Origin of the sequence: Roseibium sp. (assembly GCF_965276855.1) — a bacterium.
Lineage (GTDB): Bacteria > Pseudomonadota > Alphaproteobacteria > Rhizobiales > Stappiaceae > Roseibium.
The window spans coordinates 3,319,799-3,435,141 of the sequence record NZ_OZ255700.1 but is presented as its reverse complement, the minus strand read 5'-3'; the positions used below and the strand labels follow the sequence as shown (position 1 = coordinate 3,435,141).

92 protein-coding genes (2 of these 92 running past the window's edge) are annotated in these 115,343 nt (G+C 55.2%); 33 read left to right on the top strand and 59 right to left on the bottom strand.

Translation table 11 applies throughout. The annotated features are described in order from the left end of the window. From ACQY4Z_RS15855 to ACQY4Z_RS15780, 16 genes are all read right to left on the bottom strand, one after another. Window positions 1–132, bottom strand: partial view of a Ni/Fe hydrogenase subunit alpha gene (locus ACQY4Z_RS15855; RefSeq protein ID WP_428522806.1) — the start only. It extends 1,311 nt beyond the left edge of the window; 132 of the gene's 1,443 nt are visible here — the first part of the coding sequence; the start codon lies at window positions 130–132; its stop codon lies off the left edge, out of view. A gap of 14 nt (window positions 133–146) precedes the next feature. Then, on the bottom strand, window positions 147–731 hold the full coding sequence (locus ACQY4Z_RS15850) for an NADP oxidoreductase (RefSeq protein ID WP_428522804.1): 585 nt from the start codon (window positions 729–731) through the stop codon (window positions 147–149). Then, window positions 728–1,456, bottom strand: a complete 729-nt coding sequence (locus ACQY4Z_RS15845) for a 2Fe-2S iron-sulfur cluster-binding protein (RefSeq protein ID WP_428522802.1) — start codon at window positions 1,454–1,456, stop codon at window positions 728–730. The genes ACQY4Z_RS15850 and ACQY4Z_RS15845 overlap by 4 nt, the downstream gene beginning before the upstream one ends. Further along, a complete protein-coding gene (locus tag ACQY4Z_RS15840; protein ID WP_428522800.1) occupies window positions 1,453–3,333 on the bottom strand; it encodes an NAD(P)H-dependent oxidoreductase subunit E in 1,881 nt (626 codons plus the stop codon). Before ACQY4Z_RS15840 ends, ACQY4Z_RS15845 begins: the two co-directional genes overlap by 4 nt. 249 nt (window positions 3,334–3,582) lie before the next feature. Continuing rightward, complete coding sequence (locus tag ACQY4Z_RS15835; RefSeq protein ID WP_209174704.1) at window positions 3,583–4,719, bottom strand: ABC transporter substrate-binding protein; 1,137 nt, start codon at window positions 4,717–4,719, stop codon at window positions 3,583–3,585. Between the two features lie 124 nt (window positions 4,720–4,843). After that, window positions 4,844–5,701 (bottom strand): tryptophan 2,3-dioxygenase, encoded by an 858-nt coding sequence (gene kynA, locus ACQY4Z_RS15830; protein ID WP_428522798.1) that lies wholly within the window; start codon window positions 5,699–5,701, stop codon window positions 4,844–4,846. Between the two features lie 105 nt (window positions 5,702–5,806). Beyond that, window positions 5,807–6,898, bottom strand: coding sequence for an ABC transporter substrate-binding protein (locus tag ACQY4Z_RS15825; RefSeq protein WP_428522796.1), 1,092 nt, complete (start codon window positions 6,896–6,898; stop codon window positions 5,807–5,809). 95 nt (window positions 6,899–6,993) lie between these two features. Then, window positions 6,994–8,058: an ABC transporter ATP-binding protein gene (locus ACQY4Z_RS15820; RefSeq protein WP_428522794.1), complete on the bottom strand. Its 1,065-nt coding sequence runs from the start codon at window positions 8,056–8,058 to the stop codon at window positions 6,994–6,996. Between the two features lie 13 nt (window positions 8,059–8,071). Continuing rightward, window positions 8,072–9,361 carry an MGH1-like glycoside hydrolase domain-containing protein gene (locus ACQY4Z_RS15815; RefSeq protein ID WP_428522792.1) on the bottom strand — a complete coding sequence of 430 codons (1,290 nt, stop codon included), beginning with the start codon at window positions 9,359–9,361 and terminating at the stop codon, window positions 8,072–8,074. Between the two features lie 42 nt (window positions 9,362–9,403). Beyond that, a complete protein-coding gene (locus tag ACQY4Z_RS15810; protein ID WP_428522790.1) occupies window positions 9,404–10,633 on the bottom strand; it encodes a carbohydrate ABC transporter permease in 1,230 nt (409 codons plus the stop codon). Next, window positions 10,630–11,934: a carbohydrate ABC transporter permease gene (locus tag ACQY4Z_RS15805; RefSeq protein ID WP_428522788.1), complete on the bottom strand. Its 1,305-nt coding sequence runs from the start codon at window positions 11,932–11,934 to the stop codon at window positions 10,630–10,632. Before ACQY4Z_RS15805 ends, ACQY4Z_RS15810 begins: the two co-directional genes overlap by 4 nt. A 161-nt stretch (window positions 11,935–12,095) precedes the next feature. Then, entirely contained in the window at window positions 12,096–13,445 is a 1,350-nt protein-coding gene (locus ACQY4Z_RS15800; protein WP_428522786.1) for an ABC transporter substrate-binding protein, read from the bottom strand. Between the two features lie 22 nt (window positions 13,446–13,467). After that, window positions 13,468–14,556 (bottom strand): LacI family DNA-binding transcriptional regulator, encoded by a 1,089-nt coding sequence (locus tag ACQY4Z_RS15795; RefSeq protein ID WP_428522784.1) that lies wholly within the window; start codon window positions 14,554–14,556, stop codon window positions 13,468–13,470. Window positions 14,557–14,942: 386 nt separating this feature from the next. Next, a complete protein-coding gene (gene rbsD, locus ACQY4Z_RS15790) occupies window positions 14,943–15,353 on the bottom strand; it encodes a D-ribose pyranase (protein ID WP_428522782.1) in 411 nt (136 codons plus the stop codon). Between the two features lie 27 nt (window positions 15,354–15,380). Beyond that, entirely contained in the window at window positions 15,381–16,562 is a 1,182-nt protein-coding gene (locus ACQY4Z_RS15785; protein WP_428522780.1) for a GAK system CofD-like protein, read from the bottom strand. Window positions 16,563–16,807: 245 nt separating this feature from the next. Then, the gene (locus ACQY4Z_RS15780; protein WP_428522778.1) at window positions 16,808–18,070 is read right to left on the bottom strand and encodes a glycerate kinase type-2 family protein; all 1,263 of its coding nucleotides are present in this window, start codon (window positions 18,068–18,070) and stop codon (window positions 16,808–16,810) included. Between the two features lie 191 nt (window positions 18,071–18,261). Here ACQY4Z_RS15780 and ACQY4Z_RS15775 point away from each other — a divergent pair, with 191 nt between their 5' ends. The 3 genes from ACQY4Z_RS15775 (at window position 18,262) to ACQY4Z_RS15765 (ending at window position 20,913) form a co-directional block, all read left to right on the top strand. Next, the gene (locus ACQY4Z_RS15775; protein ID WP_428522776.1) at window positions 18,262–18,660 is read left to right on the top strand and encodes a DUF427 domain-containing protein; all 399 of its coding nucleotides are present in this window, start codon (window positions 18,262–18,264) and stop codon (window positions 18,658–18,660) included. Window positions 18,661–19,020: 360 nt separating this feature from the next. After that, window positions 19,021–19,968, top strand: a complete 948-nt coding sequence (locus tag ACQY4Z_RS15770; protein ID WP_428522774.1) for a glycosyltransferase family 61 protein — start codon at window positions 19,021–19,023, stop codon at window positions 19,966–19,968. Between the two features lie 81 nt (window positions 19,969–20,049). Then, on the top strand, window positions 20,050–20,913 hold the full coding sequence (locus ACQY4Z_RS15765) for a glycosyltransferase (RefSeq protein WP_428522772.1): 864 nt from the start codon (window positions 20,050–20,052) through the stop codon (window positions 20,911–20,913). Window positions 20,914–20,942: 29 nt separating this feature from the next. On the opposite strand, the gene hemA is transcribed toward ACQY4Z_RS15765, so the two are convergent. Next, the gene (gene hemA / locus ACQY4Z_RS15760) at window positions 20,943–22,160 is read right to left on the bottom strand and encodes a 5-aminolevulinate synthase (RefSeq protein ID WP_209174719.1); all 1,218 of its coding nucleotides are present in this window, start codon (window positions 22,158–22,160) and stop codon (window positions 20,943–20,945) included. Between the two features lie 317 nt (window positions 22,161–22,477). Here hemA and ACQY4Z_RS15755 point away from each other — a divergent pair, with 317 nt between their 5' ends. The 5 genes from ACQY4Z_RS15755 to ACQY4Z_RS15735 are packed head-to-tail and all read left to right on the top strand — an operon-like array spanning window position 22,478 to window position 26,233. Beyond that, on the top strand, window positions 22,478–23,119 hold the full coding sequence (locus ACQY4Z_RS15755; RefSeq protein ID WP_409694201.1) for a TetR/AcrR family transcriptional regulator: 642 nt from the start codon (window positions 22,478–22,480) through the stop codon (window positions 23,117–23,119). Then, a complete protein-coding gene (locus ACQY4Z_RS15750; RefSeq protein ID WP_428522769.1) occupies window positions 23,116–23,889 on the top strand; it encodes an enoyl-CoA hydratase/isomerase family protein in 774 nt (257 codons plus the stop codon). Before ACQY4Z_RS15755 ends, ACQY4Z_RS15750 begins: the two co-directional genes overlap by 4 nt. A 45-nt stretch (window positions 23,890–23,934) precedes the next feature. After that, window positions 23,935–25,473 carry an AMP-binding protein gene (locus ACQY4Z_RS15745; protein ID WP_428522767.1) on the top strand — a complete coding sequence of 513 codons (1,539 nt, stop codon included), beginning with the start codon at window positions 23,935–23,937 and terminating at the stop codon, window positions 25,471–25,473. Between the two features lie 3 nt (window positions 25,474–25,476). Further along, complete coding sequence (locus ACQY4Z_RS15740) at window positions 25,477–25,872, top strand: MaoC family dehydratase (RefSeq protein ID WP_428522765.1); 396 nt, start codon at window positions 25,477–25,479, stop codon at window positions 25,870–25,872. After that, on the top strand, window positions 25,865–26,233 hold the full coding sequence (locus tag ACQY4Z_RS15735; protein WP_428522763.1) for a phosphate acetyltransferase: 369 nt from the start codon (window positions 25,865–25,867) through the stop codon (window positions 26,231–26,233). Before ACQY4Z_RS15740 ends, ACQY4Z_RS15735 begins: the two co-directional genes overlap by 8 nt. Window positions 26,234–26,509: 276 nt before the next feature. On the opposite strand, the gene ACQY4Z_RS15730 is transcribed toward ACQY4Z_RS15735, so the two are convergent. The 6 genes from ACQY4Z_RS15730 to ACQY4Z_RS15705 form a co-directional block, all read right to left on the bottom strand. Beyond that, on the bottom strand, window positions 26,510–27,304 hold the full coding sequence (locus ACQY4Z_RS15730; RefSeq protein ID WP_428522761.1) for an alpha/beta fold hydrolase: 795 nt from the start codon (window positions 27,302–27,304) through the stop codon (window positions 26,510–26,512). Then, window positions 27,301–28,362 carry a branched-chain amino acid ABC transporter permease gene (locus ACQY4Z_RS15725; RefSeq protein ID WP_428522759.1) on the bottom strand — a complete coding sequence of 354 codons (1,062 nt, stop codon included), beginning with the start codon at window positions 28,360–28,362 and terminating at the stop codon, window positions 27,301–27,303. The genes ACQY4Z_RS15730 and ACQY4Z_RS15725 overlap by 4 nt, the downstream gene beginning before the upstream one ends. Window positions 28,363–28,372: 10 nt before the next feature. Further along, window positions 28,373–29,401, bottom strand: a complete 1,029-nt coding sequence (locus ACQY4Z_RS15720) for a branched-chain amino acid ABC transporter permease (RefSeq protein WP_428522757.1) — start codon at window positions 29,399–29,401, stop codon at window positions 28,373–28,375. Then, window positions 29,398–30,123: an ABC transporter ATP-binding protein gene (locus ACQY4Z_RS15715; RefSeq protein WP_428529576.1), complete on the bottom strand. Its 726-nt coding sequence runs from the start codon at window positions 30,121–30,123 to the stop codon at window positions 29,398–29,400. The genes ACQY4Z_RS15720 and ACQY4Z_RS15715 overlap by 4 nt, the downstream gene beginning before the upstream one ends. After that, on the bottom strand, window positions 30,123–30,893 hold the full coding sequence (locus ACQY4Z_RS15710; protein ID WP_428522755.1) for an ABC transporter ATP-binding protein: 771 nt from the start codon (window positions 30,891–30,893) through the stop codon (window positions 30,123–30,125). Before ACQY4Z_RS15710 ends, ACQY4Z_RS15715 begins: the two co-directional genes overlap by 1 nt. 137 nt (window positions 30,894–31,030) lie before the next feature. Then, the gene (locus ACQY4Z_RS15705) at window positions 31,031–32,230 is read right to left on the bottom strand and encodes a substrate-binding domain-containing protein (protein ID WP_428522753.1); all 1,200 of its coding nucleotides are present in this window, start codon (window positions 32,228–32,230) and stop codon (window positions 31,031–31,033) included. 277 nt (window positions 32,231–32,507) lie between these two features. Between ACQY4Z_RS15705 and ACQY4Z_RS15700 the strand changes: the two genes are divergently transcribed. Further along, the gene (locus ACQY4Z_RS15700; protein WP_428522751.1) at window positions 32,508–33,905 is read left to right on the top strand and encodes an adenylate/guanylate cyclase domain-containing protein; all 1,398 of its coding nucleotides are present in this window, start codon (window positions 32,508–32,510) and stop codon (window positions 33,903–33,905) included. A gap of 135 nt (window positions 33,906–34,040) precedes the next feature. Next, complete coding sequence (locus tag ACQY4Z_RS15695) at window positions 34,041–34,808, top strand: substrate-binding periplasmic protein (protein WP_428522749.1); 768 nt, start codon at window positions 34,041–34,043, stop codon at window positions 34,806–34,808. A 136-nt stretch (window positions 34,809–34,944) separates the two neighbouring features. On the opposite strand, the gene ACQY4Z_RS15690 is transcribed toward ACQY4Z_RS15695, so the two are convergent. The 5 genes from ACQY4Z_RS15690 to ACQY4Z_RS15670 form a co-directional block, all read right to left on the bottom strand. After that, complete coding sequence (locus ACQY4Z_RS15690; RefSeq protein WP_428522747.1) at window positions 34,945–35,616, bottom strand: DsbA family oxidoreductase; 672 nt, start codon at window positions 35,614–35,616, stop codon at window positions 34,945–34,947. A gap of 36 nt (window positions 35,617–35,652) precedes the next feature. Further along, window positions 35,653–37,563, bottom strand: coding sequence for a monovalent cation:proton antiporter-2 (CPA2) family protein (locus ACQY4Z_RS15685; RefSeq protein ID WP_428522745.1), 1,911 nt, complete (start codon window positions 37,561–37,563; stop codon window positions 35,653–35,655). Further along, complete coding sequence (locus ACQY4Z_RS15680) at window positions 37,563–38,180, bottom strand: NAD(P)H-dependent oxidoreductase (RefSeq protein ID WP_428522743.1); 618 nt, start codon at window positions 38,178–38,180, stop codon at window positions 37,563–37,565. The genes ACQY4Z_RS15685 and ACQY4Z_RS15680 overlap by 1 nt, the downstream gene beginning before the upstream one ends. Before the next feature lie 97 nt (window positions 38,181–38,277). Continuing rightward, on the bottom strand, window positions 38,278–38,997 hold the full coding sequence (locus ACQY4Z_RS15675) for a glutathione S-transferase family protein (RefSeq protein WP_428522741.1): 720 nt from the start codon (window positions 38,995–38,997) through the stop codon (window positions 38,278–38,280). Next, on the bottom strand, window positions 38,984–39,595 hold the full coding sequence (locus ACQY4Z_RS15670) for an NAD(P)H-dependent oxidoreductase (RefSeq protein ID WP_428522739.1): 612 nt from the start codon (window positions 39,593–39,595) through the stop codon (window positions 38,984–38,986). Before ACQY4Z_RS15670 ends, ACQY4Z_RS15675 begins: the two co-directional genes overlap by 14 nt. Window positions 39,596–39,731: 136 nt before the next feature. Between ACQY4Z_RS15670 and ACQY4Z_RS15665 the strand changes: the two genes are divergently transcribed. From ACQY4Z_RS15665 to ACQY4Z_RS15655, 3 genes are all read left to right on the top strand, one after another. Then, complete coding sequence (locus ACQY4Z_RS15665) at window positions 39,732–40,103, top strand: winged helix-turn-helix transcriptional regulator (RefSeq protein WP_428522737.1); 372 nt, start codon at window positions 39,732–39,734, stop codon at window positions 40,101–40,103. Window positions 40,104–40,118: 15 nt separating this feature from the next. Next, entirely contained in the window at window positions 40,119–40,262 is a 144-nt protein-coding gene (locus tag ACQY4Z_RS15660) for a hypothetical protein (protein WP_428522735.1), read from the top strand. 218 nt (window positions 40,263–40,480) lie between these two features. Next, the gene (locus ACQY4Z_RS15655) at window positions 40,481–41,431 is read left to right on the top strand and encodes an SH3 domain-containing protein (RefSeq protein ID WP_428522733.1); all 951 of its coding nucleotides are present in this window, start codon (window positions 40,481–40,483) and stop codon (window positions 41,429–41,431) included. 54 nt (window positions 41,432–41,485) lie between these two features. Here ACQY4Z_RS15655 and ACQY4Z_RS15650 read toward each other — a convergent pair whose 3' ends face one another. The 7 genes from ACQY4Z_RS15650 to ACQY4Z_RS15620 form a co-directional block, all read right to left on the bottom strand. Continuing rightward, complete coding sequence (locus ACQY4Z_RS15650; RefSeq protein ID WP_428522731.1) at window positions 41,486–42,394, bottom strand: sugar kinase; 909 nt, start codon at window positions 42,392–42,394, stop codon at window positions 41,486–41,488. 162 nt (window positions 42,395–42,556) lie between these two features. Continuing rightward, window positions 42,557–43,378 carry a carbohydrate ABC transporter permease gene (locus ACQY4Z_RS15645; protein WP_428522729.1) on the bottom strand — a complete coding sequence of 274 codons (822 nt, stop codon included), beginning with the start codon at window positions 43,376–43,378 and terminating at the stop codon, window positions 42,557–42,559. Then, window positions 43,375–44,262, bottom strand: coding sequence for a carbohydrate ABC transporter permease (locus tag ACQY4Z_RS15640; protein WP_428522727.1), 888 nt, complete (start codon window positions 44,260–44,262; stop codon window positions 43,375–43,377). The genes ACQY4Z_RS15645 and ACQY4Z_RS15640 overlap by 4 nt, the downstream gene beginning before the upstream one ends. A gap of 109 nt (window positions 44,263–44,371) precedes the next feature. Then, window positions 44,372–45,655 (bottom strand): ABC transporter substrate-binding protein, encoded by a 1,284-nt coding sequence (locus ACQY4Z_RS15635; protein ID WP_428522725.1) that lies wholly within the window; start codon window positions 45,653–45,655, stop codon window positions 44,372–44,374. A gap of 83 nt (window positions 45,656–45,738) precedes the next feature. Continuing rightward, window positions 45,739–46,803 carry an ABC transporter ATP-binding protein gene (locus tag ACQY4Z_RS15630; RefSeq protein WP_428522723.1) on the bottom strand — a complete coding sequence of 355 codons (1,065 nt, stop codon included), beginning with the start codon at window positions 46,801–46,803 and terminating at the stop codon, window positions 45,739–45,741. Then, complete coding sequence (locus ACQY4Z_RS15625) at window positions 46,800–47,591, bottom strand: DeoR/GlpR family DNA-binding transcription regulator (protein ID WP_428522721.1); 792 nt, start codon at window positions 47,589–47,591, stop codon at window positions 46,800–46,802. Before ACQY4Z_RS15625 ends, ACQY4Z_RS15630 begins: the two co-directional genes overlap by 4 nt. Window positions 47,592–47,937: 346 nt before the next feature. Then, window positions 47,938–48,606 carry a GntR family transcriptional regulator gene (locus ACQY4Z_RS15620; RefSeq protein ID WP_428522719.1) on the bottom strand — a complete coding sequence of 223 codons (669 nt, stop codon included), beginning with the start codon at window positions 48,604–48,606 and terminating at the stop codon, window positions 47,938–47,940. A gap of 603 nt (window positions 48,607–49,209) precedes the next feature. Here ACQY4Z_RS15620 and ACQY4Z_RS15615 point away from each other — a divergent pair. After that, window positions 49,210–51,249, top strand: a complete 2,040-nt coding sequence (locus ACQY4Z_RS15615) for an EAL domain-containing protein (RefSeq protein ID WP_428522717.1) — start codon at window positions 49,210–49,212, stop codon at window positions 51,247–51,249. A 198-nt stretch (window positions 51,250–51,447) separates the two neighbouring features. Then, window positions 51,448–52,953: a TolC family outer membrane protein gene (locus tag ACQY4Z_RS15610; RefSeq protein WP_428522715.1), complete on the top strand. Its 1,506-nt coding sequence runs from the start codon at window positions 51,448–51,450 to the stop codon at window positions 52,951–52,953. Window positions 52,954–53,023: 70 nt separating this feature from the next. On the opposite strand, the gene ACQY4Z_RS15605 is transcribed toward ACQY4Z_RS15610, so the two are convergent. Beyond that, a complete protein-coding gene (locus tag ACQY4Z_RS15605) occupies window positions 53,024–64,384 on the bottom strand; it encodes a cadherin domain-containing protein (RefSeq protein WP_428522713.1) in 11,361 nt (3,786 codons plus the stop codon). A gap of 324 nt (window positions 64,385–64,708) precedes the next feature. On the opposite strand from ACQY4Z_RS15605, the gene ACQY4Z_RS15600 reads away from it, so the two are divergent. From ACQY4Z_RS15600 to ACQY4Z_RS15590, 3 genes are read left to right on the top strand one after another with little or no spacing between them, the layout of a single operon-like run. Continuing rightward, window positions 64,709–66,334 (top strand): peptidase domain-containing ABC transporter, encoded by a 1,626-nt coding sequence (locus ACQY4Z_RS15600; protein WP_428522711.1) that lies wholly within the window; start codon window positions 64,709–64,711, stop codon window positions 66,332–66,334. Window position 66,335: 1 nt separating this feature from the next. Beyond that, window positions 66,336–68,522, top strand: a complete 2,187-nt coding sequence (locus ACQY4Z_RS15595) for a peptidase domain-containing ABC transporter (RefSeq protein WP_428522709.1) — start codon at window positions 66,336–66,338, stop codon at window positions 68,520–68,522. A gap of 55 nt (window positions 68,523–68,577) precedes the next feature. Next, a complete protein-coding gene (locus ACQY4Z_RS15590) occupies window positions 68,578–69,918 on the top strand; it encodes an HlyD family type I secretion periplasmic adaptor subunit (RefSeq protein ID WP_428522707.1) in 1,341 nt (446 codons plus the stop codon). A gap of 72 nt (window positions 69,919–69,990) precedes the next feature. On the opposite strand, the gene ACQY4Z_RS15585 is transcribed toward ACQY4Z_RS15590, so the two are convergent. The 4 genes from ACQY4Z_RS15585 to ACQY4Z_RS15570 all read right to left on the bottom strand — a co-directional run bounded on the left by ACQY4Z_RS15585 (window position 69,991) and on the right by ACQY4Z_RS15570 (window position 74,326). Continuing rightward, on the bottom strand, window positions 69,991–71,022 hold the full coding sequence (locus tag ACQY4Z_RS15585; protein ID WP_428522705.1) for a quaternary amine ABC transporter ATP-binding protein: 1,032 nt from the start codon (window positions 71,020–71,022) through the stop codon (window positions 69,991–69,993). Continuing rightward, entirely contained in the window at window positions 71,015–71,902 is an 888-nt protein-coding gene (locus tag ACQY4Z_RS15580) for an ABC transporter permease (protein WP_428522703.1), read from the bottom strand. The genes ACQY4Z_RS15585 and ACQY4Z_RS15580 overlap by 8 nt, the downstream gene beginning before the upstream one ends. Before the next feature lie 74 nt (window positions 71,903–71,976). Beyond that, on the bottom strand, window positions 71,977–72,969 hold the full coding sequence (locus ACQY4Z_RS15575; protein ID WP_428522701.1) for an ABC transporter substrate-binding protein: 993 nt from the start codon (window positions 72,967–72,969) through the stop codon (window positions 71,977–71,979). Window positions 72,970–73,444: 475 nt separating this feature from the next. Next, window positions 73,445–74,326 carry a LysR family transcriptional regulator gene (locus ACQY4Z_RS15570; RefSeq protein ID WP_428522700.1) on the bottom strand — a complete coding sequence of 294 codons (882 nt, stop codon included), beginning with the start codon at window positions 74,324–74,326 and terminating at the stop codon, window positions 73,445–73,447. Window positions 74,327–74,415: 89 nt separating this feature from the next. Between ACQY4Z_RS15570 and ACQY4Z_RS15565 the strand changes: the two genes are divergently transcribed. The 3 genes from ACQY4Z_RS15565 to ACQY4Z_RS15555 all read left to right on the top strand — a co-directional run bounded on the left by ACQY4Z_RS15565 (window position 74,416) and on the right by ACQY4Z_RS15555 (window position 76,690). Beyond that, window positions 74,416–74,829 (top strand): VOC family protein, encoded by a 414-nt coding sequence (locus tag ACQY4Z_RS15565; RefSeq protein ID WP_428522698.1) that lies wholly within the window; start codon window positions 74,416–74,418, stop codon window positions 74,827–74,829. After that, window positions 74,826–75,773 (top strand): 2-hydroxyacid dehydrogenase, encoded by a 948-nt coding sequence (locus ACQY4Z_RS15560; RefSeq protein WP_428522696.1) that lies wholly within the window; start codon window positions 74,826–74,828, stop codon window positions 75,771–75,773. Before ACQY4Z_RS15565 ends, ACQY4Z_RS15560 begins: the two co-directional genes overlap by 4 nt. 98 nt (window positions 75,774–75,871) lie before the next feature. Continuing rightward, window positions 75,872–76,690, top strand: a complete 819-nt coding sequence (locus ACQY4Z_RS15555) for a sugar phosphate isomerase/epimerase family protein (protein ID WP_428522694.1) — start codon at window positions 75,872–75,874, stop codon at window positions 76,688–76,690. A gap of 12 nt (window positions 76,691–76,702) precedes the next feature. Here ACQY4Z_RS15555 and ACQY4Z_RS15550 read toward each other — a convergent pair whose 3' ends face one another. Both ACQY4Z_RS15550 and ACQY4Z_RS15545 read right to left on the bottom strand, forming a co-directional pair. Next, window positions 76,703–79,369: an AsmA-like C-terminal region-containing protein gene (locus ACQY4Z_RS15550; protein ID WP_428522692.1), complete on the bottom strand. Its 2,667-nt coding sequence runs from the start codon at window positions 79,367–79,369 to the stop codon at window positions 76,703–76,705. A gap of 109 nt (window positions 79,370–79,478) precedes the next feature. Then, window positions 79,479–80,045: a TetR/AcrR family transcriptional regulator gene (locus tag ACQY4Z_RS15545; RefSeq protein WP_428522690.1), complete on the bottom strand. Its 567-nt coding sequence runs from the start codon at window positions 80,043–80,045 to the stop codon at window positions 79,479–79,481. 187 nt (window positions 80,046–80,232) lie between these two features. Here ACQY4Z_RS15545 and ACQY4Z_RS15540 point away from each other — a divergent pair, with 187 nt between their 5' ends. Further along, on the top strand, window positions 80,233–80,973 hold the full coding sequence (locus tag ACQY4Z_RS15540) for an SDR family oxidoreductase (protein ID WP_428522688.1): 741 nt from the start codon (window positions 80,233–80,235) through the stop codon (window positions 80,971–80,973). 76 nt (window positions 80,974–81,049) lie between these two features. On the opposite strand, the gene gndA is transcribed toward ACQY4Z_RS15540, so the two are convergent. Further along, window positions 81,050–82,474 carry an NADP-dependent phosphogluconate dehydrogenase gene (gene gndA, locus ACQY4Z_RS15535; protein WP_428522686.1) on the bottom strand — a complete coding sequence of 475 codons (1,425 nt, stop codon included), beginning with the start codon at window positions 82,472–82,474 and terminating at the stop codon, window positions 81,050–81,052. Between the two features lie 241 nt (window positions 82,475–82,715). Here gndA and ACQY4Z_RS15530 point away from each other — a divergent pair, with 241 nt between their 5' ends. From ACQY4Z_RS15530 to ACQY4Z_RS15520, 3 genes are read left to right on the top strand one after another with little or no spacing between them, the layout of a single operon-like run. Continuing rightward, on the top strand, window positions 82,716–83,696 hold the full coding sequence (locus tag ACQY4Z_RS15530) for an ABC transporter substrate-binding protein (protein WP_428522684.1): 981 nt from the start codon (window positions 82,716–82,718) through the stop codon (window positions 83,694–83,696). Between the two features lie 6 nt (window positions 83,697–83,702). Next, a complete protein-coding gene (locus ACQY4Z_RS15525; protein WP_428522682.1) occupies window positions 83,703–85,418 on the top strand; it encodes an ABC transporter permease in 1,716 nt (571 codons plus the stop codon). A 24-nt stretch (window positions 85,419–85,442) separates the two neighbouring features. Beyond that, window positions 85,443–85,958 carry a GNAT family N-acetyltransferase gene (locus tag ACQY4Z_RS15520; protein WP_428522680.1) on the top strand — a complete coding sequence of 172 codons (516 nt, stop codon included), beginning with the start codon at window positions 85,443–85,445 and terminating at the stop codon, window positions 85,956–85,958. 9 nt (window positions 85,959–85,967) lie between these two features. On the opposite strand, the gene ACQY4Z_RS15515 is transcribed toward ACQY4Z_RS15520, so the two are convergent. Further along, entirely contained in the window at window positions 85,968–87,014 is a 1,047-nt protein-coding gene (locus ACQY4Z_RS15515; protein WP_428522678.1) for an ABC transporter ATP-binding protein, read from the bottom strand. 65 nt (window positions 87,015–87,079) lie between these two features. Beyond that, on the bottom strand, window positions 87,080–87,982 hold the full coding sequence (locus tag ACQY4Z_RS15510; RefSeq protein ID WP_428522676.1) for a phosphotransferase: 903 nt from the start codon (window positions 87,980–87,982) through the stop codon (window positions 87,080–87,082). Window positions 87,983–88,248: 266 nt separating this feature from the next. Between ACQY4Z_RS15510 and ACQY4Z_RS15505 the strand changes: the two genes are divergently transcribed. The 3 genes from ACQY4Z_RS15505 to ACQY4Z_RS15495 all read left to right on the top strand — a co-directional run bounded on the left by ACQY4Z_RS15505 (window position 88,249) and on the right by ACQY4Z_RS15495 (window position 93,757). After that, window positions 88,249–89,829, top strand: coding sequence for a trimethylamine methyltransferase family protein (locus ACQY4Z_RS15505; protein WP_428522674.1), 1,581 nt, complete (start codon window positions 88,249–88,251; stop codon window positions 89,827–89,829). Between the two features lie 62 nt (window positions 89,830–89,891). Beyond that, window positions 89,892–92,327 carry a GcvT family protein gene (locus ACQY4Z_RS15500; protein WP_428522672.1) on the top strand — a complete coding sequence of 812 codons (2,436 nt, stop codon included), beginning with the start codon at window positions 89,892–89,894 and terminating at the stop codon, window positions 92,325–92,327. A 53-nt stretch (window positions 92,328–92,380) separates the two neighbouring features. Then, complete coding sequence (locus ACQY4Z_RS15495; RefSeq protein WP_428522670.1) at window positions 92,381–93,757, top strand: M24 family metallopeptidase; 1,377 nt, start codon at window positions 92,381–92,383, stop codon at window positions 93,755–93,757. A gap of 19 nt (window positions 93,758–93,776) precedes the next feature. Here the strand turns inward: ACQY4Z_RS15495 and ACQY4Z_RS15490 are convergent, their stop codons facing one another. Both ACQY4Z_RS15490 and ACQY4Z_RS15485 read right to left on the bottom strand, forming a co-directional pair. Next, a complete protein-coding gene (locus tag ACQY4Z_RS15490; protein WP_428522668.1) occupies window positions 93,777–94,073 on the bottom strand; it encodes a hypothetical protein in 297 nt (98 codons plus the stop codon). A 105-nt stretch (window positions 94,074–94,178) separates the two neighbouring features. Beyond that, a complete protein-coding gene (locus ACQY4Z_RS15485; RefSeq protein ID WP_428522666.1) occupies window positions 94,179–95,090 on the bottom strand; it encodes a LysR family transcriptional regulator in 912 nt (303 codons plus the stop codon). 171 nt (window positions 95,091–95,261) lie between these two features. Here ACQY4Z_RS15485 and ACQY4Z_RS15480 point away from each other — a divergent pair, with 171 nt between their 5' ends. Continuing rightward, window positions 95,262–95,396 (top strand): hypothetical protein, encoded by a 135-nt coding sequence (locus tag ACQY4Z_RS15480; protein ID WP_428522664.1) that lies wholly within the window; start codon window positions 95,262–95,264, stop codon window positions 95,394–95,396. 14 nt (window positions 95,397–95,410) lie between these two features. On the opposite strand, the gene ACQY4Z_RS15475 is transcribed toward ACQY4Z_RS15480, so the two are convergent. Both ACQY4Z_RS15475 and ACQY4Z_RS15470 read right to left on the bottom strand, forming a co-directional pair. After that, a complete protein-coding gene (locus ACQY4Z_RS15475; RefSeq protein WP_428522662.1) occupies window positions 95,411–96,238 on the bottom strand; it encodes a phosphate/phosphite/phosphonate ABC transporter substrate-binding protein in 828 nt (275 codons plus the stop codon). Continuing rightward, window positions 96,235–97,161 carry a fatty acid desaturase gene (locus tag ACQY4Z_RS15470; protein WP_428522660.1) on the bottom strand — a complete coding sequence of 309 codons (927 nt, stop codon included), beginning with the start codon at window positions 97,159–97,161 and terminating at the stop codon, window positions 96,235–96,237. Before ACQY4Z_RS15470 ends, ACQY4Z_RS15475 begins: the two co-directional genes overlap by 4 nt. Window positions 97,162–97,441: 280 nt before the next feature. Between ACQY4Z_RS15470 and ACQY4Z_RS15465 the strand changes: the two genes are divergently transcribed. Together ACQY4Z_RS15465 and ACQY4Z_RS15460 are read left to right on the top strand one after the other, a co-directional pair. Next, entirely contained in the window at window positions 97,442–98,770 is a 1,329-nt protein-coding gene (locus ACQY4Z_RS15465; protein ID WP_428522658.1) for an NAD(P)/FAD-dependent oxidoreductase, read from the top strand. A gap of 83 nt (window positions 98,771–98,853) precedes the next feature. After that, window positions 98,854–99,975, top strand: coding sequence for an ATP-dependent DNA helicase (locus tag ACQY4Z_RS15460; RefSeq protein ID WP_428522656.1), 1,122 nt, complete (start codon window positions 98,854–98,856; stop codon window positions 99,973–99,975). Here ACQY4Z_RS15460 and ACQY4Z_RS15455 read toward each other — a convergent pair. Next, the gene (locus ACQY4Z_RS15455; protein WP_428522654.1) at window positions 99,959–100,507 is read right to left on the bottom strand and encodes a TetR/AcrR family transcriptional regulator; all 549 of its coding nucleotides are present in this window, start codon (window positions 100,505–100,507) and stop codon (window positions 99,959–99,961) included. The genes ACQY4Z_RS15460 and ACQY4Z_RS15455 overlap by 17 nt on opposite strands. A 547-nt stretch (window positions 100,508–101,054) precedes the next feature. Here ACQY4Z_RS15455 and ACQY4Z_RS15450 point away from each other — a divergent pair. Beyond that, a complete protein-coding gene (locus ACQY4Z_RS15450; RefSeq protein ID WP_428522652.1) occupies window positions 101,055–103,484 on the top strand; it encodes a Tex family protein in 2,430 nt (809 codons plus the stop codon). Window positions 103,485–103,499: 15 nt separating this feature from the next. On the opposite strand, the gene ACQY4Z_RS15445 is transcribed toward ACQY4Z_RS15450, so the two are convergent. From ACQY4Z_RS15445 to ACQY4Z_RS15410, 8 genes are all read right to left on the bottom strand, one after another. Further along, a complete protein-coding gene (locus ACQY4Z_RS15445) occupies window positions 103,500–104,741 on the bottom strand; it encodes an NAD(P)/FAD-dependent oxidoreductase (protein WP_428522650.1) in 1,242 nt (413 codons plus the stop codon). Between the two features lie 68 nt (window positions 104,742–104,809). Further along, window positions 104,810–105,508: an aquaporin gene (locus ACQY4Z_RS15440; RefSeq protein WP_055672663.1), complete on the bottom strand. Its 699-nt coding sequence runs from the start codon at window positions 105,506–105,508 to the stop codon at window positions 104,810–104,812. Window positions 105,509–105,519: 11 nt separating this feature from the next. Continuing rightward, on the bottom strand, window positions 105,520–106,011 hold the full coding sequence (locus tag ACQY4Z_RS15435) for an arsenate reductase ArsC (protein WP_428522648.1): 492 nt from the start codon (window positions 106,009–106,011) through the stop codon (window positions 105,520–105,522). 26 nt (window positions 106,012–106,037) lie between these two features. Next, on the bottom strand, window positions 106,038–106,391 hold the full coding sequence (locus tag ACQY4Z_RS15430; RefSeq protein ID WP_428522646.1) for an ArsR/SmtB family transcription factor: 354 nt from the start codon (window positions 106,389–106,391) through the stop codon (window positions 106,038–106,040). Between the two features lie 209 nt (window positions 106,392–106,600). Further along, complete coding sequence (locus tag ACQY4Z_RS15425) at window positions 106,601–108,214, bottom strand: ABC transporter substrate-binding protein (RefSeq protein WP_428522644.1); 1,614 nt, start codon at window positions 108,212–108,214, stop codon at window positions 106,601–106,603. Between the two features lie 168 nt (window positions 108,215–108,382). Beyond that, on the bottom strand, window positions 108,383–109,876 hold the full coding sequence (glpK, locus tag ACQY4Z_RS15420; protein WP_428522642.1) for a glycerol kinase GlpK: 1,494 nt from the start codon (window positions 109,874–109,876) through the stop codon (window positions 108,383–108,385). A gap of 82 nt (window positions 109,877–109,958) precedes the next feature. Next, window positions 109,959–111,479 carry a glycerol-3-phosphate dehydrogenase gene (gene glpD, locus ACQY4Z_RS15415; RefSeq protein ID WP_428522640.1) on the bottom strand — a complete coding sequence of 507 codons (1,521 nt, stop codon included), beginning with the start codon at window positions 111,477–111,479 and terminating at the stop codon, window positions 109,959–109,961. A gap of 159 nt (window positions 111,480–111,638) precedes the next feature. Beyond that, window positions 111,639–113,909: a mechanosensitive ion channel domain-containing protein gene (locus ACQY4Z_RS15410; RefSeq protein ID WP_428522638.1), complete on the bottom strand. Its 2,271-nt coding sequence runs from the start codon at window positions 113,907–113,909 to the stop codon at window positions 111,639–111,641. A 274-nt stretch (window positions 113,910–114,183) separates the two neighbouring features. Here ACQY4Z_RS15410 and ACQY4Z_RS15405 point away from each other — a divergent pair, with 274 nt between their 5' ends. Then, the gene (locus tag ACQY4Z_RS15405) at window positions 114,184–115,299 is read left to right on the top strand and encodes a DUF2336 domain-containing protein (protein ID WP_428522636.1); all 1,116 of its coding nucleotides are present in this window, start codon (window positions 114,184–114,186) and stop codon (window positions 115,297–115,299) included. On the opposite strand, the gene ACQY4Z_RS15400 is transcribed toward ACQY4Z_RS15405, so the two are convergent. After that, on the bottom strand, window positions 115,300–115,343 hold the final stretch of the coding sequence (locus ACQY4Z_RS15400; protein ID WP_428522634.1) for a paraquat-inducible protein A. It continues 400 nt past the right edge of the window; 44 of the gene's 444 nt are visible here — the last part of the coding sequence; its start codon lies beyond the right edge, outside the window — the gene reads right to left on this strand; it ends in the stop codon at window positions 115,300–115,302.

Here is a 115,343-nt window from a genome sequence, read left to right as displayed (position 1 = left end):
GAAGCCACGGAATTCGACAATATGCAGCCTGGCCTCATCCACTTCGTTTTCCGAGTTGAGGTGAATGGTAACTTTCCCATGCCCTTCGACACGGGTGACCGGTGAGATTTCAATCAGTCTGGGTTCGCCCATAAACTCCCTCCCGATCAGTCGAACTTGATCATTTCGCGCTCAAAGCCCCGAAATTTCCCGGTGAGCAGCTTTGAGAGCGTGTCAAAAATAATGTCCCCTTCCGGCGCGCAGCCGGGGATCTGATAATCGATCTCCACTACCTGCGCGCACGGATACACCTCATCGAGCAGCAGCGGCAAAGCCTGATCATTGGGCACATTGTGGGTCGTGTTCCGGATATAGCGGCCGGTGATGTAGGCCTCGTCCAGGCATTCGCGTAAGGGTTCATCGGAGTGCATGATTGCGTTGCGCATGGCTGGAAGTCCGCCCATGATCGCGCATTGCCCAAGAGCAATCAGAACATCGCAGTTGCGGCGGAAATCTTGCAGGACATGAACGTTTTCCTCGTTGCAGCAACCGCCTTCAATGATACCGATGTCGCAGCGCTGGGTGAAGCGCTTCTTGTCGGTCAAGGGAGACCGGTCGATCTCGACGAGCTTCATCAGATCGATCAGGCGCTCATCGACATCGAGGATTGCCATGTGACAGCCGAAACAACCGGCCAGCGAAGCTGTCGCGATCCGGGCCTTGGGAAGCTCGGCCTGAGATCTCTCACTCATTTGCGCTTCTCCTCAATGTCATGACCGATCAGCCCTTTGTCGAACTCCCGCTCGCCAATCGGAGTTACAAAACCGACCCGTTTGCGGATGATGCAGCCGACCGGACAGACTTCCGCGGAGATTGCATTGTCGGTTATAGCTGCATCTGTGTCGGCGAGGTTCTCGCCGTTCACAGCGACACGCCGGTGAATGCCCCGGCCGACATAACCAAAGACGCCCTTGCCATCGACATCCTGAGACGCCCGGATACACCGTCCACAGCTGATGCACCGGTTGGTGTCGAGTGCAATGTCAGGGTGAGAGGCATCAAGAGCCCGGCAAGGTTCCAGATACGGAAATTTGGTCGCCTCAGTCATATCGAGCCGGTAGGCCATCGCCTGAAGCTCGCAATTGCCGCTTGCCTCACAAATTGGGCACAAGTGATTGCCCTCGTGAAACAACATTTCCACGAGATCACGGCGCATCTTGTTGAGATGTGGTGTTTCGTTTTCGACCGCTTGGCCTGGAGCAGCTGGCTGGGTGCAGGCGGATACGCTCCGGCCGCCTGCTTTCACGGTACAAACCCTACAACTGCCCTGATGGCGCAACCCTTCATGGTCGCACAAACGAGGGATGTAGACACCGGCCTCATCGGCAGCTTCCATGATGGTTTGCCCGGCATAGGCCGTGACCTCGACACCATCGATCGTGAAACTGAACCCGGTTTCCTTCTTTGTGCCGCTCATTGTGTGAAATCCCTGTCGAAGATGTATGAACGGCGCTTGGCGATCTTCCGAGCACCCTCAATCGCCGACTGAATATCGAAGGTGTCGCGGATCCCGTCCTTGCTCGGCTTGTTCATGGCTGAATAGACAAGCGGGAAGTTCGCCAAGGTCGACAACACCGGATTGGGTGATGTCATGCCAAGGCCGCAGCGGCTGGTCTCAATGATGGTGCCGGAGAGATCCTTGAGGTAGTCGATGTCCTCTGGATTGGCGAGCCCTTTGCGGAACTTCTGGATTGCCTTTTGCAAGAAGACATTGCCGACCCGGCAAGGCGTGCAATAACCGCAGCTTTCATGCACGAAGAACGACATGTAGTAGTCAACGATTTCAAGAATGTTCCGCTGACCGTTAAAGACGATGATCGCGCCACCGGTCGCGAGATCGTCGAATGTGAGCTTTCGGTGAAAACTATCCCGGGCGATCATTGCACCGCTCGGCCCGCCAACCTGAACCGCCGCAGCATCCTGACCGCCGACCATTTCCAGAAGCTCCCAGATCGAATGACCGTAAGGAAGCTCGTAGATCCCAGGGTTTAAACAGTCACCGCAGACCGAGAACAGCTTGGTTCCGTGACTGCCTTCTGTGCCCATGCCATGGAACCACTTCGCACCCTGGTCCAGAATGCGTGCGGCATGGCAGAAGGTCTCCACATTGTTGACCACGGTCGGGTAGCCGAGATACCCGCGATTGACCGGGAACGGTGGGCGGGTTTTCGGCTCACCCGGCAACCCTTCACAAGAACTGATCAGGGCACCTTCTTCGCCGCAGATATAAGCGCCCGCGCCCATCTGGATACGGATATCAAAGTCGAAGCGCTTGGTGCCAAGGATCGCTTTCCCAAGCAGTCCGCGCCGGCGGCGCTCCTCTAGCACTTGTTCCAAAAGTTCGCGCAGGTAGACATACTCGCCGCGCAGATAAAGGATCCCTTCCTTCGCCCCAACCGCACGGGCGGCTATTGTCATACCTTCGATCAGAAGATGCGGCCGCTCTGTGAGAAGAACGCGGTCCTTGAAGGTGCCAGGTTCGCCCTCATCTGCATTGCAGATCACAAAGGACCGCTCAGCGCGCTCAGCTGCCGCAAATCGCCATTTGCGCCCCGTAGTAAATCCAGCCCCCCCACAACCGCGCAAGCCGCTTTCTTCAATCATCGAGATAATCTGGGAGGAGGTGATGCTGACCGCTTTGGAAAGGCCTGCATCTTCGGGCACCGGCCCAAGAAGCACAGCACCGGCATGGCGGATGTTGTTGTCCACCATGCGCACTGCACGGTCATGCGGTGAGAGAGTGGCAAACCGGTCGCTGACAAGATCTTCTGGGCTTCCGCCTGCTTTAATCGTCAGGGCCACTTCCCGCGCAGATTGAGCTGTCAGATTGGTCAGGACAATATCGTTGACCATCGCTGCAGGTGCCTGGTCGCACATACCAATGCAAGGGGTGTATTCAAGGGACACGGCCCCATCTGCGGATGTTTCGCCAATCTTGACCCCGAGCGCATCTTCGAAAGCGGCTCTGACGGATTCCAGCCCGGCATACCGATCGACAATATCGTCGCACAGACGGATGGTAATCCGGCCTTTCGGCTTTAGGGACAGGAAAGAATAAAAGCTCGCGACCCCTTCGACCTCGATCCGGGTCAGGCCAGTTTCTTCGGCGATCTGGTCCATGGTCGCTGGTGCGATGCATTGGAAACGGTCCTGAACCTCGCGCAGGATATCCAGCATCCGGTGCTTGTCATTGCCGAACCGTTCGCAGATCTCGGCAATCGCACCGTCCGGTACCGGGGTCACGCTGCAAGCCGCCTTCGATACTCCGTTGCCAGCCTGCTGACCGTTATCCATGATTTTCTCCCAAGGTCCGGCAGGACCCGGATGCAGCCTTTTTGCTCCGTAAGGCGACACACCCGGACCTGAGGTTCGCCGCATCACTGGCAAAACTCCGTAGCCCACACCGTTCCAGAGATGGCCTGACACGTCTTTGAGTAATATCAACGGACCGCGACCAAACGGCTCGGCCTGAGCCCGAATACAGCGCCAACAAAAAAGCCCAGGCAATGTGCCCGGGCTTTTGATAACCGTTGATGGTCGATTTTACATGCTGCACTCACCAGCGTAGGCATCCGCATGATCGCTCAAGCCGGTGGCAATGATCTTGTTGGTATAGACATCGCCTTCCTTGATGACTTCGCGGACATAGATGTCCTGGATCGGGTGGTGGTTGTCGCCAAACTTGAAGTCACCACGGGTCGATGCGAAATCAGCTTCCTTGAGTGCCGCGCGGAATGCATCAGCATCCTTCACATCCGCCTTGGCCATCGCCGACAGCAGAAGATTCGCAGTGTCAAAGCCTTGGGACGCATAGAGCGACGGCAGGCGGCCATATTCAGCCTGGAAGCTTTCGACGAAGGCCTTGTTGGCCGGATTGTCGATGTCCTTTGACCACTGGCTGGTGTTTTTCACGCCCATCGCCGCATCGCCGACAGCTTGCAGAATGCCTTGGTCGAAAGAGAACGCCGGCCCGACGACCGGAAGGTCGATTCCACTGTCCGCGTACTGCTTAAGGAAGGAAATCCCCATGCCCCCTGGCAGGAAAAAGAACACGCTATCTGCGCCGGAGGCCCGGATCTGAGCAAGCTCTGCGGCGTAGTCAGTCTGGCCGAGCTTGGTATAAAGCTCGCCAGCCAGCTCCCCACCATAAAAACGCTTATAACCTGTCAGCGCGTCTTTGCCGGCCGGGTAGTTCGGCGCGAGAATGAAGCTGTTCTTGTAGCCTTGGTCCTTGGCGTAGGCACCGGCTGCTTCGTGCAAATTGTCGTTCTGCCAGGCCACATTGAAGTAGTTCGGGTGGCAGCCTTTACCTGCCAGAGCAGATGGCCCCGCATTTGGCGACAGATAGAATTTGCCCTGGGCGGTCACAGATGGCACGACGGCCATAGCAAGATTTGACCAGATAATGCCGGTCAGAACGTCAACATTTTCCGACTGCACCAACTTGTCCGCCAGCTTCACAGCCACATCCGGTTTGCGTTGATCGTCTTCAACGATCACTTCCAGGTCGGAGTTGCCTGCCTGTTTCACAGCAAGCAGGAAACCATCCCGCACATCAATACCAAGCCCGGCGCCGCCACCGGACAACGTGGTGATCATGCCAACTTTGACCGGCTCCGCCACGGCGGCTCCGCTCAGCATGGCCAGCACACTTGCTGTTGCCGCAAGTCTCTTCAACATTAGAACTTCCCCTCTGTTCAACTGCTCCCGGACCTTGTTTTTCAGGTCCTTGATCAGCAGCTTAACTCGAGGATCGGAATTGGCAATGCTTCTTCTGCTTGACCGTAAATCTTGCCAGGTGCGCTCAGAGTTCCGTTCGGACATGCCACAGTTCGGGGAACAGTTCGACCTCCAGCATGCGCTTCAGATAGGTCACACCTCCCGTGCCGCCGGTGCCTCGCTTGAAACCGATGACACGTTCCACCGTGGTGACGTGATTGAACCGCCAACGCCGGAAGTAGTCTTCCAGGTCGACCAGCTTTTCACCCACTTCATAAAGCGCCCAGTATTGTGCAGGATCACGATAAACCTTCTGCCAAAGGTCCACGATTTCTGGCACCTCGCCATGCGGTTTGTCCGATGGTTTTGCGATCACATGCACAGGAACGTCCAGTCCTTGCCGCTGCGCAAATGACAGCACCACCTGATAAAGGCTTGGCTTGGCAAGTTCCTGCTGCAGCAGATCGACGTTTTCGGGGACATGTTCATGCGGACGGATCATCGCAAGATTGCGGTTTCCAAGAGCATATTCGATCAGGCGGTATTGCAGGGACTGGAACCCGGACGACAAACCGAGCGAATCCCGGAACTGGGTGTAATCGCTTGGCGTCATGGTCCGAAGCACGTCCCACGCAGAATTCAGTTGCTCCATGATCCGGCTTACGCGTGCAAGCAGCTTCATCGCTTCCGGCATGTGATCTTCGGCAATGGCTGTCCGTGCCCCTTCCAACTCGTGAAGCATCAACTTCATCCAAAGCTCGGACGTTTGATGTTGAATTATGAACAGAAGCTCATCCGGAGCATCCGACAGCGGAGCTTGCGAGCTCAGGATAGTCTCAAGGCCGAGGTAATCGCCGTATGACATTTTGCCGGAAAACGCCATTTCCGCGCCTTCAGTCTCGGGATTATAGCCACCAGACTGAGTTTCGTTCTTGTTGTTCATGAAACACCTCACCTCCAGAATCATCGGGGAAGGTTTCAGCTTCACTCAATCAAGGCAAGAACAAACGACCGGCGACATTTAAGTCTCAAACCTCACGCTGCGGCTTCAATTCTTTGCAGCATTCAAGATCGCAGTTGCTGAAAAATCGTACTGCGACAAGCCGGTCATAGCCTGGCTGAAACCGAGAAAATCGATCTTGGCCCAGTTCTGATCACCCAACCGTTCGAGGAAGAGATTGACGTTATCCCGGGTGATCGCAGACATCTGGAAAGACACATTATCAAGTGCACTCTTGGGTGCGGGCCGGTTGTGGTAATCATAGAGCATCACGATGACCCAGGCTCCGGCGAAAAAATGACCGCCATGCGTCATGGTCAACTGTCCGTTCTTGACCGCTTCCATCCCCGCTTTTGACCAATTCAATCCAGCAAAGGCAATGTTCTCACCGGGCTTCATACCAAGCTCGATTGCGGCCCGTTTTGCTCCGAGGGCAATGGCGTCATTCGCGCCCCAGATGGCATCAACCTTCGTCCGATTCAAAAACGACTTTGCCCCCTCATAAGCAGTCTCTTCGTTCCAATTCACCGGAACTGCGCCGATTAGATCGACACCGCTGTCAGCCGCAGCCTGTTCCATACCCCTTTGCCGGTCGAGAGCCGCCGGCGTGCTATCGTCGCCGGTGAGGGCCAACATCCTCAGGCCGCCGTCGGCTGCACCTCCGGATTTTCCGAAGGAGACTAGGGACTGCGCCATCTCATAGCCGGCCCACTCATTGTTTGGGGTAATGGACCCGATGATTGAGGACTGAACGCGCTCGTTCAAAACTCCGTACTGGGATTGGGTCAACGTGTTTAGAAGAAATACTGTATCAACCGGCTGCCCATCGAGCAGCTGCATAAGCCGGGCACCTTCCTGAAGCTCATTCACCAAGATGAAATAATCAGGAAGCTCTCCCTTGCTGAGACGCTCCTGTAAGAGCTTCTCCATATAATAGGGTTGCCGGTCGGCATTCAAAATTTCAAGATCGACATCAAAGTCTGCAGCTGCCGCCTGCATGGTCTTTGAAACATGGCCCCAAAACCCACTGTCCCCACCTGGATTGATGAATGTGACACGGAAGCCAGCGGCATGAACATTGACCGCGCAAGCACTCACGAGAACACCCAAGGCCAGCAGGATGCTGCACAGGATAGTCATGATAAGCACCGCCCCCTTCACAATTGAAGTGTTCGCGACCGATGATTTATCTTATTACCGACCTTCCGCATTGTATACGTTGTAAAAACACCTCATCAACCACTGCGGATCGCTCGGTCGTCCTTGTCAAAGAAGTGCATGCGGCTTTCATCGAACTTCAGTCCGATGCGTGCCCCTTCTGCGATTTCTTCACTCCCGCTGATCCGCACCAGGACAGTATCAAGGCCATCAAGCGCGACATAAAGGAACGTGTCAGCCCCGAGATATTCGGCAACCTCAACGGTGCCCGAACAGTGCCCCTCGTCCGGCGCAACAACCAGCATGTGTTCAGGCCGGATGCCCAGTTTGACAGGAGCTCCGGATGCACCACTGTGCGGGTAATGGCCACCGCCATGTCCGTCGAGCGAGAACGAATCCCCTGTTACTGAACAGGGCAGAACATTCATCTTCGGAGACCCGATAAACTGGGCAACGAAAAGATTGTCGGGCCGTTCATAGAGTTCGCGCGGAGAGCCGACTTGCTCGATCTCGCCAGCCTGCAGGACAACGATTTTGTCCGCAAGTGTCATCGCCTCGACTTGATCATGGGTGACGTAAATCATGGTCGTTCCAAGGCTCTTGTGAAGCCGGGCAACTTCGAACCGCATTTCAACACGCAGCGCGGCATCCAAGTTCGATAACGGCTCATCAAACAAGAAAGCGCTTGGTTCGCGAACAATGGCCCGGCCGATGGCAACACGTTGGCGCTGACCACCTGACAAAGCTTTGGGCCGGCGCTCAAGGTAATCATCGAGCTTCAGGATTTCCGCGGCCGCGTTCACCTTCCGGTCGATCTCCGCTTTTGGCACGCCTGCAGTCTTTAGGCCAAACCCCACATTTTCCCGAACGGACATATGCGGATAAAGCGCATAGGACTGAAACACCATTGAAAGACCTCGCCCAGAGGGCGGCAATGCGGTGACGTCCTTGCCGTCAATCTCGATTGCGCCGCGGCTCGATTCTTCAAGTCCGGAAATCAGTCGCAGCAATGTGGACTTACCGCACCCGGATGGGCCGACAAAGATAACGAATTCACCGTCCTGGATATCGAGATCAATTCCCTTGATGACTTGCAGGTCACCGAACCACTTCTCGACACTCTTGAGCTGGATTGCACCCATATCTGCTGCCCCCTTAAGCCGCTTGATCTGCTTGCGATGGTCTTGCCCAGGCAAGCCAGATCGCCGCTGTCCAAGAGAATGATCCGCCACCGGCAGCTTCTGCCGTTTCCGGGCTGAAATATTCCGCAAATCCGCCGGTTTGAATGAGCGCAGCCGTGTCACGCCGAAGCCTGTCAGACCGGCCTGGGTCACCAACTTCCGCGAAACCGCGAGCAATCATGAAATTGACCATCGCCCAGACAGGGCCACGCCAATACCGCAAATGCTCATAGGCTTGATGCTCCGGGTCGTAGGACGGCATCAGATATCGCACCTTTGCGCTGATCCGGTCGAAATGATCCTGAAGCGGCTTTAACACCTCAGAATCAGCAAGGCCTGCATAGGGCGCAAGGAAAGACGCACTTGAAACACCGTCGGTTTGTTTCCCGGTTCGCAGGTTCATGGCGACGTGAGCCTTGAGCTCTGCATTCCAAAGGCGCGCTGCGCCCGTTTCCATCCGGCTGATCCATCCCTCAATTTCTGACACGGCACCCGTTTCTCCAAGACGGTCTGCGAGTACCAGAAGATCGCGGCAAGCTCTCAAGAGAATGAAGGTGATACCTGGGTCAGCCACGAAAAACGGACAGGTTCGGGCAACCTTCTCGGGATCCCAACCCACTTTCCGGCAAGCCGCAACGATAGAAAGGTAGCGGTCATAGTCCACTTTGTGCGGGCGCATGGCCGGATCGACATGAGAGGTGTCTTTCCGCTCATATGGAGCGACATCCTTGATTTCGACACCACGCAAGGCGTCATCCCAGTCCGGAAGATTGTCCCGTCCTGATTCCCAAGGATGAATAACGGCAATCACGCCGAGATTGTCTGGATCCCGGTAAGCCATGAACCAACGGTGCCATTGAAGGATTTTTGGGAAAAGCAACTTCGCCCGATCCAGAGCGGCGTCAGAGGCATCAAGTTCCAGCAAGTCCCGGACGATGGTTGCGGCGACTGGAGGCTGAGAGTGGCCTGAACTTGGAATGGGTCCGCCATCTGTTCCCCAAACGGATGGACCGGGGAAATAACTCGGATCGTCCTTCCGAAACAGGATATGCGGAACCATCCCGTCTCGCCATTGCCCTTCGAAGAGAAGCTCTATCTCCCGCCAGGCCCGGTCAGTGTCGAAGGTTGCAAAACCTCGGGCAACAAAGACCGAATCCCAATTCCATTGATAGGGGTAAAGCCCCTTGGTCGGCACCGTGTATCCGCCCTGATCGTTGTCGGTCAGGATTTTCCGGGCGACTTGGTCTAACTCAATCTGTGACACGAATATCTCCTTGAGCTTCTTGTGAGCTCTTTGATGAGTTGGTTAGCCCTTCACACTGCCGGCCGTCAGGCCCTGGACAAGGAAGCGTTCGAACCAAAGAAAGATGAAGAGAACCGGAACGGTCGCGATCACTGCGCCTGCCATAAGGTGCTGGCGCGGGACCTCCGAGGAGTTCAGCGAAACCACACCGCGCGAAAGGGTGAAAATGTCCGGGTCATCGAGGAACATGAAAGCGAACAGGAACTCGTTCCAGGCAATCATGAACACATAGAGCGATACAGAGGCCAATGCCGGCAATGACAACGGCAGCGTGATCTTCATGATCACCCCAAGCCTGGACAATCCGTCCATCAGGCCAGCTTCTTCCAATTCGGACGGAAGCCCCCGGAAGTAACCCTGCAACATGTAGAGCGCGACCGGAATTGTTGTTGCTGGATAGACAATCAACAAACCGGTCAACGTGTTGCGCAGCCCCAGCTGTGAGAAGACGGCATAAAGCGGGATGACAAGAACAATCGCCGGAACCATGTAGATCAGGAGCACCGAACGGGACAAAAGCGCCTGCCCCGGAAACCGCAAACGGGAGACTGCATAAGCGCCCGGCACCGAGAACAGCAGCGTCAGGATCACGGTACCCACCGACACAATGGCCGAGACCATCAGATAGCGACCGAAATTGAACTGCGTGAAGAGCTCGACATAGGAACGGAAGAGACCGTCAAATCCTTGCGAGAAGTCGATCGACAAATCAAGCGGATTGGCGAGCAACGCCTGCTGACTTTTCAGCGATGTCATGACCATCACATAAAAGGGCAGCGCGACAATAATCGTGAAAACGACGAAACCAATTCCCTTGAAGATCCGGATGTAGATCACCTCGCGTTCGTACCGCGACATCGACCCGAGCGTTGCGCCATTGAGGCTCACATGGTTGGCCGCCGTGACGCTGGCAACAAAGGCGAGCAGTCCGGCCAATTGCCAAAGGGGAACGTTGTTTAGAGGCAAAGTGAAAGGTGCTGCGAACGTACCCAACAGCAGAACCAGCGTCAGGACGACCGCGGATAACACCCAGGCAGGCATCCCTTTTATGTCCGCAGTCTGCCGCCAGACCAGAACCAGCGCTCCGATCAAGCCGGCCACTCCGGCGGCAGTCGCCTGAGGCAGAGCAACTTCGCCAGTGATAAGAGTCAAGGTGACCCCAATCACCACCATGGCGGTCACGCCCCAGATAAGGCCCGTGATGGCTATCAGAAGAATGCTGCCGGGTCTCATAGGCCTTCCTCCTTGGGTGAGAAGTGCAGGAAGAGTGTCGCGAAAGTAACGAGGACGACAAAGATCACCACGGCTACCGCAGCACCAGCTCCAAGGTTGGACAGCGCAAAACCTTGTTCATAAACATCAACTGTCAACGTTCTCGTTCCGGCGTTGCCGCCAGTCAGAAGGAAGATGTCATCGAACTTGTTGAAGGTCCAAATGAAGCGGAGAAGGAACAGGACCGACAGGATGCCCATCAACTGCGGCAAGGACAGGTACCAGAACTGCTGTAGCGGTGTTGCACCGTCCATTTCAGCCGCTTCATAGATATCTGTGTTGAGCGACTGCATGCGCGCGAGAATGAACAGGAAAGACAAGGGGAAATAGCGCCAGGCCTCAAACGCGATCACCGTCGAAAGCGCCAGAGGAAACTCCATTGGGATCCCGAAGAATGAAAACTCCACGGCCCGCTGACCAAAGAAATTGATCGGGTCCGCAACGACACCCATTTTGGTCAAAAGCGCGTTTAATGTTCCGGAAAACGGGTCGAACAGAACCACCCAGGTGAAGGCAACGGCAATCACCGGCGAGACGTAAGGAAAGAGGAACAGTCCGCGCAGAAACCCGCGCCCCTTGAACGTCGTATTCAAAAGTTGAGCAGCAAACAGCCCGAGCACCAATGCTCCGGCAGTACCGAAGATCGTGTAATAGAACGTCACTCGCAGCACCGACCAAAATTCATCTGCATCAAAAATCCGGACGAAGTTGTCGAAGGTGAAGTCGAGGTTTGTCAGGACATTGTCTGCATCGCCCGACACCTCGGGGATGCTTGCCCGCTCGGGGCGGTCAGCTGCCAAATAGGCCGCGGTTACCGTTCCCTCAAAACGCAGCCGCTCACGCCATTTTGGCGGAACAGTGCCGATGTCACATGTGATCAACGCGCCCTGAAGCGCGCAAACCTCAGGCACGCTCGTTACGACGAACCCATCAGGTAGGGTGTCCCGCAAAACAACATCCCGGATTTCCTTGTCCTGCGAGGAATTGCGCATCCGGTATTCGAGTGTCGCCGCATCGCCTGCACTTTCCGGATTGCCGCGCATGCGTTCGTTTACCAGCACACTTGGGGGCCGGAGGTCCGCGAGTTGAACCGGCTTGAAGCTGATCCAGAAATTGGCAAGCAAAGGACCGGCAACAATGGCGAGAATGATCAGGAATGTTGGCGCCAACATCAGGTAGGCGAGCCGCATCTCCCGTCGTTGCATCGGTCCAATGCCTTTCGGCGGCCGGCGCTCGGCGATGGTCTTGTCCTGCGCGGTCATGGTTTCCTGCTCAAGTTTCAATTGGACAAAGATAGGGTAAAAAAGTCCCTGTGCCTCGACGGTTCGACCCGTCGAAACTTCATAGTGCAAAGGCCCTCTTTAAATGAGGGGTGGTGGCCGATGGGGTTGGCCCGTGTTCGAAAACACGGGCCATTTCGCAGTTACTGGATCTTGGCCAGTTCTTCGTTCATCTGAGCAACGGTCTGTGCTGCGTCCCGTTCGCCATCAATGTATTCCCGGACAAGCCGGTTGATCGCCTGGCTGTTGATGATTTTGGAGGCCAGAGACAACTGTCCTTCCTTGACGCCCCAACGCGCAGCCGTATCGAGACCGGAAACAATGGTGCTGATGGTTTCGGCATCATAAAGATCGGTCAACGGTGCCTTGCGGTCCACACCAACCGGCAACTTGGACCAGCCTTCAACAAACGCTGTCGGATTGTCTTTGGTGCCTCGGCGGATCGGGAACTTGCCTTCCGGTGCGATCGACAGGGTCGACATGTAACCGTCATCCATGGAGAACTCTACAAACTGCATGGCAGCGTCCGTGTCTGCATCGTTTGTGATGCCGAAGTAACGCACATCCCCCCAGGCAGCGCCATCCGGATTTGACGGGCCCTTCAAGGTTGTCACGATACCGGTTTTTGACGCCAGTTCTTTGGATGTCGGGTCATCGGAAATGGTTGGCGGGGCACTGTCGCGAAGACCGGCGAGCTCATCGAGAATGAACGGAGACCAGATGATCATGGCCGCTTTGCCGGCAAAGTATAGCTCGCGAGACTGCTTCCAGAACAGATCTCCTGGAGGAGAAGCCTCGGCGATTGCCTTATAGAATTCGAGTGCTTCAATCGTCTTGTTTTCGTCCAGCGGCTTGAAGCCGTCATTGCCAACCGGGCTGACGCCATTGGCCAAAAGAACATGCTCGAGCACCTGGCTCATGAAGTTCTCATCAACCTTGGTGGCTGCGACGAATGCAAACATTTCCGGCGGGTTATGCAGTTTCTCAACCGCTGCCAAAATGTTCTCGTAGCTGTCAGGAGCTGCGAGGCCATTCGCATCGAAAAGATCCTTGCGATAGACAACCATTTGCGTCCAGCCATCAACCGGCACAGAAGCGATCCCACCTTCGACCGCGGCCATTGCCACTGCGCCAGGCGCAAATGTATCGGTTCCCAGGTTCTCCAGAACCTCTGTCGCAGCTTCGGTATCCAGGATACCGGCCTCTGCCCATGGCAGCGCATACTGCAGGGTGTGATAAATCACATCCGGCAGATCACCGGCAGCGAAAGCTGCGGTGGCACGGGTTCCAAGATCGGATTCCGTGACTGGAATGACATCAACCTCGATGCCGGTTTTTTCTTTAAAGGCCGCAGCCAGTTCTTCCTGTTTCGCCAGCCGCTCCGGCTGCTCTTCCGTCGTCCAGAAACGCAGGGTTTCTGCCTGAGCCACCGTAATGCCCAATGCGAGTACGCCCGCAATGGTCGAGGTCAGGAAAGTGCTCCTCCCAATCATGTCAGTCTCCCTTACTGCCAGGTCATGGCTGTTGGTTCAGCCGGGACCGGAGCACTTCTGCCAGTGCCTCCGGTGTCTTATGCGGCGCGCCGTCTGATGCGCGCCGGATTAAAGTTGCTTCTGAAAGTGCCTTGAGGGTCTTCGGATCTTTGCCATCCAAAACATCGATCAACATCCGGGCGACGCGGCTGCCTGCTTCCGATGCACTTTGCGAAAAGGTGGTAAGCGGCGGCTCCAGATAGTCACCAAAGGGCAGTCCGTCATAGCCGATAATCGTGACATCAGAACCGACGGTCAGACCATGTTTCCGGCAATATTGAATAGCGCCAATCGCAAGTGCGTCTGTCACGCACAACAAGGCGGTGGGCGGCAGATCGTTGCCCGCAAGAAGCCGTTCTGCCCCAGCAAGCCCGCCTTCTTCGTCAAGGTCCACGATCGTTTCAAGAGCGGGATCAAAAGGCACGCCCAGCGCCTCGAGACCGGCACGGTAGCCATCCCTCCGCTGGAGCGCGAAATTCAGCTCTAGCGATCCGCCTATGAATCCGATGCGGCTGTGTCCGAGGCTGTAGATATGCCGCACGCCATCAGCAAAAGTTTTTTCATTGTCGATGTCGAACCACGCATGGGTATCGGGAAGATGCGACCGGCCGTGCGTGACAAAGGGAAAGCCCTGTTCGCTCAAGAACGCAATACGCGGATCTTCAACTTCGGTTCTGGTGAGAATAAAACCATCGACCTTCCGCCGGGCAATAAGACGCTGAAGCGTCTCGATCATGTGATCCCGCGAGTGGGCGGTTGTCACCAGGAGATCAATCCCGAGTTCATCCAAAGCTCGTGCAATTCCATCGATAAACTCAGAAAGAAATGGATCAGCGCCATTGCCATGCCCAACGGGTATAACAATGCCGAGGGTATCCTGCCGGCCCCGTTTCAAGTTACGGGCAGTCGCCGACGGCTGGTAACCAAGATCCTTGACGGCTTTCAGGATGCGCTCGCGGGTGGCTTGGGAAATGTCGGTGTAGTTGTTGAGGACCCGCGAAACGGTTCCCTTCGCGACACCCACATGGCGCGCAACGTCGTCAATCGTCACTGACCCGCGGTGACCCGACATTTTTCCTCCCAAAGGCCGAGCGGCCCAAATTCTTTCTGCCTACGGCTCAGGTGATCGAAGGCGATTTATTTCAATTATGGTTCCAAAACCGATTTCGGAAGTCAACAAAATCGGTTTTGGAAACTCAAAAATTCGTTTTTGCAGAACGGGAAGGCTTTGGCAGATAAACGAAACTTCAATCGGAAAGGTTTCGGAACAGATCCAAACAGCGCCAGCTACGCCAGCTTGGCAGTGTTACCACGCACACTCTCCCCTGAGAGTATGCCTCTATCGGCAAATCAGAGGAGCACTCGCCCGCAGCTGGTCGACCAGTACTTCATACAAAACAATTAAGCCCGCGCAGAAAGGGCGCGGGCTCGATGTTGGCAAATCTGTAAAACAGGCCGTTAGAACGGTACACCCGAGACCAGAATGACATTCGCATAAGGTGTGCATTCGCCCGTGCGAATAACGGCACGCGCCTGCCTCGTCCGAGTTTTGAAATCCTCGTGAGGCACCCGGTCATGCTCGATCGGCTTGCCGGTTTCCGCGGCCCAATGGGCCAACCGAACTTCGATCTCGGTCGCGAGTTCCGCACTTGCCTCTTCGGCAAAAACAGCTTTCTCGACTACCAATTCACTCGTCAGAACATCCAGGACATCAAAGAAGCCGGGCACGCCAGGCGAAACAGCCAAGTCAATGACATCGACGCCTGGCGGCACCGGCAGACCAGCGTCTGCAACGACGATTTCATCCATGTGCCCGAGGGAGGCGATCAGCGTACTCATGTGCCGATTCAGCATCGGGGTCCGTTTCATGGGCGTTTCCTTCGCATCCTTTATCGGTCAAGTCAGGGAAACCAGCGCCTCGCAAAGCGGGACTGGATCGTAATAAGGATCTGATTTGCTGGATATCAGATCCAGCTGCAAAACGGTAATGCCAAGTTGCTCCACTGACCCGATATCATCTTCTTCCGTGCGTTGATCCGTTACGACAAAATTCAACAGCCGTTCGACCGGGCAATCGCTACCGGCATCTTTTCGAAGATAAGCAAGCAATGCCTGAACGCGATCCTCAAGCGTCATTCCGGGCGCTTCGGGATCATGACCCAAACTGGGCACATACACTTTGGGAACAGTGCGGCTGGCAACTGCTCGGCCAACACCCCGAGGCAAAAGGCTGGCAATCAGGCTTGTGTACAGGCTGCCGGGGGAATAGCAGATGAGATCCGCAGACTGCACCAAAGCCGTATTGCGCTCCGGGAACACGGACACCGCCGGTTCCCGTGTTTGCAAGCTTCTGTTCAGGAATATCTCCTCAATCGGCGACGTCAGTGGCGCTTGTTCTTTGCCTGTCAGAAGGTGCTGTCCGACGACAATGTCGCCGGTTTCGAGCTTGGCCGCCAGATGCAGATTGTCATCGGATACAGCCTTAACATGGCCGAGGACGCCAACCAGTTTTGCGACCAGAAAAATAATCGGTTCCAGCTGTTTGTTCTGGTTGAGATAGCCACCGGCGAGAATGAGATTGCCGATGCTTGCCCCCCGCAAATCAAACGTTGACGGGCTCTCCGCAAGAAAGGTCCGCAGCTGGTTTTGAATGAGTGTTCGCATCGGCTGCTCAACGACCGCAACGAGCGGGTGGATGCCGGCAATCATCGCCTCCAGCTCACCAGCCAATTCCTCTTGTCCGAATTCCTTGGAGAACCGATGCGTAAAGAGCCGGAACACATCAGGTTGACCGAGAACCGTTTCATCGGCGAGTGCCATCAAGCGGCTTCTGAGATCACCGATCGCCGGCATGTTGAAGGCAATCCGCAGCCCCTGTGAACTGCCTCCGGAATCAAAAGGCGTCACCAGGTGAATGGAATTGTGCGTGTACCTTTTCAGGCACCTTGAAACATCATTCAACGCGGAGCCACCACTGAAGAACAAAAGCCGCGGCCCCAGCTTTGGATTGGACAAAAACCGCGCAATACGGAATTGGTCCGGCATTCGCACTGCCCGGGTAATGGTGACTTCTGACACACAGCTTCCTTTGGCCTGATCTTCCGAGATGATTGCTGTCTTATTCCGCGACAATAGCAAAAAGGAGTTACCTCCCTATGACTTAGATACGGATTGAGTATCCAGATCCAGGGACGGACCATTCGGCACTGAAAACACTCAAGACAGCCTATCGGCAAGCAACGAAATCAGCGTTATTGGTTCACCGTGGAGTGAGAGATCGTTTGAAACCCAGACGACATCAAAACACAGTGTTGCAACACCTCTCACAGTCCAGCGATGTAAATTGCTCGAAAATCATTCACATTCGTCAGTGTTGGACCTGTCACGACCTGATCACCAATTGCTCTGAAAAACTCATGAGCATCATTCCGGTCAAGCGCGTCACTCATCGACACACCCCTCGCAGTGGCCCTGGAAGGGGTGTCAGGACCGATATTCGCGCCGGCCACTTCGGCTGCACCATCGACACCGTCTGTATCGCAAGCAATCGCACAGACACCCGCTGCGCCTTTGAGCGAATTTGCTAAAGCAAGTGCATATTCTGCATTGGGACCGCCGACCCCATCGCCGCGCCGCGTAACAGTCAATTCTCCACCCGACAACAGGATCAAAGGCCGCTCTGATGCTCCCCGCTCTTTTTGCCTTTGCAGGGCAAGGTCCGCATGTGTTGCGGCAACATCTCGCGCCTCACCTTCCAAGGCATCACCAAGGATCTCGACGTCGCATCCAGCCTCCTCTGCAAGGCTTCTCGCAGCTTCCAATGACTGCGACGGCGCGGCAAAAATAGTGTTTGTCACGCGGCCCAGACGTTCATGGTCTGGCGGCAAAACTCCGGTCTGCCCCGAAAGAACCTCAGATACCGAGCCTGGTACTTTAATATTCCATCGGGAAAGGATTTGACGGGCGTCTGCTGGAGTACTGCCATCCCCGACCGTTGGCCCGGACCCGATCTCAGCCGGGTCATCTCCTGGAACATCGGACAAAAGCAATGCCACCATCTTTGCCGGATAAGCAGCGGCCGCAAGCTGCCCCCCCTTCACCCGGCTCAGGTGCTTGCGAACAACGTTCATTTGGCCGATCGGCGCGCCGGATGCGAGCAGCGCCTGATTGACCGCCTGTTTCTCTTCAAGACTAATGGCTCCTGCCGGTGCGGTCAAAAGAGCCGATGCACCACCGGAAATGAGGGCAAGAACGCAATCATCCCCGTCAAGATTGGATAGCAACTCCAGCATGCGTTTCGTCGCGTCCTGTCCGGCCTTGTCCGGCACCGGGTGCGCAGCCTCGACAATCTCAATGCCCTTTGTGGGCCGCCCATAGCCGTAGCGGGTGATGATCAGCCCTTCACAAGGCCCCCAGTCTGCCTCTAAGGCCTCTGCCATTCGTGCGGACGCTTTTCCAGCACCGATCACAACAACCCTGCCATCAGGTTTTTCAGGCAAATGGCTCGCAAGGCTCTTCATTGGGTCTGCGACTTCGACCGCACGATCGAAAAGAGCACGTAACAACTCCTGGGGGCTGACGGCCATATTTTGTCTCCAAGACGAAAGGGTTTGGAGTTCTTTTGAGCGCAAAAGCCCGATAAATTGCAAGCTGTACTTGGCTCGAAAATGACCACTTCGGTCGCGCTGTCGCTTAAATCTCAGTGGAGTTCAGAGTTCCAGTCTCGTTTGAAAACGCCTGTTTCAGCGCCACAGACCCTCTCATCAAAGGAGTTTTCATGACCGTAGATCCAGTATTTCAATCTCCCGCCTTTGTGGGGGCCATTCGAAATCCGGAAGATCCTAATCACCTGATGGTCATCAAACCGGTCACGCGCAAGGTCCGCGTTTTTGCCGGCGAGACCCTTCTTGCAGACACAATAGACGCCCTTCGCGTTATTGAGGTCGGGCGCCGTATCTATGATCCGGTGATTTATGTCCCGGAGCAGGATCTCACCCTCGGCTTCACTCACCTGGACAAATCAACGCATTGCCCGATTAAGGGAGATGCGAGCTACATCACCTTTGACGGTGATGAGATCGGTTGGGTTTATAAAACTCCCTTGAAAATGAGCGTGCAGCTCGCAAACCACTTCGCATTTTGGCCAGACAAAGTGAGGTGTACTGAAGGTAACTAATGCGCAAGTTCCACCAGTAAGACCACTGACACCGCCTTTTTGCAGGCCAAAGCCGATCAGGCAGGACTTGGGCAAAAGAAATTGTCACCTGTTTGGCGGTGTGTTACCGACAGTGCTGTTGTCGGCACCTTGGCAATCTGCCGACAAGAACAGAAGAAATCTGCGCCGATTTCCTTCTCAAACACCGCCACATAAAAAGATGGCAGAATGCACTATCCGTTTCGTGATCAGTATCATCGCATAAGAAAACCATTGATGCGGCTGCGCGATTCACTTCTACCGGCACACCCGCGCGCCGATTTTCTGGAACCTTTGCTTGAACGGACAAAAGGCCCTTTCAGATTTGAAACAGATGCTCCAATGCCGGACCAAGCCAAAGCGTGGGCCGACGATCGGAAAGGCAAGATAGAGACGGAAGGTCTTTACAAGGCGAACGTTCCTTGTTCGGTTGATCCAAAGATCGGTGTGCTGTTTCACGATGGCCGTGTCCTTTGGGGAACCAGTGACTTGCCGGAACGCGAGCGCAGTCCACTCTTTCTAGCCCATAGAAAATCGGCGGCCCGCCATATTCCGGAAGCCATCCTGCTTCATCATGTGTTCGGAGATAACTACTTTCATTTTTTCATGTTCATCATGAACAAGGTTTGGCTTGTTGAGCAGTTCGGCTTGCCGCGTTCCATCCCTTTCCTTGTGAATGAAGCCTCGGCCAACACACCGTTCTTTCGTCAGGCTGAAGCCATGGGCGCGTTTTTTGGACGCAATGTCATCATCCAAGGACGACGTGAGATCGTGAAAGTCGACCAGCCTTACCTGGCGCTTCCGTTTTTCTGCGACGGCGAAACGATGACGTGGACGGCGGATGTGTTCAGGGGGGACACGTCGAACAAAACTGCAAAACCCGTCTTCGCTATCAGGAGCAGCACGGCCCCAAACGGCCGCCTGTTCCGGAACCAGAAAGAGGTGTCCCGCCTTGCCGAGAGTACTGGCTTCGAGGTTCTGGATCCGGCGACGATGAGTTTGAAAGAGCAAGCGATCCGGTTTGTGCAGGCTCCTGTCATTGCCGGTGCTCACGGGGCAGCCTTGACCAATATGATTTTCCGCGCAGGAAAACCGACAGGCATAATCGAGCTCTTCAGTCCGAGCATGGGCTCTCCGCATTATGCAATGATGGCTCGCGAGTTTGGCTTCTGCTATCGCTCGACGCTCACGAAGAACCCGGAAGGCCGGACGTTTACCGCCAGCACTGAAGTCGATCTGGTCGAACTGGAAAAAATGTTCGACGACATGCTGGCACAGGTTCAAACATAAGAAATCATAGTCCAGATACACTGGCGCTTGCTGCACTTAACCCCGTGCGGGGTCACCTGAAAAGAAATGTAAACCAATCTGATGGCGTCACCGCAAGACCTCTCGACCGTCACACGTTTGATCGTGACCTTTAACAGCGCGGACGTGCTTGAGTACTCACGTATCCCGGCGCACGAGCTTGCGACACTCGCTGTCGACAATGCCAGCAGTGATAACACACCCACCGAGGCTCAAACTCTTGGCTATGATGTACTGAACCTCGAACAGAACGTCGGATACGCCAACGCGATCATGGCCGGCCTTGAAAAAATCGAGACCGAATTCGCACTGATCGCCAATCCTGATGTGCAGATTTCAACAAAGGCCGTGCAAGCACTCTTGGACGCAGCTGCACGAAACTCTGATTGCAGTCTTTTCATTCCGAGAATCTTCAAGCCGGACGGCAGCGAGTTCTTTCGCTACGAAACCAGGTTTGATCCGCGTGTGCGAGACCGCGTTCCCCCATCAACAGATCAGAACGTGGATACCGTCAGCGGCGCAGTATTGCTGGTGCGGAGAAAGCCATTCATTCAATACGGCGGCTTCGACACGAATATCTTTTTGTATTTTGAAGATGATGAACTTTCGCTGCGATTTCGAAAACTCAATCAACCCATGCGCTTTGTGGCTGACGCCAGCGCCAAGCATATTGGAGATGGGTCTTCAGGAAATACCGTCTCGGCCAACCGGATCAAGGACATTTCCTTCGGCTGGTCGTGGGGCTATTTGATGGACAAAATGCAGCTTGGAAACCGCTGGATTACGTTTTTCAAAATTCTCGGCAAACTGCTGGTTTATGTTGCCAGCTTCCGGTCAGGCAAAGCGCGGCGGCAAATAGGCATAGCCAACGGTTTTCTCAAGAACCTCGCGGGTCAAACCGCGCCATTCTTGAGAAATTCCAAATAGGTTCTATGTCGACTAAAAAAGTCCTGAGATCAGGCGACCGCGCGGGCCAGAGCACACTGTGACCAAAGGTCGTTGATCGCATTGACAAGACGGTCAATGTCATCTGCCGTGTGCAATGGCGTCGGGGTAAAGCGCAGCCGTTCCGTGCCGACCGGCACGGTTGGATAGTTGATCGGCTGAACGTAAATGCCATAGGTATCCAGCAAGATGTCCGAGATCCACTTGCACTTCTTCGCATCACCCACCATCACCGGGACGATATGGCTCGGGTTGTCCATGTGCGGGATGCCGCTTTTGTCCAGCGCTGCGCGAACTTGAGCCACCCTGTCTTTGTGCGCCTTGCGTTCAAACGGGCTGGCTTTCAGGTGTTTGATCGAAGCAGCGGCGCCGGCCGCAAGGGCCGGCGGCAAAGCCGTTGTAAAAATGAAGCCGGATGCAAACGAGCGAATGAAATCAACCACGGTCTTGGAACCGGTGATGTAACCACCCATGACACCGAAAGCCTTGCCGAGGGTGCCCTCGATGATGGTCAACCGGTCCATGAGGCCTTCTTGTTCGGCAACACCACCTCCGCGCGGGCCGTACATGCCGACGGCATGAACTTCATCAAGGTAGGTCATGGCGCCGAACCTGTCGGCGACGTCGCAGATTTCCTTGATCGGAGCGATATCACCATCCATGGAATAGACGCTCTCGAATGCCACAAGCTTCGGTGCATTCGGGTCATCAGCTGCCATCAGACGCTCAAGGTCGGCGACATCATTGTGCTTGAAGATCCGCTTTTCGCAACGGGCGTGGCGAATGCCTTCGATCATAGACGCATGATTAAGAGCGTCGGAATAGACGATCATTCCTGGAACTTCTGATGCCAGCGTTCCGAGCGCTGCCCAGTTCGACACATAGCCTGATGTGAAAATTAGCGCCGCGTCCTTTGCATGAAGGTCCGCCAGCTCTTTTTCCAACAAGACGTGATAGTGATTGGTGCCGGAAATGTTTCGGGTCCCACCTGCGCCAGCGCCGCACTTTGAAAGCACGTCCTGCATGGCGTTTGTCACCTTCTCGTGCTGCCCCATGCCAAGGTAGTCATTTGAGCACCAGACGGTCACTTCTTGGGTTGACCCATCTTCGCGGTAACGCGTTGCCTTCGGGAAATCGCCTGAATGCCGCTCCAAATCCGCAAATACGCGGTAATTGCCATTATCATGGAGTTTGCTCAGTCGATCTTCCAGGTACGCATTCACGTCCATGGTGCGGCTCCCTCAATCCGCCAGGTCCAGCCCGGCTGCTCATTCATTTCCACAACAGCCTGCGTCTGGGCTGCGCGTTCGCTCTTCAAAAAGGCGATCCGGCTCGTTTAGGCCAGAGCCTCACCTTATATTCATTCAAAACTAAATATCAAACTTAGTTCCATGACAAAAATCAAAAACGGCTCTGCGGCGATACGCCATAGGCCGAAGATCGCCGACGAGCCCAACCCACGTATGCATGCTCCCTGAGATTATCGCTTGCAGATCACCGCAAAACATGAATACTGGTTCATGTTTGAAGAAACTGGAATTGATCCATGGGAACTACCGCCGCACCGAACAAGCACGCGTCCGCGAAAACGAGCGCAAAAGCTGCGACACCGCAGCCTAAAACGGCACGCGGTGAAGCTACAAGGCGCGCCATACTGGCGGCAGCAGAACGGGTCATTGGAGAAAAGGGATACAACGACGCTTCCATCGGTCACATTACCAGCGAGGCTGGTGTCGCCCAAGGCACCTTTTACATCTATTTCAAAACCAAGGAGCAGGTCTTCTCGGAACTGGTCTTGGAAATGGGCCGGCTCGTCCGTCACTCGATTTCCGAATCGACGTCAACGCTGACGGACCACCTGGATGTCGAAAAGGCCGGCCTGACCGCGTTCTTGAGGTTCGTGCGAGCCCATCCAAACCTTTATAAGATCGTTCAGGAAGCCCTGTTCGTTGATCCAGCCGCATACCGCGAGTACTACGCGAAATTCGCTTCCGGATATCGGGTTGGCCTGACAGCCGCAGTCAAAAAGGGGCAAATTTCTGAGGGTGATGCGGAAACGCGGGCGTGGGCTCTGATGGGAATTGCCCGCGCGCTCGGAGAGCAACTGGTGGTCTTCAATACTCAGAAAACCATTCCCGAGCTTGTCGACAGCGCCCATGATTTGATCGCCAACGGCCTGAAGCCATGACACTGGTTGATACCGAGCACAAAGATGGTGCCATATGGCTCTATCTGAACCGGCCTGCGCGCCACAACGCACTAACTCAGCCGCTGTTGGAAGAGCTTTTTACAGCAATTAAACTGGCTGAAGCAAAGAAACCTACGGCGCTCGTGCTCTCTGCAAGAGGCCGCAGTTTTTCGACCGGCGGAGATATCGGCGGTTTTCTCGACCAGGCAGGATCACAAGACCGGCTGCTGTCCTACGCGGATCAGCTGGTTGGCGCCCTGCATGATGTGATCCTGTCTCTTCTTGCTTTTCCATCACCGGTTCTGGCAGCCGTGAACGGCCCTGTTACCGGAGGTTCAACCGGCTTGGTGCTGACGGCAGACATGGTCGCGCTGTCGAACACCGCATTCATTCAGCCATACTATTCTGAAGTCGGTTTTGCCCCGGATGGCGGTTGGACAGCTTTGCTGCCCGAAAAAATCGGCACCGCCAAAGCACTGGAAATTCAGTACCTCAACACGCGGATCTCGGCAGACGAGGCACAGCGTTTCGGACTGGCGACCCACGTTTGCGCCTCATCCGATATTGAACAGAAGATAGCAGAATGGGTCACCGGGATTTCCTGCCGATTTGCGCAGACCCATATCGCGACGCGTCAAAACGTTTGGGATGAACCGCGCCGGCAACAGGTGAAGGAGCGGCTTGATCGGGAAAAGGCACGATTCCTCGACCTGATCTCCAGACCGGAAACGCTCGCCGGCATGCAAGAATTTACAAAACAAAGCGCCTGAGCATCAGCACTAGAGCTGACCAGGATCCAAGTGTTGGGAGGACACATGGAGTTCTTGACCGATATGGCCGCCAAGCGGGCGGAACTAACACCTGACGCTGTGGCCTTCGCAGATTATGACACGGGGCTTCTTTATACATTTGCCGATATCAATGTCCGGGCAAATCAGCTGGCAAACCGGCTGATCGAAGGTGGTCTGTCTCACGGAGACCGGATGGCCGTGCTTTGTCACAATCATCCTGATTTCTTTGTTCTGCTGTTTGCCGCTCAGAAGTCCGGAGTATTGTTGGTGCCGCTCAACTGGCGTCAGCCCGTGGCCGAGCTCGAGCCCATTTTGCAAGCCTCCCGGTCCAAGGTCCTGTTTCACGACGAGGCGTTCACCGAGGCCGCAAAATTACTTGCAGCAGAAACTGGTCTGGAGCTGGTTCCGATCGGCGCGATTGATGGTGGCAAGAGCGCGCTCAACCTATACCTTGAGGGCTCCACACTTTCCGCGCCCAACACTGCCGGCATCAAGGCAAGTACGCCTTGGTATCTGCTTTACACGTCTGGCACGACCGGAATGCCCAAAGCGGTTATCCAAACTGCCGGCATGGCCACTGCCAACATGATCAACTACTGCCAGGCGACCGGCCTCAGCACGCACGAAACTGGCGTCAACTTCCTGCCGCTGTTTCATACGGCCGGGATCAATCTGCCGACCTTGCCGATTTTTTTGAACGGCGGGTCTTCGACGGTGCTGCGCAAGTTTGACCCCGATGTGGTGCTGGATTTGGTCAATGCGGGCAAGGTCACCGCATTCTTCGGCGTTCCAGCGATTTACCAGGCTCTCGCACTCTCCAACACCCTCAGCACAACGGATTTTTCAAAAGTCCGCTCACTGGGCTGCGGCGGCGCACCTGTTCCAAAACACCTTCTGGTCGACTTCCAAAAACGTGGTGTCACGATCTGCAACGGCATGGGCATGACGGAAACCGGTCCAACCGTCTTCCTGATGGACAAGGACAATGCTGCCGACAAGATCGGCTCCGTGGGCAAGGCCCAGATTATGACCGATGTTCGCCTGCAGTCTTCTGATGGCGCAGTCATTAACGGTGCGGGCGAAGGCGAGGTTCAGTTTCGCGGTCCCAATATTACACCCGGCTACATGGACAACAAGGAAGCAACCCTTGCGACCTTCACCGTCGATGGCTGGCTGAAGTCAGGTGACATCGCCCGCAGGGATGAAGACGGCTATTACTACATCGTCGACCGGATCAAGGACATGTACATCTCCGGCGGCGAAAACGTTTACCCTGCTGAGGTCGAAAAGGTTCTGGACGCTCACCCGGCCATTCTGGAAGCTGTCGTAATCGGCGTTCCGGACGAAAAATGGGGCGAAGTTGGCGCAGCGTTCCTGGTACCGCGCCCTGGCGAAGAGATCGACACAGCAACTCTGCCCGGCTGGTGCCGGGATCATCTTGCCCCTTACAAGATCCCGAAAACCTTTACCGTTTCTGACGATTTGCCGCGCACGGCTGCCGGCAAGGTCCGCAAAAACATTCTCAAAGACAGTTTGCTTCAAAAATTGCCCGAGGAGGCCTGAACGATGAGCCTGATTGACGAAGCACCGGTAACGGCAACATTCACCTGGACGCCAACCCAGGCCGAATTCGATGCCTTCGCCAAGCTCTCCGGTGACGACAACCCGATCCATGTTGATCCGGAGTTTTCGGCGCGTACGCGGTTCGGCAGAACGGTCTCACACGGCATGCTGCTCTATACCCGCGTATTCGGGTATTTGCAGGAGCTCTACCCGGAGCGCGCGCACGCGGTGCAAAATCTGATGTTCCCCAACCCGTCCTATGCCGGTGAAGAACTGACGCTGCGGTTTTCCGAAACTGCCAGCATACCTGGAGCGATCCGGATTGAAATCTCAAGAACATCAGATGGGGCTGTCACCCTGTCCGGAAGCTGCGAACTGACGGAGGCGCGTGATGTTTGAAGTCGGTCAACGCGACGAGATCAAACGGTCCTACACGGTTACCGATATGGCCGATTTTGCAGCCCTTGCAGGCCCAAAAGCAATGGCACCCGAGACAGTTCCCGGCCCTCTGATCGGCGGTCTGTTTTCCTATCTTCTCGGCGTTAAACTGCCTGGACGGGGCACGAATTATCTCAAGCAGAGCCTGGAGTTCTTGACGCCCGCGCCGATTGGTGAAGAACTCACCGCATCCGTCACCATTACCCGCCTGCGCCCTGAAAAGCATTTGGTAGACCTTGAAACCGTTTGCGAGACCGCCGACGGCACCCGCATCTGCCAAGGCCGCGCCCTGGTCTATGTCGAGGATGTGGGCAAGGAGTGATTGCTACTATTCACTCCGTGATGCCAGGACTTTGCCGCAAGCAGTCTGGCTGCGAGTTCAGACTTTACCATAGCCGATGCGGATTGGTTGATTGGATCACCGCATAGGTCGGGGGTGACCGCTGACGGGAAGCAACGTCTTTGCTACAATCACGAACATCACCCCGGACACGGTCCGGGGCCTTACTCGTTTCCAGAGCGCCGGGGAAAAAGCGGAGCCAAAGTCTCCCCACCGGCATCATCCCCGTGCCATGCGGAGATGACCGCTGATGCCGCGTTACCGGGTCACCTCACCAAGAACCAAAGCCTTGAACTTCTCCGGTTCTTCCAGATGCGGCGCGTGGCCGGAGTGGTCGAAGAGGGTGAGCTGAAAGTCCGGGACGTTTTCGCAATGCCACTTATGGACATCCGGACTGTAAAGCTGACTTTTTGCCCCGGCCGCCAGATGAAACGGGACGGGAAAGGCCCTGAGCAGGTCCCGGAAATCGAGGGCTGTCAGAGACATCCACATGTCCTTGAGCCAGATCGGATTGGCTTTTGCGATTTCCCTGCTGGCATAGTCCAGCAAGCCCGGGCACGGTTCGCTGTCAGCTGCAAACATGCGCCGTGCGATCCGGCGCGGCAGGCGCTGCCAGTCGGCGGTGATCGTGTTGATGAAAAGGGCGTTCTGACCGGCCGTCAAACCGCTCCGCGTCCCGTTTTGCCAGTTTTCATCGTTCAGAACCTTCGGCGACATGTCGATGGCAATGACCGAGCCGATCCTCGCCGCGCCGTGCCGCTCGATAAGCGCATAGGAAACGAGTGCTCCCATGGACCAGCCGCACAAGACAACGTCTTGAAGATCCTGTTCATTCAAGTAGACGTTGATGGCGTCTGCCGCAGCCTCAATCGTGCGCGGTAAACGATCCCCCGTTGCCCCATGCCCGGGAAGATCCGGAACTATGCAACGGGCATGGTCTTTCAAGTCCGCAACCTGGCGATCGAAGAACATGCCGGGGCAGGACCAGCCATGAACAAAAACAATCGGCCGGCCGGCACCCTCGTCGCGAATGTAAAGTGCTGATGCCGTCACGTACGCCCTGCCCTCAAGCGCCCCACAATTCCGGACGGGAAGAAATAGACGGACAGAATGAACAAAACGCCGAGCCACAGCAACCATCGTTCTGGCGCGACGAGTGTGGAGACAAGCGGAAGCGCACTGGTGGCCTCTGCAGCGACACCCATGAGGTTCTGCAAATAGGTCTGCGCCAGGATGAAGATCGTGGCTCCAATGACGGCCCCATAGAGCGTTCCCATGCCACCGATCACAACCATCAGCAGGATGTCGATCATGATTTCCATCGACAACGTCGTCGCCGGGCCTGTGTACCGCAACCAGATTGCGAGCAACGATCCCGCCAGCGCCGCCATGACTGCCGACAGGACCGTTGCGGTGGTCCGGTACCAGACGACACGATAGCCGATGGCTTCCGCCCGGAAGGCATTGTCTCGCACGGCTTTGAGCGTCCGGCCAAAAGGTGAATTCACGATCCGCAGCATGGTCAAAAAGAGGATCAGCGAGGCGAAGAAGACAAGATAATAGAGCAGCAGCTTGCCATTGATGCGCACGTCGAAAATCTTTTCATCGACAAGTTTGAAGGCCGGCTTGAACTCACGCGGGATGCTGTAGTTCAAACCGTCTTCACCGCCGGTGAGCCACGAAAGTTGCGACACCAGAACGGCGAAGGCGCTGGCAACGGCAAGGGTGACCATGGCGAAGAAGATGGCCTTGACCCGCAAGGAAAACAGCCCGATCGCGAGCGCGAACACCGCTGCGGCGATGGCCCCAGCAGCCGTGCCCCAGATCATGGACCCGTAGGTCGGGCCGGTCGTCGACAAGGCCAGTGCCGTGCCGTAGGCACCGATCCCGAAAAACATGGTGTGCGCGAAGGAGACGATGCCGGCATAACCCAGAAGCAGGTCATAACTTGCCACCAGAACGATGAAGATGCAGATCTTTGCCGCCGTTTCCAGGGAGCGGGTGCCGGGGAACAGGAACGGCGCAAAGGCCAGCGAAATCAGGATGACAAGCAGAAGCACTGCAAGCAGACCGCTGCGCGGCGTATCGCCTGAAAGAAGTTTGATCAGCATCTGCAGTTCCTCACTTCGCCTTGACGACGGGATAAAGCCCCTGCGGTCGCCACATGAGCACCGCCACCATCAACGCGATGGTTGAAATGAGCGCGACCTTTGGCGCCAGGAAGGCCGTGTAGTTGGCCAGCAACCCGACAAGCAGCGCGCCAATGAAACAGCCTTCAACGGACCCTAGACCGCCGATGATCACCACGATGAAAACAAGCACCATGATTTCAGAGCCCATATGCGCGGTGATGGTCTCCTGGTAGAGGCCCCACATGACACCGCCAAGACCTGCGAGCGCGGAGCCCGTCATGAAGACGATCAGGAACAAGCGCCGGATCCGGTAGCCGAGCGACTCGACCATCTCACCGTTTTCAACACCGGCGCGGACAAGCAGGCCAATCTTCGTGTTCTTCAAGATGTGGCGCATGCCGAGAAACAACGCGAGGCCGATGGCAACCGCGACGAGGCGGTACTTCTCAATGGCCGCATCGCCAAGGACAATCGAGCCCTGCAGCGCTTCGGGCCGCGACAGGTGCATCTCGTCCGGCCCCCAGACGACGTGGATCATCTGCTGGGCCACGATCAATCCGCCCATGGTGACAAGGATCTGTTTGAGGTGTTCACCGTAAACGGGTTTCACAATTACCCGTTCGAAGGCATAGCCGAGACCGCCGGTGATCAGCATCGCGGAAAGAATGGCCACCAGTAGAGCGCTGAGGTTGAGGAGCACGCTGGGTGAGGCGGTCCAGCCGGCGAGCCATGCAAGGACAGTAAATCCGACAAAGGCACCGACGGTGACAAACGCCCCGTGACCGAAATTGATCACGTCCATCAGGCCGAAAACGACGGTCAGTCCAGACGCCATGATGAATATCATCATGCCCATCGCAAGACCGGCCACGGTCAGGGTCAGCCAGGTGGACGGGTTGCCGATCGCCAGCAGACCGGCCAGCGCCAGAATCGGAACAAGCAGGACCGGCAGCTTGTGCAACAGCTGCTCAGCGGCTGGAACCTTCTCGATGCGCGGTTTGATCGTCGTGTCGCTCATTGGTGCGCCTCCAGGCTCAATCCCATCAATCGTTCCTGCATGTCCGCATTGGCGGCCAATACCGCCATGTCTCCGGAGTGAATGATCCGGCCATCATCCATGACAGCGACGGTGTCACCGATGCTCGAGGCCATGGAGAAATTCTGTTCCACCAGCAAGATTGTGGTGTCGGTGTTCTTCAGCTCGCGCAAGGCATCTGTCATCGCATTGATGATTGCTGGCGCAAGTCCTTTGGTCGGCTCATCGATCAGGATCAGGCGGCGCGGCTCAATGATGGCGCGGGCGACAGACAGCATCTGCTTCTGCCCGCCCGAGAGCGTTCCGGCGGACGAATTCCAGAAACTGCCGATCGGGGGAAACAGCTCCTTGATCCAGGACAGCCGCTTAGGGTCCATTGTCCCATTCGCCGCAGCCAGGATCATGTTCTCCTCCACCGTCAGATCGGTGAAGATCCCCATGTCTTCGGGAACAAAGGCAATGCCCCGGCCCGCGATCGCCGGTGTGTCCAGCTTCGTGATGTCGTGATCGTCGAAATGGATCTCACCCTGACTGGCCGTCCAGAGCCCCATGATGGTGCGCAAGGTCGTGGTCTTGCCAGCGCCGTTGCGGCCGAGCAGAACGGTGACACCGCCTTCGGGGACAGTCAGGTCAACACCCTGGAGGATATGATAGGGACCGATATGCGTGTGCACATCAGACAGGGACAAAAGCGTGTCTGTCATCATGCGGCCTCCGGTGTCTTGCCAAGATAGGCTTCCTGCACCACCGGCAGGGCAATCACTTCTGCAGGGTCGCCATCCGCCACCAGCGCACCGTTGTGCAGGACGATAATCCGGTCGGCGAGGGAGCGAATGACATCCATCTTGTGTTCAACAAGCAGGATGGTCCGATCCATATCGGCCTTCAGCTTGCCGATTAACTCCAGGATGATCGGGACTTCATCAACACTCATCCCCGCTGTCGGCTCATCAAACATTAGAACCTGCGGCCCAAGGGCGATCAGCATGGCGACTTCCAGCTTCCGCTGATCACCATGCGGCAGAGCCGATACGGTCTGATCGGCCTGATCAATCAGCCGGACCTCGTTCAGCACATGATCTGCGCGCTCGATGAGTTCGATATGACTTTCGGCAATGGAAAACAGATCGAAGCCCTGGCGCGCCTTGGCCTGCGCCACCAGACGTACATTTTCGCGAACGGTCAGCGTTGGAAACAAGTTGGTCAGCTGAAACGCCCGACCGATGCCCTTGTCCGTCCGCTCGGGAACCGACATCCGTGTGATGTTCTCACCATTCAGAAGCACCGTACCGCTGGTCGCATTGAGCTGCCCGGACATCAGATTGAAATAGGTGGTCTTGCCCGCTCCATTCGGCCCGACGATGGCGGTTAAAGTGCCACGGTCAAAGGCACAAGACACACGATCGACAGCAACGTGCCCGCCGAAGCGAATGGTTAGGTCTTTCGTTTCGAGAATGGGATGTTCTTTGGTCACGGTTCGAGGACTTCCGAGCTCAAGGACAAAAGGATCAGATCAACTGAAACGCTTGGGTTTCAGCCATTAAAACTCTAGCGGGGAAAGAAAGGAAACAGGGATCAAGGCAGGCTGCAACCCGCCTTGATCCGATAAGATCACTGGTTGCGGATCGGAATGTTCATGTCCTCGATCGTCAGCTCGCGGACCAGCTCCGGAATGCCCCATTCGACGTCCGGATCCACCTTGATCTTGAAGTGGTACATGGACTGCAGCGCCTGATGGTCTTCCGGGCGAAACATCATCTTGCCCTTCGGCGTTTCGAATTCCATGCCTTCCATTGCCGCAATCAGCTCTTCGGTGTCGGTAGATCCGGCCTTCTTGATTGCTTCGACGATTGCAAGGCCAGCTGTCATGCCGCCGGCGGTGAAGAAATCCGGCGGCGAGTTGAAACGCTTCTGGTGCTCGGCCACCAGCCAGTCATTCACCGGGTTTTGCGGGATCTCATGGTAGTAATAGGTCGCACCTTCCATGCCCGGAAGTTCCTTATAGGCTTTCATGGCCGCCAGGATGTTGCCACCCGTTGCGATCTCAACCCCGAAGCGCTCCGGCTCCATCGCCTTGATCTTGGAGATCGGGTTGCCGCCCCCGGCCCAGATGACGAATAGGAATTTACGGCCCGGCTCGTCTTTCAAGGCATCAAAGATCCGCTGTGCATTGGCGGTAAAGTCCTTGGTATCGGTCGGAGCATATTCTTCAAAGACCAGATTAGCGCCGCTGCCCTCAAGGGCCTCCTTGAACGCTGCAACGCCATCACGGCCGAAGGCATAGTCTTGTGCAAGGGTTGCGATGGAGACGCCTTCCTGACCAAGAGCAACCGCATTGGCAATTGCATCCTGGGACGAATTCCGGGAAGTCCGGAAGATATAGCGGTTCCAGTTCGCACCAGTAATGGAATCGGCAACGGCCGGTTCCACGATCAGGATCTTCTCGTACTCTTCAGCAACCGGCAGCATGGCAAGCGCTACACCGGAGGACACCGGGCCAACAGCGATATCCACCTCATCATCGCCATAAGCTTCCGCCAGTGCCCCCTTGGCAATATCCGGCTTCAGCTGGGTGTCTTTTTCGATCACCACGATCTTGCGGCCATCGATTTCCATAGTCCCGTCAGTGGCGTACTCAAGACCCATCATAAGCCCTGTATGCGACTGCTTCGCATAGGCCTCAAGAGCCCCGGTCTTGCCGTAAACATGGGCGATTTTGATGTCCTCGGCCGCCGCACCAAAGGTGCTGGCCGCCAGTAGTCCGAGCCCGGCCGCAAGCGGAGCGGCCCAGCGTGAAACACGGATCGTCATAAAAATTTCCTCCCGTTTGCGCAGTATCGGACACCAAACGGGGCCGGCGCTAGTCTCACAGCCAGTTTGTGAAGGTCCGTCCTGCGGCTGCAATATATGAAACCTGAATCAGTATTCATGTCAAGAACCAATCCCGAGAACAAAGCCTCTTGCAGGGTCTCTTGGACCTCTTTCCGTATCGGCAGGTAGGCAGATGAGAAAGACGCATTCGCGCGTTTTTTATTTAAACAAAAATGTTTGATAATTGTCCTGGTTACCGCAATGCGACGGAGCAAAAATGTCGGCTCTCAAACTTACAAACCCATTCCGTATCTTCGCAAGGCTTCGCGAACTGCGGGACGAAGAACGCAAACAAGCACAGTCCAACCTGTTTTTGTCTCAGGCGCTTGAAAAGGAGAAAATGGAGGGCCACCGCCTTGCCGTCATTGCCCGAACGGTCGCGCTTGGTCTGGTCATTCTCCTGATCCCTTTTTTGAACCCCACGCTCAGTGCCCTTTATTACCAGGCTTGGGTCTTGGTTTTCATTGCACTTGGATGGTTGCAACTCCGCCTGGCGAGCGTCGGATACTCCAGAGCGGAACTCCTGCTGATTTTCCTGGACCTTTTTCTGCTCACCGCACTCTTTACGACAGCCAATCCTTTCGTAAGCGAGGACATACCGACCGCAATCACCTACCGCTTCGACAATTTCATCTATTTCTTCATCATTCTGGCCGTTGGCACGCTTGCCTATTCATGGCGCACGGTTTGGGCAATCGGGACTTGGGTTGCCATTCTCTGGATGCTCGGCATGATCCGTGTCTCATTGTTCGGCCACGAGGTTCCAGAGCTCGGCGCCTTGGCTGCTCAAGCTTTTGCATCCAATCCGATAGTGGCGGGTGAACTGGATCCAAACAGCGTGCAGCCCGGTGTCAGGATCCAGGAAATCGTCGTCTTCTTTATGGTCGCGGCGATATTGGCATTGAAAGGATGGCGGTCAAACCAGCTTCTCATGCGCCAGGCGGACATAGCAGCAGAACGGGCCAATCTGTCTCGTTATTTTCCTTCGAGTCTGGTGGATGTTCTAGCCTCTTCAGACCGCGATATCGGCGCTGTCCGAACACAGGACGTCGCTGTTCTTTTCACGGATATCGTTGGCTTTACCGAATTCGCCGAACGGCACAAACCTGAACAGGTGATGACCTTGCTCAGGCAGTACCATGCCATGGTTGAGCGGGTAATATTCCAGAATGGAGGCACACTCGACAAGTATCTTGGCGACGGGGTGATGGCGACCTTTGGCACGCCTGAAACAAAGCCCGGAGACGCTGCAAATGCGCTCAAGGCAGCAACCCAGCTTCTCGAAGAAAACGAAGCCTTCAACAAAGGACAGGCGGACCTTGGCCTGGACCCGATCCAGATTTCGGTTGGAGTTCATTTTGGCCCGGTGATCTTAGGGGATATCGGACCGTCACGCCGGCTGGAGTTTGCCGTCGTTGGTGACACAGTGAATGTTGCAAGCCGGCTTGAGGCAGCCACTCGCGACCTTGGATGCAGATGCGTGGTGAGCGAAGACCTGATTAAGAAAGCAGGATATTCTGAGGATACCCCGCAGCCCAATCTCGCAGACTTCTCTGAACAACAGTCCGTAAAACTGCGCGGACGCAAGACCTCGATAAACGTCTGCACACTGTGAACGAAGGATCCGCCAAAACAACAGGCTTCATTCCCACTTAAACAATTCTATGTACCTGTAGAAATCGATAGGGAGTTTGCGGTGGTTTTTCAAAGGCGCCTAAGAAAAATCATATTCACTCTTGCGCCGGGGCTGATGTTCACTCCCCTGGCGTTGGGTATCTGTCTTGTTGCGCTGACACTGACAAATTCGGATGCAAAGGCGGAGGAGCCTTTTCCAAACCTTCAAATTCTCACCGAAGAATGGTCCCCATTTCAGTACACTGAAAACGGAGAGCTCAAGGGCAAGACCGTTAGGCTGCTTACTGCGATATTGAAAGAAGCCGGATCAGAATTAGGGCCTGAAGATGTCCAGGTGCTGCCGTGGGCACGGGCGTATCTGAAGGTCCAACGCGAACCAAATACCGTTTTGTTTTCAACAACCCGAACACCAGAACGCGAAAACCTTTTCAAATGGGTTGGTCCGATTCTTAAAAACGACACCTATTTCATTGGCAAGAAAGACCGCCGCTACGACATCCAGAAATCAAGTGACCTTCATGGACACAGGGTTGGAGTCATCATTGGCGACGCCAGTGCAATGTTTGCAAGACGTCATGCGATTCCAGAACAAAATCTGACATTCAACAGTCGCGCAGACATAAATATGAAAATGCTGGAAGCTGACAGGATTGATTTCGTTGTCACGGGCTGGACTGCATTCGAAGTCGAAGCGAAAAATGCGGGAGCCGACTTGGGAAATTACGAAAGGACATTCCTGGCCGACAGCTCGCATGTCAGCTTTGCCTTCAATCTGAATACACCGGACGATATCGTTGACAGGTTTGACGCAGCCTATAAGACCGTTGTTGCCACGGGGGCATTCGATAACCTGATTGGTCCGGAAAAGGGTGAGCTGAATTAGGCTCAACGATTCCCGCCGCTCTAACTGCCGAGCTCATTGTTTCTATTCTTGAGATCCATCGCTTTTGCGCTGGTAGGGGCTCGACTTCATCAGCGCGAAAGAGACGCAAACGACCTGTTCGTTCGTTGAAAGCAGTTCAAGCGGCTTCGCCCTCGACCAGCTGCTTCAAAATAGCTGCATAGTTGTCAACGCCTTGGGCGCCGGTGATTAGGTGCCGCCGGTCGAACACAACGGCCGGAACACCTTGAATCCCATTTTGTATCCAAAACTTCTCTTCTTGTTTCACCGGACCGGCGTACCGCCCATCTTCCAGGACCTTCTGCGCCTCAGTTTCATCCAGCCCAACACTGCCGGCAATCTTTACCAGAACAGCATTGTCGTTCAGATCTTTCCCGTCCCGGAAGTAAGCTTCAAAAAGTGCCATTTTCAAAGGGTGTTCCTGTCCCTGCGGGCCGGCCCAATGAATGAGCTGATGCGCCTTGAACGTATTGACCATTCGGCTCTCATCGGAAAACTGGAATTCAAATCCGAGCTCCTTGCCGAGCTCTGTCAATCTGTCGCGTGCAGCCTGTGACTGCTCAGCGGTCGAGCCGTATTTCCGCATGATGTGCTCACGCAGGTTTTCACCATCCCCCGCCATATCCGGGTTGAGTTCAAACGGGTGCCACTTGATGGCAACAGAAACCCCGGTTTTTTCGATCGCTTGTTCCAGTTGCTTGAAACCGACGATGCACCAAGGGCATACAACATCGGACACGATGTCGATCTGGAGCAGTTCTTCCATGTCGAGATCTGTCATGTCGGTCATTGGCTTGGTCCTTTCTGCCCCGTGCACAGCGGGTATTCAAAGTGTGGCATCGCCCTTTGGCGGCGGGTTCCAACCCCGCTCCGTGCGCTCATGTTTTTCATCACCGTGATCAGTCCGCATGATTTCAAACAGAGTTTGCGAGTGCGCGCGCATCGCATCAATATAAGACTTGTCGACGCCGCCGTCGTTATAGTTTTCCCGAAGGTCGTCCAGCATCGCACGATCGTGATGCCAAAAGTCCTTCGCTTTGCTGCGCGCCCGAAACGGGTGCATGCCAAGATCGATTAGGGCGCGGCGCCCCATTGTCATCGCGCCTTCAAAGACTTCACGTTCGGCATGATGGGCCCCCGCTTGTTCGAGTTCGTAGACATGGTGGCGGTCCCGTGCTCGCGCAAGGATCCGCACTTTCGGGTATGTCTTCGCAACATGCTCAACAACCATTGTCTGCTTTTCCCGGTCATCCAATGCCGCAATGAAGAGGTCTGCATCTTGCAAACCAGCTCCGTGCAGCAAATCCGGCCGCGTTGCATCACCATAAAAGGTCTTCAGGCCGACTTTCCCAAGATTTTCAACCGTTTGCGGATCGTGATCAAGGATCACGACATCATAACCGCTTGTAATCAGGAGCCGCCCGACGATCTGGCCGAACCGACCCATCCCCGCAATAACAATGCGCCCTTTTCGATCGATTTCGTCAGCCGGTCTGTTCGATTGGGTTACGGCTCTGGGGGCAATGACCTTTTCATAGAGAATGAATAGGGCCGGTGTCAGCAACATGGAAATCGCAACGACCAGCGTCAGTGTCTGAAGCAGGGCTGGCTCCAGAACACCCGCGCTCAAAGCAAACCCGAACAGGACAAATGCGAACTCCCCCGCTTGGGCAAGCCCTAAAGCGAAGAGCCATTTGTCAGCGCCTTTCAGTTTGAAAATTGTCCCCAACCCGAAGAGAAGGACGAACTTGGTAACGATCAAGCCAATTGCCAGACCAAAAATGGTAACAGGCGCGCCGAACAAGAGGTTGAAGTCTATCCCGGCCCCAACTGTCAGGAAAAACAACCCCAGAAGCAGGCCCTTGAACGGTTCAATGTCACTTTCAAGCTCGTGCCGGTAGTCGCTATCGGACAGAACCACGCCGGCAAGAAACGTCCCGAGGGCCGGCGACAGGCCAACGAAGTCCATCAAAAGGGCGATGCCAGTCACCAACAGCAGTGCGGTCGCTGTAAAAATCTCCCGCAGGTGCGATTCGGCGATAAACCGGAAAACGGGCCGCATCAAATGACGTCCAGCCACAATGATGGCCGCAATAACGGCGAGGATGACCACTGCCTGCAACCAGTCGGGCAGGCTTGCCAACGCCTCGCCGCCATGCGCAGCCCCATCACCATGTCCGCCGCCATGCCCTGCGCCGTGGGAATCCCCCTGGCTGCCACCGCCATGGCCAACCGCTAGAAGCGGCAGGATGGCTAGCATGGGAATAACGGCGATGTCCTGGGTCAGGAGAACCGAGAAAGAACTCTGCCCGCCTTCCGTCTTCAGCCAGCCTTTTTCATTGAGGGTTTGCAAGACGATTGCAGTTGAAGACAGCGCGAGGATCATGCCCAGCGCGACCGCGCTTTGCCAGACAAGGCCGAATGCCAACCCCGCACCTGCAAAGACGGCTGTGGTTCCAAGAACCTGAAGCCCGCCCAGCCCGATAAGCTGCTTGCGCATTTTCCAAAGCATGGCAGGCTGCAGCTCAAGGCCAACCAGAAACAGCATCATAACCACGCCGAACTCGGCGAAATGCTGCACTTCGGTCGTCTCAGACCCAACGATCCCAAGAACCGGACCAATCACCACGCCTGCAATGAGATAACCGAGAACGGATCCAAGCCCCAGACGGTTCGCGATTGGCACTGCAATGACAGCTGCACAGAGATAGACAAAGGCGTCACTGAGAAGATCCATCAGACCGCCTCCCCTTTGAGAATGAAGTCGTCGAGAACATCCGAGATCTGTTTTGCCTTGGCAGCCTTTTCGAGATCGAACCGGTCCGCGACCATCGCCTTCAAAAGATCATCATAGGCATTGCGGTGCACATTCAACCGGTTTTCTTCCAAGGCTCTTCCGGCACCGAACATGATAAACGGTGCCAGAAAACGCATGCCGCATAGGTCCGCTGTCTTCTCGAACGGAGCCAGCAAACTGCGGATATCGGAATGGTTCAGACCATCGGCTGAATAGGCTTCCGGTTTGGCACCGGCTGTCGTCACATTCATGAAGCTTTTTCCGACGAGCGCTTTACCATGGAGGCCATAGGCGAAGCCGTGCTCAAGCACCAGATCCTGCCATTCCTTCATGATTGACGGCGCCGAATACCAATAGAACGGGTGTTGAAAGATGATGATGTCATGGCTCCGCAGCCGCTCTTGCTCCACATCAACGCGAATATCGAAGTCCGGGTATTCGGCATAAAGATCAACCGCTGTCACCCCCTGGACGCCCTTTGCGGTTTCAAACAGGGGCTGGTTGATCTCCGACCGGTCAGGTCGGGGATGGGCGTAAAGAACAAGAACTTTTGCCAAAGGACACTCCGGTAAGCGAGGAAGGCGGCCAGCCGTTCAGGACCGCCCGCCAACACGGTGAGTTCAAGCTGCTGCGGCTGAACCAATTTTTGAAATGCTACGCTTTCTTTACGTCAGCTGCAAAACGCGCCGCATTTTCTTTTAGAAATGCGCTTTCATCCGCATCGCCCCAGAAAGCCGGCTGAGCCTTCGGAATCGTCAGGGCTTTTTGAACCGCTGGACGGGCATCGATCCGGTCGAACCAGGCCTTTAGATGGTCCAGTCCATCTATCGAAACCTTTGCCCAAGGGTATGCCCGCGCCCAGGGGTAAGTGGCGATATCGGCAATCGAATACGCGTCCCCGGCGAGCCACGCACGGCCCTCAAGCCGTGTGTTCAAAACCTCCAGAAGACGACGCGTTTCATCGACATAGCGTTTGATGGAAAACGGTTCTTCGTGTCCGTTCGGCGCGGCGATGCGCTGGAAGTACATGGCCTGTCCCATCATGGGCCCAACCCCGGCCATCTGGAACATCAGCCACTGGTGTGTTTCTGAACGGGCCTTGGCCTCCTCAGGCAGAAACACGCCGTATTTCTCAGCCAAATACCACAGGATCGCACCGCTTTCGAAAACGGCGAAGTCGCCATTGCTGCGGTCGACAATGGTCGGGATCCGCCCGTTCGGATTAAGCTTCACATAATCCGGGGCCTTCTGCTCCTTTTTGGAAAAATCAATAAAGGTCAGATCGTAGGGAACACCGGCTTCCTCGAGAAAGATCACCGGCTTGTAGCCGTTCATGGTCGCTGCGGTGTAAAGATGAATATCAGGCTGCGGCATGGGACGTGTCCTCTTTGAAAATTTCGGTCAGATGCGCATCGAAGCGGACAAAATCGTTTTCGATATCCGGGTTTTTCATGACATCGTAGGCAGCAAACGTCGGCAGTTTCTCAAGGCCAAAGAACCGTGCGTTCATATGCATCGGCATCATCAAATCATCGACGGATCGGCCCTGAAAGAGGAATTCCTGCGCGTCATCGAAAGCCTCGCGCGGCGCATTGAATGTCAGGGACAACATGTAGGTTTTGCCGATGAGACTGCCGCCAGCACCATAGTTTTCTTTCGGTGCTTCTGCTGTGCGTCCATCGCCAGCACAAAGACGCCCATCCATTCCGGCCGTGTAGACATCATCCTGATACTTCTTGAAAGACCAAGGCACACCCATCCAGTTGACCGGAAACTGCATGACAATCGTGTCGGCCCACTGGTGATTTCCCACCTCGACTTCTGGGTCATAGTCCTTGGCAGTCTCAACGACACGGACTTCGTCGCCACGATCTTCAAAAAACGCCTTGGCACGCTCGACCAGCGCAGCGTTTAGCCTCCCCTCGGCAAATGGATAAGGCTGATGCCCGTTGATGATCAAAATTCGCGCCATGTGCAAACACCCTTTGAGCTGACATACCGCCGGACCACGACGGTGCTACTTGATTTCAGTCCTGAGATGAGCAATTAAGTTACAAAGATCAACCAGTATACTTTTTGTAACCTAATTTATAAAAGAGGATCATGAGATGGCCGGTCGGCTGGAGACTGTTGGCAAACGCCGGGTCGTGCTGGAAGCCTGCACGGAACCCTGTCCCATTGAGCGCGGTATGCGCATTCTCGGCGGCAAGTGGACAGGCTCGCTTCTGTGGCACCTGAAGGACGGCCCCGTCCGCTTTAACGACCTATCGCGGATGCTGGGAGGTGCCAGCAAGAAAATGATTGCGGAACGTCTCAAACAACTGGAAGAGCGCGGTCTTGTCACCCGGACGGTTCTTCAAACCGCTCCCGTTTCCGTCGAATACGAAATCACCGAGTTTGGCGCGACCGCTCTGAAGTTTCTGGATGAACTCCGGATTTGGTCCGAAAACCTGCCCCAGGACCAACTGGTCTATAGCTGAACCCGGACTGGGGAAATGACCGCTTTGTCCTTCTACGGTATCGACGATATGGCCGACAGCTTGATGGCAGCTGGTCGTCCTTTCCGACACACCGGAACGATGCAGACAACCATCCGGAACACGACTGGATCGCCCGGCGGGACGCCGATTGATCGATAAGACAACCATGAAATTATTCGAGCACCACCGGCGCTCTTTTTCGTGTCTCGGTCCAGTCTTTCAGAAAAGCGGTCTCAAGAAACCACTCTCCGGGCAATTAATAAAACTAACTGTAACGTTCATTTTCGGTTCATCGTAAATAGCGTAGCAATTTTTAAGACTACTTTTTGAAGATGACGAACAGTTTGCTTGTAGCAGTATTTTTGAAAGGAGCCCTTATGCGCCGCCTGTTCTTTATGATTTTGATGAGTGTGGTTCTCTACGTCCCAGCGACGACAGCTTCGGCTCAAAATGTATTTCCCCAACAGGGCATGTCTTACGGTGGCAAAGTCCGCGCTGGTCCTGGACTGCAATACGGTCAGATCGGCAGCCTGCGCGACGGCGACAGAATTCGTATTCTAGGCAGCACCGGTGTGATGATGAATGGTTATGAGTGGTTTCAAATCCGCGACCGGAATGGCCGCACCGGCTTTCAATGGGGCGGACTGATGTGCTCGCAGATCCCTTATCCGACGATCTACAAAACCTGCACTAACCTCGGTCAACCCGATCCGGCCACAGGTCCCGGCAATGGTTTGACAATTGTCGGAGATCCGAATGTGACGGGTAAAAATGTCGCCAGCGTGAGTTATCCGGGCGGTGTTTTCAAACAGGTCGGCTATCGCGAGTGGAATGAAACCGGACCACGCGGCCAGGTCCGCTACTCATTTATCGAAAAATCACGCGACCAGTGGTCCGTCTATCTCCATGATGCCTCCCGCAATGTGTCGATCCAGCTGGACCTACACCGCAGAAAGATATTGATTGGCCTCGCCAGCGCCCCCAACACGCCGATCTACGACATCGTCAACATGGCCGCCAACCCGAACATCATCCGAAATCCGGAAGTCGGCGGCCCTCCAACCGGAACGAACGGGTTTACACTGTCCCGTGCGGGTTATCCTGGCGGCAGATTTATCATGAAGACCAATGGCCGCTGGCATCAAACCGGACCGAATGGAGCCGTTCAGTATGGATACCAGGAAACCAATCGCGACCAGCACTCTGTCTTTTTGCTCGACCGCAGCAGAAACGTCTCGGTCAAGCTGGATTTGAGAAACAATCGCATTCTGTTCGGTATCGGCAATGGCCCGATGGCAGAAATGGCGAAAATCACCTCAAAACAGTGATTGCGGAAAAGCGGCATCAAATGGTGCCTCTACCATAAATGGATCACACCAGAATCACGCCGGCTCCAGACAGTCTACCAAGGCACCCCGGTGCTGGATAACGGCTCCGGCGAGACGTGCGCCTGCGGCGACGCTCGCGTCCACATCACCAGAAACGAGATATTCAGCAAGGAAAGCCGCATTGAAACTGTCGCCGGCGGCCGTCGTGTCGACCACCTTGCGGACGGGTTCCGGACGGAACGACTTGCGGTCGTTTTCGGTTGCCACAATCACCTCTTGCGGCCCATTTTTGACGACGATCATTTTGGCACCGGCCTTGAGATAACGATCCGCGCTCACGGACGGCGTGGCATCGCCAAAGTACGCTTCTTCGTCCTCAAAGGACGGCATCAGGAAATCACACAGGCCCGCCGCCTCGGTAACGCAATCCCGCATGGTTTGCGCATCTTCCCAAAGGCGCGGCCGAAGATTGGGATCAAAGGCGGCCTTGGCCCCTGTCCGCCGTGCGGCTGCAAGTGACGACAGAAATGTCTGGCGACCTTCCGGTGAAAGGATCGCGAGCGTAATGCCGCTGAAATAAATTAGCCCTGCCGTAGCCATCGCTGCTGACAAGGCAGCTGCGTTATCTGCAAGGCATCGGGCGGCCGACTGTGACCGCCAGTAGGCAAAACTCCGTTCGCCGTCCTTCAGCTGAATCAGGTAGAGACCTATGGTGCGGTCCTTCAGGCGCTGAATATGATCGGTTGCGAGCCCCGCCCCATCAAGAAACGCAACCATCTCTTCTGAGATCTGATCGTTGCCAACTGCGGTGAGATAGGAAACGGTCCAATCTTGGCTTAAGGACTTGCGCACATACCAGGCAGTGTTCAGCGTGTCTCCAGCAAAGCCCTTTGCGAAAGTGCCCCCGCCGGTCGGCGCCATTTCCACCATGCACTCACCAATTGCCAGAAAATTTGATGGCACGAACCTTCCTCCGGGGCAGCAAAAGAGCACGAAAAAGCCGCAGAAATCTGCGGCTTAAATCCATTAGCACGAAACAGGTCAACTGCGGAAGGGGTCAACTTGACAGACACGGTTGTCTACGCCCGATCGCAAAGGCTTTGCCTTGTTCAACACCTGTAGCTGTTACTTGATCCCAGCGCGCATGAAGCTCTGCACAAACTGGCGCTGAAACAAAAGGAATGCGATCAAAAGAGGACCGGACGTCATGAGCGTCGCTGCATTGATCACCGACCATTCGATCCCGCTGTCGATGGCAGAAAACACACTAAGGCCAACGGTCACCGGACGTGTTTCGACCGAGTTCGTCACAATCAAGGGCCAAAGAAAGTTGTTCCAGTGGTGACTGACGGACACCAGTCCGTAGGCGAGGTAGGTTGGTTTTGCGAGCGGAATGTAGACTTTCCATAAGACGCCCAGAACCGAAGCTCCTTCAATCCGGGCCGCCTCGTCCAGTTCCTTCGGGATGGTCATGAAGGTCTGGCGCAGCAGAAAGATTCCGAAGCCGGAAGCAATGTACGGCAGCGCAATTGCGGGAATGGTGTCGACCAGATTCAGCAACCGCATGGTCTGATAGTTTTCCACCATCAGAATGTCCGGCATGACCAGCAACTGAAGGAGCACCAACGCAAACAGGACATTGCGCCCGGGGAACTCAAACCGTGCGAAGGCGAAGGCGGCCAAGGTGCACAGGAGGAACTGCCCCGCCAGGATCATCGTCACCAGAATGAAAGTGTTGAGGAAGTAGCGGTGAAACGGCGCAGCCTCCCACGCCTTTACAAAGTTCTCCGTCGTCAGCGGCGCAAAGAGATCGAAGTTGGCTTCATACGCCGATGGATGAATAGCAGTCCAAACCGCATAGGCGAGTGGCAGGATCCACAGAAGCGCCAGCGCCCAAGCAGCAAAGGTATTCAAAAAGCGATCAAACATGTCGGAGGCGCGGCTCATTTGTAATGCACCTTGCGGTCGAAGAAGAAGAACTGGCCAATGGCAAGGAGCGACAACAAAACCAACAGAGCGACGGTGAGTGTTGCACCGTAGGCGGTTTCCCAGAACCGGAAAGCAACCTCATAGATGTAAAACAGCAAAAGTGCCGAAGCATTGTCCGGACCACCATCAGTCAGAATGAAGATGTGATCAACGAGCCGGAACGAGTTGATTACCGCATTGACACAAACGAACAGGGTCGTTGGCATCAAGAGAGGGAACGTGATCCGCCAGAAGACGGTCCAGCGCCCCGCGCCTTCAATCTGCGCCGCCTCCTTCAAGGAAACGGGGATGGCCTGGAGCGCCGCCAGATAAAAGATCATGAAGAACCCGGCTTCTTTCCAGACAGTCACCACAATGATGGCGTTGAGGGCAGTGTCCGGTTTGCCGAGGTAGTTAGATGCCGGCCAGCCGAACAGAAAGCCGGTGACCTGATCAAACAGGCCAAAGCCGGGCGTGTAGAAAAACAGCCAGATGTTTGCAACGGCAATGAGCGGCAGAACGGTTGGTGTAAAATAGGCCATGCGGACAAAGCTGCGACCGGCCAGCTTGTCGTTGACCCAAAGAGCCATGACAATAGCCAGCGCCACGGAGACCGGGATGGTGCCGATGGCAAACCATAGATTGTTCCACAGCACCTTCCAAAAGACCGCGTCGTTGAGCATGCGCTCGTAATTATCGAGCCCAATGAATTTCGCCGGACGGCGGCCACGGGGCGTGGAAAAGAAGCTGTTCAAGAGCGTCGTGACAGCCGGGATATGCGTAAAAGCAAAGAGGAACACGAGTGCGGGCAGCAACAAGAGCCAGCCATAGATCCAGTCACGTTTCAGTCTCAACGTCTGCATGCGCGTCACAACCCGGAAATCTATTCCCGGCCCGATTTTCAATAGCCGTCAACAAAAATGAGAAGCAGCGCACTGGGCCGTGGTCCGGTGCGCTGCTCCCCGACCCTCCTTAGCGGTATTCCGCCAGGATCTCGTCAGCTTGTGCCTGCGCTTCTTTCAAAGCCGCCTCAGCGTCTTTCTGACCAGTGATGACAGCTGCCAGGGCGTCATTGAAGATGCCGGTGACGCGCTGGTTCTGGTAGGTGGACAGCTCGGCCTTGGCAAACTCAAGCTGATCGCGGGCAACCAGAGCCGGAGCGAAGTCAGCCGTGTAGGCTTTCATCTCTTCGGTTTCCCAGGTCTCGGCGCGCGGCGCGACGTAGCCGGTTGCGATGGTCCACTTTGCAGACTGTTCCGGCGCAGTGATCCACTGAACGAACTCGACAGCGGCCTTGTTCTGCTCATCGGACGCACCCTTGAACAGATAGAAGTTGCCGCCACCTGTCGGCGCGCCGCGGGTCACTTTTGCAGGCAGCATTGCAACACCGAAATCAAACGGCGCATTGTCACGCACATTGGTCAGGTTGCCGGTGGAGGTCCACATCATTGCCGTCTGACCTTCGAAGAAAGCCTTCGGTGTCGCGCCCCACTCAATGATGCCCGGAGCCATCACTTCGTGCTTGGTGCTCAGGTCAACAAGGTATTGCAGTGCCTGAACAACCTTCGGATCATCGAAGTTGGTTTTGTTGCCTTCCGCATTCACAAGCTCTGCACCATTCGCGATGGCGAGGCCTTGGAACAGCCAGTATGGGAATCCGGAAGACGGGATGCGCACACCCCATTGCGTTGCATTACCGGACGCGTCTTTTTTGGTCAGCTTCTTGCCGAACTCGACCATTTCTTCCCAGGTCTCAGGAGCAACTTCCGGGTCAAGACCAGCTTCCTTGAAAGCTTCCTTGTTCCAGTAAAGAACCGGCGTGGAGCGCTGGAACGGAATGCCGTAGGTCTTGCCACCAGTCTGGCTGTTTTCCATGAACGCAGGATAGAAACCTTCCAGCCATTTCTTGTCTTCCTCGGTGGTGAGGTAGTCATCGAACGGCACAATGAGGTCTTCGTCGATCAGTGTGTACATGTCGACGGACAGTATCACGCTGAGTTGCGGCGGGTTGCCACCACGCGAAGCAGTGATCGCCTTGGCAACTGTGTCCTGATAGGAACCAGCGTAGACCGCGTCTATGTTCACATCCGGGTTTTGAGCGACGTATTCAGCGGTCAACTCTTGAATGGTGTCAGCTGCTTTGCCGCCGACAGCAACCGGGAAATAGAACTGAAGATCAACAGCCTGAGCGGACGCCCAGGTGCTGAATGTCAAAGCCGTTGCAGCAACGGCCTTCAGGAAAGTGGACTTCAACATTCGTTTTCTTCCTAAGGCTAATGACTTCCTAGGGTTTGAACATCCGCACAGGGCGGGGTTTCCACGCGGGCCCACGTAGACTGTCAGGAGCGCAACTGCGCCCCAATTTCAGAAACAAGATCATCCCGGCGCGCACCGGACTGCGCATCAAAGACGTGCAAGGCATCCGGCTCAAAGCCGAGTTCAATGGACTGACCAGGTGTAACCGGATCTGCGGTCGCCAACCGAACTTGAAACGCCGTATCAGCAACAACGCAGTCGGCGAGAATGTCCGCTCCAAGATATTCAACAGTACGGATCGTCGCCTCCAGTGGGCCACCCACCTGGCGGCGCATGGCTTCCGGGCGAACACCCAACTTGTGCGATGGCGCATTTTCAAGTTTTCGAAAGGCCGCTGCCGGGAACAAGTTCATCGGCGGCGTGCCGATAAACCGGGCTGCAAAGGGTGTGGCCGGCCGATCATAAAGCGTACGCGGGCCTGCGGCCTGAACCAATTGTCCCTTGTTTAACAGGACAACCTGGTCTGCCATTGTGATGGCTTCAACCTGATCATGGGTGACATAGACCATGGTAAAACCGAGTTGCCGTTGCAGCGCCCGGATTTCCACCCGCATTTCGTGGCGAAGTTTAGCATCAAGATTGGACAGCGGCTCGTCCATCAAACAGATCGGCTTCTCGCCGATAATCGCCCGGCCCAGCGCAACCCGCTGCTGCTGACCGCCGGAAAGCTGGCCGGGTTTCCGCTCCAGAAGCTGGGACAAGCCCAGAAGGTCAGCGACCTTCCGCAAGCGCTCATCGCGTTCCGCGCGGCCAACGCGGCGTACCTTCAAACCAAAGACGATGTTCTCTGCGACCGACAAGTGCGGGAACAACGCATAGGACTGAAACACCATCGACAAGTCTCGCTTGGACGACGGTGTGTGGGTCACATCGCTTTCACCAATCTTGATGCTCCCCGACGAAACGCTTTCCAGTCCGGCGATCATCCTCAAGGTCGTGGATTTGCCACAACCGGATGGCCCCAACAGAGCTGTAAAAGACCCCGCGGGCATTGTGATGCTGAGGTTATCGACGGCCACCGTCTCCCCCCAGACCCGGGAGATGTTCTCCAGAACGATCGGCTTACCGGCACTGGACAGGTCTGTCATTGTTCACCCTCCGCCGATCCGGGGAGATGAACAATGGTCTGTGCATCTTTCAAACTCTCCAGAAAGGCCTGAGGCACAGGCTTGTCGGTGAAAATATCTGTGACGTCGCTCAAGTGGCCGCCCCGAACGTGGGCACTCCGGCCAAACTTACTGTTGTCGAGAACAAGATAGGAAGTCCGGCAATTGGCCAGAATAGCCTGACGGGCCGCGACCTCGTCTTCATGGAAGTCAAGCAACGTGCCGTCTTCATCGACGCCGGCAACACCAAAGATGCCGATATCCACCTTGTAGTTCGCAAAAAACGACTGGGCAGATGACCCAAGAACATCCCTGTCGCCGTAGCGCAGCCGACCACCCGCAATCGTGACCTGAAAAGACGGATTGCTTGATGCACTGAACGCTACGTTCAAATTGTTGGTGAAGACCGCCAGATTCTCGTGGCCGGTCAAAGCCTGCATTACGATCTCAGGCGTTGTACCAATGGAAAAAGCTATGGACTGATTGTTTTCAACCCGAGCTGCGACCTGACGGGCGATATCCTGCTTGCCAGGAAGGTTCAGAATCTGCCGGGTGGAGTAGTGGATGTTGGCAGCGCGCGCCGGTGGCTCGACGCCACCGTGGGTCCGGCGCAGAATTCCGAGTTCACAAAGTCCGTTTACATCGCGGCGAATTGTCTGGGTTGTCACTTCAAACCGCTCGGCCAATTCATCAACTGAAGCAAATCCGGCTTTTTGAACCAGATCAGCAATCTCTGCCTGCCGTTTTGTGATATCAATTTGCCCGAGCATACGACGCACCCAACATTCCTGCCGCCGCTGCCATATCTCGTCCGACCAGGTACAAACAAATCCGGATCGAACCGCTCAGCGGCTGTTCCCAACAATCAATCATTTTCATATGAACCTTATTCGACGCTCATATGAAAATGCTATGACAGTTTCAGCCGTGAGTTTGAAAATTGTCGCAAAACGCCGAGCGAGTGTCTGGCTACCGTCGCCTCTCAGAAACGGAAATCAATTGCGCTCTGGAGGCTTCCTCGCAAGTCAGCGGTGCCCGTTTTGTAGAGATCGGATCCGCGCCGGAACCCTTGTCAATCAAAAAAACATCGAGTTATCGATAAGCTGCTGGAAAAAATTACAATTGCGAAACGCCGCTACGTTCGAAAACAGATCTCAGTGCTTGCAAGGCACTCAATCTATGAGCCTGGGCTATTTCGCTTGCTGCATTCTCATTACCACCTGAGAAAGCCTCTATTAAAGAGCGATGATCTGCATCCGCCTCAACAGGAGCGCCGTTCATTCGTGTGAGAACACGGACCGCCCGATGGATCTGATCCAGATTCAAACCGATTTCCCGCTCAAGGCGTGCATTGCTGTATTTGGCAATTATTCTGTGAAAGCGGTCGTCTTGATCAATCCATCCGTTCAGATCGTTCTGTTCCCGCGCAAGCAACGCTGCAGTCGACGCACACTCCAACTCGGCAAGCGCATCGGTTTTGTTTTCAAGTCGAGCAAGAATTGAGGCCGCCAGCCCCTCAAGCGCTGCGAGGATTTCCATCACCTCTATAAGGTCCTGAAGCTGGATGGACAACACCTTCGCCCCCCGCCGCGGGATCAACGACACCAACCCTTCTGCCTCCAAACGGATCAACGCTTCGCGGACTGGCGTGCGGCTCATTTCAAGACGGGCAGCTATCTCTGGTTCGGGCGCCTGAAATCCGGGCGCAAGTTCACCGCTAAGTATATCTGTTTTAAGTTTTTCATATGCGTTGTTAACGCGGGTCTCTTTGAAACGAGCAAGCATTGGCGGGCGAACCTGGTTCTTGTGGCACGGCACAAAACCCGCTTTGGACAGACGCTACCGCTCCTGGCCGTCTCATTGGCATACGAGAAGCAGCAGAATTGCATCAAACGAGTTTGTTGAGGGACGGTTCTGAGGCCAAATTCATTCTGGCATGTAAATTTTATCATTAAGATTTTATTTAAACACGTTACGTAACGGAATAGATAATACCACATTCGAAATAAGATATTGTTATTAAAAAATAAATTTGAAATACACTCAACATAAAATAATTCGTAAAACTGCCAATATGACATGCGGATAGACGCTGGAAGATTGGCGAAAACCTTCTGCCAGAAAACAACAACTTCACCTAAAATCCCGGTCAACCACACACACCAGCGGGAACGGTTGTTGCTTTGACCTTCTCAGAACTCGCGGATGGATATCACACACACGGTTTAAGCTATTGCCAGAGCTAGCGACCAAAGCCGAGAAAATACACGACCCAACATTTACATCAGAATTTATTACAATAGAGAAATAGACAATACGCAATAATCAAACAAAAACTGTTTGTTATTACTTTTAGCATAAGATTTAACCCAGTGCGTGGGGGCTTTTATGAACTTGACGACAGCTTTATTATCGTCAAACTACAATTCTGTACTGTTATTTTTTTCGCTGGCGCTTTGTATCGCCGGAGCGGTTTTTTCTGTTCAACTGATCGGCAAGTTAAACCAGAGCGTCGGCAAGGCACGTACCATTAGACTGATTTGGGGCTCTTTAGTATTCGGGATAACTCTTTGGGCTGCCGGCGTGTTTGCCGCAGCCGCACCCATTCCAACATCACAGACCGGATTTCAATCTACCACTTTGTTTGCCAGTCTATTTTTTGCGGTTGCCGGCACTTACGCAAGCTTTTGGCTTTCGCAATTCATCAACAATCGATTGATGTTGGCAATCAGCGGCACCGTCTTTGGCATGGTCAACGCCGTTACTTTTCTTGCAGTCGCAGTGTCTTTCAAAGTTGCCGGGATGCAGGCAGGAACGGCATCCGCAGGAGGGGGACCACTGGTGCTTGGAGCACTGTTTGGAGCCGCGCTGTTTCCCCTTGCACTCAACCTCGCGTCAAGAAATAGAGTGGCGTTAGCCGCGAGCTTTTTTTCCGTTCCCGCGATCGCCGCCCTACTTGTCGCACCGGTAACCGCCTCACCGGAGATACCATACTGGTTTCCGCCGGGAATGAACCTGCTGCCGGTGTCACAAACCCTCGTCATTGCGGTTTTGCTGCCTGTTCTCTGCGCCGTATTTGCAGCATCTGGAGATGCTCTCGATCACCATTATAAACACCAGTCACGCAGGGCCTATAGGCACCTGGCACTGCAGGATCCGCTCACCCATTTGCCCACCCGCCGGTACGTCGAAAACATTGCAGAACGACTTCTAAAGGATGCTGAGCAAAATGAGAAGATGTGCGCCGTTGTTCTTGTCAGCCTGGACCAGTTCAAAGCGGTAAACGAATTACACGGCTACGCGACCGGCGATGCCGTGCTCAAGCAGATGTCTATTCTCTTCCGGGCTCAGTTCTCTGAACCGGTTGTTATTTCGCGATTTTATGGCGACGAATTTCTGATCATCAATCCCTCGGCAAATACCCTTGACGAGGCCACACACCTGGCCCGTCAGGTCCGGGATTTGGCAAGACGGCCTATACAAACAGAAACCTACCGGCTTTCCGTTCAATGCAGCATCGGCGTCGCTGTATCGCCCAGGGATGGACAGAACTTGGCGCAATTGGTTCAGCGGGCAAATCTTGCTGCGAAACAGGCAAAATCCATCGGCGGGAACTCCATTCAGCCCTATGTAACCGGCATGGAGGAAAACAACCGTTGGGAAGCTGCGCTGGCAGCAGATCTCCGCTATGCGACGCTCGACAATCAGCTGAACCTTCTGTTTCAAAGACAAAACGAAACAAAAACAGGACAATTGATCGGCTACGAAGCTCTGGTGCGCTGGCGCCACGCAGAAAAAGGCCAAATCCCTCCGGAAGATTTCATTCCGATCGCTGAACGCTCCGGCATCATCCTCGATATCGGAGCATGGGTCCTGCGTGAGGCCTGCCGCGCAGCCGCGGATTGGCGGGATCCGGTCAGCGTGTCGGTCAACGCCTCACCCTCACAGTTCACTCGTAGCGACTTCAGCGGACTGGTCTCGACCGTCTTGCTGGAAACAGGCTTGAAAGCCGAGCGCCTTGAAATCGAACTTACCGAGAGCACTCCCATTGAAGACCATGAACGGGTGCTCCAGACGATCGTGTCGCTGCAGGAAATGGGAGTCCGGGTCGCCATGGATGACTATGGGACGGGTTATTCCTCGCTCAACACATTGCAGGCATTCCCCTTCGATAAATTGAAGGTCGATCGCGTTTTTACCCAGTCCCTTGAGCAAAGCCCGCAAGCCAGAGCAATCCTTCGATCTGCGATCCTGCTTGGGCACAGTTTCGGCATTCCCGTAATTGCGGAAGGCGTCGAAACAGAAAAGCAGTTGGATTTTTTGAAGGAGATGGGCTGTCAGGAAGTACAGGGCTTCTTCTTTGGCAAGCACTTGCTTCCGTCCCAAATCAAATCAGGCCGTGAAGACGAGAACAGACAAGTCGGTTAGTGATTCACAAGCCCCCACATCGGACAACCAAGCTAAATAATTAACAACACCAGCTTAGTTATTAATATTATCGCAAATTATCACAGTATGAAAACTACCATTTAGTTTACAAATATTAACCATAAACACTTGATTACACTTACTTTTGATTAACTATAAAACTTTACCTTGGTAGCAGATAACGAATTTGGTGCTGCTATGACAAACCTGAACGCATCCTTGAAAGCCGATATTGGTAGGCGCAACAACCGGCAAACGCTCTCGCGATTGCTGATGGTGAGCGTTGCCTTGGTGGGTGTCGTAATGTCAGGAACGTCTTCATATTCGCAATCACTTGAAGAGGCGATGGGCGCAGCATATGCGTTGAACCCCGGACTGAAAGCCGAACGCTCAAGATACCAGGCGACAAATCAAGGCGTCTGGACAGCACGGTCTGAGTTTCTGCCAACGGTTACAGGCAGCTATGTCGGAGAACACAATTCGTTTCGGAATACGCGAGACACATTGTCCAGCGACCGGGAGTATTTTCACGAACTCGGCGTCTCCATGTCGCAGACGCTCTTCCAGGGTTTTGCCGGTGTAAACCGTCTCAATCAGGCCCATGAAGAAGCCCAATCCGGCCGCAACCAGCTCATCGGTGCCGAACAGACGCTGTTGTTCAACACAGCGGATGCCTATTTGCGCGTGGTCCGGGACCGCGGCGTACTGGCGTATTTAAAGTCTTACACGAATGTTGTGCAGCGTGAGGTGAATGCTGCACGAGCACGCTACAAATCTGGCGATGCCACGCGTACCGACATCGAACAGGCTCTTGCCCGCCTCGCTGAAGCTCAAGGAAACAAAGATCAGGCCGTAGGCGATCTGGAAGCCTCTGAAGCGCTTTATGAGCGGCTGACCGGTCAAAAACCCGGTAAAATTGGCTGGCCGGGCATCCCCAAGACCATTGAACCGGCAGGCCTTGACGATGCAATCACAGTCGCCTTCCAAAACAACCCATCCATCCGCGCCGCGATGAATGACGCTCGGGCAGCACGCTATGCAGCCCGAGCCTCTGTGGGCGATATGTTGCCCCGGGTCTCCTTGGAAGGAGAATGGTCAAACGGCTACCGCCGGGACTTCAGCGACCGCGACCGGGAAGACTACCGGCTTGGCATTCGGGTCACGGCTCCCTTCTTTACCGGCGGCAGGAACATCGCGTCCGTAAAGCGCGCGAAGTACACCGCGGCACAGGAAGAGTATGAGCTGGACGATACACAACAGATCATCCGTGAGAATGTCATTCGGGCCATGAAACAGCGGGCGGCAGCGCGGCTTCGCGCAAAGGCCGGGGTTCGGGCAATCGAGGCCAACAAACGCGCAGTCAAGGGCCTGCAGGTTGAGTTTGAAAGCGGACAGCGTACATTGCTCAACGTTCTGGATGGCGAACGTGAGCTGCTGTTGAGCCAGGTCGACTACGTCCGGGCCCAGTATGATGCCAAGATTGCGGATTTCTTCCTATTGGCCAATATCGGCCGGCTGGCACCGCAGCACTTTGCGATTATCGAAGAGCGGCCCGCACCGCCATCCCGGATTATCCCCGAGTTCAATACTTGGGACTTGCGCCTAGGGCCAACGGAAAACGACCCGTATCAATCTGGCGTTATTGAAATCGCAGACACCGAACCGCTGATCGTTCAGGCAGAAGCACTTCCGCCGATCCAATAATCAAAAGCTATTTGAGAATCAAAAAGCGGGCTCCAAAGCCCGCTTTTTCATGTTGTTCAGGTCATCAGGATCAGGAGTATTGGATACCCTCGATCTCGGCAAAGTCGACGCGGCCGCCATCCGCAAGATCGATATGACCTCCGGAGTCTTGAGACAAGGACACCTCTCCGTTGAGCGGATCGACGTTCTCAATGCTGCCATCGGTCACGGTCACCGACCAGTCGGTCCCATATTCACCGATTTGGGTACCATCGGCGCCATCACCGAGATCAATGATATCAATCCAGTTTTCACCGGCACCGCCATAGATGGAATCGTTGCCGTCGCCCAGCATGTAGGCAAAGACGTCAGAACCGTCACCGCCGTTCATGCTGTCGTCGCCGGAACCACCATCGAGCGCGTCATCACCCGGGCCGCCAAAGAGGGCGTCATTGCCTCCCTCCCCGCTCAAGGTGTCGTCGCCACCCTTGCCGAACAAGGCGTCATTGGCACCTTCACCAATCAGCTCATCGTCATCTTCCGTGCCGACCTGGAATGTCGGGAGTTCGATGACATTGCTGTCTTCATCGTCGCTCTCGTCATCATCATTGCCGTCCTCATCATTGCTGGTGCTGCTGACTGATGAGGCAGCGAGCTCATAGTTGTCATCATCGCCGTAATCATCATCGTCATCACGATCATCATCATCGTCGGCTTGGCTAACGAGTGGGGTATCATCGCTGCTATCGTCAACATCGATGACATCCAGCGTGATGGTCTCCGTATCCGAAAGTCCACCGCTGTCGGTCGCCGTTACATCGAGCGTGATGCTCTGCTCTTCTTCAAAGTCCAGCGAGACACCATCCTTGAGCTTGAGCATGTAACCGCTGCCATCGGACACCACTTCGAACCGGTCATCAGAAACCGTAAATGTATGCGTGTCGTCTGCGTCGGGATCAACGACTGACAAAGCCACAACACCAGCACCAGAAGAGTTCTCGGCGACATAAATGCCGTCGTCGTCGGTGTGACCATGTGGCTTACCGTCCTCGTCGTCATCATCGTGATCATGCGAGCCTTTCGGGCCATCTTTGATATGACCGTGATGGTCATCATGATGATCATCTGTATGACCGCCTTTGCCTTTATAGACAGCGTCACCCACGATGAGATCGGGCGCAGTATTACCGCCTCCGTCACCATCCGTTACCTCAATCGGGAACGTCGCCGACGATTGCGACCCGTCGCTGGACGTTGCGGTAATCACAACATCGATGGTTTCACCCGGGGTCAGGGTTGCGCCATCAGCCACGGTCACAACTCCGGTGTCTTCATCAATGTCAAACCGGCTGTCGTCGATCGTGTAGGTCACCGTGTCTGCGGCATCCACATCTTCTGCCAGCGCGGTCAATCCGACCAGTGCACCAGCAGCAACAGAAGCGGCAATAAGGTTCTTGGAAGAATCGGCATCCTGAACCGGGCCGATATCTGTGTTCGGCACTGCCGGTCCATAATCATCTCCGTTGACCGTGATCTTCAGATTTGCAGTGTCCGTGTTACCGGCACTATCCGTGACCGTGTAGGTGAACACCTCGACATCAAAATCCCCTTGGCCAAGTGCCTGCGCGGCCGGGCTGTCGGGATCAAGGATGTATGTATACGTACCGTCCGAGTTGATCAGCAGCGATCCGTAGTCACCCTGGATGGTCGAGCCTGGCGCATAGTCCTGGCCGTCGAAGGAGACATTCGTGACCGTCAGAGCACCTTCCGCATCCGTGTCATTGGTAAGAACATTGCCTTCCACCTTCGCGGTCTGACCGGAAGAGTCGGCCGTTTCCGTTGCGCCCCATCCGCTGTCGTTCATGACATAGGCATCCGGGATGGAAACAGTCCCTGTCTCCGGGTCGATCTGATAGACACGCCCGCCATTGGTGAAGGCATAGAGCTGGCCGCCTTCGTCGCCGACCAAACCAAAGGCGTTCGACACTGGCAACGTCGCAACTACATCAATGGTCGCCCCGGTATCCGGATCGATTTCGACAATTTTGCCGTTCGACGCCGACAAGTACAGTTTGTCGCCAGAGAAGGCCAAGTCGCCCGCAGAGCCATACTCCATCTGACCGATCTTGGTCAGACTGCCATCGTTCACGTCGACTGAGTACAGTTTCCCGGAAGTATCCGCAGCGTAGAGCGTACCATCCGGCCCGAACTCCAAAGCGTTCATCGACGTTCCGAACCGAGAGGTTGAAATGAGCGACGCCTCGCCAGTATCTGGATCAACAGAGTAGAGCTTGTTGAACGTGATACCGTAGAGGTTTCCGGAGTTGTCCAAAGCGATGTCCGTCATCGCACCAACACCGGTCGAGCCAATCACGACGTCCGATCCGTCAGAACTGATGAGATGGATTTCTCCGTCGTCATCGCTGTAATAGAACGATGTCTTGGTCAACCCGACTGTCGCCGCATCGTCATTTGCCACCGGCGGCTCATCAAACTCCGTGACATCAATCCGGAAGGTCTCAGTGACACTTGATCCATCTGTGGAAGTCGCGGTGACGTCCAGATCGATAAACGGTGTCTGCTCTGCATCAAAGCTGGCATTGTCCGCAACCGTTACCACACCAGTGTCCGGGTCGATTTCAAAACGGGCATCCGTGATCGCGTAGGTCACGCTGTCCCCGACATCCGGCTCATTTGCGAACGCCGTCAAACCAACAACAGTGCCGGCCGTTGCGCCCTCGGCGATCACATTATCCGATGTGTCGCTATCAATGAGATCAGTGAGCGGAGTGTTGGTCTCATCGATGTCAATGACATCGATCACCACGACTTCCGTGTCGGAAAGACCGCCCTGATCAGTCGCAGTTACTTCCAGAGTAACCTGCGTTTCAGTCTCATAATCGAGCGCCTGATTGTCCTTCAGCTTCAGGACATACTTGTCCCCTGCAACAACAACCTCGAACCGGTCATCAGACACCGTGAACGTGTGGGTGTCCCCAATATCCGGGTCGATGACCGACAACGGGGCGATTTCCGCACCGAAGAATTCTTCAACAACAGCAGTCCGGTTGTCGGAGACAATGGAAACACTGTCGATCAACGCACCACCGTTGTTGTCAGAACCGATTTCAACAAAGGTCAGCGTGTTGGAACCATCACCGGATCCACCGACAATGTTGTAGTTGTAGGTCTGCCAACCGGTTCCAGTGGTCGCCGGATCAATCGTGTCGATCAGCTCGCCATTCCAGTAAACCTCGGCAACACTCTGACCAACACCGCCACGGGACTTCATATCAAACTGAAGCTCGTAGACCTGACCTTCCATCTGGCCTTCGATCTGCTGCGATGCCCATCCGTTCGTGACCGAAGCCAAATCCAGATGGTGATTGCCATCAGTAGCGCCGAAATTGTTGTGGCCCGCCTGATGCACATCAACGTTGTCATAGGACCAGCCGTCGATCGAGTTCGGATCCTGGTACCAACCGGACCCATCCGAACCGCCCAACTGTCCATCAAAGTCCTCAAAGCTGCCGTTCACGATGAACTGCTTCGAACCAGTTTCCAGTTCAACGATGAGATCCGGCGGCTCGTTGCCGTCGGTGACGTCGATCGAGAAGGTCTTGCTGGACGACGATCCATCCGTGGAGGTCGCTTTCACGGTCACATCGACAGTTGGCTCGATCTCTGCGTCAAACTGCGCACCGTCCTTGACCTTGATGACACCCGTGGTCTCATTGATCTCAAAGCGGTCACCGCCACCGGTCAGCTCATAGGTGACCGTATCGGTCGCATCTTCGTCCTCGGCAAAGGCCGTGATGCCGGTGTCTTCGCCGCCATCCGCGGTTTCGGAGATGGTGTTGTCGCTTGTATCAACATCCGTGACCGGACCGATGTCGAACTCGTCTTCATCGCCAACTTCAACCGTGAAGGTCTTCGTTGTGGACGTCCCGTCTGTGGACGTCGCCTTGACCGTGACGTCAATCGACGGCGTGGTTTCACGGTCGATATCCGCACCTGGTGCAACCGAGATCACACCAGAGGTCGGATCGATCACGAACGGTGAGGTCTGATCAACAATCTCATAGGTGACGGTGTCAACAGTATCCGGATCGGTCGCAAACGCCGTCACGCCAACAACGGTGCCAGCATCGGAGTTTTCCGCAACCAGGTTGTCACTGTTGTCGCTGTCGGACAGCGGGCCAATCGGCTCTTTGCTCTCATCGACATCAATCACATCGATGATGATGGTTTCCGTGTCGGACAATCCGCCGCTGTCGGTGGCCGTCACGGTAACGCTCACCTGCGTTTCAGTCTCATAGTCGAGCGCCTGGTCGTCCTTCAGCTTCAGGACATACTTGTCCCCAGCAACAACAACCTCGAACCGCTCGTCGGACACTGTGAAGGTGTGTGTGTCGCCCTCATCCGGATCAATTACGGACAGAGGAGCAGCTTCCGCACCTTCGACTTCCTCAACGATCGTTGTCCGATACTCAAAGTCGGTTGTTTGTGTCTGGAAGACAAAATCATCAAAGTCTTCATCGCCATTGTTGACCAGGTCTTCGAAGCCGATTGTAACGCCGCTTTCAACCGTGTGATCCACGCCATCGGGATTGAGGCTTGCGTCACCGGAGAAGTAGACATTGGCATCTTGCCCGGTCAATGGCGTGCCGTCCTGTGCAACGGCCTGCCAATTGCCATCTCCGTCCTTCTGGAACGTGACCATGTCGCCGGCGGCGATGCCCGGGTTCTTGTCGGCGCCGTCCGGGATCAGGAAATAACCGATGTTGGCTGCATCCACGTTCGGAAAGGACACAGTCGCCGTCTCGCCAGGGGTCAGCTCGTTGCCGTTGGTCCAGACGATCTGGCCGGCAACAGGATCCCCGTTGGCGTCCATGACGAACACACCGAAGGAGTTGCTGTAGCCCGCCGCTTCAGATGTAAAGGTAATGGTGGCACTGACGCCATCCACATCGCCGGTCTCGAAGGTGAGATCAGGCGCTTCGTTCACATCCAGGATCTCGACCGTGAACGTCCCGGTTGAAGACGAGCCATCGGACGAGGTCGCAGTGATCTCAACATCAACAGACTTGGTCTGCTCGTAATCAAAGCTGACGCCCGGCTTGACCGTCAGAACACCGGTATCCGGATCGATATCGAACCGCGGGTCGTCGGTCGAATAGGTCACCGTGTCCGATGCATCCGGATCCTCGGCGAAGGCGGTAATACCGACCTCTTCACCGCCCGTGCCGTTTTCCGCAACCGCGTTCAAGTCATTGTTCGACTTGTCGGTATCAACGACCGGTCCAATATCACCCTCGTTCTCGTCGATATCAATTACATCGACAATGACTGTTTCAGTGTCAGAAAGACCACCGCTGTCAGTTGCGGTAACCTGAACGGTAACCTGTTGCTCGGTCTCATAGTCGAGCGCTTGGTCATCTTTCAGCTTCAGCAGATACTTGCCATCTGCGGCCACAACCTCGAACCGGTCATCGGACACGGTGAATGTGTGCGTATCGCCAACATCCGGGTCGATGACGGAAAGCGGCGCGACTTCCGCGCCCTTGAACTCTTCCAGGATCGCAATGCGGCCATCAGCTTTGATCGACACGGTGTCGATGTAGGTGCCATGGCTGTTGTCAGAGCCTTTTTCGACAAAGGTCAGCGTGTTGGTGCCGTCACCCGACCCACCAACGATATCATAGCTGTAGCTTTGCCAACCACCGCCACCATCGGTCGGATCAATAGTGTCGATGAGCTCACCATTCCAGTAGACCTCGGCAACGCCTTCACCGGACTTGTTGCCACGCGAGTTCATGTTGAAGGACAGCGTGTAAACATGTCCGTCCAACTGACCTTCGATCGTCTGGGAGATCGTGCCGTTGTCGTCGGCTGTCAGGTCGAGACGATGCGCACCGTCCGTTGTGCCTTCGCCGTGACGCGCAGACTGGTGAATATCGACATCATTGTAGGTCCAGCCCTCAATGGTATCCGGTGTGTCGTACCAACCGGTGCCATCTGTGCCACTCAAGGTTCCGGAGAAATTCTCGAAACCACCATTGATCACCAACTCGTTGGACGCATTCTCCAGTTCAACGATGAGATCCGGCGGCTCGTTGCCGTCGGTGACGTCGATCGAGAAGGTCTTGCTGGACGACGATCCATCCGTGGAGGTCGCTTTCACGGTCACATCGACAGTTGGCTCGGTCTCGGCGTCAAACTGCGCACCGTCCTTGACCTTGATGACACCCGTGGTCTCATTGATCTCAAAGCGGTCACCGCCACCGGTCAGCTCATAGGTGACCGTATCGGTCGCATCTTCGTCCTCGGCAAAGGCCGTGATGCCGGTGTCTTCGCCGCCATCCGCGGTTTCGGAGATGATGTTGTCGCTTGTATCAACATCCGTGACCGGACCGATGTCGAACTCGTCTTCATCGCCAACTTCAACCGTGAAGGTCTTCGTTGTGGACGTCCCGTCTGTGGACGTCGCCTTGACCGTGACGTCAATCGACGGCGTGGTTTCACGGTCGATATCCGCACCTGGTGCAACCGAGATCACACCAGAGGTCGGATCGATCACGAACGGTGAGGTCTGATCAACGATCTCATAGGTGACGGTGTCAACAGTATCCGGATCGGTCGCAAACGCCGTCACGCCAACAACGGTGCCAGCATCGGAGTTTTCCGCAACCAGGTTGTCACTGTTGTCGCTGTCGGACAGCGGGCCAATCGGTTCCGCACCCTCGTCAATGTCGATGACATCGATCACAACCGTTTCCGTGTCAGACAGACCACCGGTGTCGGTTGCGGTGATCTGGACAGTCACCTGTTGCTCGGTCTCATAATCGAGCGCCTGATCGTCTTTCAGCTTCAGCAGATACTTTCCGTCGGCGGCAACCACCTCGAAGCGGTCATCGGACACCGTGAACGTATGCGTGTCGCCCACATCCGGGTCGATGACGGAAAGCGGAACAACCTTGGCGCCTTCCAATTCTTCATAAACGCCGATCCGGTTCGTGCCGGTCAGTTCAACATTATCGATGAACGCACCATAGGTGTTGTTGTCTTCACTGGTTTCGCGGAATTCCAGGACGTCATTGCCCCCTGTGCCAACAACCTGGAACTCAACTGTTTCCCAGTAGCCGAATGCCGGATCGACCGTAGAGACCAACTCACCATTCCAGTAGATCTCAACTGTGTTGGAAGCATCATCCCGCCGCGCCTGGACGTCGAAGGAAAGATCATAAACCTGCCCCACCGACGTCTCGACAGTCTGCGAGATGGAGTTGACGTTCTTTTCAGAATCGAGCTCGAGATGCTGCTCACCCTCGGTGGCCTTGATACCGCCGAAGTTGTCCCAAACCTCCATTTTGCCATTGCTGGTCCAGGCACCAGAACTGTCTTCAGAAAACTGGCTCCATTTTCCAGTGGCAACGTCGAAGGACTCGAACGAGCCGTTCTTGATAAGGTTGGTGCCTATGTCGCCATACTCAACGATGAGATCCGGCGGCTCGTTGCCGTCGGTGACGTCGATCGAGAAGGTCTTGCTGGACGACGATCCATCCGTGGAGGTCGCTTTCACGGTCACATCGACAGTTGGCTCGATCTCTGCGTCAAACTGCGCACCGTCCTTGACCTTGATGACACCCGTGGTCTCATTGATCTCAAAGCGGTCACCGCCACCGGTCAGCTCATAGGTGACCGTATCGGTCGCATCTTCGTCCTCGGCAAAGGCCGTGATGCCGGTGTCTTCGCCGCCATCCGCGGTTTCGGAGATGGTGTTGTCGCTTGTATCAACATCCGTGACCGGACCGATGTCGAACTCGTCTTCATCGCCAACTTCAACCGTGAAGGTCTTCGTTGTGGACGTCCCGTCTGTGGACGTCGCCTTGACCGTGACGTCAATCGACGGCGTGGTTTCACGGTCGATATCCGCACCTGGTGCAACCGAGATCACACCAGAGGTCGGATCGATCACGAACGGTGAGGTCTGATCAACAATCTCATAGGTGACGGTGTCAACAGTATCCGGATCGGTCGCAAACGCCGTCACGCCAACAACGGTGCCAGCATCGGAGTTTTCCGCAACCAGGTTGTCACTGTTGTCGCTGTCGGACAGCGGGCCAATCGGCTCTTTGCTCTCATCGACATCAATCACATCGATGATGATGGTTTCCGTGTCGGACAATCCGCCGCTGTCGGTGGCCGTCACGGTAACGCTCACCTGCGTTTCAGTCTCATAGTCGAGCGCCTGGTCGTCCTTCAGCTTCAGGACATACTTGTCCCCAGCAACAACAACCTCGAACCGCTCGTCGGACACTGTGAAGGTGTGTGTGTCGCCCTCATCCGGATCAATTACGGACAGAGGAGCAGCTTCCGCACCTTCGACTTCCTCAACGATCGTTGTCCGATACTCAAAGTCGGTTGTTTGTGTCTGGAAGACAAAATCATCAAAGTCTTCATCGCCATTGTTGACCAGGTCTTCGAAGCCGATTGTAACGCCGCTTTCAACCGTGTGATCCACGCCATCGGGATTGAGGCTTGCGTCACCGGAGAAGTAGACATTGGCATCTTGCCCGGTCAACGGCGTGCCGTCCTGTGCAACGGCCTGCCAATTGCCATCTCCGTCCTTCTGGAACGTGACCATGTCGCCGGCGGCGATGCCCGGGTTCTTGTCGGCGCCGTCCGGGATCAGGAAATAACCGATGTTGGCTGCATCCACGTTCGGAAAGGACACAGTCGCCGTCTCGCCAGGGGTCAGCTCGTTGCCGTTGGTCCAGACGATCTGGCCGGCAACAGGATCCCCGTTGGCGTCCATGACGAACACACCGAAGGAGTTGCTGTAGCCCGCCGCTTCAGATGTAAAGGTAATGGTGGCACTGACGCCATCCACATCGCCGGTCTCGAAGGTGAGATCAGGCGCTTCGTTCACATCCAGGATCTCGACCGTGAACGTCCCGGTTGAAGACGAGCCATCGGACGAGGTCGCAGTGATCTCAACATCAACAGACTTGGTCTGCTCGTAATCAAAGCTGACGCCCGGCTTGACCGTCAGAACACCGGTATCCGGATCGATATCGAACCGCGGGTCGTCGGTCGAATAGGTCACCGTGTCCGATGCATCCGGATCCTCGGCGAAGGCGGTAATACCGACCTCTTCACCGCCCGTGCCGTTTTCCGCAACCGCGTTCAAGTCATTGTTCGACTTGTCGGTATCAACGACCGGTCCAATATCACCCTCGTTCTCGTCTCCGACCTTGACCCGGAAGGTATTTTGCGACGTCGAGCCGTCTGTGGACGTGGCTTTGACTGTCACATCAATAAACGGCGTGGCCTCCCGATCTATCTGCGCGTCAGGACCGACGGTGATAAGACCGCTTACCGGATCAATCACAAACGGCGAGTCGCCTACGATCTCGTACGTCACTGTGTCTGATGTGTCTGGATCTTCTGCAAAAGCCGTCACACCAACGACCGTGCCCGGATCGGAATTCTCCACGACGAAGTTTTGTTCTGTGTCGGTATCGGTAACCGGCCCGATACCAAACTCGTTGGCATCGCCTACGGTGACACGGAAAGTCTCCTGAGAGGTTGATCCGTCAGTGGATGTTGCCTGAACTGTCACATCGATAAACGGCGTGGTTTCACGGTCGATGTCGGCACCGGGGGCAACAGTGATCACACCGGTCGTTGGATCGATGACAAATGGCGAGTCACCAATGATCTCATAGGTAACCGTATCTGTGGCATCCGGATCTTCAGCAAACGCAGTGACGCCAACGACGGTGCCCCCATCGGAGTTTTCTTCGACAAAGTTCGTCTCATCGTCGACATCGGTAACCGGGCCGATCTCGAACTCGTTTTCGTCACCCACCTGCACCCGGAAGGTCTGGGAAGAGGTCGACCCGTCGGTCGATGTTGCCTGCACTGTGACGTCGATGAATGGGGTCTCTTCCCGATCGATCACCGCGCCATCTTTCACCGTCAGAACGCCTGTGACCGGATCGATCACAAAAGGGCTATCACCTACAATTTCATAGGTGACCGTATCGGTCGCGTCTTCGTCCTCCGCAAAGGCCGTCACGTCGATGCCGGTTCCACCGATAGCGTTTTCCTGGACAAAGTTCGCATCTTCGTCTGTATCGATCACCGGACCGATCGGGAATTCGGAGTTGTCGTCACCGACGGTGATCCGGAACGTTTCCTGAGATGTTGACCCATCTGTCGATGTCGCCTGAACGGTTACATCAAAGAACGGCGTGGTTTCACGGTCGATTTCAGCACCTGGGGCAACACTGATGACACCCGTAACCGGGTCAATGACGAACGGCGTGTCGCCTATGATTTCATAAGTCACCGTATCGGTTGCGTCCGGATCTTCGGCAAATGCCGTAACACCGACAACGGTGCCCGGGTCGGAATTTTCCAGAATGAAGTTATCGGTCGTATCGGTATCGACCACAGGACCGATCTCAAACTCTGTGTTGTCGTCCCCAATCTGGATGATAAAGGTCTCGACAACGGAGGACCCATCGCTGGATGTTGCCTGAACCGTCACACTGATGGATGACGTTTCTTCACGATCAATGACAGCTCCAGGACCAACAGAAATCACACCGGTTTCCGGGTCGATCACGAAAGGAGAATCCCCGATGATGGAGTATGTGACATCATCTCCGTCCGGATCCTCTGCAAACGCGACCACTCCAACAGTTGTTCCTGGATCGGCATTTTCCTCAACGAAGTTCGTGTCGAGGTTGATGTCGGTCAACGGGCCGATTGGGCTACCGGGATCATCATCACCACCGCCGCCATCGCCGCCGACGTCATTGCCGCCGTCATCCCCATCATCGTCACCATCGTCATCGGCCAAGATCGTGGTGCCACCATCACCGGCGCCGCCTCCGCCGCCGCCGCCGCCAATACCATCACCAATGCCGTCGTCGCTTGTCGGAATGCCTTGACCACCGAGGTTGAATTGGGAAAGTCCTGCGTCCAGACCACGAGCTTCTGGAACTTCGCCGTTTCCAATTCCACCGACATCGCCCAAGCCGCCATCGGACGTTTCTGCAACATCTTGCAGCCCATCGGGGAGCGGCACATTGTCGTTGCGCTGCAAACCCAGACCATTGCGCGGACCATCCCCGCCCGCTGCACCGTTCAGACCGCCATCACCTGACAGACCTTCACCGTCATGGAGCGCGCCTCCGCTGCCTTCATATTCAAGAGGAACGGCTTGGAACAGGTTCGCAACAGTCGCCTCTCCCGTGTCCTCCGGGTTGATTGACAAGGAGTAGTCAGTTCCATCCTCTGGCTTATACGGGTCACCAGCCTGAGCTTCCGCACGGGCAGTATTTGGCGAATTCGCACCAGAATTGGTTCGCGCTGCCGCTTCTGCGCCCGCGCCTTCGGTCGGTTTGCCAGATGTTTTCGTGGTGTCGGTATCAGCCATGCTCGCACAAGCTCCATTAGATCATGGAGCCATTCGCGCAGGCTTGTCTTAACAAAAACCAACTACAACCTGTGAAATACCACTATATCTTGATGTAAATTAGCGACTTCCATAGTTCTTGGTAAACGCTTTTGAAACACTTGCGCGCCTTAATAGAGATAGGAGGCGCCAAGTATGGTCAATTTTATCAGCAATGCATTAGCTAACACTACGTTACCTCAGCTGAAATTTCATTCATCTGAGACAGGGGAGCTAGTTAAGGCACCAAATTTACCACGCCCTGTGGTAATAGCCTCGATACTGATTAATGTATTGGGCTTGGCGATGCCCCTCACAATTCTCCAAGTCTATGATCGAATTCTTCCGAACCATGCGACCGATACACTTGTGGTGCTGATTGTAGGTCTTGGAATCGTTCTGGCCGTAGATGCGGTTCTAAAAATAGCACGGTCTTTTGTTGTCGGGTGGTCTGCGGCGTCTTTCACACACAAGGCCAACATGGAGGCCACCCATCGGCTGCTCTGCTCCCGTTCAGACGCGGTGACGGATGCCAGTGTGTCCAAGCATCTGGATTCGCTCAAATCGCTCCAATCCCTGGGAGACCAGTACGGCGGCCCCGCACGTCTTTTGGCGATTGACCTTCCAGCAAGCCTCATATTTCTTGTTGTTCTGTTTCTGATTGGCGGTCCAATCGGCTTCATTCCGCCGATCCTGCTGCTGATTTTTGTATTGCGAACCGCGCACCTGAATTCGAAACTTACTGCGCTCGTCGAAAAACGCGCTACCCAGGATGAACGCAAGTATGACTTCATTTTTGAGGTTTTGTCCGGATTAAACACGATCAAGGCAATGGCGCTGGAGCCGGTGATCCTGAGGCGATTTGAACGACTGCAAACCCAGGTCTCTCGCCTCGGCTATGATCAGATCGACCTGAATAACAAGGCGCGGAACAGCAGCGGCTTTTTTACCGTTTTGACCACCGTTTGCGTCGTGTCCGCGGGGGCACTTCTGGTGATGGGCGGCTTCATCAGCATTGGCGCAGTTGCCGCGTGTACGCTGCTTGCAGGTCAGGTTGTCCAGCCCCTCTTGCGGGGCATCAATCACTGGACAGAGATGCAGCGCGTTAAACACGACTATCGCGCCGCTCAATCCCTGTTCGATCTTCCGATGCAGAGCAAGCAGCAGTCACGGGATATTCCGGTCATCGGGAACATCCAGCTCCACAATGCAGGTTTTGATTCCAGGCACGAGGTGATCGTCCCGATCCATGGCCTGAACTTGTCGGTCAATGCTGGCGAGACAATTGCCTTCGAAGGCAAAGATGGCAGCGGGCGCTCAACACTCTCCCGCTTAATTTCCGGTAGCCTGGAGCCAACCTCGGGATCTGTCATGCTCGACGGTCATGATCTGTACGGTGAAGATCATCGAAGTCTTCGAAAACACATTGCCTATGTTGGCAATGACTCTGAGATGTTCGCCGGGACGATCCTGCAAAACCTGACCTTGTTCGGCTCTCAATCGACACCCCACACGGCACGAATGGCCGCAGACCTTATCGGTTTGGAAAAGGACATTCATTTGCTCCCGCTGGGTTACGACACACAGCTGGGCAATGCGATTGAAGAGAACCTTACGGATTCGATGATCCAGCGCATCGCAATTGCACGCGCACTGGCCCGCGAGCCCAAGGTCTTGATCCTAGATGATGCAAACGGCGCCCTTGATCACCGCAGTGAGGCGGAGCTTGCGGAGGGTTTGAAACGTGTCAAAGGCCAACTGACCATGATCATTGTCAGCCATCGCCCATCCTTCCGGGCGATCGCGGACAAACAATACCTGGTAGAGGACGGGAAGTTGAAGGCAGTGCAAGCAAAACCCGCCACGCCGAAAAAATACAAGCTTCAGCCGCGCGTGCGCAATGAAACCGCCAAAATGAGCCAAGGAGCCTGACATGTCCCTGGCAGCGTTCGAAAACACGTCTTCTTATGTTCACGGTGGAGATCCGTCGGCCAGGCGCCTCAATCTGGCGAGCAAAGTCCGCCAGCAAGCCGGAGCGCACATAGACCGGAATACGGCTGCTGAAGCATGCCTTTTGCCAATGCTGGAGGCTCTCGGCTGGGACGGCATGGAGCGCCATCTTTTTGAAGCGCTCCCTCATCTTGAGGGGATTGGCGGCATTTTTGATCTGCGGGCTGTCTTGACCAGATTGAACTATCGGGTCACGGCTTCTTCACGCCCGCTTAAACAACTGACACCAGAACAATTCCCGTGCTTGTTGAAGGTCGGACAAAATGTCTGTGTCGGCCTTGGACCAAGTGGGGACGGCCGGCTTCGTGTTTTCAGCGGGGAAGCCCAGCAAACAGTAAATCTTGATTACTCGGCCCTCAAGGACGCCGAACTTTTCTTGATTGCAGAAGATGATCCAACAGCCACTTCCGGCTTCAAACACTGGTCTTCGAGGCTGTTTCACAGGTTTCGCGGCACACTAGCTTCGATTATGGCGATCGGTTTTCTCGCCAACCTGCTCGCACTTGGCCTGCCTTTGTTTGTGATGAACGTTTATGACAAGGCAATCGGGGCGAAGTCAGTTTCCGTACTTGTTACACTGATGGTGGGCATCGGGGTGATCCTGTGTATGGACTGGCTTGTGAAGGGAACCAAATCCCACCTCCAGGCCTATCTTGGTGCCCGGCTTGATGCGGTGGTCGCAAACACCACCTTCCGGCATTTCCTGCATTTGCCTTTACCGCTCACGACATCGGCGCCAATTGGCGCGCAGATCACCCGTCTGAAGCAATTCGACGGGGTACGCGAGATATTTCACGGAAACCTCGCCAATGCGCTGATTGATCTACCATTCTCCGCACTGTTCGTGGTCGTGCTCTCGCTGATCGGCGGGCCCCTTGCCTTGTTGCCGCTCGGCCTTTTGGGGCTTTACATCATTGCCGCCCTGCTCATCGTTCCGCGCATGAAGCGCGCGATCAACTTGGCCGGGGAAGCCAAATCCCGCGTTCAAAACATTACAGTTGAAATTCTGTCCAAGCGGGACTCCATCCAGAATTTGTCTGCGGATGATGTTTGGATCGACAAGTTCCGGGCCTTGTCCGCGGACTTCGCCCAAAAGAACCTGAAAACAAAACACCTTTCCCAAATAATGCAGGTCGTCTCGCAGATGATGATGACCCTGTGCGGCATCGGGGTCCTCGGTTTCGGCGCCATCATGGTGATGAACCAAAGCCTCACGCAGGGCGCGCTCATCGCGGTCATGGCTTTGTCCTGGCGTGCGTTGAACCCGATGCACCAAGCGTTCCTGAGCTTTTCCCAGCTTGGCCAGGCACAACAGACAATCGAGCGGATCAACGGTCTTCTGAAAATCGATATGGAACGGCAACCGGGCAAACTTCCGAGCCTCCATCGCCAGTTCCAAGGCACCGTCCGGTACTCCAATGTCGTCTTGCGCTATCCGGCGCGGCAGGAGCCGGCATTGCGGAATTTCTCCCTGCAAGTTGAAAAAGGCGCCGTTGCCGCCATCACCGGTCCAAGTGGATCCGGGAAGACCTCTCTGGTGCGGGCAACACTCGGGCTTTACCGGCCGCAGATGGGGGCGATCCTGGTTGACGACCTCGACATCCGCCAGCTGGACCCGGGTGAATGGCGCCATGCGATTGGTTATGCGCCGGAACACTATGATTTCTTCTACGGAACCATCGCTCAGAATTTCAGGATGGCAAACCCTCAAGCGGACAACGATCAGGTCCGCGGAGCGTTCGAGGACTTCGGCCTCAACAACTACGCAGATCTGCTTCCGCACGGCGTTGAGACACGTCTCACTGGCCAGCTATTGCAGGTCCTTCCGGACAACGTGAAACAACGGATCCTGCTTGCACGGGCCTTTGTGCGTCCAGCTTCAATCTACGTTCTCGACGATCCGGCCGGGAACCTCGATTTCGATGGTGACAAGCTGCTGATGAAAAAGATCGAGCAGGTGCGGGGTAAATCAACCGTTATTCTAACGACTTATCGCCCCAGCCATATGCGGATCGCCGACCAGCTGGTCTACATGCAAAACGGAATGGTCACCATGGCCGGCCCGCCGTCAGAGATTTTGGACGACGTCCTGAAACAGCAATCAAAGTAATCGGAGCGTGCGCTGACCCAAGCCGCATCTCTTGACAACCGCCGAGGAAAAACCGATGGCAACAAAAGACACCTCTGATCCGCTTCGCAAAGCCGTTTACGGCCGAGTTGGCTTGCCACTCGAATTGGAAGACGGTGTTCCGCCCGCCTTCTACACCCGATTGCTGATAGGGCTCACCATCGCGACAGTGGTGCTTCTGTTGTGGGCGGCAATTGGTCAGATCCGGGAAGTTGCCAACACGATCGGTGAAATCACGCCTGCAGGTCAGATCCTTGCCGTTGAACATCTAGAGGGCGGTATTGTTAACGAGATCCTGGTCGAGGAAGGCCAGCTTGTGATGGCCGGAGATCCGATCGCGCGTCTCGAGAAAGAGGATACGACAGCCGAACTTGGTCGCATCCAAAGCCGGCTGAGCTATCTGGAACTCGAAGAAGAACGCCTCAGAGCACAAGAGTTCAGCGATCCGAACACGGTTGGACTTCGGCTAGACCCGGCCGTCAATGGTCTCAGCACACAACAGCGCGCGGCCTTAACGGCCAACCGCAAGGCTGTCGCAGACGAGCAGGACGCTTATACGGCACGGGTCGCTCAAAAACGTGCGGAAGTCGCAAGCCTGGAAGCGCAAGTCGTTTTGCAGCGGTCTCAAGTGGAACTGGAAAAGGAAAAATTCCAGATCCAGGAAACCCTTCTGAAAGACGGCTATACATCCCGCCGCCGGTATCTTGAATCAAAAGGTGAATATCAGCGGTCCCAAGTGACGCTGGAACAGCTGGTCGGCAATCTGGCGCAAGCCCGAGAAATGCTGACGGAGGCTCAGGCGAGCCTGAACCAGGCTGGCGCTGAAGTGAACCGCGACGTGGCTGATGAGCGCGCCCGGATTGCCCAGGAACGGGCGGAATTGGCTCAGGAGATTGCGAAACTGAAAGACCGGCAGGAACGCTTGTTTGTCAGGGCGCCAGTTGATGGATACATTAAAACGTTGGGCCAAACCGGACGTGGTGCCGTTGTGAATCCCGGGGACATGATCGCGGAAATCGTTCCGCAAACCGAGAGCATGGTTGCTGAGGTGAAAGTCAATCCGCGCGACATCGGTCACATCAATGTCGGCGACAAGGCTGAAATCACGATCACCAGCTATGACCCAAACATCTATGGAACGATTGTTGCGGAGGTGGAAACCATCTCAGCCTCCAGTTTCCAGGACGAATATGGCGAATACTACTTCAAGGCTGATCTCGGCTTTGCGGGAAACACAATCGGCACGGGAAATGTAACCAGCCCTGTGCGGCCGGGCATGCAAGTGAATGCCCAGATTGTGACGGGCTCCAAATCGGTTCTCGCCTATCTGCTCAACCCGGTGACCCGAGCAATGCGCACGGTGTTCTCCGAACGTTAAGCCTCAAAGACGTATCAAACAAAAAAACCCCGGTCGATCGACCGGGGTTTTCTTTTTGTCAGGCTTTCCGCTTCAGTGAGTCGCCGGCGTGACCATTGCACTGATCGTATCCTGGACATTCAGAACACCAACCGGCTTGCCATCGCCATTGACAACACAACATTCACCAAGCCCTGTTTCGGCGAACTTCTTTGCAGCCTCTTCCAGCATGATGCCGCTTTGAACGGTCAGGCCCCCTTCGAGGGTCTTTGTTTTGTCCATGACCGTGTCGACCAGGATCACCCGCCCACGATTCACTTCCTTCACAAAGTCAGCGATATACGCATCTGCTGGATTAAGGACGATATCTTGCCCACTTCCCTGCTGGATAACGGCTCCGTCCCGGAGGATCGCGATCTTGTCGCCGAGGCGCAGCGCTTCATCAAGGTCGTGGGTGATGAAGACGATTGTCTTGTGCAGCTCTTCCTGAAGGTCGAGAAGAACGGTCTGCATATCCATACGGATCAACGGATCAAGCGCTGAGAACGCTTCGTCCATAAGCAAAATGTCGGCATCGTTTGTCAAAGCACGGGCAAGACCGACACGCTGCTGCATACCGCCCGACAACTGGTTCGGATAATGGTCTTCAAAACCTTCCAAGCCAACACGGGCGATCCAGCGGGCAGCCCGCTCTTCTGCCTCCTTCATGGAGACGCCCTGAATTTCCAGGCCGTAAACGGTGTTTTTCATCACCGTCCGGTGGGGCAGAAGCGCAAACTTCTGAAAAACCATCGCTGTTTTGTGGCGACGGAATTCCCTCAGCTCACTCTGAGACATCTTACAGACGTCTTCATCACCGTAGAGCACTTCTCCGTCTGTCGGATCGATCAGTCGGTTGATGTGCCGAATCAAGGTTGATTTCCCCGACCCGGACAATCCCATCACCACCTCGATCTTACCGCCAGGCATAGAGATGTTGATGTTGTTCAAGCCTAAGACGTGATTATGCTTTTCGTTGAGCTCGGCTTTGGACATGCCGTCTTTGACGAGCTGCACCATGTCTTTGCCGTTTGGACCAAAAATCTTGTAAAGATTTTTAATCTCAATGCCTGTCGCCTCACCCATGGATCACCTCCGAGTGTTTCTGAAGGCGCTTGCCGTAGGCCTGGGTCGCGCGGTCGAAAATAATGGCAATCGCAACGATCGCGAGACCATTCATGACGCCCATCGTCAAATACTGGTTCGCAATGGCGTTCAGAACCGGCTGACCGAGGCCTTTCACGCCGATAAGAGCCGCAACAACAACCATCGCAAGTGCCATCATGATGGTCTGGTTCACGCCAGCCATGATCGTTGGCAACGCAAGTGGCAGCTGAACATTGGTCAACTTCTGCCAAGAACTGGACCCGAAGGCGTCGGCTGCCTCAAGAACGTCTTGGTCAACAAGACGAATACCGAGGTTGGTCAGTCGGATCATCGGCGGGATCGCGTAGATAACCACCGCAATCATTCCCGGCACTTTGCCAAGGCCGAAAATCATGACCACCGGAATGAGATAAACGAAGCTGGGCATCGTCTGCATGAGGTCAAGCACTGGATTGATGACGCTCTGAATTCGATCTGAGCGAGCCATCAAAATTCCAAGCGGGATCCCCAGCACGATCGCCATCATGGTGCAGACGGTCACCATCGCGATGGTGCGCATGGTGTCTTCCCACATTCCGAGATAACCGATGACGCACAACGCAACCAGGGAGCCGATCGTGATCCTGGTATTCCGGCTCATGAGATAAACAATCCCGACAAGCACGGCCAGGATGATCGGCCAAGGCGAGTTGATGAGCAGTTGTTCCAAAAAGATCAGGAAGTCCTTGATCGGATCAAACGCACTTTCAATGGCGTCCCCGTAGGCACGCGTAAAATCCTTAAAGGCCCCATCAATTGTTTGGCGCATTTCGCGCAAGCCACCCCTGCTCATTGCGGGGAATTCTTGTAGCCACTCCATCACTCTCGTCCCGTTTCTTTGCCCCTCATGGAAGAGCCCGCATCGCGATGCGGGCTCCTTTTCTCTTCAACGGCTTACAGAGAAGCTTTCACTTTTTCGGCGACTTCCGGGCTAACCCACTGGGTCCACACATCTTCAAAGTTTTCCAGGAAGTAGTATGCGCCGTCTTCGTTGGTCGCCTGATTGTCGGTCATCCAAGCCAAGACCTTACCAGCCGTCCGGTTGTCCCAAGTCCGGCCCTTCACGTAGTCCATGGTCGGACCAGCTTTTTTGGCGAAATCGTCAGTGACAACAGTGAACACCTCGGACTTAACCCAGGAGTTCGGCTTCGGATCCGGGCAGTCTTCAACAACAGTACACTTGTCCCACTCGGCCTTGTCGTGCTCGACTTCAAAGTCAAGGAGCGTCATGTCGTACTTGCCGAGGATAGCCGTCGGTGCCCAATAATAGCCGAGCCAGCCTTCACCGCGCTCGTTTGCACGTGCCAGAGATCCGTCAAGACCGGCAGCAGAACCCGGATCTACGAGTTCGAAACCAGCTTCGTCGAAACCGTTTGCGCGGAAGAGGTTACCTGTCGTGATGCGGCAGTTCCAACCGGTCGGACAGGTGAAGAAGCCACCCTTGCTGTCGTCCTCGGCACCTTTGAAGAGATCTGGGCGCTCTTTGGCGGCAGCTACGGTGTAGATGTCATGCTCTTCCGCGATAGCGGTCGGAACCCAAAAGCCTTCAACACCACCTTCGTTCAGAATTTCACCACCGATAATCAGAGATCCTTCAGCGACGGCCTTATCAAGCGGCTCACGCACAGCATTAATCCAGAGCTCCGGAGCCATGTCCGGCTCACCCTTCTCGTTCATGGACGTGAAGGTCGGCATGGTGTCGCCAGTGACCAGCTCAACATTACAGCCGTATCCATTCTCAAGAATGATCTTGTCGATGTGCGCAATCGCGCCGGCAGATGCCCAGTTCATTTCCGCAACAGTGACTGTTCCGCATTCTTCGGCCATGGCGGAAGACGCCATCCCGACGAGCGCAGTCGCAGCGACTGTGACAAACAACTTTTTCATGGGGTACTCCTATGCAGTCTGTTTGTTGAGTTTTCCATTGGCGCATCCTGAGAATACTAGAACTCTAGTATTCACCTCCCGGCGCATCAATTGATCATGTAAATTGGGAATGTGGATCAAATCACACAAAAAGGCGGGAAGATCTAGGATCTCCTCGACTGCCTTTACTCGTAGCATCTACTTCGACCCTGCTCCCTAATCTTCAGCATGAGCCCATTGGGCCGCACGAGGTCGAAACAGGTATTTCGACCAAGCTCTTGGGCTCACTCTCAATACCATTGCATTATGCGACGGCCAGCACAACAGTTGACCTGCACTTCTTTTGCGGATCGTTCCTTTTATTTCCCAGACTAGCCAAACAGCGACATTTTCCTGCCAATAAACGCCAAAGAAGATAACAATATGACTTTCAGGCACGCATTTTAATGCACTTATTTATTGATTTAAATATATATTGCAATTTATGATTGAATATTTATTGCCTTTTTTTGACCTTACAGGAGATCTCTAACGCAGTGTTCTTCAAGAGCAAATCCATCTCAACAAGACTGGACATGCTCCGCTGCAGCAAGACAATTGAACGATGAACGATCGAGGGAATAGGAGTAGCGGAAGTACACATGTCTGAATACTGAACTTCAAGGCCTGCCCATCGCGGTATTGCCGCTTGCCCAAGGCCTTCCTGGACCATCGCCGCAATGGTTTCAGGAGAATCCAGCTCACACAGAACAGGCATCTGCGCAAGAGCGTGATCCAGATAAGGGCTCGCCAACCGCCCACCCCAGGATGACCGGTCATAGATAATCCATGGAAGATCGCCGTTCTCAAAGGTCCTCAAGTGTGTAACAGGCCGGATATGCAAAAACGGCTCTTCTACAATCTGGAAACTCTGAATTCCCTTTGGCAACGCAAAAGGAGGCTGGACGCAAATCACTGCATCAACGGTTTCGCTCAACAAATCTTCATACAACGATTGGGAACTGCCTGGCCGGACCGTGAGCTGAACGTCTGGGGCCTTTGCTCGGAACTCGCGCACAACGCTAGGCAAAACGTCGAGCAACGCCGTAGAGATAGAACCAATTCGATAGGGCCCACTCAGACGATGCTCTGACACCTCTAACGACAAACGGTTCGCATCTCGCACCAGCGCGCTTGCTGCAGGAAGGAGCCGCTGGCATGCCGCCGTTGGCTTTACCCTTTTTGCTGAACGGACCAAGAGCGCGCAGTTCAGCTCGGTTTCGAGCACTTTGATCCGCTGACTGATAGCAGCAGCGGTTAAGCCTTGTTGGCGCGCAGCCGCAGCAATGGACCCTGTCTCGACCACAGCAAGGAGGCTTTCCAAAAATCGCGTATCCAAAATTTTTCCTATGCTAAGAAAAGAAAAAACATAGTAATTCTTTTTCTCAGGTTCTGCTATGAAACAACGACCTCAATTGGAGACGACATATGCAGCCCTGCTTTCACCTCGCTTTTCACGTGACCAATCTTGATGACGCCCGCGCCTTCTACGGTGAACTGTTGGGCTGCCAAGAAGGACGCAGCACCGACACATGGGTCGACTACAATTTTTTTGGACACCAGCTTTCGCTGCATATCGGGAATCCTTTCGAGACCACCAATACCGGAAAAGTTGGCGAGCACATGGTTCCGATGCCGCATATGGGCGCGGTGCTTGACATGGACACTTGGAAAAAAGTGGCGGACCGGCTTACGAGCGCGGGCGTCGAATTTGTTATCCCGCCTACCATCCGTTTCGAAGGGCGACCAGGGGAGCAAAGCACCATGTTTTTTCGGGACCCTTCCGGCAATCCGATCGAGATCAAGGGATTTGCCGATGAAACGGGAGTTTTCGCTGCATGATGCCCGTAATACCTTTCGTTTCCGAAGTCGGCGGTGTGGAACGGAAAGCCTGGAAAGATGCACTGCCGGAAGCCCTGAGCGGGATTGCGCAAGTCAAGGCGTTCGATGATCTGACACAGGTTGAACGAGAAAAAGCCACCGTCGCTATCGTCGCAAATCCAGACCCGACAAAAGTGGCCTCACTTCCCAACCTTGTTTGGGTTCAAAGCTTATGGGCCGGCGTTGAGCGTCTGGTCGCCGAACTGCCGGACACGGGTCCCCAGATCGTACGCCTCGCGGATCCGCAAATGGCGGAAACCATGTCGGAAGCGGTCCTTGCCTGGTCTCTCTATCTCCACCGTAACATGCCGTCATATATGCGGCAGCAGCGGGACCATGTCTGGCAACACCATCTCCTGAAAACGCCTCAGGAGGTAACGATCGGTGTGCTGGGAATTGGAGAACTCGGATCAGCTTCGGCACTGCGCCTGAAAGCCAATGGCTTCAACGTGCTTGGGTGGAGCCGGTCCCGCAAAACACTCAATGGCATCGAGACATTTGCCGGAGCAGAAGAACTCGACACAGTCCTGGCCCGATCCGACATCCTTGTGCTGCTGATGCCTTTGACAGGCGACACACGCGGTCTGATCGGCAAGCAGTCACTGGCTGCGGTGAAACCGGGTGCAAAGCTGATCAACTTCGCCAGGGGGCCGATCGTAGACACCAACGCGCTCCTTGCCGCGCTTGACGACGGCCGTGTCGGGCATGCCGTGCTGGATGTTTTTGACCAGGAACCCTTGGCCAAGGAGCATCCCTTCTGGTCCCACCCTGAAGTGACAGTCCTCCCTCATATCTCCGCGCCAACAATCACCAGCACTGCATCTGCGATTGTTGCTCAAAACATCAAACAGTATCTGGAAACTGGCAGCATCCCGCCAACCGTTGATCGTCAAAGGGGCTATTAAGGTACGCCCCACGCCAGTACCGTCAACGGCCGTCGCAAAACTGTCACCGGTTACCGCCTAAGAGGCGGACATTGATATTCAATTTTTCAGAGCCGTATATGTCCAGTCTTCCTATCCTTGGCGCTGCCATGTCGCTGTCGTCTTTCGAACGCCACCGGGATCTCATGCTTGAAAAACAGCGGGACTTGGAACTACAGGATTTTGTAACCGGGGAAGTCCTAAACGGAGACTGGGCGCCCGTTGCGGACCACGCCAAGAAACTGCTGGATGGACATAAAGGTCGGGTTGGCATTCATGGCCCGTTCTGGGGCTTTACTATTGATGCAAAGGACCCTGACATACGAGAGATCGTCAAGAAACGTCTGTTGCAAGGGCTTGAGGTTTGCGAAGCCATTGGTGGCACACACATGGTCGTGCACAGCCCCTATTCGACTTGGGATTACAACAATCTCGACAACTACGATACCGGTCGGGCAACAAAGATCGAACTCTGTCACCTCACGATGAGAGAAGCGGTCAAGCGCGCAGAAGATATCGGTTGCGAACTGGTGCTTGAGAACATTGAAGACAAGGACCCTTACGCGCGTATCGAACTTGCCGAGAGTTTCGGTTCGCAAGCTGTAAAGATATCCATCGACACGGGTCATGCCCACTACGCCCACGGGTCCACAGGCGCACCGCCGGTCGACTATTTCATCAAGACTGCGGGCAACAACCTACGGCACATTCATCTTCAGGATGCCGATGGCTATGCGGACCGTCACTGGACGTTAGGAGAAGGCACCATCAACTGGCCGAGCGTGTTTGCAGAACTTGGAAAACTGGACAGCGACCCGCGGTTGATCGTTGAACTGCGGGACGTTTCCGGGCTACCCGCCTCAATTGCCAACATGGAAGCTCTAGGGCTCGCCCAATAGACAATCGGCGATCTATTTTGGACCTGTGTTTTTGGGAATGACGCACGGGCGGGCGTCTTTATCGATGGCGCCTGATCCGGAAAAGATGTGACCGAGGACATTGATCGGAAGTGACAAGACCTCTCCCATGGCTCGGCCAGCTCCACCGTCTTTCACAATGAGTTCCGGGTCCGACAGGCTACCCTTGATCTCAAATGGAGACACAATCTCAACAAGTTGCTTTTTCTTAGCGCGCGGCAAAAAGGCCAGGTCCAGATTGCCGCTTTTGAAGTTGACTGAGCCGCCTCCGATAATCTGAACATTTTCGGTTTCGACAACCAGGGAATTGCCTGAAGCTCTACCGGATTTGAACCGGAGTGGCAGAACCGCACAGACCAGCTTGGCGCCCTGTTCCGAGTTACCGGACATCAGCCAAGTGAAAACACTCAAACCGCTGAGCTCGATCAAACGGTCCGGAAAACGTCCTCCCCACAAGGATGTTGTCACTTTGCCGTTCAACGTATCCAAAAAAGCATCAAGAGAGCCGGTCTCTCCGTGGAGATCGAGACTGGCGTAGACAGTGCTGCTGATCGGAGCCGTGAGGCCAAGCTCATTCATCAGGCTTTTCAGCGGAAACTTTTCCATCCGCCCCTTGATTGAGGCCACCGGCGGTTCTGTTTTGAAGTTAAAACCGAGATCACCGCTCACCCGTCCGCCGATATATGCCAACGCCAACTCTGCAATGCTCAAAACCTCGTCCTCGAATTGAACATGCGCCGAGATGTCACCTGCTTTCTTTTTGCCAGCGATTAGGCTTTTCGCTGCGACATGAATGCTGGCCGCAAACTGGGATGCGTCACTGTCAGTAATCTCAAGTCCGGTCTCCGGTCCTTCAAACCCAAGCTCGGCAAGCTGCGCGAGACCTGATAACTCCGAGAGGTTCAAAGCTTCAGAGCGAATATCACCGCTCAAGAGCCAGTTAGAAGTCTCAGGCTTTGGACCGATATTCAGATCAGCCTTGATGGCACTGCTGCTAGAAACAAACTCTCCAGAAATCCCGAGTTCGCCCGCTTGCAGGCTGCTTTGACCTGAGAAAGTGATATCTGGCAATGGTTCTGGAGCTGCCCCCGAAACGAGCTCTACGATTGCTGCAGGGTCCGGAATTGCAAATTCGGTTGTGAAGCTAAGCTCATCAACGCGGCGCAACTCAGGCACGGTCAGGTCAAAACTGAAATCCAGCAGATCGGTGCCTTCCACCGCCCCCTTGAAGGTGTTGAGAGCAAACCAGCTATCGGAATCGCTGAGTTCAATCTGCCCGACAAGCGTTCCAAGATCCGGTCGTGGTTCTCTGTTCGAGTTGAGAAAGAAGGACACCGGATATTCAAAACGTCCGGCAAGCGTTATCCCGTCCAATGCGATCACATCATCTATCTGACCAGCCAGTTTGAGGTTTGGACCGCCATCGGTCCCATTATTGATAGTCAGCTCCTGCAGGCCTACCCGGCCGTCTTCGGACTTTACAATGTGGCCCACGGAGATTGGACCAATGGTCTCAATATCCAAGATGGCGGCATTGGTTCTGACTTGCGCATTGCGGATCGCCAGATCATTCAATGGGCCGTAGATTTCGCCGGCCAGCGCCAAAATTTCAATTGCCAGTTCATTGTCCGCTGACGCGAACGGCGCTAGAAGCGCGTTGAACGAAAGATCCAAAGACGGATCCAGGCTGGCGTTTTCAACCGCACCCGTTATCGTCACCTTGTCGGAGTGCCTGCTTGTGAAGTTGATCTCAATGTTGGAAATCGATAACGACTCAAGCGTTCCGGAAAACTTCCAAGACGCATCGACTTGGCCATCGACTTCACTGGTCAATCCGCCAGAGGTCAATGCCTGAGCCAACGAGCCTGAAGACAATTCCAGCTCACCCTCAACACCGGCATAGGCTGTCGAGGTGTTGATCCTGCCGGAAATTTTGGAGTTTATGCCGGGAAACGCCAGCGCGAGTTCAAATGCGCCATTTTGCAGTGGCCCATTTTGCGGTGGCCGAGCAATTCCACCCGATATTTGAAGCGGAGTTCCGTTCAAGTCGGCATCCAGTTCAATATCGAGCGTGTCCGTTTCTTCTGACGGAGCAATGTTGAGCGAACGGATATTTACTCGCTCATTCCATCCACTTTGGACGCCCAGATAATGTAAGGTAACGTCGGTCAGTTTCAGTGCTTCAAACACCGGCAGATTGATAACCTCAGACGCCAGCCGGTAATAGGACAGTTCCTCGTCAGTGGTCTCCCCCGGGGACGCCAGCAATTCAATGTCAGCACCAGCCATTTCAAAATTTGAGATACCGGATAAGTCACCTAGAAGAAGCCTGTAAGGTGCATCAAACCGGACATAGTCAAAAAACCTTCCGGTGCCGCCTTTTGGCTGGCTGTACCGCTCGACGACGGCATCCTCCATCCGCACAACGATCTGAGACCCGAATTCGATACGGACAGGACCTTGCACCTCTGCCGACCGATCGAGCTGAACCGTCAGAATGCGGCTTGCGATGGTTTGCCGGAGTGGCTCGAAGACTCCAAGTGTTAGAGCCGAGACCATAAGAGCAGCCAATACCAACAGACCAACCACACAGCCGGCGAAGACACGCCGGACTATTCTGATGGTCGGCCGAACCGCCACTTTCGGGGTTTCTGTTGCCACTTTGGAGACCGCTTCTCTTGCAGCCCCCCGCCGGGGGATCTGAATGTGAACGGCAATTACAGATCAAACAGATATTGCTTTCAACTGAGAAGTCTCCGGGGCATGGATTTTATCCCTGAGCGCCCCCGCCCGGAGGGTCTACTGGCAGCACCGACAAACTGACCTCGATCATCTTGTCCAACTCAGTCAGAGAAAGCCCAGCTTGGGCCATGGACGAAATGGCAGCCGCTTGTCCCGCGAAGAAGTCTGCAAGTGCATTGATATCGGTACTGTTCGACAACTCGCCTTCGGTCTCGGCCCGCCTTAAGCGGAGAAGAAAGGCGTCCCGCCGCTCAAAATTGAGGTCTTGCAGCGCCTGTTTCAATTGCTGACTTTGGGCCGAACAGACGAAACTGTTGTTGACGATGAAACAGCCCTCGGGCAGTCCGCTCCCTTCTTTCGCGTGCAGAACACCCCGCAAAGCGGTTCGCAAGCTCTGTTTCAGAGGTTCAGGTGAGTTCACAAGATCGTTGACAAGAGGCGCACCAATCTCTTCCTGGTAGAGTCGCAAAGCCTTTTGGAAAATCTCGTCCTTGTCACCAAGGTTGGCATAAAGGCCCGGCTTGGCCATTCCCGTAGCGGACACAAGATCCGCCATTGACGTGCGATCATAGCCCCGCTCCCACAAAGTGTGCATAGCGGTTTTAAGCGCATCCTTCGGATCAATTTTTCTCGGCCGGCCTCTCGGCATGTGCTGGTTGCCCTGCTTGATCGCAAATTAAAATACCAATTCGTATTTTATTATCTTGAAACTCGCTTTCAAGCACTTATTAAAATACCGTATCGTATTTTATTTGATCGACCACAAGAGAGGACGTCTGCAAATGTCGAAAATTGAAGGAAAAGCCGTCTTGGTCACTGGCGCGAACCGGGGCATCGGACGGGCGTTTGTCACTGCGCTTCTGGAACGCGGTGCCGCAAAAGTCTACGCAGCCGCGCGCCAGCCAGAAACACTGAGTGATGTTGTTGCGCAGAACAATGGCAAGGTGGTTCCAGTCAAGCTGGATGTAACTGAACCGGAAGACATTGCGGCCGCGGCAAAACACAAGGACGTAGCACTTGTGATCAACAACGCGGGCACCGCCGGTTTCTCAAGCTTCACGAATCCGGATGCCGTTGATCGCGGGCGCTTTGAAATGGAGACCAACTATTTCGGCACTTTGAGTGTGTCCCAAGCCTTTGCCCCGATCCTGAAAGCCAACGGCGGAGGCGCGATCATCAACCTCGGATCGATCGCCTCGCACGTGAATTTCCCGGTCTTGGGGACCTATAGCGCCTCGAAAGCGGCCGTACACTCGCTGACACAGGGCCTTCGAGCGGAGCTCGCAGCACAAGGAACGCAAGTTGTCGGCGTCTACCCTGGACCGGTGGACACTGATATGGCCGAGAAGTTTGAAACCGATAAAACCTCGCCTCAGGAGGTCGTCCGGCAGATCCTTGATGCCTTGGATAAGGGAGAAGAGAATGTCTTCCCAGACCCTACATCAACGCAATTGTATGAGCAATTCCTCGCAGCGCCCGATGCAACGGCACAGTTTGTTGGTCAGACATATCTGCCGGGCTAACAAGACGGAAAATTCTCGAGCGCGCCACTCGGCGCGCTCAAAATGCCCCCGCCGGGTCTGGCTTTATGATCCGCCCTTAACCCATCGCCCAGGGACCGTGATAGCCACCACCCTCCTTGTCCGTACGCGCAAATCCGTGGGCTCCAAAGAAGTCACGCTGTCCTTGAAGCATGTTTGCAGTCGAACGTTGGGTCCGCATTATGTCGAAATACGACAGCGCTGCCGATAGGGCCGGAACCGGCAAACCGTGAAGCATGGCCTGTGCCACAACCTGGCGCAGGCTCGCCTCGGTTTCTTTCAGCTTTCCGGTAAAGAACGGGGCCAGCATCAGGTTGCGGTTCGCATCGTCCGACAGTGCAGACGACATGTCGTTCAACATGGCAGAGCGAATGATACAGCCGTTGCGCCAGATCTTCGCGATCTCCGGCAGTGGCATGTCCCAGCCATACTGTTTTGCTGCTTCCAGAATGAGACCGAAACCCTGCGCGTAACAGATGATCTTTCCAGCAACGAGCGCAGATTCCAGAGCGTCAATTCCGATAAGGTCCTTGTCCATACGCTGAGGCGCTGCGCCGAACACCTGTTCGCCCTTATCACGCTCTTCAAGTCTCGCGGACATATTGCGCGCGGCAACGGCAGCCTCGATTGCACTGGCAGGCGTGCCAAGCATCAACGCCTCGATCGCTGTCCAGCGGCCCGTGCCCTTCTGACCCGCGGTGTCCAAAATGATATCCAGCATCGGCTTGCCGGTTTCCGGATCTGCCGTCTTGGCGACCTTCCCTGAGATTTCGATCAGGTACGACTGCAGTATCCCGCCATTCCAGCGTTCAAGAACCTCACCCACTTCGGCTGCGCTCATGCTGAAGCCATCACGCATCACACCATAGACCTCGGCGATCATCTGCATGTCGGCATATTCAATGCCATTGTGCACCGTCTTGACCAGGTGACCGGCACCGGCAGCGCCAAGGAATGCGGCACACGGCTCGTCCTCATACTTGGCCGAGATCGCCTCCAGAATATGCCCCACGCGGTCCCAGGCGGATTTGTCGCCCCCACCCATGATGGACGGACCAAACCGGGCCCCTTCCTCACCGCCAGACACTCCGATGCCCATGAACCGCGGCCCCTTTTCATCGGCTTCTTCCGCCCGCCGATTGGTGTCGTGGTAGTTGGCGTTGCCCGCATCGATGATGAGATCATCCGCATCCAGAAGCGGACGAAGAGCCGCGATCTGCGCGTCAACGGCCTCCCCGGCCGGCACCATCAAAATGATTGCGCGCGGTGAAGCGATCGACGCAACGAAGTCCTCAAGGGCCTTGCTTGGCACGAGTTTCTCAGCCAGCGGACCAGACTTTTCCATGAACTGATCGGTTTTTTCCGATGTCCGGTTGAACACGGCAATCCGAAAACCGTTTTCGGCAATATTGAGCGCCAGATTTCCGCCCATCGTTCCAAGGCCGATCAGGCCGATTTCCGCTTTAGCGCCGTCAGTTGTCATGCAATGTGCCCGTAAGTTTTCTTTAAATCGATTTGACGTGGTGATAGCCGACCTCATGACAATCGGCAATTGCCTGGTGTCATCGTCAGTATTGGGGAAGCGTGTTTTCTTAATCGTCCGCCAATAGGACGGAAGCCCCAATCACGTAATTTTACCTAACAGCCAAAAAAATCTGTCACACAAGCCTGATAGCCAAAGCCATCTGTTAACCACCAGTGGCCTTTCGCAAAGGATCCGTGACATGAAAAAGTTCCTGATGGCTGCCGGCATTCTTGCCGGTGCAACCGCATCCGCATTTGCCGGAAACGTTTCCGGCAAACTGGTTCTTTATACCTCCCAGCCGAACCAGGACGCCCAGGCAACGGTCGACGCGTTCACCGCCAAACACCCGGGCGTTGAAGTCGAATGGGTGCGCGACGGCACCACAAAAATGATGGCCAAGCTGCGCACGGAATTTGAAGCAGGCGCGCCGAAGCCGGACGTTCTCTTGATTGCAGACATGGTCACCATGGAAGGGCTGAAGCAGGAAGGCCGTTTGATGGCCCACGCAGGCGCTGACGTGTCTGCCTATGATCCGGCTCTGATGGATGATGACAAGACCTACTTCTCCACCAAGCTGATCACCAGCGGCATCGTCTACAACACCAATGCGCCGATGAAGCCGTCCTCCTACAAGGATCTCCTGAAGCCGGAGGCCAAAGACAAATTGGCCATGCCGTCTCCGCTGACATCCGGTGCAGCCACCATCCACATGGCAGCTCTGACCTCCAATCCGGATCTCGGCTGGGCCTTTTACGAAGGCCTTGCTGATCAGGGCGCCAATCCAAAAGGTGGCAACGGTGGCACCTACAAGGCCATCGCCGGCGGAGAAAAACTCTATGGTTTCGTCGTGGATTTCCTTCCGATCCGCGAAAAACTGAAAGGTGCTCCGGTCGAGTTCGTGTTCCCTGAAGAGGGTGTTTCTGCTGTCACCGAACCGGTTGCGATCCTCTCTACGGCCCAGAACCCTGACGCGGCCAAGGCTTTTGTTGACTTCCTTCTTTCCGAAGAAGGCCAGAAACTGGCGTCGTCTCAAGGATATCTGCCAGCCCATCCGGCTGTTGCAGCACCGGAAGGTTTCCCGGCTCGTGACCAGATCAAGCTGATGGACTTCGATCCAGCACAGGCCCTCGAGCAGGATCAAGCAAACAAGATCAAGTTCACCGAGATCTTCGGTGGCTAAGACTTGATGGCGCAAGCCCAGAATTCAAAACTGCTCAATGGCGAGAGGATCTCTCTCGCCATTTTGGTTCTCTGCGCGACGCTCCTGTGCGGATTGCCGCTCCTCCTCCTTTTCAAGATCGGATTGACCCAGGACGGCGCGCTTGCTTTTGCGCCGCTGGCAGAAGCCCTATCCAGCCGGTCTGTTCAAAGGGCGCTCTGGCACTCCATGGAGAGCAGCCTCTTGTCGGCGCTCGCGGCAACAGTCTTGGGAACAGTTCTGGCCCTGATTGTCGGACTGACAGATATTCGCGCCAAGGGACTGCTCGTCTTTTTGATTCTCCTACCGATGATGATCCCGCCGCATGTCACGGCAATTGCCTGGATTCAGGCACTGGGGCCGGCAAGTCCGGTGCTTCGATGGATTGGGCTGGCACCCGAAATCGGGTCAACGCATCCGCTTTATTCACGCGAGGGTCTTGTTCTTCTTCTGACACTCCAGCACAGCCCATTGGTGTTCCTGCTGGTTCGGGCAGCGCTCCGGTCCTTTCCGAGGGAATTGTCTGATGCTGCGCGCGTGTCCGGCGCAGGGGCATTCCGCCTTTTGACAAGAATTACGCTGCCACTCCTCGCGCCGGCTTTGCTCGCCGGATTTGCTCTTGCATTTATCGCAGCGCTTGGAAACTTCGGCATCAACGCGCTGATCGGCGTTCCGGCACGCTACACGACGCTTCCGGTTCTGATTTGGCGAAGACTGGCGAGTTTCGGGCCGGATGTCCTCCCGAATGTCGCAATCATTTCGGTCATCCTGGCGATGGTCGCTCTTGTAGCCCTCCTCATACAGGGGGTGTTGCAACGACGCATGCGCGCCAGCCTCATTGGCCTGCCGCAGGACCCGCTTGCAATCTCGCTTGGCTCAAAACGCAAATGGATAGAAACAGGTCTTTGGAGTTTTGTTGGCCTGGTTCTGTTGCTTCCCGCTGCATCGCTTCTGGCGACTTCCTTGGTGAAGACATACGGGCTCCCGCTTTCAGCAAGCACCGTGAATCTGGACAACTTCGCAGAAGTTCTCTGGCGCCAGTCTGTGACGCTAAGAGCCTTTGCGAATTCGACGTTGATTGCCGCAATTGCAGCAAGCGTTATCGCGATCATCGGCATCTTCTTGGGCTACTTCCTCTGTCACCGGCATAAAGTTTATCGCCGTACGGGGACCGCAACGGCCGCACAGGCAGAGATCGCCTTTGCCGTACCGGGTCTGGTCATGTCCATCGCCTTTATTCTGGCGTTCATCCATCCCCTGCCGTTCTTGAACATCTCGCTCTACAACACGCTTTGGATCATTTTGATTGCTTATATCTCCGCTTTTCTCGCGGTCGGATTAAAACCCGTTGCCGCTGCCTTTGTGCAGATGGATAGATCGCTCGAAGACGCTGCCCGTGTATCCGGTGCGGGATTTTTCCGGCGCATCCGGCGTGTATTTGCGCCGCTTGTTGCGCCGTCTGCAGCTTCCGGTGCGATTCTCGTGTTCCTCACTGCCTACAACGAGGTCACTGTCTCGGCACTTCTGTGGTCGACGGGAAACGAGACAATCGGAACCACCATTTTCAATTACGAGGATGGTGGTTACACCACACTCGCAGCAGCCATGTCTGTGGTAGTTGTTCTGGCAACAATTTTGGTCATGCTCGGCATGAACGGTCTGGCAAAACGCGTGCCTTCTGGAACGATCCCCTGGAAGGACTAGTATCAGTCTTAGAGAGTGTGAGATTTGAAGATCAGACAAACACGCAAAAGCGACATCTCAGCTCTTCAGGCCGTGGAGATTTCCGCTAGCAAAGCCTTTCTAGAAATCGAAGGATTGGAAACCTTCGCAGATGGCAGTTGCGCGACAGCGGAACAGCATATGTCTGCAATCGAACCAGGCACAAGCTGGACCGCGGAAACAGATGGCGGACAACAGGTCGGCTTTCTGGCCGCGATCCCGGAAGACGCCGCACTTCATGTCTATGAGATTTCCGTTCATTCTGATTACCAGAAACAGGGAATCGGCAAAGCGCTGATCAAACACGCTGAAGCCCATGCAAGAGTGCTCGGACTGTTGGAAATGACATTAACGACGTTCAGGCACGTGCCCTGGAATGCGCCGTTTTATGAAAGACTGGGGTTCCAGATCCTGAAGTTGGAAGAATGTGATGCGCGGCTTGGCAGCATCCTCACAGAAGAACTCGGCCGCGGATTGCCTATGCCCGAACAACGCTGCGCCATACGCAAAGCGCTGACTTGAGCAGGCCAACTACTCCGGCAATATCCATCCGCGGAGAATGTCCAGAAACAGGGTTTCACCGGTCACAGCCGGGCGATTGAGGGTCATCAACAACGGCATTGAGAGCCCATCGAGGGCTACAAAAACTTCCCAGAAACCGCCACGGTAAATCGTTCTTTCAACGGTTGCTTTAAGACCGTGCCCACCAACAGATGGAACCAGGTGTTCGGGCCGCAGAATCAGCGTTGCTGAACCGGTTCTGGTACCAACAGGGCAGTCCACGTCGACCCGGTGCCCGGCAAGTGTAATATTCGCGTGCCCGGCTTCGACATGGTTGACCTCAACGCGAACCAGACTGCTACGCCCAATAAAACTGGCAACCCGCCGCGAAGTCGGCCGACGGTAAAGCACATCCGGCTCGGCAACCTGCAAGATCTCTCCGTCCCACATAACCGCTACCCGGTCGGCGAGTGCCATCGCTTCGCGCTGATCATGGGTGATGAACAGGGTCGTTGCGCCACTGGCCTTATGGAATGCTGCAAGCTCTTCCTCCATGGCACCGCGCAAGTGCGGATCAAGGTTTGCAAGCGGCTCGTCCATCAACACTGTTTTTGCCCCTTGCGCCAAACAGCGTGCGAGCGCGACCCGCTGGCGCTGCCCGCCGGAAAGATCAGCCGGTTTCCGGTCGCGAAATGCCGACAATTCCACCGTGGCAAGGTGTTCATTGGTGCGTGTTTTGATGTCGGACTTTTTCAAGCCAGACGTTTCCATCGGAAAGGCGACATTTTCAGCAACACTCATGTGTGGCCAGAGAGCGTAGGACTGGAATACGACGCCGGTTTGCCTCCGTTCCGGCTCCATATGGTAGCCGTCTCGAGCGACTGTTGTGCCGCCCAGCGCGATTTCTCCACTGTCGATGGGCGCCAGTCCGGCGATCGTACGCAACAGTGTGGACTTGCCGCAGCCCGAAGGACCAAGCACCACAAAAAATGTGCCCTCCGGGATCGAAATGGATACGTCCTTTAGAGCTTTGTGTAACCCGAACGACTTGGTAACGGACGCAATTTCAATAGACATATGACCCCGTTACCGGCTTCCTATGACAGCCGGATTACACCCGTCCATGGTCGCTCCATTCACTTTCAGCGCAGTCTGAGGAGAAGGTCGACCTCTTCTTCCAAGGCACGTGCATAGGCACGTGAGGCGGGTGCGTTTTCGTGGGTCAGGGTTTCCTGCCGAAACAGACAATATGCGGCCAATCGCCAATGGTAGGCGGATCTTTCAGCCAAAAAACGATCAACAATCGCGCGGTCCGGATAATGCTCCAAAAACAGGTCCTCGGCATAAAGGACGAGTGGCTTCAGGCCATAAAGCGTGAGGAGACCGGGGGAGAGAAAACAAGCGATGTCTTCAACGGGATCTCCGAGACCAGCATATTGCCAATCGATCAAAGTGGGTCCTGCCGCTGTCATTTGCACTGTGCCGAGGCAAAGGGACCTGTGAATCAGGATGTGTTGGGGTACCGCAGACACCTCGTTTGAACTGTCATGTGGCCTGAGACGTTTCAAATTGGCAGCCCGGCGGCTATCCGGAATCTTTTCCAGAATAGCATCAGCATGAGCGAGCACCTGGTGATACCCGGATGGCACCATTCTGACTTCCTCTGGTGCAAGCTCCAGAGCTGCAAAGCGCCCAAGCAGCAGAGCCGCATCACGCACATCAATTTCAGCTTCCGAGCCGCGTTCATATCCATAAATCACCAAAGGCGACCCAGCTGGACTGTCCAGAAAACACTCCAAACGCGGCGCCAATCGATGACGCTCCAACAAGGTCAGAGCAGTCGCTTCTTCCTGGGGCAGCGTAGGGTAGAGCGGATTGTTCTCAAGGCCCGGAAAATACTCCTTGATGACATAATCGCGCTCGCGCGTTTGGAGACGCCAAAACCGGTGTGTGTAGGAACTCGGAAGAGGTCGTAGCCGCGCTCCGCTCAGATCCCCGAACGGATAGCGGCCTTGCAAAAAGTCCAGCAATTCAGCGTCGGTCATCCTGTCAGTCACGCAACACCTTCAAAATTCACTTCATTTTTTTGAAGCCTTTGCATCGCAGACGTCAAGCTTCGTCAATAGCCGAGCAGACCCGATTGACCGCCGGATCTGGAAATGTCGCGAAAGTGGCAACCGCCGTCGTTCTGAGACGCCGTAGAAAAATAACCCTCTCGATTAAGGTTGAACGACAGGTTTGGGCAGAGATCTGCTCACGGCCCCAAAATCTTTCACGCTCTGCGTATACGGCCTCGGAAAGGTGTCTCGCCATGTCCAGTCAGCTCGATCTTGTTGAGACCACGGAAGCGGCGCCAGCAAGGCGTGGCCGCCGCCGGCGCGGCGGTGGAGACAAAGCGGGCCCGGAGCTCTTCCCTCAAAAGCCATTCAAACAACCCCGCCACATCTACAAGCCTGTGGAGGCTGTCTCCGCTGATGAGCTGGAGTCCATTCACGAAGCTTCAATGCGGGTGCTCGAAGACATCGGCATCGACTTCCTTCATGAGGAAGCAAAGGAAATCTTGAAGGCAGCTGGAGCGGATGTAACACCGGGATCAGACCGGGTTCGCATGGACCGGGCTATGGTTGAAGAGCTCGTCGGAAAAACGCCGGAACAGTTTACGGTTCATGCCAGAAATCCGGCGCATAATTTGACCCTTGGCGGCGACCATATTGCATTCTCCTGTGTCGCAAGTGCACCGAATGCTGTCGACCGCGAGGGTGGGCGTCGCCCCGGAAACCAGGCGGACTATCGCAATTTCCTGAAGCTTGCGCAGTTCTTCAACATCATTCACTGCGTCATGGGGTATCCGGTCGAACCGGTCGACATTCACGCCTCTGTTCGGCATCTGGATTGTGTGTCCGACATGATCCGCCTGATGGACAAGGTGTTTCACATCTATTCGCTCGGCAAGGAACGGAATCGCGATGGTCTGGAGATGACCCGCATCGCGATGGGGTTATCGGAAGAAGAGTTCCGCAAGACCCCGAGCGTTATCACAATCATCAATTCTTCCTCCCCGCTTCGGCTCGATACGCCGATGCTCCAAGGCCTCATCGAAATGGCACGGGCCGGACAAGTGAGCGTTCTGACGCCGTTCACGTTGGCGGGCGCAATGGCTCCTGTAACGGTCGCGGGAGCATTGACACTCCAAAATGCCGAAGCACTCGCCGGCATCGCCTTCACCCAGATGGTCAATCCCGGCGCGCCGATGGTCTATGGCGGTTTTACCTCGAATGTGGACATGAAATCCGGCGCACCGGCCTTCGGAACGCCGGAATACATCAAGGCCGCCCTCGTCAGCGGACAGCTTGCCCGGCGCTACGGCCTTCCCTTCCGCACCTCCGGCGTGTGCGCAGCCAATACGGTCGACTATCAAGCTGCACTTGAAACGACATTGTCAGAATGGGGTGCGATCAATGGCGGCGGCAACCTGATCAAACATGCCGCCGGATGGCTCGAAGGTGGCCTATCGGCCGGGTTTGAGAAATTCATCACGGATATCGACCTCCTCCAGATGCTGGCCGAATATCTGACGCCCCTCGATGTGTCAGAAGAGGCGCTTGCCATCGAGGCCATCCGCGACGTGGGCCCGGCAGGACACTTCTTTGGAACCGAGCACACTCAGGCCCGGTACAAGGATGCATTCTACGCTCCGATCGTGTCCGATTGGCGCAACTATGAAACATGGCAGGAAGCGGGGAGCCCGGTCGCCTACGACAAGGCGAACACGCTCTACAAGAAGGCACTTGAGGCCTACGAAGCCCCGGCACTCGATCCTGCAATTGATGAAGAACTCTCCGCCTTTGTGGCCAAGCGCAAGGAAGAAGGCGGCGCGCCAACCGACTTCTAACGAGCGAATTTTGGCATGCCGCGCTTTAAGCGGATGAAACTGACTTTTTGGAGCAATTGAGAATGAAGTCCCATACTCAGGTCGTCGTGATTGGTGGCGGTGTCGTTGGCTGCAGTGTGCTCTATCACTTGACCAAGCTTGGCTGGAAGGACGTGGTCCTTGTCGAGCGGAGCGAACTCACATCAGGTTCCTCTTGGCACGCGGCGGGTGGCTTTCACACCCTCAACGGTGACCCGAACGTCTCCCAGCTCCAAAGCTACACGGTCGATCTCTATAAGGAACTGGAAGAGATCTCGGGCCAGTCCTGCAGTTTGCATCTGACCGGTGGCGTGATGCTGGCAGACACTCCCGAGCGGATGGATTTTTTGCGCCTCGCCCAGGCCAAGGGCCGGTATCTCGGTATGGATCTGGAACTGATCTCGGTCTCCGAAGCCAAGAAAATGTTCCCAATTCTGGATGAGAAATACTTCATCGGCGCTTTATGGGATCCGATCGAAGGGCATCTCGATCCGTCCGGCACCACCCACGCCTACGCAAAGGCCGCGCGGATCAATGGCGCAGAGATCTATCGGCACACCAAGGTCGAGGAGATGGTGCAGACCCCGGAAGGTACCTGGGATGTCATCACGGAAAAAGGCACCATCCGGGCTGAACATGTCGTCAACGCAGGTGGTCTCTGGGCCCGCGAATGTGGCCGCATGGTCGGGATCGAATTGCCGGTGCTCGCCATGGAGCATATGTACCTGCTTACCGATGAAATGCCCGAAGTCGTCGCGCATAACGAGGCAACCGGCAAGGAGCTGATTGGCGTCCTTGATTTTGGCGGTGAAATCTACACCCGACAAGAAGGCAAGGGCATGCTGCTCGGCACCTACGAGCAAAATTGTCGCCCCTGGAGCCCAAAAGAAACGCCATGGGATTTCGGGCACGAGCTGTTGGCACCGGACCTTGACCGGATCTCTCCGGAACTCGAAGTCGGCTTTGAGCATTTCCCGGCCCTGCAAAACGCCGGCATCAAGCAGATCATCAACGGCCCGTTCACCTTTGCCCCGGACGGCAATCCATTGGTTGGCCCTGTGCGGGGTCTCAAAAACTACTGGGTTGCTTGCGGGGTCATGGCCGGCTTCAGTCAGGGCGGCGGTGTCGGGTTGACACTTGCCAACTGGATGATTGACGGCGATCCGGGCTACGACATCTGGGGCATGGATGTCGCCCGGTACGGCGACTGGGCGACACTTGCCTACACGAACAAGAAAGTTCAGGAGAACTACAGCCGCCGGTTCCGCATTCGCTTTCCGAATGAGGAATTGCCCGCCGGGCGTCCGCACCAGACAACACCGCTCTACGACAAGATGCTTGCGCAAGGGGCTGTCATGGGCGACAGCTGGGGGCTCGAAACTCCCCTCTGGTTTGCTCCAGATGGCGAGACAGCTGAAGACGTCGTCTCGTTCCGGCGATCCAACGACTTTGAAGCGATTGGAGCGGAATGCCGGGCGGTACGAACAGGGGTTGGTATTACCGAAATCGCCAACTTCGCCAAGTACAAGATCACCGGCGCAGGAGCCGAGGACTACCTGTCCTACCTGATGACCAACACCATGCCGAAGGTGGGACGGATTGTGCTGACGCCGATGCTGAACGAAGCCGGCAAGCTGATCGGCGACTTCACCATCGCCCGCGCCAGTGACGAGACGTTCTACATGTTCGGGTCAAGTCAAGCCGAAGTCTATCATATGCGGTGGTTTGAGAAGCATTTGCCGGATGATGGCAGCGTTGCAATTGAGGCCATCAATCTTGGCTGGGTGGGTCTTTCCATTGCAGGTCCGAAGGCCCGCGATGTCCTTGCGAAAGTCGCCGGGGACGATGTCTCCAATGACGCTTTCCGGTTCATGGACTTCCGTGAAATGGACGTCGCGAATGCGCCCTGCAAGGTCAATCGGATCAGCTACACCGGTGACCTTGGCTACGAGATCTGGATGACACCGGAATACGAGCGTCAGGTCTACATGGCTCTAATGGAGGCGGGGGCGGAATTCGGCATCCAAAACTTTGGCATGCGGGCGCTGCTCGCCATGCGCCTGGAAAAGAACTTCGGAACCTGGTTCCGGGAGTTCCGCCCGATCTACGGCCCCTTTGAGGCAGACCTTGGACGCTTTGTGAAACTAGGCAAGAACAACTTTATTGGCCAGGAAGCCGCGCGCCGGGAATTCGAGGATGGGCCGAAACGATCCAGGGTGTCCTTCGTCGTAGATGCACTCGATGCCGATGTGATGGGCGATGAACCAATCTGGCACGAGAATGATGTGATCGGCTGGATCACGTCGGGCGGCTACGCACACCACGTCGAGAGGTCTTTGGCTCAGGGCTATGTCCCCAGTGAGTTTGCGGCAAACACGGATGACGGAGCCTTCGAGATCGAAATTCTCGGAGAGCGCCGCAAGGCCACCCTCATCACGGATCCATTGTTCGATCCCAAAGCGGAACGTATGCGGATGTAGGCGGGACACGGCATTTACGGGATTGACCAATTGGCGGAGGAGAGCAGGCGGTCATGAATACGGAACACTTTGGCCGGCACCGGCGAAAAATTATGCCGGCCGTCTTGCCCGATCATCCTGGCGATGCAGCAGGATACGAGGCGCTGTCAGCCTACGCGACCGAAAAAGCCTCTGCACTCAACCGTCATGTTCTTGGATATGGTGAGCTTGCAGAAACCGAGTGGTCAGCGCTTGGCCTTGCCGCACCTGACCTGGATGCCGTTCGCGAATACCGGCTTCAACGGATTCGCCAACAGCTCCAGGCCTTCGATTTAAGCGCAGCCATACTGTGTGACCCGCTGAACATTCGGTATGCGACCGACAGCACCAACATGCAGGTCTGGAGCACTCATAATGCAGTGCGCTACACGCTTGTGACGCTGAACGGCCCGGTCATCGCCTTCGACTTTCACAACTGCGAACACCTGTCCGCGCATAACATGCTCGTTGATGAAGTCCGCCACGGTGTGCCCTGGTTCTATTTTGAATCCGGACCGCGGTCTGCGGAACTTGCGCAGAAGTGGGCTGATGAGCTGGCCGATCTGATCAAGACTTATTGTGGCCCAAACGCTCGAATCGCCGTCGACAAATGCCGCCGGGAAGGCGTTGCAGCACTTCAAGGCCATGGTTTGACGCTGCATGACGGTGAAGAGGTGATGGAACTTGCCCGTGCCGTTAAATGCTCCGACGAAATCAAGGCGATGCGCCGGTCCATTGCTGCCTGTGAAGCTGCAATGTCGGAAATGGAAGCGGCCCTCCGGCCAGGCATGACGGAATGGGATCTTTGGGCGCTGCTGCATGCAGGAAATATTCGACGCGGCGGCGAGTGGATTGAAACACATCTGCTCGCTTCCGGCCCACGCACAAATCCCTGGTTTCAAGAAGCCTCAGCGCGTGAAATCCAATCCGGTGAGTTGGTCGCCTTCGACACCGATCTCGTTGGGCCCTACGGCATGTGCTGCGATATTTCCCGCACGTGGCTGTGCGGCGATGGACAACCGACCAACGAGCAGAGGTCGCTCTATCAGATGGCGGTCGATCAGATTGAAGCCAACATAGAAATGCTCGCACCAGGACGCAGCTTTTTTGAGCTTTCACACAGCGCCAAAAACCTACCGGAAGACTATCAGGCGAATCGATACTCCGTTCTATTTCACGGTGTCGGCCTGTGTGATGAATACCCAGCAGTCCCCTACCCGGCTGATTGGGCGAGCGGTGGATACGATGGGGTACTAGTACCTGGAATGGTGGTCTGTGTGGAAAGCTATGTTGGCCGCCACGGCGGACATGAAGGCGTAAAGCTGGAGGAACAACTGCTCATCACAGAAACTGGCTATGAACGCCTCAGCACGTATCCATACGATGACCGATTGATGGGCCGTCAGATCTGACGGCCTATTCCAACCAACACTATTTCAGACGGACAATCTTGGCACCAAGGCCACGCACGTAATCATCTTGGCTCATGACGACCACATTGGTCTCATTTATTTCTGTTTGCCGGAGCTCCAGCGGCGTCTTGCCACCTGGATTGATGATCACTTTGCGGGTTGGCGGCAGACCGCGGAAAACCAACACGCCCGCTTCCTTGGTCACAATGGCGCCGTACGGCTCGTCATGAAGGATACGGGTTGTGTCGCCCGCATAAGCCGATCCGGCAACAACGATCGCCGCCACAGCGACAATAGCTTTTGTCAGGATATTCATTTGAGCGCCTCTTCGCTGAACACACCTTTGCAATTCGCGAAAGAGTAACTCTTTGTTAACCATGTGGCGATCCGTTTTTACGGATTGTTAACTTTATGGTTAATGTCATCCGGATGCGAGCGCACCGCCAAGCGTGATCTCCTTGAAACACTCCTCCACATGCTCGGCAAAGGCATGGGTCGCGCGCCCAGCGCGCGGACGCTGCTTCATGACGATATGATAGTCGCCAATCTTTGGCAGCCCGTGACGATCATCCAGCACTTGCAGAGGTGGCTCTACAACACTGGCCGGAAACGGTGCAACTGCGAGATCCGCCAACAATGCCGCCTCCTGCCCCGCGCTATGAAAGCTTGTGTATGAGATGCGATAGGGTTTCTGGGCCCCATCCAGCGCAATCCGGGCCGCACGCCGCCATGGACACCCAGGGGTCGACACGGCCAATGGAAGCGGGTCACGGTCATAGGCAATCCCACCCTCCAAACCCACCCAAACAAGGGGTTCGGAAAAGACAACATCGGTCCCCGTTGGCATCGGGGCTCCGGGACGCACTGTGGACAAGATCAAATCGAGATCTTTGTTGCGGATCTTTTCGTCAAGTACTGGACTGCCGTCCAGATGCACATCCACGTTCACACCCGGATGGGACCGGGCAAAGCGGGACAGGATATTCGGCAAGAATCGAGTGCCGAAATCGGCAGGTGCCCCGAAACGAACCTCGCCTTCCACGGATGGCGAAACAAACAGGCTCACGGCCTCTTCGTTCAACATCAGGATCCGGCGAGCGTATCCAAGCAGGGCTTCGCCTTCTGGAGTTAAGCGCACAGCGCGACCCTCCCTTGCAAAAACTGCAACGCCCAGAATGGTTTCCAGCTTCTTAATCTGCATAGAAACTGCAGATGGGGTCCGCCCGATCAGATCTGATGCCTTTGAAAAACTTGATGTTTCCGCGATCACAAGGAACGTTCGGTAAAGTTCCATATCGATCAGCTCGGTGCCAGTACCTGGTAATTTTTCCATAGACGAGTTCCGCTCATTTTCAGTTCAATTTTTTTGAACTAATCGATGAATACTATTCGATTGATTGAACGACAAGTTATGCCCATATAGCAATCAAGCGGCCCGTTAATTAGGCAGCGGACCGCAACTTTTACACAAACACTGCGAACCGTATTCAGGATTGGGAAGACCATGACCTATCTTGCACAAGCCCTCGGCACCAACCTCATGGGTGTTGTTTCCGGCCACTCCGCTGCTGAACTCGCCCGCATGAATTCTACTCTGCGGATGAGCGCGGCTGCAAAGTCCCGGAAAGTCGGCCGCTGATAGCCGATTGAACCTTATGTAAGGACAGGATAACCCCAACGCCTTGCATTGGTTTCCATCTCCAGGATGATTTTGTAGTCATCTTGAACAAGTTTTGAAAAGCCGCAAATGCGAAGGCGTTTGCGGCTTTTTTTTGTCTGCGGGTTTGAAAGAACGCGCGAGACAGCTGCACAGACCTCTTCATGTGCTCTTCCACCCAATTGCACCGAAGTTACGAACGGCAGACTTGGAGCTTGCGCGGTTTGAGCAAGGACGCGCAGCCGTTTGGCAAGGGACGGTTTTTCTTGTTGAGCGAGCGCCCAGCACACCGCATCAATTGCAGCAACGTCTGCCCGCCCGTCGGCAACAGCGTCCATCGACGCCAAATGACCACCGCTCTCCGAAACGCTCTGAAAAAAGCCCCCTCCACCCGCTATTGGTGCGATCGTGTCCCGAAGGGCATTCATCCCAGATTGACTGTCCGGACTGTTGAAGACAGCGCGGACGCCCTTCAGATCGGCCAACGCATGAAATGGGCTGTTCTCCGCAACCACGATCTGGCTACAATACCGTGAACCATTGCATCCAGGAGCCTTGTAATTCGGCGCCCCCAGAAGATGAACCTTGCCAGCCAGTTCGTGGGTAAGTGGGTACCCGCAGGTCTGCCCCAGAAGCAAAGCCGGATCGGTCCATAAATCGTAAAGACCAACTCCTGGATCCCAAGGATCCAATCGAGTGGAGGCAATGGAGAGAACGCTGCAGATTTCATCCGTCAGCGCTTCCTCCAGTTCCCGTGTTTCTTCGGCAACTTCGGGCCAATCGTACATCGGCAACCGTACCGGCCGGAATTGTCCAGGTGTCATGATCGCGGCAGTGCTCGATCAGCGTCCACCTTCCGAACAAGAGGATGCGGAACCGGTTCCTTAACCTTGAAAAGAAACGCTTTGGCCATTTCCATATAACTCTTAAACACATACCCCTGATTGCGTGCCTGCCAATCGTCACGAGCGTCACGGTACAGTTTCGGGAGAGTGTACCAGGCCGCCCGCGGATGCGAATGGTGCACGATATGCAGATTGTTGTTCAGGAACAGCAAGGAAAACAGAGGGCAAAACTCAACGATCACGGATCGCGCCTCTGCATTTTCGTGAGCCCTGTGCTCTGCGTAAGTGCGCAGCATCAACAAGCTCATACCGGGATAAGCCACCGCAAGAATGTATAGCCAGACGGGCATCCCTCCTGCCAAGGACACAAAAGCAACCACCGGAACAAGGCCAGCCAAATGGTGCGCCCAGGCTCTTGCAACAAGCCTGTCTCCAGACGTTACCGCGCGAATTTCCGCTCCATAGAACCCGATCAGTGAGACTGCCGGGCCAATCAGTAATCGCCCGGCAAGCGTATTATTCACTGTCAGAACAGCTTGCAGGATCTTTGGCATATTTTGCCAGTCCCCCCAAGCGAGATAAAAACTTTCCGGATCGTCATAGGGATCTGTCAACCGGTCATCATTGTGGTGCCGCAGGTGCAAGGTCTTGAACCGCCGATACGGGATAAACAGCCCAAACGAACAATAGATCAGGGTCTCATTCAAACCTGCATTTCGGGTCGGATGACCATGCAGGACTTCATGCTGAACGGAAGATTGAAGCGTCACAAGCAGGGCAGCCAGCGGACAAACGATCCAGCCGCCCCAGTCCGAATAAAACGAAATGACCAAAGTCCAAGCCGCCGTTGTGGCCATAATCAGCGCCAACGTCGGCCACTCGCAGGATTTCCCAAGCGGCACGCTTTCCCCCAAAAATCTGATACATTCTGAAAAACCGAAATGGTTTGCGGAGGATGCGGAGTTGGTAATTTGCATTCAACGAGAGACTTGGGAACAAAGTCTACAAAGTGTAATTTTTAAAATGAACTGACGATTTTAATCACTATCGCTGAATAATATCTGCCTCTTTGCCACATCAACACGTCTGTGATGACCGAAAAGCGACAGTCGTGGCCGGATTTCTTTCTGGACAAATCAAGCCACAGGTCATGATCCTGTCATCGCTGTACAGGAGACCATCATGGACGCCCAATCAAACGCCGGCAAAGCTCTGCAGTTCGATGCCGTTATCATCGGAGCCGGGGTCATCGGTTGCGCAATCGCATTCAATCTCGCCAAACGTGGCTATCGTACGCTGAACGTCGACAAATTGCCCGCCGCTGGCTACGGCTCTACATCCAGTTCTGCAGCCGTTATCCGGACGTACTATTCGACCCTTGATGGGTCAGCGATGGCCTATGAGGGCTACCACACCTGGAAAGACTGGCCCGCTTATCTGGAAAGCGATGATGCCTCCGACCTTGCCAAGTTTATCGAAACCGGCACACTGGTCATGAAGACCGAAGCCAACGGATATTTGGCAAAGGTTCTCAAAAGTGCAGATCAGCTGGGCATTTCCTATGAGCATTGGACTGCCGATCAGATCCGATACGCGATGCCGGGCTATGACCTTCAGCGCTTTGCGCCAGCCAAGTCTATGGAAGACGACACGTTCGGCCAGCCAGCTGGCGGCGAGATTTCAGGCGGAGTTTATTTCCCGTTTGGAGGGTATGTCGACGACCCGCAGCTCTCTGCCCGTAATCTGAAGGATGCGGCTGAAAAACACGGTGCCACCTTCATGTTCAAGACTGCGGTGACCGAGATATTGGTCGTAGAAAATCGCGTGACTGGCATTGAATTGGAAACTGGACAACAAATCTCCGCGCCAATCGTTGTGAATGCTGCCGGCCCGCATTCCGGTAAGGTGAATTCCCTGCTGCCAATCGATCCCGGCATGACAATCCGGACCCGCCCCCTTCGGCAAGAAGTGGTTCAAATATCTCCACCCGGCGATCTGGGCTATTCGCGGGAAGGTCTGATCGTATCCGACAACGACATTGCCTGCTACATAAAGCCCGGAAGCGGCGGCCAGCTGATGATCGGCAGTGAAAACCCGGCCTGCGATGCACCGCATGAAGTCGATCCGGACGATTTCTCCAGAGACCTGAGCGATCGAGCTCTCACCTACGCTTACCGTTATTCCCAAAGACTGCCGAGCTTGGGTGTCTCACAACACCCGGTCGGCATTGCCGATCTGTACGACGCGACGGACGACTGGCTGCCCATTTACGACTGCACCGATGTTGGAGGCTACTATCTTGCGATCGGAACCAGTGGCAATCAATTCAAGAATGCCCCTGTGGCCGGTCAGCTGATGGCCGAACTGATCGGCTATTGCGAAACCGGCAATGCTCACGATGAGGCCCCTTTGCAGTTTCAATTGCCAAACATCGGTTACACGATCAACACGGCGACTTTCTCCAGAAAGCGTCCGGTCAATAAGGACAGTTCATTCTCGGTGCTCGGGTAATACATCATCGACCGCTTTCCCTTGGCGCGCACTGCCAAATCAGGTTATGGAGGCAGCTCGTTTGAAGATCCCGGAGATACGATTTGGCTTGGTCGCCTCAACAAGATACCGCCTTGAAGGACGCCGCAGCCTGGCTGAAACGCGGCGACAGGCAGGTATTCAGGCTGTTCGGGTTTGCAGGCACCGGAAAAACCACGCTAGCGCGGCATCTGGCTGAGGACATTGACGGAGACGTCTGCTTCGGGGCTTTCACAGGCAAAGCAGCACATGTTTTGCGCCAAAAAGGCTGTGAAGATGCCGGCACCATTCATTCCCTGATCTATCGCCCCCGTTCCGCCAAGGAAGAAGAAGCCGTCGATGACGATGAGGAAGACGCCGGCCCGCAGTTTGCCATCAAGCGGGACAGTGCGGCGGCCACGGCCCGGCTGATCGTTATCGATGAATGCTCTATGGTCGACGAGGAGCTTGGCCGCGATCTTCTGTCGTTCGGCACGCCTGTTCTGGTTCTAGGCGACCCGGCGCAGCTCCCACCAGTTAAGGGCGGAGGCTTTTTCACGGAGGCCGAGCCGGACATCATGTTGACGGAAGTCCATCGCCAGGCGCAGGACAATCCCATTGTTCGCATGTCGATGACCATCCGCGACGGCGGCAAATTGGACTACGGTGATTTCGGCGAGAGCAAAGTGATCAACCGCCGCCAGATCGACAAGGATCAGATCCTTACCGCCGATCAGGTTTTGGTCGGGACGAACAAGACGCGTCGGCTCTACAACAGCCGCATTCGTGAACTGAAGGACTTCACTACGCCGATGCCGGCCGTTGGCGACAAACTGGTTTGCTTGCGCAACGACAAAACCAAAGGTTTGCTGAATGGCGGCCTCTGGACGGTGAAACGCCTACGGCAGCCGCGCGGAAACACCTTGCGGTTTGATGTGGTTTCGGAGGACGAGCTCATCAAAACGGCGGTGAAGGTCAAGGTTCTCCCGGCCATGTTCGAAGACGGGGCTGATAGCATTCCATACGCCATCCGGCGCAAGGCGGATGAGTTCGATTATGGCTACGCCTTGACGGTTCACAAGGCGCAAGGGTCACAATGGGACGATGTCGTCCTGTTTGACGAAAGCTGGGCTTTCCGTGAGCACCGGGACCGCTGGCTTTACACGGCCGTGACCCGCGCTGCAGAACGCATTACTGTCGTAAAGTGAAGCTGTCGGAGATCTCTAGATCAACGCTTCCATAAGACGGCAATGCGCGCATCGCTGTTTCAACAAATGTGTCGATTTGAGTCTTGGTGCCACCTGAGCGCGCCAATATGGAAACTGCGGCTAACTGTCCGTCAATAAAGGTCGCGAGTGTATCCGGATCTTGCTCTTCAGGAACCTGTCCGGCATCAATTGCCTTCAAAACGCGGGTTTTGATCGCATTGAAACGAGCCTGACCAAGATCCGCAAGCAATGCCTTATGGCGCTCAGAGCCGTAAGCGACCTCAACTTGCGAATTAAATAGAAAGCAGCCCATTGGCGTGGATTCATCAGCCGCCAGGTACCCTACGGTTCTGATCAACTCTTGAAAATCCAAAAGGTAGTGATGTTCTGCCGCAGTAAGCGGACCAAAAACCATATCTCCATAACAGTCGAAATAGTGCAGAAGCGATTTTTCAAACATCGCTTCCTTGTCACCGAACGCAGCATAAAGACTGGGCTTCGCCATCCCTGACGCATCGACAAGATCGTTCATGGATGTCGCCTTGTAGCCGTTCTGCCAAAAGGCGCGCATGATGCCATGCAAGGCGTCCTGCGTTTCCGTTTTCCTTGGTCGGCCTCTTGTCACACCCAATTCCTCGTTTGCCAATGTCTGCTCACAACGTCAGCGCCCAAACCAACGATGAGCCCAAAGAACCAACTCTCTTCGAACGCACTTTGTTTTCCAACGCGCAAAGCACCATTATTCGCTATTCAGCACCGTTGAAACTACCAAATAACAGTGGCGCAAGAATACGCAAAACTAAGCAAATCGTTCGATTGTTGAAATTTTACGCAATATTACCGACCAATCGCCGAACAAAACTGCACTCTATACGCGATTTTTACCAAATATCCATCTTAAGTTTTTGCGGTCCAGGTCTGTTGCTGGGCGTTCAATGGTTTCAAATTTGGAAGCGCATGGCGATAGACTCACCAGATATCGAGAATTGCCAGTGGATCATAGATCGGACCTCTTTTGCGCGGAGAGTGTCCGAATTATCGTCCCTGTCTCGTTTCCAGTCCTGAAAGTGTAGACCCAGATGACAAGCGTCGCTGCTCCAGTCCCGACATCCCAGAAGTCAGCAAATTCCCTCCCCGCAGAAACGGCACTGCGGATCGCAAGAAGAATTGCAGACGAAATCGGCTGCCAGGCCGGTCAGGTGAATGCAACTGTTCAGCTGCTGGACGAAGGATCGACAGTGCCGTTCATCGCCCGGTACCGGAAAGAGGCCACTGGCGGACTGGACGACAGCCAACTGCGCAAGCTCGAGGAGCGGCTGATTTACCTGCGCGAACTTGAAGACCGGCGCGGTGCAATCACCCGGTCCATCGATGAACAGGGCAAAATGACCGACGCTCTGGCAGCCGGCATTCAGGCAGCCGAGACCAAGTCGCAGCTCGAAGATATCTACCTGCCCTTCAAAAAGAAGCGCCGCACCAAAGCCCAGATTGCGCGGGAAGCGGGACTGGAACCGCTCGCGGACCTGCTGCTGGCCGATCCTGGAAAAACACCGGAAACCGAAGCTTCAGGTTTCATCGACGATGCCAAGGACGTTGCGGATACGAAAGCTGCCCTTGATGGCGCGCGGCAGATCCTCATGGAACGGTTTGCCGAAAATGCGGAGCTCGTCGGACGGCTGCGCCGGTATATGGAAGAGCGCGGCGTGGTGCAGTCGAAGCTGATCGACGGCATGGGTGACAAGGGCGCAAAGTTCGCCGATTATTTCGACTACTCGGAGAGCTGGTCCAAGATACCGAGCCATCGGGCCCTTGCCCTTTTCCGTGGCCGCAATGAAGGCATTCTGTCTGTCGATCTCACGGTCGATGCCGACGATCCGGCCCCAATCCTGCCAGCGGTGAAGATGGTTGCGGACACCTACGGCATCGCCGATCGCGGCCGCCCCGCCGACAAATGGCTGATGGATGTCGCCCGCTTTGCCTGGAAGGTCAAACTGGCCCTTCATCTGGAACTCGACCTGATGGGTGTTCTGCGGGACAAGGCCGAGGAAGAAGCCATTCAGGTGTTTGCCAGGAACCTCAAGGATCTGTTGCTTGCCGCTCCTGCCGGCTCAAAAGCAACGCTCGGCCTGGACCCGGGCATCCGGACCGGGGTCAAGGTTGCCGTGGTCGACGAAACCGGCAAGCTGGTCGACACCGCAACGATCTATCCGTTCCAGCCGCGCAATGATCTTGCCGGATCCCGCAACACGCTTCTCGCACTGATCGCAAAGCACAAGGTTGGCCTGATCGCCATCGGCAACGGTACGGCGAGCCGGGAGACCGACAAGCTGACCGGCGACGTCCTTGCCGATGTTCCGGCGGCTCAGCGACCGGTAAAGGTGATCGTCAACGAGGCAGGTGCGTCGGTCTATTCCGCGTCGGAATTGGCCGCCAAGGAAATGCCGGACGTCGACGTGTCCCTGCGCGGTGCCGCGTCAATTGCCCGGCGCCTTCAGGATCCTTTGGCAGAACTCGTCAAGATCGAGCCGAAGTCCATTGGTGTTGGCCAGTATCAGCATGACGTCAACCAGACGAAACTTGCCCGCGCCCTGGATGCAGTTGTCGAAGACGCGGTGAACGCGGTTGGTGTTGATCTCAACACCGCCTCCCCGGCCCTTCTGTCCAGGATTTCCGGTCTGTCCGATAGTCTTGCAAAAGCTGTGGTTGAACACCGCGATACAATTGGCCGGTTTGACAAGCGCTCGCAATTGAAGGACGTGCCGCGTCTGGGCGCAAAGGCGTTTGAACTCTGTGCCGGCTTCCTGCGCATCACGGACGGTGCCGAACCTCTCGATTCTTCCTCGGTTCACCCGGAAGCCTATCCGCTCGCCAAGCGTATCGTGAAAGCCTGTGGCCGGGATGTCCGCCAGTTGATGGGCGACAGCGGCATTCTCCAGAATCTGGAACCCAAAGACTTCATCGACGAGAAATTCGGATTGCCGACGGTCAAGGACATCCTGTCCGAACTTGAAAAGCCGGGCCGTGATCCGCGCCCCGAATTCAAGACCGCAGCGCTTCAGGACGGTGTCGAGGAAATCTCGGATCTGAAACCGGGCATGAAACTGGAAGGCACAGTGACCAACGTCACGAACTTCGGCGCGTTCGTCGACGTCGGGGTACACCAGGACGGGCTTGTCCATGTCTCACAGCTGGCTGACCGGTTCGTCGACGACCCGCACACGGTCGTGAAAGCCGGTGACATCGTAAAGGTCACCATTCTGGAAGTCGACATTCCGCGCAAACGCATTTCAATGACAATGAAGTCACAGGCCGATTATCAGGGGCAAAAGGAGCGCAATGCGCAGAACCGGCCGGGTGGTGTAGACGGCAAAGGTTCAGGTGGTGGCCGGGGCCCAGGCAATGCCCCACGCGGCGGCAAGGGCAACCCTCAAAAATCTTCCGGCAATGACGGCGGAAACAACGCCATGGCCGCAGCACTTGCAGCGGCCATGAACAAGAAGCGGAAGTAACTGTTTCGATTCTTGTCAAAACCGGTCAGCGCGGAACGGAGCCGGATCCACCGATGGCGTTGCACCGTCGATCATGTCGGTGATCATCTCCCCGGTCACTGCGGCTTCCGTCAGACCATGATGGGCATGACCGAAGGCATAAAAGACCCCATCAGCCTGTAGCGCTGGACCAATGACAGGCAGACTGTCCGGAATGGAGGGGCGGAAGCCCATCCAGCGCTTCCCCCCTTCAGTTTTGAGATCAGGAAAGAAGCGCCGCGCCTTGGCAACCATGGCATCAACCCGCTTCCAGTTTTCCCGCAGGTCCAATCCGCCGAACTCGACGGCTCCGCCGACCCGCAATCCCGTGGACAGAGGCGACAGGACAAAGCCGTGTCCCGGCAACATGATGAACCGGTTGACGGCAACACCGGGCTCCGGGATCGTGATGTTGTAGCCCCGCTCTGTATCCAATGGGATCTTGTCACCAAGTTGTGCCGCAAGTTTTTTGGACCAGGCACCACAAGCGATGACCAACCGATCCGGATGAGTGGTTCGGCCATCGGCAAGCATCAATTCCGGGCCTGAAGACCCGGACTGAACGTTCACGACATCCCCGACATCGAAAGAAACGCCCTGGCTTTTCAACCAATCGGCCAGAGACAGGCACAACAGTTTCGGGTCATCCACCTGCGCCCACTCGGGCACGAGGGCCCCGCCCACCAAGCGATCGGATAACGCCGGCTCCATATCTCTGATCGTCGCCAGATCGAGCTCCTGAACATCGATGCCAAAGGCGCGCTGTTCCTCCCATCCCGAATGCGCATCTTTTAGTGAACTGACGGTGTCGAACAGCTCCAGACAACCATCCTTGCGCACTTGATTGTGCGTTCCGGAAACCCGCCACAAACGCTCCCACGACGGCCAGGCTTCCGCATTGAGTGCGGCCAAAGCCTCAGTGCTGCGTTTCATCTGGCTGTGATTGGAGGCCGCCATGAAACGGAGCATCCATGGCAAGATCTTGACGGCGTAAGCCGGGCGAACAGTCAGCGGCCCAAGCGGATCCATCAACCATTTGATCGCCTGTTTCCAAAGGCCGGGACTCGCGAGCGGGGCGACATCAGTCCAGGCAATCGCACCGGCATTGCCCTGGCTCGCGCCAGCCGCTGGTCCTTCGCGATCGAGGATTGTGACACGGTATCCGCGTTGCAGGAGATTTGCCGCCGTCGCCAGCCCAATGATGCCGGCTCCGACGATGGTGACGTCAGGTTTGCTCATGCATCCCTTCAATCAACCCAAATCGTATTTTGCAAGCCAAGTATCGGGTTTAAAGCGCGCGTTACCGGTTAAGCCTCAGAGGGTTTCAGGGCTTCCTTCTCCGGCGTTTTTGATTGCAGGAGCCAAGAGAACACCGCAAGGGCAAGCGCCGCCCCGATCAGCTGGGCAACAATAAACCCAGGCACATCAACCGGCCGGATGCCTGCAAAGGTATCGGTAAACGCACGGGAGATCGCGACCGCCGGATTGGCGAAGGATGTGGAAGCGGTGAACCAGTAAGCTGCGGTGATGTAGAGCCCTACCAGCCACGGCACCGCATCAGCGCGGAACCGGATACCCGCCAAGATACTTGCAAGCAGGCCAAATGTGGCGACCACCTCTGCGACCCATTGGGCACCGCCGGTTCGAACCGTGGTCGATGCCTGCCAGACCGGCAATTCAAACATCACATGCGCGATCAGCGACCCGCAAATGCCGCCGAGGATCTGAACAGCGACATAGGCCGCTGCCACCGGGATTGTCAGTTCACGCTTCAACCAAAACACAAACGTGACCGCCGGATTGAAGTGCGCCCCCGAAATTGGCCCGAACAAGGTGATCAGGACCACCAAGATCGCACCGGTCGGGATCGTGTTGCCCAGAAGGGAGACCGCAACATCCTCGGACAAATTGTCTGCCATGATGCCGGAGCCGACAACGGTTCCAACCAGCATCGCGGTTCCAAGCGCTTCAGCGACGAGACGCCGTGAGAGAGAGAATTCTGACATGAGGTGTAATCCTAGTCGTCGGCCGAGGCGCCGATAGCGGAGAGTTGGTTTTTTCCGTCAGCTGCGGAGAAGACATCATCGCCAAGCGCGAGCATCGCACCGATGCGGCGCTCAAGACGGTCATAAGCAAGGTCGAAAGCCTCAGCGCGGGTCGCATCATCACCCTCAACGGAGGCCGGATCGGCAATACCCCAATGCACGACAAACGGATGCCCCGGCCAAACCGGGCAGGCCTCTCCGGCTGCACTGTCACAAACAGTGATGATCAGATCCATTTTAGGTGCATCCGCACCGGCAAACTCTTCCCAGCTCTTCGATCTAAAACCGTCTGTCGGCAGGTTCTTGCGCTCCAGGCAGGAGATTGCGTCCGGATTGACCATGCCCCGCGGTGTCGAACCCGCTGAATAGGTGTTGAATTTACCCTCGCCCATATGGCGCAGGATCGCTTCGCCTAAAACCGAGCGCGCAGAATTGGCCGTGCAAACAAACAAGGCGTTACGCATATTATGAAGCCCCACTTTTTCCGGTTCTAACACCGGTCCTTTTCAACGCTCACACTATCGCCGAGCATGGTCATGATCGGGGCGCACATCTCCGGGTTTCCGCCGCAACAATCTTGCAGCAGATACGTTGTGAGCGCGCCCATGGCGGAGAGATCCGCACGGTAATGGATTGAGCGCCCGTCCCGTTCGGCGTGCACAAGGCCGGAGCGGGACAGGGCGCTCAAGTGGGTCGATAGGGTATTCGGACGCACGCTGAGAGCATCTGAAATAGCGCCCGCTGCCATGCCTTCTTTTCCCGCTTTCACCAACAGGCGAAAGACGTCGAGGCGGGTTTCCTGACCCAAGGCCGCCAATGCTCTCAAGGCATCATCTTTTTCCATATTTCGAGAATACTCGAATTATGGAAAAGTTCAACCCAAACTCCCGCCAAAAGAGAACCTCAAACGGAGAAAGCCGCCCAACATACCAATGGAAGATGGAAGAGTTTGGTTTGGAGACCAAACGCCAATAAAGAACTGATCAAAAACCGGCCAGCCGCCATGCCCTCCCAAACCCTGATGGGGCTAACTGTCTTTAATGGCGTTTGCGCTTAATCGGTCAGGTCTACGCCCTTAAACGAATGACCACCGAGCGGATCCATAACGTATCCGGTGACCTTCGCGGACATCGGAACATAAGCCATAGAGTGCGCGATGGTCACCCAAGGGGCTTCCTCCTGGAAGATCCGCTGAGCCTCTTCATAAAGCCTTGCGCGTTCTGCAGTGTCAAATGTAGTTCGAGCCTTCTTGATCAGCTCTTCAAATGCGTTGTTACACCATTGCGCTCTGTTGGAACCCCCGACACGCTCACAACTCAAAAGTTCGCTCAAGAAGTTGTCCGGATCACCATTGCGACCGGTCCATCCGAACAGCACAGCACCCTGCCGATTAACGTCTTTCGACAACGACAGGTACTTGCCCCATTTGTGGGAAATGATCTCAACACGCACACCAACCTTCTCCAAGTCAGCTTTGATGTATTCAGCCATCAAACGCGCATTCGGATTGTACGACCGCGAAACCGGCATCGCCCAGATCGTCAAGGAAAGATTGTCTATGCCGGCTGCGGCAAGCATTTCCCTAGCGAGGTCCGGGTCATAGGCATCGTCTTCGATCGCCGTGTTGTAGGACCAGACTGTCGGCGGGAACGGATTTCTCGCAACTTGACCAGCTCCCTGGTAAACCGCCCTAAGTATCTCCTGCTTGTTGATGGCGTGATACAGAGCCTTGCGAACCTCCTTGCGATCGAATGGAGGCGCTTTGGTATTGTACGCCAGATAGCCGACGTTCAAGGCTGGCTGCTCCATCAAAGTCAGATCGCCGTCCGAGCGAATATCGTCGACATCTGCCGGAGCCGGGCGTGACATCACATGACACTCCCCCCCCTTGAGTTTTTGAAGCCGGACTGCCGCATTCGGGGTGATTGCGAAAGTCAGGTTGTCGATGGCTTGCTTGCCATCCCAGTAATCGGAATGCGCGGAGAAGCGAACGATCGCGTCTTCCTGGTAGCCAACAAAGGCGAAAGGCCCCGTGCCAACCGGCTGGACGTTCAACTGCTCTTTTGCGCCCGCATCCTCAAGCTGGTCAGCATATTCAGCTGACAAAATGGACGCGAAATCCATCGCAAGGTTTGCCAAAATCGGAGCTTCCGGGCGCGTCAGCACAAATTTCACTGTGTGGTCGTCGATCTTGACGATGTCCTTGATGAACTCCGGCATGGACATAGCATCGAAAAACTCCCAAGCAGTGCCAGGCATGTAGGCGTGCCAGGAATGGCTTTTCTTACGCTGGCGCTCGAAAGAGAACAGCACGTCGTCAGCATTCAACTCACGGCTTGGCGTAAAAAATGGGGTGTCGTGGAATGTAACGCCTTTGCGGAGATAGAACGTGACTTCCCGCCCATCATCAGACACGTCCCAGCCCTCGGCCAAACCAGGTTCGACTTCAGTTGTTCCGGATTTGAATTCGACCAAACGATTGTAGAGAGGCTTGGAAGACGCGTCGAACGTGATCGTTGAGGTATGAAGTGCCGGATCAAAACCTTCCGGTGAGCCTTCCGAGCAAAACACCAGTGTCTTTGCTTCCGATCCCGAAGCGGCGGCCACCACCAAGCAAACACCCAAGACCGCGGGCTTCAAAGTTCTCGAAACAGTCATCAAGCGCATCTCTTCCCTAGTAAAAAAGCGTAGCCCTCAACCATTGGAGCGTTCTCTATGAGTAGAACTTGAGCCAACAGGAAACAGGATGCAACGGACCGAAAGATAAACAGATTCGATATGTTGGAAATGCGTAATTACAAAAAAGCCCCGGCAATGCCGGGGCCCTACTGTCTACTAGTCCAGATTGGAGCGCGTTCTTCTGACCGCGTCTTTCCAACCGGCCAGAAGCTGATCCCGCCGAACTTGGTCAAGATTGGGTTCAAACCGTTTTTCCAGTTTCCATTTGGCTGAGAATTCCTTCTGGCCAGGCCAAATCCCGGCCCGACTTCCTGCAAGCCAGGCAGCGCCGAGGGCTGTGGTCTCAGCAACGGTCGGACGATCCACCGGCGCACCAAGGATGTCGGACAGGAACTGCATCGTCCAGTCGGACGCCGTCATGCCCCCGTCGACCCGCAACACGGGCGAATGCGCATCCGGCCAATCAGACTGCATTGCAGAGATAAGATCACTGGTCTGATATCCGACACTTTGCAGAACCGAACGGGCGATTTCCTTTGGCCCGGTGTTCCGGGTCAACCCGAACATCGCGCCACGCGCATCCGCGTCCCAGTATGGCGCACCGAGACCGACGAAGGCCGGGACCAGATAGACGTCCTGGTTTGAGTCCGCTTGTTCGGCAAGAGCCTGAGAGTCGGCCGCATTTTCAATGAGGCCGAGGCCATCACGGAGCCATTGGACCGCGGCACCTGCAATGAAAATCGACCCCTCGAGCGCATATGTTGTTTCCCCATTCAGCCGGTAAGCGATCGTCGTCAACATCCGATTTGCGGAGGCGACCGGCTTCGTATCCGTATTCATCAAGGCAAAACAGCCTGTGCCGTAGGTCGACTTCACCATGCCCGGTTCAAAACACGCCTGTCCCACAGTGGCAGCCTGCTGGTCCCCGGCGACGCCAAGGATCGGCAGCTCCCGCCCGAAGAGATCCGCCTTGGCCACCCCGAAATCATCCGCGCTGTCTTTGACGTCGGGTAGAAGACTCATTGGGATTTTCAATAGCTCGCAAAGCTCGGAATCCCAGGAATTGTAATGGATGTTATAAATTAGTGTCCGGGATGCATTGGTGGCGTCAGTAGCGTGCACCTCGCCTTCGGTCAAATGCCAGATCAGCCAGCTATCAACCGTTCCGAACGCAAGTTCGCCGCGTTCCGCGCGTGCACGAACGCCGTCGACATTGTCCAAGATCCAGGCGATTTTTGTCCCGGAGAAATAGGGATCAAGCAGCAAGCCAGTCTTGGCTGTGAATTTTGCCTCTAGACCGTCTGCGCGGAGTTTTGCGCAAAAGTCGGCGGTCCGGCGGTCCTGCCACACGATCGCATTGTAGACCGGCTCACCGGTTTTGCGATCCCAGACGAGCGTTGTTTCACGCTGGTTTGTAATCCCGATCGCTGCAACATCGGCACCGTTGCCCGGTGCTTTTTCCATCGCCTCGCGGCAAACACGGAGCGTGCTGGTCCATATATCGGATGGTGAGTGCTCAACCCAACCAGACTTTGGAAAGTGTTGCGGAAACTCCTGCTGCCCGACACTTACCGGCTGAAAATCCTCACCAAAGACAATGGCACGGCTTGACGTAGTGCCCTGGTCAATCGCCAACACACATCCGGCCATGGCGCTCCTCCCAAATTTCATGCTTGTTGTTTTTTAAAAAACCGCCGGCGGCTCCCGGCGGCTCGGTCAGGTTTTGACAGTACTATGCAGCAGTGCCAACCAACTCCGCAAGATGAGCAGAGAGGTAGTTGTCGAGCGCGGCTGTTTCCACTTCGCTCAAACGCAAACCCAATTTTGTCCGCCGCCATAAGACATCTTCTGCGGTCCGGGCCCATTCGCGGCTGACGAGCCATTTCACTTCGGCTTCATAGAGATTGTAGCCAAACAGCTGACCAAGATCAGAAAGCTGCGCTGCCGTGCCCAGGATAGACCGGGCGCCCGTGCCGTAAAGGCGTATGAGACGCGTGGCGAAGGCCTTGTCGAGGAAAGGGTAATGAGCCTGCAGTGCTGAGACTTCCTCCTCAAAAGCGAGAACGTTGAAGTTTCCGCCTGGCAACACGTCCTGATCCGTCCACTCGCCGCGTTTGAATGGCAGGTGTGGTTTCAGTTTTTCCAGAACATGCTCCGACAATTTGCGGTACGTGGTGATTTTTCCACCAAACACAGACAGAACAGCCGGTTTCTTGTCCCCGGCATCCAACTCCAGAACATAGTCGCGCGTCGCAGCCTTCGCATCCTTCGCGCCGTCATCATAAAGCGGGCGCACACCTGAATAGGTATGAACGACATCTTCGGGTGTGACCGACGTCTCGAGATATTCGCTCACCGCTTTACAAAGATATTCGATCTCGTCCTGCGAAATCTGGACCTTGCTCAGATCATCCTGGTAATCAACGTCGGTGGTCCCGATGAGCGTAAAGTCATTTTCATACGGGATCGCAAATACGATTCGGCCATCACCGTTCTGGAAAATGAAGCACCGGTCATGCTCGAACTGACGCGGCACGATGATGTGGCTGCCTTTAACGAGGCGGATGGCAGAGGAATTGTTCGCTCCGACGACTCCGCGCAACATTTCTGCAACCCAGGGCCCAGCAGCGTTCACCAAGACGGATGCTGTCACAGTCCTCTCGACGCCCGACGACAAATCTTTCAGGACAACGCTCCAATGATCGCCGTCCCGCCGGGCGCTGACGCATTTTGTACGGGTCAGGACTTCAGCCCCGCGATCGGCAGCATCGCGGGCATTCAGTACCACTAAACGCGCATCGTCGACCCAGCAATCGGAGTATTCAAACCCCTTCTTGAAAAGCTTCTTCAAACCCTTGCTGTAGGTCCCTTGATCCAGGGGCACGGTTTTTGTCGCCGGAAGAAGTTTGCGGCCGCCGAGATGGTCATACATGAACAAGCCGAGCCGCAGCAGCCACGCCGGGCGCAGGTCCTTGTGATGGGGCAGGATGAAACGCAGTGGCCAGGCGATATGCGGCGCCAGCTTCCAAAGGACCTCACGCTCCTTCAGCGCTTTGCGCACCAAGTCGAACTCGTAATACTCAAGGTAGCGCAAGCCGCCATGGATAAGCTTGGTAGATGCAGACGAGGTTGCTCCCGCAAGATCCCCCATCTCAACAAGCATAACCGACGCGCCCCGACCGACAGCATCACGGGCGATTCCTGCACCATTGATCCCGCCACCAATTACCAAAAGATCGTAGTCCGCCGCCATGGTCCTCTAAGGCTCCGTATATTTCGCGCGATTTCTAAAACGAAAATAATTCGAAACCAGTCGAAAATCAATCACAATTCATTCACGCATAAGAAAAGCCCCTGCCAGAGGACAAGCCAGCCAGCAGAGGCTCAGAAAATGCAAATGAGAAGTGTGCGGCTAGCGGTCGCCATCCTCCGCCGGCGCGTCGTCGGCGAGCGGTTTCGGTTTCTTGGTGGCCTTGGCTTGCGTGACCTTTGGCACATCGTCCTGCGCATAAGCTGGCGTTGCTGCATGATAGGTCACTTGCGGGAACGGAATTTCGATATTGCGCTCGTCAAAAACCTGTTTGACATACTCGTTATAAGCCCGGCCGACCGACCATTGATCACCTGGCGTGGTTTTGATCCGGGCACGAATGTCGATAGAACTTGCGCCGAAGTTTGTGACCCCGTGCATTTCAAGATCTTCATATATCTTGGAACCGTAGTCGGTCGCCTTGAGACGCCGGAATGCTTCCTGCATCGCCTCTTTTGCCTCGGCGATATCTGTGTCGTAAGACACCCCAATCAAGGCCACGTGATACGAGAAACCGCGCATGAAATTGGACACCATGTCCACAGACGAGAACGGAATGATGTGTGTCGTCCCATTCAGATCGCGAATCCGGACAGATCTCACGGTAATGCCTTCAACAGTGCCGGTGATGCCTGCGACGGTCACAACATCTCCCTGGTTGATTGCATTCTCAATCTGAATGAAGGCGCCCGTGATGATGTCTTTAACCAGGGTCTGCGCGCCAAATGAAATCGCAAGACCCACCACACCCGCACCGGCAATCAGCGGGCCGATATCAATGCCGATTTCCGACAGTCCGAGCAAAACTGTCATCACGAGAATGACGACGGTCGCGGCATTCCGAAACAGTTGGAAAAGTGTTCGCTCGCGCGCGGTAACGATGTGCCCGCGCCGCGATTGCAGGCGCAGGTCAACCCAAGACATCAACGCCAACCAGATTGCGAAACCAACCAGAACAACAAGGAATGCGGACCCGTAGCTGCTCACGAGACGGTTACCGGTTTCGGACGACAACCAATCCAGAATGCTGAAGAGCCCCCAAACCTCGAAGAGCAGCAAGACAGTTGCGATAAAGACGAAGAATCGAACCAACTTGAGCAGTCGTGGAACGAAGGCATTTAGCCGGTGTTGGAGTGCTGGAAGCTTTGTGTTCAGGTCTTCGGGCAGTCGTATTCCGCCCTTGATGGCTCGTGTAACGATCAACGACAGCGCCATCCCTGCCATGATCGTGACAATCGACAGGACGGTGGCCCGCAAGATGATGGTTGTTGCATCAAACGGTCGCGTTACCCAGACAACAAAGATCGCGATGATGTAACCGAGCGCGCCAACATGCCAAAGCTTTCCAAGGTTGGATAGAGCCCTTTGCGCCAGATTACTCTGCAGCGTTTCCGCATATCCTTGCGTTCCCTCCCGCACGCGGACGCGGTTCCGCACAATCAGCACCATCAAGTAGATCATGCCGCTGAGCACGATCAGAAAGCGAAGCGCATTCCCAAGAACAAACGAAACAGCAATGTTGGAAACGGGAACCAGCAGAAATATGCCGAAGTTGTTCCAGTACATATACAGACGAAGCCTTGTGTACCAATAAAGGGCATTCTGGTCGTCGAAGGGAAGCAATCGCAACTCCGGACGGCGCGGCGCAAACACAAACCGAAGCGCGACATTGGCCATTCCAGTTATGAAAAACGCGTTGAGCGCAAGACTTTCCTGAATGGTGACGCCAGCTGCAAACCCGCCATACGCCAAAAGAGCAACAAAATAGCCAACGCCCAAACCGATTGCGACCGTGATCCCGTCAATCACGGTCGACAAGACCAGAATAGATGTCCGCATCAGCCCGCCGCCATACCGCGCCTTGAGAGCGAGCCCGGCATACGCTTTTCGAGCAACCAACTGACCTGACCAGAAAGCCAAGTATGCGGCAATCAAGACCGCCGCAACCTGCACAAATACCGTCTGAACACGATCCCACTTGATCGGAATATCCCCTTTGAGGATCAAAAACAGTCCATTCAGCGAATGCCCGGCTCTATCGAGGAAGATGCCAACTTCATCTGCAAGCTTGCGGGTGTATTCCCCTACCCTCAGAACAAAGCTCTCATTGGCCTCTACTGGTGTCGCCGTAGCGGGCTCGGACTGCGCGCCAGTTTGATCACTGCCGTTATCCGCCGTCTGCTGGTCTTCGCTCAGTTGTTTGATGAGTGCCGCGCGGGTATCAGGATCCTCTAAAATCTTGATCAGTGCATCACGCGCCTGGCTGATATCGTCTGCTTGCTGGGTGGAATCAGCAGCGTCTTGCGCGATTGCCGCACCTGGAACAAGCATGAGAAAAATGATCAGGCAAAGGCTACGCATAAGGACGGTCATGAAGGCTTCCACCAGCACAGAATTATCGTTGGAAAGACAGTATGCTAGAGGTGACGTAGGCCCACGGCAATCCCGGTTCGGTGTCTTTAGCCGCTCGCTCAACAGAAGCCATGTCTGCTCCCGATCAGTCAATACATTGCGATTTATGACGATACACGTCGCAAAATATCAAGAAATATCCTAAATTTCCGCAAGGTCATCTTTAACTTTCGGACTAAATGGTAACGTATTAATAACAGTATGAAGCTTTCCTTCCGTATTAAGAGGAGGAAAGATGTCAGTCACGCTGTTAAAACTTGCCGAGGAAGGTACAGATTCCGCACGGGCGGCGCTGTTCGGTGAGCTTTGCAGGCTCGTTACTGATGATCTGGACCAGCGCACCACACCGGAACTCACGATATTTGCAGAGGTAACGCTCAAGCTTTACAGCGACGCCACGGCCGACGACCGCGTGCGCCTCGCGCAGAAACTGTCGAATTGCCCAGACATACCCGACACGCTGGCCAAAAAAATCGCGGAAGATGATGCACCAATTGCATCCCCCCTCCTGGCATCTTCTCCTGTCTTCTCACAGGAAGATCTTCTGCAGTTCATTCAAGAACTGAGCAATGCGCATCTGCAAGCCATTGCCCACCGTCCGGATCTCACTTCTGAAGTCTCCGACGCGCTTGCGCAAAAGGGTGATACCCCGATCCACCGTATCCTTGCGGGAAACCGGGAAATTCGATTGTCCCGAGATGCCATGGTTTGCCTTGTACGGCTTGCTGCCGAAGACACCAAAGTTCGGGAAAGCTTGTCGCATAGGTCGGATCTGACACCAGCAATCTGTCAGCAATTGCTGCCGATGGTCAATGACGACGCAAAGAAACGTTTGACGTCAATCATTCAAGGTGCTCTGTCACAGGAACAGCTCGATCAGATTGCGAAGATCAAGAAACTGAGACGAGAACTTGGGCATGCCTTGGACAACCACGACATGAGCTTGTTGTGGCCTGACGCACAACGCGCTGGTGCAACACCAGATGAGCTGATCACACTCTTGCTCCAGGACCAGCGGTTCAACCACGTCATCGAGCTGATGAGCTTGCGCGGAAGGATCGCGCAAAAAGCCTTCAAGGACGCCGTTTTTAACGGAAAGCTGGAAACCGTTATGCGGACGGCGGCCCGTTGCGGCCTTCAACCTCAAACTTTTGCATTGTTCGTGAAAGCTCGGTGCGATCACCTTCGGATTCCTTCCAAGAAGGGCTCGAGCTGGATCGGCGCTTACACTGCGCACCTAAAAGAGTTGGAGGCTTCAAAAGAGGGCCGGTGCTCTGACTTCCAGGCAAATCGCAAAGGCAGAAAACCAGATGCAGCTGCGACCGTTTCTAGCAGGCTCGCTTTTGCGTAATCATCCTCCGGTCGCCCGCCGGCACAAGGCTGCAGCAAGTGCGG

What these genes read in the sequence shown, in the direction of transcription:
- ACQY4Z_RS15645 (WP_428522729.1), bottom strand. Translation starts at nt 43,378, where the DNA reads ATGAGCCGCGCCTCCGACATGTTTGATCGCTTTTTGAATACCTTTGCT.
- ACQY4Z_RS15495 (WP_428522670.1), top strand. Translation starts at nt 92,381, where the DNA reads ATGAATACGGAACACTTTGGCCGGCACCGGCGAAAAATTATGCCGGCC.
- ACQY4Z_RS15525 (WP_428522682.1), top strand. Translation starts at nt 83,703, where the DNA reads ATGGCGCAAGCCCAGAATTCAAAACTGCTCAATGGCGAGAGGATCTCT.
- ACQY4Z_RS15445 (WP_428522650.1), bottom strand. Translation starts at nt 104,741, where the DNA reads ATGAGCAAACCTGACGTCACCATCGTCGGAGCCGGCATCATTGGGCTG.
- ACQY4Z_RS15845 (WP_428522802.1), bottom strand. Translation starts at nt 1,456, where the DNA reads ATGAGCGGCACAAAGAAGGAAACCGGGTTCAGTTTCACGATCGATGGT.
- ACQY4Z_RS15500 (WP_428522672.1), top strand. Translation starts at nt 89,892, where the DNA reads ATGAAGTCCCATACTCAGGTCGTCGTGATTGGTGGCGGTGTCGTTGGC.
- ACQY4Z_RS15750 (WP_428522769.1), top strand. Translation starts at nt 23,116, where the DNA reads ATGACACTGGTTGATACCGAGCACAAAGATGGTGCCATATGGCTCTAT.
- rbsD (WP_428522782.1), bottom strand. Translation starts at nt 15,353, where the DNA reads ATGAAACGGACCCCGATGCTGAATCGGCACATGAGTACGCTGATCGCC.
- ACQY4Z_RS15485 (WP_428522666.1), bottom strand. Translation starts at nt 95,090, where the DNA reads ATGGAAAAATTACCAGGTACTGGCACCGAGCTGATCGATATGGAACTT.
- ACQY4Z_RS15700 (WP_428522751.1), top strand. Translation starts at nt 32,508, where the DNA reads ATGTCGGCTCTCAAACTTACAAACCCATTCCGTATCTTCGCAAGGCTT.
- ACQY4Z_RS15795 (WP_428522784.1), bottom strand. Translation starts at nt 14,556, where the DNA reads ATGTCGGGTCACCGCGGGTCAGTGACGATTGACGACGTTGCGCGCCAT.
- ACQY4Z_RS15725 (WP_428522759.1), bottom strand. Translation starts at nt 28,362, where the DNA reads ATGCTGATCAAACTTCTTTCAGGCGATACGCCGCGCAGCGGTCTGCTT.
- ACQY4Z_RS15755 (WP_409694201.1), top strand. Translation starts at nt 22,478, where the DNA reads ATGGGAACTACCGCCGCACCGAACAAGCACGCGTCCGCGAAAACGAGC.
- ACQY4Z_RS15840 (WP_428522800.1), bottom strand. Translation starts at nt 3,333, where the DNA reads ATGGATAACGGTCAGCAGGCTGGCAACGGAGTATCGAAGGCGGCTTGC.
- ACQY4Z_RS15720 (WP_428522757.1), bottom strand. Translation starts at nt 29,401, where the DNA reads ATGAGCGACACGACGATCAAACCGCGCATCGAGAAGGTTCCAGCCGCT.
- ACQY4Z_RS15690 (WP_428522747.1), bottom strand. Translation starts at nt 35,616, where the DNA reads ATGACCGACATGACAGATCTCGACATGGAAGAACTGCTCCAGATCGAC.
- ACQY4Z_RS15685 (WP_428522745.1), bottom strand. Translation starts at nt 37,563, where the DNA reads ATGGATCTTCTCAGTGACGCCTTTGTCTATCTCTGTGCAGCTGTCATT.
- ACQY4Z_RS15770 (WP_428522774.1), top strand. Translation starts at nt 19,021, where the DNA reads ATGCCGGACCAAGCCAAAGCGTGGGCCGACGATCGGAAAGGCAAGATA.
- ACQY4Z_RS15610 (WP_428522715.1), top strand. Translation starts at nt 51,448, where the DNA reads ATGACAAACCTGAACGCATCCTTGAAAGCCGATATTGGTAGGCGCAAC.
- ACQY4Z_RS15660 (WP_428522735.1), top strand. Translation starts at nt 40,119, where the DNA reads ATGACCGCTTTGTCCTTCTACGGTATCGACGATATGGCCGACAGCTTG.
- ACQY4Z_RS15585 (WP_428522705.1), bottom strand. Translation starts at nt 71,022, where the DNA reads ATGGGTGAGGCGACAGGCATTGAGATTAAAAATCTTTACAAGATTTTT.
- ACQY4Z_RS15825 (WP_428522796.1), bottom strand. Translation starts at nt 6,898, where the DNA reads ATGACTATCCTGTGCAGCATCCTGCTGGCCTTGGGTGTTCTCGTGAGT.
- ACQY4Z_RS15565 (WP_428522698.1), top strand. Translation starts at nt 74,416, where the DNA reads ATGCAGCCCTGCTTTCACCTCGCTTTTCACGTGACCAATCTTGATGAC.
- glpD (WP_428522640.1), bottom strand. Translation starts at nt 111,479, where the DNA reads ATGGCGGCGGACTACGATCTTTTGGTAATTGGTGGCGGGATCAATGGT.
- ACQY4Z_RS15405 (WP_428522636.1), top strand. Translation starts at nt 114,184, where the DNA reads ATGTCAGTCACGCTGTTAAAACTTGCCGAGGAAGGTACAGATTCCGCA.
- ACQY4Z_RS15675 (WP_428522741.1), bottom strand. Translation starts at nt 38,997, where the DNA reads ATGCCGCAGCCTGATATTCATCTTTACACCGCAGCGACCATGAACGGC.
- ACQY4Z_RS15630 (WP_428522723.1), bottom strand. Translation starts at nt 46,803, where the DNA reads ATGACAGACCTGTCCAGTGCCGGTAAGCCGATCGTTCTGGAGAACATC.
- ACQY4Z_RS15765 (WP_428522772.1), top strand. Translation starts at nt 20,050, where the DNA reads ATGGCGTCACCGCAAGACCTCTCGACCGTCACACGTTTGATCGTGACC.
- ACQY4Z_RS15735 (WP_428522763.1), top strand. Translation starts at nt 25,865, where the DNA reads ATGTTTGAAGTCGGTCAACGCGACGAGATCAAACGGTCCTACACGGTT.
- ACQY4Z_RS15625 (WP_428522721.1), bottom strand. Translation starts at nt 47,591, where the DNA reads ATGCTCGGGCAAATTGATATCACAAAACGGCAGGCAGAGATTGCTGAT.
- ACQY4Z_RS15410 (WP_428522638.1), bottom strand. Translation starts at nt 113,909, where the DNA reads ATGACCGTCCTTATGCGTAGCCTTTGCCTGATCATTTTTCTCATGCTT.
- ACQY4Z_RS15805 (WP_428522788.1), bottom strand. Translation starts at nt 11,934, where the DNA reads ATGACCGCGCAGGACAAGACCATCGCCGAGCGCCGGCCGCCGAAAGGC.
- ACQY4Z_RS15435 (WP_428522648.1), bottom strand. Translation starts at nt 106,011, where the DNA reads ATGCGTAACGCCTTGTTTGTTTGCACGGCCAATTCTGCGCGCTCGGTT.
- gndA (WP_428522686.1), bottom strand. Translation starts at nt 82,474, where the DNA reads ATGACAACTGACGGCGCTAAAGCGGAAATCGGCCTGATCGGCCTTGGA.
- ACQY4Z_RS15515 (WP_428522678.1), bottom strand. Translation starts at nt 87,014, where the DNA reads ATGTCTATTGAAATTGCGTCCGTTACCAAGTCGTTCGGGTTACACAAA.
- ACQY4Z_RS15475 (WP_428522662.1), bottom strand. Translation starts at nt 96,238, where the DNA reads ATGACACCTGGACAATTCCGGCCGGTACGGTTGCCGATGTACGATTGG.
- ACQY4Z_RS15655 (WP_428522733.1), top strand. Translation starts at nt 40,481, where the DNA reads ATGCGCCGCCTGTTCTTTATGATTTTGATGAGTGTGGTTCTCTACGTC.
- ACQY4Z_RS15455 (WP_428522654.1), bottom strand. Translation starts at nt 100,507, where the DNA reads ATGAACGATCTTGTCGATGCGTCAGGGATGGCGAAGCCCAGTCTTTAT.
- ACQY4Z_RS15490 (WP_428522668.1), bottom strand. Translation starts at nt 94,073, where the DNA reads ATGAATATCCTGACAAAAGCTATTGTCGCTGTGGCGGCGATCGTTGTT.
- ACQY4Z_RS15510 (WP_428522676.1), bottom strand. Translation starts at nt 87,982, where the DNA reads ATGACCGACGCTGAATTGCTGGACTTTTTGCAAGGCCGCTATCCGTTC.
- ACQY4Z_RS15615 (WP_428522717.1), top strand. Translation starts at nt 49,210, where the DNA reads ATGAACTTGACGACAGCTTTATTATCGTCAAACTACAATTCTGTACTG.
- ACQY4Z_RS15745 (WP_428522767.1), top strand. Translation starts at nt 23,935, where the DNA reads ATGGAGTTCTTGACCGATATGGCCGCCAAGCGGGCGGAACTAACACCT.
- ACQY4Z_RS15775 (WP_428522776.1), top strand. Translation starts at nt 18,262, where the DNA reads ATGACCGTAGATCCAGTATTTCAATCTCCCGCCTTTGTGGGGGCCATT.
- glpK (WP_428522642.1), bottom strand. Translation starts at nt 109,876, where the DNA reads ATGGCCGGATGTGTGTTGGCGATTGACCAGGGCACTACGTCAAGCCGT.
- ACQY4Z_RS15575 (WP_428522701.1), bottom strand. Translation starts at nt 72,969, where the DNA reads ATGAAAAAGTTGTTTGTCACAGTCGCTGCGACTGCGCTCGTCGGGATG.
- ACQY4Z_RS15835 (WP_209174704.1), bottom strand. Translation starts at nt 4,719, where the DNA reads ATGTTGAAGAGACTTGCGGCAACAGCAAGTGTGCTGGCCATGCTGAGC.
- ACQY4Z_RS15540 (WP_428522688.1), top strand. Translation starts at nt 80,233, where the DNA reads ATGTCGAAAATTGAAGGAAAAGCCGTCTTGGTCACTGGCGCGAACCGG.
- ACQY4Z_RS15665 (WP_428522737.1), top strand. Translation starts at nt 39,732, where the DNA reads ATGGCCGGTCGGCTGGAGACTGTTGGCAAACGCCGGGTCGTGCTGGAA.
- ACQY4Z_RS15635 (WP_428522725.1), bottom strand. Translation starts at nt 45,655, where the DNA reads ATGTTGAAGTCCACTTTCCTGAAGGCCGTTGCTGCAACGGCTTTGACA.
- ACQY4Z_RS15810 (WP_428522790.1), bottom strand. Translation starts at nt 10,633, where the DNA reads ATGAGACCCGGCAGCATTCTTCTGATAGCCATCACGGGCCTTATCTGG.
- ACQY4Z_RS15560 (WP_428522696.1), top strand. Translation starts at nt 74,826, where the DNA reads ATGATGCCCGTAATACCTTTCGTTTCCGAAGTCGGCGGTGTGGAACGG.
- ACQY4Z_RS15695 (WP_428522749.1), top strand. Translation starts at nt 34,041, where the DNA reads ATGTTCACTCCCCTGGCGTTGGGTATCTGTCTTGTTGCGCTGACACTG.
- ACQY4Z_RS15580 (WP_428522703.1), bottom strand. Translation starts at nt 71,902, where the DNA reads ATGGAGTGGCTACAAGAATTCCCCGCAATGAGCAGGGGTGGCTTGCGC.
- ACQY4Z_RS15440 (WP_055672663.1), bottom strand. Translation starts at nt 105,508, where the DNA reads ATGTCAGAATTCTCTCTCTCACGGCGTCTCGTCGCTGAAGCGCTTGGA.
- ACQY4Z_RS15425 (WP_428522644.1), bottom strand. Translation starts at nt 108,214, where the DNA reads ATGCGCTTGATGACTGTTTCGAGAACTTTGAAGCCCGCGGTCTTGGGT.
- ACQY4Z_RS15715 (WP_428529576.1), bottom strand. Translation starts at nt 30,123, where the DNA reads ATGACAGACACGCTTTTGTCCCTGTCTGATGTGCACACGCATATCGGT.
- ACQY4Z_RS15465 (WP_428522658.1), top strand. Translation starts at nt 97,442, where the DNA reads ATGGACGCCCAATCAAACGCCGGCAAAGCTCTGCAGTTCGATGCCGTT.
- ACQY4Z_RS15505 (WP_428522674.1), top strand. Translation starts at nt 88,249, where the DNA reads ATGTCCAGTCAGCTCGATCTTGTTGAGACCACGGAAGCGGCGCCAGCA.
- ACQY4Z_RS15430 (WP_428522646.1), bottom strand. Translation starts at nt 106,391, where the DNA reads ATGGAAAAAGATGATGCCTTGAGAGCATTGGCGGCCTTGGGTCAGGAA.
- ACQY4Z_RS15595 (WP_428522709.1), top strand. Translation starts at nt 66,336, where the DNA reads ATGTCCCTGGCAGCGTTCGAAAACACGTCTTCTTATGTTCACGGTGGA.
- ACQY4Z_RS15530 (WP_428522684.1), top strand. Translation starts at nt 82,716, where the DNA reads ATGAAAAAGTTCCTGATGGCTGCCGGCATTCTTGCCGGTGCAACCGCA.
- ACQY4Z_RS15670 (WP_428522739.1), bottom strand. Translation starts at nt 39,595, where the DNA reads ATGGCGCGAATTTTGATCATCAACGGGCATCAGCCTTATCCATTTGCC.
- ACQY4Z_RS15620 (WP_428522719.1), bottom strand. Translation starts at nt 48,606, where the DNA reads ATGCTTGCTCGTTTCAAAGAGACCCGCGTTAACAACGCATATGAAAAA.
- ACQY4Z_RS15590 (WP_428522707.1), top strand. Translation starts at nt 68,578, where the DNA reads ATGGCAACAAAAGACACCTCTGATCCGCTTCGCAAAGCCGTTTACGGC.
- kynA (WP_428522798.1), bottom strand. Translation starts at nt 5,701, where the DNA reads ATGAACAACAAGAACGAAACTCAGTCTGGTGGCTATAATCCCGAGACT.
- ACQY4Z_RS15850 (WP_428522804.1), bottom strand. Translation starts at nt 731, where the DNA reads ATGAGTGAGAGATCTCAGGCCGAGCTTCCCAAGGCCCGGATCGCGACA.
- hemA (WP_209174719.1), bottom strand. Translation starts at nt 22,160, where the DNA reads ATGGACGTGAATGCGTACCTGGAAGATCGACTGAGCAAACTCCATGAT.
- ACQY4Z_RS15820 (WP_428522794.1), bottom strand. Translation starts at nt 8,058, where the DNA reads ATGGGTGCAATCCAGCTCAAGAGTGTCGAGAAGTGGTTCGGTGACCTG.
- ACQY4Z_RS15555 (WP_428522694.1), top strand. Translation starts at nt 75,872, where the DNA reads ATGTCCAGTCTTCCTATCCTTGGCGCTGCCATGTCGCTGTCGTCTTTC.
- ACQY4Z_RS15600 (WP_428522711.1), top strand. Translation starts at nt 64,709, where the DNA reads ATGCCCCTCACAATTCTCCAAGTCTATGATCGAATTCTTCCGAACCAT.
- ACQY4Z_RS15640 (WP_428522727.1), bottom strand. Translation starts at nt 44,262, where the DNA reads ATGCAGACGTTGAGACTGAAACGTGACTGGATCTATGGCTGGCTCTTG.
- ACQY4Z_RS15450 (WP_428522652.1), top strand. Translation starts at nt 101,055, where the DNA reads ATGACAAGCGTCGCTGCTCCAGTCCCGACATCCCAGAAGTCAGCAAAT.
- ACQY4Z_RS15705 (WP_428522753.1), bottom strand. Translation starts at nt 32,230, where the DNA reads ATGACGATCCGTGTTTCACGCTGGGCCGCTCCGCTTGCGGCCGGGCTC.
- ACQY4Z_RS15480 (WP_428522664.1), top strand. Translation starts at nt 95,262, where the DNA reads ATGACCTATCTTGCACAAGCCCTCGGCACCAACCTCATGGGTGTTGTT.
- ACQY4Z_RS15780 (WP_428522778.1), bottom strand. Translation starts at nt 18,070, where the DNA reads ATGGCCGTCAGCCCCCAGGAGTTGTTACGTGCTCTTTTCGATCGTGCG.
- ACQY4Z_RS15800 (WP_428522786.1), bottom strand. Translation starts at nt 13,445, where the DNA reads ATGATTGGGAGGAGCACTTTCCTGACCTCGACCATTGCGGGCGTACTC.
- ACQY4Z_RS15740 (WP_428522765.1), top strand. Translation starts at nt 25,477, where the DNA reads ATGAGCCTGATTGACGAAGCACCGGTAACGGCAACATTCACCTGGACG.
- ACQY4Z_RS15605 (WP_428522713.1), bottom strand. Translation starts at nt 64,384, where the DNA reads ATGGCTGATACCGACACCACGAAAACATCTGGCAAACCGACCGAAGGC.
- ACQY4Z_RS15545 (WP_428522690.1), bottom strand. Translation starts at nt 80,045, where the DNA reads ATGCACACTTTGTGGGAGCGGGGCTATGATCGCACGTCAATGGCGGAT.